The 114931-nt window shown below is 71.5% G+C and carries 113 protein-coding genes (2 of these 113 cut by a window edge); 69 read left to right on the top strand and 44 right to left on the bottom strand.

What is annotated here, in order from left to right:
* The 3 genes in view from CUC05_RS01465 to CUC05_RS01455 are tightly spaced (at most 3 nt apart) and all read right to left on the bottom strand, a layout consistent with a single transcriptional unit that may run on beyond the window.
* A protein-coding gene (locus tag CUC05_RS01465; protein ID WP_108664351.1) for a WS/DGAT/MGAT family O-acyltransferase crosses the window boundary here: on the bottom strand, positions 1–411 show its 5' end (the start). Its footprint begins 978 nt before the window's first position; 411 of the gene's 1389 nt are visible here — the first part of the coding sequence; it begins with the start codon at positions 409–411; its stop codon lies beyond the left edge, outside the window.
* A complete protein-coding gene (locus tag CUC05_RS01460; protein ID WP_108664289.1) occupies positions 411–1463 on the bottom strand; it encodes a M14 family metallopeptidase in 1053 nt (350 codons plus the stop codon). Before CUC05_RS01460 ends, CUC05_RS01465 begins: the two co-directional genes overlap by 1 nt.
* A 3-nt stretch (positions 1464–1466) precedes the next feature.
* Positions 1467–2975, bottom strand: a complete 1509-nt coding sequence (locus CUC05_RS01455; protein WP_108664288.1) for a glutamate-cysteine ligase family protein — start codon at positions 2973–2975, stop codon at positions 1467–1469.
* A gap of 163 nt (positions 2976–3138) precedes the next feature.
* On the opposite strand from CUC05_RS01455, the gene CUC05_RS01450 reads away from it, so the two are divergent.
* Both CUC05_RS01450 and CUC05_RS01445 read left to right on the top strand, forming a co-directional pair.
* Positions 3139–3639 (top strand): SRPBCC family protein, encoded by a 501-nt coding sequence (locus CUC05_RS01450; protein WP_157965083.1) that lies wholly within the window; start codon positions 3139–3141, stop codon positions 3637–3639.
* 31 nt (positions 3640–3670) lie between these two features.
* Positions 3671–5149: a GGDEF domain-containing protein gene (locus tag CUC05_RS01445; RefSeq protein WP_157965082.1), complete on the top strand. Its 1479-nt coding sequence runs from the start codon at positions 3671–3673 to the stop codon at positions 5147–5149.
* Here the strand turns inward: CUC05_RS01445 and CUC05_RS01440 are convergent, their stop codons facing one another.
* Entirely contained in the window at positions 5150–5638 is a 489-nt protein-coding gene (locus CUC05_RS01440; protein WP_157965081.1) for a MarR family winged helix-turn-helix transcriptional regulator, read from the bottom strand.
* 97 nt (positions 5639–5735) lie between these two features.
* Between CUC05_RS01440 and CUC05_RS01435 the strand changes: the two genes are divergently transcribed.
* Together CUC05_RS01435 and CUC05_RS01430 are read left to right on the top strand one after the other, a co-directional pair.
* Positions 5736–6755: an ATP-binding cassette domain-containing protein gene (locus tag CUC05_RS01435; protein WP_108664284.1), complete on the top strand. Its 1020-nt coding sequence runs from the start codon at positions 5736–5738 to the stop codon at positions 6753–6755.
* Positions 6752–7666 carry an ABC transporter permease gene (locus CUC05_RS01430; protein ID WP_108664283.1) on the top strand — a complete coding sequence of 305 codons (915 nt, stop codon included), beginning with the start codon at positions 6752–6754 and terminating at the stop codon, positions 7664–7666. The genes CUC05_RS01435 and CUC05_RS01430 overlap by 4 nt, the downstream gene beginning before the upstream one ends.
* Here the strand turns inward: CUC05_RS01430 and CUC05_RS01425 are convergent.
* Together CUC05_RS01425 and CUC05_RS01420 are read right to left on the bottom strand one after the other, a co-directional pair.
* Positions 7621–10551, bottom strand: a complete 2931-nt coding sequence (locus CUC05_RS01425; RefSeq protein WP_205712075.1) for an AMP-binding protein — start codon at positions 10549–10551, stop codon at positions 7621–7623. The genes CUC05_RS01430 and CUC05_RS01425 overlap by 46 nt on opposite strands.
* A 77-nt stretch (positions 10552–10628) precedes the next feature.
* On the bottom strand, positions 10629–11186 hold the full coding sequence (locus CUC05_RS01420; protein ID WP_108664282.1) for an MBL fold metallo-hydrolase: 558 nt from the start codon (positions 11184–11186) through the stop codon (positions 10629–10631).
* A gap of 96 nt (positions 11187–11282) precedes the next feature.
* Between CUC05_RS01420 and CUC05_RS01415 the strand changes: the two genes are divergently transcribed.
* The 4 genes from CUC05_RS01415 (at position 11283) to CUC05_RS01400 (ending at position 16301) form a co-directional block, all read left to right on the top strand.
* Complete coding sequence (locus CUC05_RS01415) at positions 11283–12422, top strand: DNA cytosine methyltransferase (RefSeq protein ID WP_108664281.1); 1140 nt, start codon at positions 11283–11285, stop codon at positions 12420–12422.
* 64 nt (positions 12423–12486) lie between these two features.
* Positions 12487–13638 carry a DNA cytosine methyltransferase gene (locus CUC05_RS01410; protein ID WP_108664280.1) on the top strand — a complete coding sequence of 384 codons (1152 nt, stop codon included), beginning with the start codon at positions 12487–12489 and terminating at the stop codon, positions 13636–13638.
* Positions 13639–13643: 5 nt separating this feature from the next.
* Positions 13644–14060: a very short patch repair endonuclease gene (locus CUC05_RS01405; protein WP_108664279.1), complete on the top strand. Its 417-nt coding sequence runs from the start codon at positions 13644–13646 to the stop codon at positions 14058–14060.
* A gap of 159 nt (positions 14061–14219) precedes the next feature.
* Positions 14220–16301, top strand: coding sequence for a thioredoxin domain-containing protein (locus CUC05_RS01400; RefSeq protein WP_108664278.1), 2082 nt, complete (start codon positions 14220–14222; stop codon positions 16299–16301).
* 24 nt (positions 16302–16325) lie between these two features.
* Here CUC05_RS01400 and CUC05_RS01395 read toward each other — a convergent pair whose 3' ends face one another.
* A complete protein-coding gene (locus CUC05_RS01395; protein WP_157965080.1) occupies positions 16326–17825 on the bottom strand; it encodes an HD-GYP domain-containing protein in 1500 nt (499 codons plus the stop codon).
* 115 nt (positions 17826–17940) lie between these two features.
* Positions 17941–18387 carry a hypothetical protein gene (locus tag CUC05_RS01390; RefSeq protein WP_108664276.1) on the bottom strand — a complete coding sequence of 149 codons (447 nt, stop codon included), beginning with the start codon at positions 18385–18387 and terminating at the stop codon, positions 17941–17943.
* Positions 18388–18528: 141 nt separating this feature from the next.
* On the opposite strand from CUC05_RS01390, the gene CUC05_RS01385 reads away from it, so the two are divergent.
* Together CUC05_RS01385 and CUC05_RS01380 are read left to right on the top strand one after the other, a co-directional pair.
* Complete coding sequence (locus tag CUC05_RS01385) at positions 18529–20565, top strand: ATP-dependent helicase (RefSeq protein WP_170127888.1); 2037 nt, start codon at positions 18529–18531, stop codon at positions 20563–20565.
* Positions 20566–20578: 13 nt separating this feature from the next.
* Positions 20579–21229: an NUDIX hydrolase gene (locus CUC05_RS01380; protein WP_108664274.1), complete on the top strand. Its 651-nt coding sequence runs from the start codon at positions 20579–20581 to the stop codon at positions 21227–21229.
* A 13-nt stretch (positions 21230–21242) separates the two neighbouring features.
* Here the strand turns inward: CUC05_RS01380 and CUC05_RS01375 are convergent, their stop codons facing one another.
* Positions 21243–22325 (bottom strand): Fic family protein, encoded by a 1083-nt coding sequence (locus CUC05_RS01375; protein ID WP_108664273.1) that lies wholly within the window; start codon positions 22323–22325, stop codon positions 21243–21245.
* 16 nt (positions 22326–22341) lie between these two features.
* Positions 22342–23160, bottom strand: coding sequence for an HAD family hydrolase (locus CUC05_RS01370; protein WP_157965079.1), 819 nt, complete (start codon positions 23158–23160; stop codon positions 22342–22344).
* 82 nt (positions 23161–23242) lie between these two features.
* Between CUC05_RS01370 and CUC05_RS01365 the strand changes: the two genes are divergently transcribed.
* The gene (locus tag CUC05_RS01365) at positions 23243–23848 is read left to right on the top strand and encodes a hypothetical protein (RefSeq protein WP_157965078.1); all 606 of its coding nucleotides are present in this window, start codon (positions 23243–23245) and stop codon (positions 23846–23848) included.
* 4 nt (positions 23849–23852) lie between these two features.
* On the opposite strand, the gene CUC05_RS01360 is transcribed toward CUC05_RS01365, so the two are convergent.
* Genes CUC05_RS01360 through ku form a run of 4 tightly spaced genes read right to left on the bottom strand, consistent with a single transcriptional unit; the run spans position 23853 to position 27387 of the window.
* The gene (locus CUC05_RS01360) at positions 23853–24854 is read right to left on the bottom strand and encodes a PD-(D/E)XK nuclease family protein (RefSeq protein WP_157965077.1); all 1002 of its coding nucleotides are present in this window, start codon (positions 24852–24854) and stop codon (positions 23853–23855) included.
* Positions 24851–25891 (bottom strand): ribosome small subunit-dependent GTPase A, encoded by a 1041-nt coding sequence (gene rsgA, locus CUC05_RS01355; protein ID WP_108664269.1) that lies wholly within the window; start codon positions 25889–25891, stop codon positions 24851–24853. Before rsgA ends, CUC05_RS01360 begins: the two co-directional genes overlap by 4 nt.
* Entirely contained in the window at positions 25888–26493 is a 606-nt protein-coding gene (locus tag CUC05_RS01350; protein WP_108664268.1) for an FxsA family protein, read from the bottom strand. Before CUC05_RS01350 ends, rsgA begins: the two co-directional genes overlap by 4 nt.
* A gap of 3 nt (positions 26494–26496) precedes the next feature.
* Positions 26497–27387, bottom strand: coding sequence for a non-homologous end joining protein Ku (ku, locus tag CUC05_RS01345; protein ID WP_157965076.1), 891 nt, complete (start codon positions 27385–27387; stop codon positions 26497–26499).
* 191 nt (positions 27388–27578) lie between these two features.
* Between ku and CUC05_RS01340 the strand changes: the two genes are divergently transcribed.
* Positions 27579–28124 carry a hypothetical protein gene (locus CUC05_RS01340; protein WP_108664266.1) on the top strand — a complete coding sequence of 182 codons (546 nt, stop codon included), beginning with the start codon at positions 27579–27581 and terminating at the stop codon, positions 28122–28124.
* A gap of 102 nt (positions 28125–28226) precedes the next feature.
* Positions 28227–30842 carry a non-homologous end-joining DNA ligase gene (ligD, locus tag CUC05_RS01335; protein ID WP_108664265.1) on the top strand — a complete coding sequence of 872 codons (2616 nt, stop codon included), beginning with the start codon at positions 28227–28229 and terminating at the stop codon, positions 30840–30842.
* 44 nt (positions 30843–30886) lie between these two features.
* On the opposite strand, the gene CUC05_RS01330 is transcribed toward ligD, so the two are convergent.
* Genes CUC05_RS01330 through CUC05_RS25235 form a run of 3 tightly spaced genes read right to left on the bottom strand, consistent with a single transcriptional unit; the run spans position 30887 to position 33012 of the window.
* Entirely contained in the window at positions 30887–31294 is a 408-nt protein-coding gene (locus CUC05_RS01330; RefSeq protein WP_108664264.1) for a hypothetical protein, read from the bottom strand.
* Positions 31295–31301: 7 nt separating this feature from the next.
* Positions 31302–31997 carry a PIG-L deacetylase family protein gene (locus CUC05_RS01325; RefSeq protein WP_205712074.1) on the bottom strand — a complete coding sequence of 232 codons (696 nt, stop codon included), beginning with the start codon at positions 31995–31997 and terminating at the stop codon, positions 31302–31304.
* Positions 31998–32028: 31 nt separating this feature from the next.
* Positions 32029–33012, bottom strand: coding sequence for a hypothetical protein (locus CUC05_RS25235; RefSeq protein ID WP_205712073.1), 984 nt, complete (start codon positions 33010–33012; stop codon positions 32029–32031).
* A gap of 71 nt (positions 33013–33083) precedes the next feature.
* Here CUC05_RS25235 and clpS point away from each other — a divergent pair, with 71 nt between their 5' ends.
* The 4 genes from clpS (at position 33084) to CUC05_RS01305 (ending at position 36346) form a co-directional block, all read left to right on the top strand.
* A complete protein-coding gene (gene clpS / locus CUC05_RS01320) occupies positions 33084–33380 on the top strand; it encodes an ATP-dependent Clp protease adapter ClpS (protein WP_108664263.1) in 297 nt (98 codons plus the stop codon).
* A gap of 2 nt (positions 33381–33382) precedes the next feature.
* The gene (locus tag CUC05_RS01315) at positions 33383–33898 is read left to right on the top strand and encodes a DUF2017 family protein (protein WP_157965075.1); all 516 of its coding nucleotides are present in this window, start codon (positions 33383–33385) and stop codon (positions 33896–33898) included.
* 117 nt (positions 33899–34015) lie between these two features.
* The gene (locus CUC05_RS01310) at positions 34016–35632 is read left to right on the top strand and encodes a CocE/NonD family hydrolase (RefSeq protein ID WP_157965074.1); all 1617 of its coding nucleotides are present in this window, start codon (positions 34016–34018) and stop codon (positions 35630–35632) included.
* 123 nt (positions 35633–35755) lie between these two features.
* Positions 35756–36346, top strand: coding sequence for a TetR/AcrR family transcriptional regulator (locus CUC05_RS01305; protein ID WP_157965073.1), 591 nt, complete (start codon positions 35756–35758; stop codon positions 36344–36346).
* A gap of 20 nt (positions 36347–36366) precedes the next feature.
* Here the strand turns inward: CUC05_RS01305 and CUC05_RS01300 are convergent, their stop codons facing one another.
* The gene (locus CUC05_RS01300) at positions 36367–37743 is read right to left on the bottom strand and encodes an MFS transporter (protein WP_157965072.1); all 1377 of its coding nucleotides are present in this window, start codon (positions 37741–37743) and stop codon (positions 36367–36369) included.
* 347 nt (positions 37744–38090) lie between these two features.
* Between CUC05_RS01300 and CUC05_RS01295 the strand changes: the two genes are divergently transcribed.
* From CUC05_RS01295 to CUC05_RS01265, 7 genes are all read left to right on the top strand, one after another.
* A complete protein-coding gene (locus CUC05_RS01295; RefSeq protein ID WP_108664258.1) occupies positions 38091–38645 on the top strand; it encodes a MauE/DoxX family redox-associated membrane protein in 555 nt (184 codons plus the stop codon).
* Positions 38642–39406 (top strand): hypothetical protein, encoded by a 765-nt coding sequence (locus CUC05_RS01290; protein ID WP_108664257.1) that lies wholly within the window; start codon positions 38642–38644, stop codon positions 39404–39406. Before CUC05_RS01295 ends, CUC05_RS01290 begins: the two co-directional genes overlap by 4 nt.
* A gap of 45 nt (positions 39407–39451) precedes the next feature.
* Positions 39452–39700 (top strand): DUF7218 family protein, encoded by a 249-nt coding sequence (locus CUC05_RS01285; RefSeq protein WP_108664348.1) that lies wholly within the window; start codon positions 39452–39454, stop codon positions 39698–39700.
* A 110-nt stretch (positions 39701–39810) separates the two neighbouring features.
* Positions 39811–40611 carry an aldo/keto reductase gene (locus tag CUC05_RS01280; protein WP_108664256.1) on the top strand — a complete coding sequence of 267 codons (801 nt, stop codon included), beginning with the start codon at positions 39811–39813 and terminating at the stop codon, positions 40609–40611.
* A gap of 122 nt (positions 40612–40733) precedes the next feature.
* Entirely contained in the window at positions 40734–41330 is a 597-nt protein-coding gene (locus CUC05_RS01275) for a hypothetical protein (RefSeq protein ID WP_108664255.1), read from the top strand.
* A 90-nt stretch (positions 41331–41420) separates the two neighbouring features.
* Entirely contained in the window at positions 41421–41921 is a 501-nt protein-coding gene (locus tag CUC05_RS01270) for a hypothetical protein (RefSeq protein WP_108664254.1), read from the top strand.
* Positions 41918–44110, top strand: a complete 2193-nt coding sequence (locus tag CUC05_RS01265) for a cell wall-binding repeat-containing protein (RefSeq protein WP_108664253.1) — start codon at positions 41918–41920, stop codon at positions 44108–44110. The genes CUC05_RS01270 and CUC05_RS01265 overlap by 4 nt, the downstream gene beginning before the upstream one ends.
* Here CUC05_RS01265 and CUC05_RS01260 read toward each other — a convergent pair.
* Both CUC05_RS01260 and CUC05_RS24215 read right to left on the bottom strand, forming a co-directional pair.
* Positions 44082–44975 carry an alpha/beta hydrolase gene (locus CUC05_RS01260; RefSeq protein ID WP_108664252.1) on the bottom strand — a complete coding sequence of 298 codons (894 nt, stop codon included), beginning with the start codon at positions 44973–44975 and terminating at the stop codon, positions 44082–44084. The genes CUC05_RS01265 and CUC05_RS01260 overlap by 29 nt on opposite strands.
* A complete protein-coding gene (locus tag CUC05_RS24215; protein ID WP_205712071.1) occupies positions 44972–46090 on the bottom strand; it encodes a RuBisCO large subunit C-terminal-like domain-containing protein in 1119 nt (372 codons plus the stop codon). Before CUC05_RS24215 ends, CUC05_RS01260 begins: the two co-directional genes overlap by 4 nt.
* 85 nt (positions 46091–46175) lie before the next feature.
* Here CUC05_RS24215 and CUC05_RS01250 point away from each other — a divergent pair, with 85 nt between their 5' ends.
* The 3 genes from CUC05_RS01250 to CUC05_RS01240 are packed head-to-tail and all read left to right on the top strand — an operon-like array spanning position 46176 to position 49025.
* On the top strand, positions 46176–48371 hold the full coding sequence (locus CUC05_RS01250) for a M14 family zinc carboxypeptidase (protein WP_108664250.1): 2196 nt from the start codon (positions 46176–46178) through the stop codon (positions 48369–48371).
* Between the two features lie 40 nt (positions 48372–48411).
* Positions 48412–48618, top strand: coding sequence for a ribbon-helix-helix domain-containing protein (locus tag CUC05_RS01245; protein ID WP_108664249.1), 207 nt, complete (start codon positions 48412–48414; stop codon positions 48616–48618).
* Between the two features lie 2 nt (positions 48619–48620).
* Positions 48621–49025, top strand: a complete 405-nt coding sequence (locus CUC05_RS01240) for a type II toxin-antitoxin system death-on-curing family toxin (protein ID WP_205712070.1) — start codon at positions 48621–48623, stop codon at positions 49023–49025.
* A 2-nt stretch (positions 49026–49027) separates the two neighbouring features.
* Here CUC05_RS01240 and CUC05_RS01235 read toward each other — a convergent pair whose 3' ends face one another.
* A complete protein-coding gene (locus CUC05_RS01235; protein ID WP_108664248.1) occupies positions 49028–49243 on the bottom strand; it encodes a hypothetical protein in 216 nt (71 codons plus the stop codon).
* A 181-nt stretch (positions 49244–49424) separates the two neighbouring features.
* Here CUC05_RS01235 and CUC05_RS01230 point away from each other — a divergent pair, with 181 nt between their 5' ends.
* On the top strand, positions 49425–51617 hold the full coding sequence (locus CUC05_RS01230) for a DEAD/DEAH box helicase (protein ID WP_205712069.1): 2193 nt from the start codon (positions 49425–49427) through the stop codon (positions 51615–51617).
* A 70-nt stretch (positions 51618–51687) separates the two neighbouring features.
* On the opposite strand, the gene CUC05_RS01225 is transcribed toward CUC05_RS01230, so the two are convergent.
* The 3 genes from CUC05_RS01225 to CUC05_RS01215 are packed head-to-tail and all read right to left on the bottom strand — an operon-like array spanning position 51688 to position 53920.
* Positions 51688–52506, bottom strand: coding sequence for an inositol monophosphatase family protein (locus tag CUC05_RS01225; RefSeq protein ID WP_108664346.1), 819 nt, complete (start codon positions 52504–52506; stop codon positions 51688–51690).
* A complete protein-coding gene (locus tag CUC05_RS01220) occupies positions 52503–53123 on the bottom strand; it encodes a hypothetical protein (RefSeq protein ID WP_108664246.1) in 621 nt (206 codons plus the stop codon). Before CUC05_RS01220 ends, CUC05_RS01225 begins: the two co-directional genes overlap by 4 nt.
* On the bottom strand, positions 53123–53920 hold the full coding sequence (locus CUC05_RS01215) for a ParA family protein (RefSeq protein WP_108664245.1): 798 nt from the start codon (positions 53918–53920) through the stop codon (positions 53123–53125). Before CUC05_RS01215 ends, CUC05_RS01220 begins: the two co-directional genes overlap by 1 nt.
* A 143-nt stretch (positions 53921–54063) precedes the next feature.
* Between CUC05_RS01215 and CUC05_RS01210 the strand changes: the two genes are divergently transcribed.
* On the top strand, positions 54064–55803 hold the full coding sequence (locus CUC05_RS01210) for a tetratricopeptide repeat-containing glycosyltransferase family 2 protein (protein ID WP_108664244.1): 1740 nt from the start codon (positions 54064–54066) through the stop codon (positions 55801–55803).
* 90 nt (positions 55804–55893) lie between these two features.
* Here CUC05_RS01210 and CUC05_RS01205 read toward each other — a convergent pair whose 3' ends face one another.
* The 7 genes from CUC05_RS01205 to CUC05_RS01175 all read right to left on the bottom strand — a co-directional run bounded on the left by CUC05_RS01205 (position 55894) and on the right by CUC05_RS01175 (position 64604).
* Positions 55894–59343, bottom strand: coding sequence for a cell wall-binding repeat-containing protein (locus CUC05_RS01205; RefSeq protein WP_108664243.1), 3450 nt, complete (start codon positions 59341–59343; stop codon positions 55894–55896).
* Positions 59344–59456: 113 nt separating this feature from the next.
* Positions 59457–60437, bottom strand: a complete 981-nt coding sequence (locus CUC05_RS01200; RefSeq protein WP_108664345.1) for an NAD-dependent epimerase/dehydratase family protein — start codon at positions 60435–60437, stop codon at positions 59457–59459.
* A gap of 61 nt (positions 60438–60498) precedes the next feature.
* Positions 60499–60921 carry a flagellar assembly protein FliW gene (gene fliW / locus CUC05_RS01195; protein WP_157965071.1) on the bottom strand — a complete coding sequence of 141 codons (423 nt, stop codon included), beginning with the start codon at positions 60919–60921 and terminating at the stop codon, positions 60499–60501.
* Between the two features lie 36 nt (positions 60922–60957).
* Positions 60958–61839 carry a flagellar hook-associated protein FlgL gene (gene flgL, locus CUC05_RS01190; protein WP_108664241.1) on the bottom strand — a complete coding sequence of 294 codons (882 nt, stop codon included), beginning with the start codon at positions 61837–61839 and terminating at the stop codon, positions 60958–60960.
* A 3-nt stretch (positions 61840–61842) separates the two neighbouring features.
* Positions 61843–63219, bottom strand: coding sequence for a flagellar hook-associated protein FlgK (gene flgK, locus CUC05_RS01185; RefSeq protein ID WP_108664240.1), 1377 nt, complete (start codon positions 63217–63219; stop codon positions 61843–61845).
* The gene (locus CUC05_RS01180; RefSeq protein WP_157965070.1) at positions 63219–63707 is read right to left on the bottom strand and encodes a flagellar protein FlgN; all 489 of its coding nucleotides are present in this window, start codon (positions 63705–63707) and stop codon (positions 63219–63221) included. The genes flgK and CUC05_RS01180 overlap by 1 nt, the downstream gene beginning before the upstream one ends.
* Before the next feature lie 93 nt (positions 63708–63800).
* The gene (locus CUC05_RS01175; protein WP_157965069.1) at positions 63801–64604 is read right to left on the bottom strand and encodes a response regulator transcription factor; all 804 of its coding nucleotides are present in this window, start codon (positions 64602–64604) and stop codon (positions 63801–63803) included.
* A 175-nt stretch (positions 64605–64779) separates the two neighbouring features.
* Between CUC05_RS01175 and CUC05_RS01170 the strand changes: the two genes are divergently transcribed.
* The 12 genes from CUC05_RS01170 to CUC05_RS01115 all read left to right on the top strand — a co-directional run bounded on the left by CUC05_RS01170 (position 64780) and on the right by CUC05_RS01115 (position 75423).
* Entirely contained in the window at positions 64780–65658 is an 879-nt protein-coding gene (locus CUC05_RS01170) for a sigma-70 family RNA polymerase sigma factor (protein ID WP_205712068.1), read from the top strand.
* A 395-nt stretch (positions 65659–66053) separates the two neighbouring features.
* Positions 66054–66908: a flagellin N-terminal helical domain-containing protein gene (locus tag CUC05_RS01165; protein WP_108664236.1), complete on the top strand. Its 855-nt coding sequence runs from the start codon at positions 66054–66056 to the stop codon at positions 66906–66908.
* Between the two features lie 93 nt (positions 66909–67001).
* Positions 67002–67847, top strand: a complete 846-nt coding sequence (locus tag CUC05_RS01160; protein WP_108664235.1) for a flagellin N-terminal helical domain-containing protein — start codon at positions 67002–67004, stop codon at positions 67845–67847.
* A 603-nt stretch (positions 67848–68450) separates the two neighbouring features.
* Positions 68451–69287 carry a flagellin N-terminal helical domain-containing protein gene (locus CUC05_RS01155; protein WP_108664234.1) on the top strand — a complete coding sequence of 279 codons (837 nt, stop codon included), beginning with the start codon at positions 68451–68453 and terminating at the stop codon, positions 69285–69287.
* Positions 69288–69486: 199 nt separating this feature from the next.
* Positions 69487–69711 (top strand): flagellin, encoded by a 225-nt coding sequence (locus tag CUC05_RS01150; RefSeq protein ID WP_108664233.1) that lies wholly within the window; start codon positions 69487–69489, stop codon positions 69709–69711.
* 101 nt (positions 69712–69812) lie between these two features.
* Positions 69813–70634 carry a flagellin N-terminal helical domain-containing protein gene (locus CUC05_RS01145; RefSeq protein WP_108664232.1) on the top strand — a complete coding sequence of 274 codons (822 nt, stop codon included), beginning with the start codon at positions 69813–69815 and terminating at the stop codon, positions 70632–70634.
* A 155-nt stretch (positions 70635–70789) separates the two neighbouring features.
* Positions 70790–71647 carry a flagellin N-terminal helical domain-containing protein gene (locus CUC05_RS01140; RefSeq protein WP_108664231.1) on the top strand — a complete coding sequence of 286 codons (858 nt, stop codon included), beginning with the start codon at positions 70790–70792 and terminating at the stop codon, positions 71645–71647.
* A 188-nt stretch (positions 71648–71835) separates the two neighbouring features.
* Positions 71836–72690: a flagellin N-terminal helical domain-containing protein gene (locus CUC05_RS01135; RefSeq protein ID WP_108664230.1), complete on the top strand. Its 855-nt coding sequence runs from the start codon at positions 71836–71838 to the stop codon at positions 72688–72690.
* A 153-nt stretch (positions 72691–72843) separates the two neighbouring features.
* Positions 72844–73200, top strand: coding sequence for a hypothetical protein (locus tag CUC05_RS01130; RefSeq protein WP_108664229.1), 357 nt, complete (start codon positions 72844–72846; stop codon positions 73198–73200).
* Between the two features lie 3 nt (positions 73201–73203).
* Positions 73204–74580: a flagellar filament capping protein FliD gene (gene fliD / locus CUC05_RS01125; protein ID WP_108664228.1), complete on the top strand. Its 1377-nt coding sequence runs from the start codon at positions 73204–73206 to the stop codon at positions 74578–74580.
* 103 nt (positions 74581–74683) lie between these two features.
* Complete coding sequence (fliS, locus tag CUC05_RS01120) at positions 74684–75133, top strand: flagellar export chaperone FliS (RefSeq protein ID WP_108664227.1); 450 nt, start codon at positions 74684–74686, stop codon at positions 75131–75133.
* Complete coding sequence (locus CUC05_RS01115) at positions 75130–75423, top strand: hypothetical protein (protein WP_108664226.1); 294 nt, start codon at positions 75130–75132, stop codon at positions 75421–75423. Before fliS ends, CUC05_RS01115 begins: the two co-directional genes overlap by 4 nt.
* Positions 75424–75436: 13 nt before the next feature.
* Here the strand turns inward: CUC05_RS01115 and CUC05_RS01110 are convergent, their stop codons facing one another.
* A complete protein-coding gene (locus tag CUC05_RS01110) occupies positions 75437–76810 on the bottom strand; it encodes a GGDEF domain-containing protein (protein ID WP_157965068.1) in 1374 nt (457 codons plus the stop codon).
* A gap of 291 nt (positions 76811–77101) precedes the next feature.
* Between CUC05_RS01110 and flgB the strand changes: the two genes are divergently transcribed.
* The 23 genes from flgB (at position 77102) to CUC05_RS00995 (ending at position 98272) form a co-directional block, all read left to right on the top strand.
* Positions 77102–77473, top strand: coding sequence for a flagellar basal body rod protein FlgB (flgB, locus tag CUC05_RS01105; RefSeq protein WP_205712067.1), 372 nt, complete (start codon positions 77102–77104; stop codon positions 77471–77473).
* A gap of 3 nt (positions 77474–77476) precedes the next feature.
* Positions 77477–77869, top strand: a complete 393-nt coding sequence (locus CUC05_RS01100; RefSeq protein WP_108664224.1) for a flagellar basal body rod protein FlgC — start codon at positions 77477–77479, stop codon at positions 77867–77869.
* A gap of 3 nt (positions 77870–77872) precedes the next feature.
* Complete coding sequence (gene fliE / locus CUC05_RS01095; protein WP_205712066.1) at positions 77873–78208, top strand: flagellar hook-basal body complex protein FliE; 336 nt, start codon at positions 77873–77875, stop codon at positions 78206–78208.
* 18 nt (positions 78209–78226) lie between these two features.
* On the top strand, positions 78227–79825 hold the full coding sequence (gene fliF, locus CUC05_RS01090) for a flagellar basal-body MS-ring/collar protein FliF (protein WP_108664223.1): 1599 nt from the start codon (positions 78227–78229) through the stop codon (positions 79823–79825).
* The gene (fliG, locus tag CUC05_RS01085; protein ID WP_205712065.1) at positions 79822–80841 is read left to right on the top strand and encodes a flagellar motor switch protein FliG; all 1020 of its coding nucleotides are present in this window, start codon (positions 79822–79824) and stop codon (positions 80839–80841) included. The genes fliF and fliG overlap by 4 nt, the downstream gene beginning before the upstream one ends.
* A complete protein-coding gene (locus tag CUC05_RS01080; protein WP_108664222.1) occupies positions 80825–81469 on the top strand; it encodes a FliH/SctL family protein in 645 nt (214 codons plus the stop codon). The genes fliG and CUC05_RS01080 overlap by 17 nt, the downstream gene beginning before the upstream one ends.
* A 163-nt stretch (positions 81470–81632) precedes the next feature.
* Entirely contained in the window at positions 81633–83009 is a 1377-nt protein-coding gene (locus CUC05_RS01075; RefSeq protein ID WP_108664221.1) for a FliI/YscN family ATPase, read from the top strand.
* Positions 83006–83455 (top strand): flagellar FliJ family protein, encoded by a 450-nt coding sequence (locus CUC05_RS01070; RefSeq protein ID WP_108664220.1) that lies wholly within the window; start codon positions 83006–83008, stop codon positions 83453–83455. Before CUC05_RS01075 ends, CUC05_RS01070 begins: the two co-directional genes overlap by 4 nt.
* Positions 83452–84663, top strand: coding sequence for a transglycosylase SLT domain-containing protein (locus CUC05_RS01065; RefSeq protein ID WP_108664219.1), 1212 nt, complete (start codon positions 83452–83454; stop codon positions 84661–84663). Before CUC05_RS01070 ends, CUC05_RS01065 begins: the two co-directional genes overlap by 4 nt.
* Entirely contained in the window at positions 84663–86006 is a 1344-nt protein-coding gene (locus CUC05_RS01060) for a flagellar hook-length control protein FliK (RefSeq protein ID WP_108664218.1), read from the top strand. Before CUC05_RS01065 ends, CUC05_RS01060 begins: the two co-directional genes overlap by 1 nt.
* Before the next feature lie 8 nt (positions 86007–86014).
* Positions 86015–86458 (top strand): flagellar hook assembly protein FlgD, encoded by a 444-nt coding sequence (locus tag CUC05_RS01055; protein WP_108664217.1) that lies wholly within the window; start codon positions 86015–86017, stop codon positions 86456–86458.
* Positions 86459–86506: 48 nt separating this feature from the next.
* Positions 86507–87766: a flagellar hook protein FlgE gene (locus tag CUC05_RS01050; protein ID WP_108664216.1), complete on the top strand. Its 1260-nt coding sequence runs from the start codon at positions 86507–86509 to the stop codon at positions 87764–87766.
* A 208-nt stretch (positions 87767–87974) separates the two neighbouring features.
* Positions 87975–89732: a cell wall-binding repeat-containing protein gene (locus CUC05_RS01045; RefSeq protein WP_108664215.1), complete on the top strand. Its 1758-nt coding sequence runs from the start codon at positions 87975–87977 to the stop codon at positions 89730–89732.
* A gap of 152 nt (positions 89733–89884) precedes the next feature.
* The gene (locus CUC05_RS01040; RefSeq protein ID WP_170127887.1) at positions 89885–91444 is read left to right on the top strand and encodes a cell wall-binding repeat-containing protein; all 1560 of its coding nucleotides are present in this window, start codon (positions 89885–89887) and stop codon (positions 91442–91444) included.
* 179 nt (positions 91445–91623) lie between these two features.
* A complete protein-coding gene (locus CUC05_RS01035) occupies positions 91624–91905 on the top strand; it encodes a flagellar FlbD family protein (protein WP_108664213.1) in 282 nt (93 codons plus the stop codon).
* 2 nt (positions 91906–91907) lie between these two features.
* Positions 91908–92420 (top strand): flagellar basal body-associated FliL family protein, encoded by a 513-nt coding sequence (locus CUC05_RS01030; RefSeq protein ID WP_157965067.1) that lies wholly within the window; start codon positions 91908–91910, stop codon positions 92418–92420.
* A gap of 111 nt (positions 92421–92531) precedes the next feature.
* Entirely contained in the window at positions 92532–93614 is a 1083-nt protein-coding gene (fliM, locus tag CUC05_RS01025; protein WP_108664211.1) for a flagellar motor switch protein FliM, read from the top strand.
* Entirely contained in the window at positions 93607–94677 is a 1071-nt protein-coding gene (gene fliN, locus CUC05_RS25230) for a flagellar motor switch protein FliN (protein WP_205712064.1), read from the top strand. The genes fliM and fliN overlap by 8 nt, the downstream gene beginning before the upstream one ends.
* Before the next feature lie 4 nt (positions 94678–94681).
* Positions 94682–95164, top strand: coding sequence for a FliO/MopB family protein (locus tag CUC05_RS01015; protein WP_108664210.1), 483 nt, complete (start codon positions 94682–94684; stop codon positions 95162–95164).
* Positions 95165–95254: 90 nt separating this feature from the next.
* Positions 95255–96073, top strand: coding sequence for a flagellar type III secretion system pore protein FliP (gene fliP / locus CUC05_RS01010; protein WP_205712063.1), 819 nt, complete (start codon positions 95255–95257; stop codon positions 96071–96073).
* Positions 96070–96339 carry a flagellar biosynthetic protein FliQ gene (locus CUC05_RS01005; RefSeq protein WP_108664208.1) on the top strand — a complete coding sequence of 90 codons (270 nt, stop codon included), beginning with the start codon at positions 96070–96072 and terminating at the stop codon, positions 96337–96339. The genes fliP and CUC05_RS01005 overlap by 4 nt, the downstream gene beginning before the upstream one ends.
* Before the next feature lie 18 nt (positions 96340–96357).
* Positions 96358–97119 carry a flagellar biosynthetic protein FliR gene (locus CUC05_RS01000; RefSeq protein ID WP_108664207.1) on the top strand — a complete coding sequence of 254 codons (762 nt, stop codon included), beginning with the start codon at positions 96358–96360 and terminating at the stop codon, positions 97117–97119.
* Positions 97120–97132: 13 nt separating this feature from the next.
* Positions 97133–98272 (top strand): EscU/YscU/HrcU family type III secretion system export apparatus switch protein, encoded by a 1140-nt coding sequence (locus tag CUC05_RS00995; RefSeq protein WP_108664206.1) that lies wholly within the window; start codon positions 97133–97135, stop codon positions 98270–98272.
* A gap of 142 nt (positions 98273–98414) precedes the next feature.
* Here CUC05_RS00995 and CUC05_RS00990 read toward each other — a convergent pair whose 3' ends face one another.
* Genes CUC05_RS00990 through CUC05_RS00955 form a run of 8 tightly spaced genes read right to left on the bottom strand, consistent with a single transcriptional unit; the run spans position 98415 to position 107216 of the window.
* On the bottom strand, positions 98415–98771 hold the full coding sequence (locus CUC05_RS00990) for a bleomycin resistance protein (protein WP_114476289.1): 357 nt from the start codon (positions 98769–98771) through the stop codon (positions 98415–98417).
* A 26-nt stretch (positions 98772–98797) separates the two neighbouring features.
* Complete coding sequence (locus CUC05_RS00985; RefSeq protein ID WP_157965066.1) at positions 98798–99703, bottom strand: protein phosphatase 2C domain-containing protein; 906 nt, start codon at positions 99701–99703, stop codon at positions 98798–98800.
* The gene (locus CUC05_RS00980) at positions 99700–100710 is read right to left on the bottom strand and encodes a hypothetical protein (protein WP_108664204.1); all 1011 of its coding nucleotides are present in this window, start codon (positions 100708–100710) and stop codon (positions 99700–99702) included. Before CUC05_RS00980 ends, CUC05_RS00985 begins: the two co-directional genes overlap by 4 nt.
* A 13-nt stretch (positions 100711–100723) precedes the next feature.
* Positions 100724–101395, bottom strand: a complete 672-nt coding sequence (locus CUC05_RS00975; protein ID WP_108664203.1) for a vWA domain-containing protein — start codon at positions 101393–101395, stop codon at positions 100724–100726.
* Positions 101396–101399: 4 nt separating this feature from the next.
* Positions 101400–101672, bottom strand: a complete 273-nt coding sequence (locus tag CUC05_RS00970) for a hypothetical protein (protein WP_108664202.1) — start codon at positions 101670–101672, stop codon at positions 101400–101402.
* A 7-nt stretch (positions 101673–101679) separates the two neighbouring features.
* Positions 101680–101961 carry a WXG100 family type VII secretion target gene (locus CUC05_RS00965; protein WP_108664201.1) on the bottom strand — a complete coding sequence of 94 codons (282 nt, stop codon included), beginning with the start codon at positions 101959–101961 and terminating at the stop codon, positions 101680–101682.
* A gap of 54 nt (positions 101962–102015) precedes the next feature.
* Complete coding sequence (locus CUC05_RS00960) at positions 102016–106542, bottom strand: FtsK/SpoIIIE domain-containing protein (RefSeq protein WP_108664200.1); 4527 nt, start codon at positions 106540–106542, stop codon at positions 102016–102018.
* The gene (locus tag CUC05_RS00955) at positions 106539–107216 is read right to left on the bottom strand and encodes an RNA polymerase sigma factor (protein ID WP_157965065.1); all 678 of its coding nucleotides are present in this window, start codon (positions 107214–107216) and stop codon (positions 106539–106541) included. Before CUC05_RS00955 ends, CUC05_RS00960 begins: the two co-directional genes overlap by 4 nt.
* A gap of 204 nt (positions 107217–107420) precedes the next feature.
* Here CUC05_RS00955 and CUC05_RS00950 point away from each other — a divergent pair, with 204 nt between their 5' ends.
* From CUC05_RS00950 to CUC05_RS00935, 4 genes are read left to right on the top strand one after another with little or no spacing between them, the layout of a single operon-like run.
* Positions 107421–107711, top strand: a complete 291-nt coding sequence (locus CUC05_RS00950) for a WXG100 family type VII secretion target (RefSeq protein ID WP_108664198.1) — start codon at positions 107421–107423, stop codon at positions 107709–107711.
* A 57-nt stretch (positions 107712–107768) separates the two neighbouring features.
* Positions 107769–108953 carry a WXG100 family type VII secretion target gene (locus CUC05_RS00945; protein ID WP_108664197.1) on the top strand — a complete coding sequence of 395 codons (1185 nt, stop codon included), beginning with the start codon at positions 107769–107771 and terminating at the stop codon, positions 108951–108953.
* Positions 108950–109555 carry a hypothetical protein gene (locus CUC05_RS00940; RefSeq protein ID WP_108664196.1) on the top strand — a complete coding sequence of 202 codons (606 nt, stop codon included), beginning with the start codon at positions 108950–108952 and terminating at the stop codon, positions 109553–109555. The genes CUC05_RS00945 and CUC05_RS00940 overlap by 4 nt, the downstream gene beginning before the upstream one ends.
* Positions 109552–110058, top strand: a complete 507-nt coding sequence (locus CUC05_RS00935; RefSeq protein WP_157965064.1) for a hypothetical protein — start codon at positions 109552–109554, stop codon at positions 110056–110058. The genes CUC05_RS00940 and CUC05_RS00935 overlap by 4 nt, the downstream gene beginning before the upstream one ends.
* Before the next feature lie 16 nt (positions 110059–110074).
* Here the strand turns inward: CUC05_RS00935 and CUC05_RS00930 are convergent, their stop codons facing one another.
* From CUC05_RS00930 to CUC05_RS00915, 4 genes are all read right to left on the bottom strand, one after another.
* Positions 110075–110872 (bottom strand): SPOR domain-containing protein, encoded by a 798-nt coding sequence (locus CUC05_RS00930; protein WP_157965063.1) that lies wholly within the window; start codon positions 110870–110872, stop codon positions 110075–110077.
* Entirely contained in the window at positions 110872–112302 is a 1431-nt protein-coding gene (locus CUC05_RS00925; RefSeq protein ID WP_157965062.1) for a VldE C-terminal domain-containing protein, read from the bottom strand. Before CUC05_RS00925 ends, CUC05_RS00930 begins: the two co-directional genes overlap by 1 nt.
* 148 nt (positions 112303–112450) lie before the next feature.
* Positions 112451–113536, bottom strand: coding sequence for a LysM peptidoglycan-binding domain-containing protein (locus CUC05_RS24210; protein ID WP_114476288.1), 1086 nt, complete (start codon positions 113534–113536; stop codon positions 112451–112453).
* Positions 113533–114645, bottom strand: coding sequence for a CpaE/TadZ family protein (locus CUC05_RS00915; protein WP_157965061.1), 1113 nt, complete (start codon positions 114643–114645; stop codon positions 113533–113535). The genes CUC05_RS24210 and CUC05_RS00915 overlap by 4 nt, the downstream gene beginning before the upstream one ends.
* A 119-nt stretch (positions 114646–114764) precedes the next feature.
* On the opposite strand from CUC05_RS00915, the gene CUC05_RS00910 reads away from it, so the two are divergent.
* Positions 114765–114931, top strand: the beginning of a protein-coding gene (locus tag CUC05_RS00910; protein ID WP_108664190.1) for a MinD/ParA family ATP-binding protein. It continues 763 nt past the right edge of the window; the window shows 167 of its 930 coding nt (coding positions 1–167); the start codon lies at positions 114765–114767; the stop codon falls past the right edge of the window.

The following is a 114931-nucleotide window of genomic DNA, read 5'->3' as shown; positions in this document are numbered from 1 at the left end:
CAGGGCGTGGTGCATCTTGGTGTACACGGCGAACCGGCCGTCCTCGAGCCCCTCGATGACGTTGGACTCCCACAGCGGCCGGCTCCGGTGCAGCAGGGTGCCGTGCAGGCGGCTGGCCAGCGCCAGCAGCTCACGGACCCGACCCGGGTGCGGCAGGGCGGAGTGCCGGACGTGGTACTCGAGGTCGATGGCATCGTCCTCCTGCCACTCCCAGGGCCCCACACCGCCCTTGCGGACCGGCTTCATCCGCAGGCGGCGCGAGACCTCCTGGGTGGCCATGGCCCGACGGTAGAGGTCGCCGGCGAAGGCTGGTCCGGCGCCCTCGGGCGGGGAGAACAACGCGAGGCTGCCGACGTGCATGGGCCGCTCGCGGCCCTCGACGTCGAGGAACCCCGAGTCGGTGATCGGCATCAGGCCCACGGGTCCCCCTCCTCCGCCCTGCGACGGACGACGTAGAACAGGCAGTCGCGCCTGGTCTGGAGATGGGTCCGGGTCATCATCGCGGGAACCATGTCCTCGGCGGTGACGACCGTGCCGTCGACACGGACGTCGAACAGCCGACCGGTCGCGTCGTTGCCGTCGACGTCGGTGACGACGAGCGGCAGGTCGCTGCCGGGAAGGATCCTCCCGATCGGCACGCCGGCCAGCAGCATCCCGAAGTTGTTGCGGTCCAGGCCCGGCTGGATCGCGAAGTCGAGCTCGTCGGGGTCGAGCTCGTCGACGAAGTCGAAGGCCACCTCCGGACGGACCTCGACGCGGTAGCGCACCTGGAACAGGTGAGGGGGCCTGGGCATGGTCGGATCGATGTGGGGCATCGCGACGAACCGCTCGATCACGCCCCTGGCGAGGTCGGCGTGCTCGGGCACCCCGGCCATGCCGCACTCGACCGCGATGGCCGGGCAGTACGGCTCCAGGGCCTGCATCAACGTGTACTCCTGGGTGCCCCAGAGCAGGCCCACGTCCGCCACGGCACCGGCCAGCGCGTAGGTCTCCTCCAGCGGACGGGGCACGATGGCGTACAGGGGGTTGTCGCCGGTGTTGTTGTGCACGTCGATGGCGGCGTCGAGCGGCTGTGCCGTCACGATCGCCAGGACCTCCGATGCGCAGCGGCGCATCCGGGTCGACACGGGGTGGATGCCCCACACCCGGTTGAAGTCCTCCTGGTCCGGCAGGTACCGGTGGGCGAACCATCCGTCCTGCGTGGCCGCCCGCACGTTGCCGATGAACAGCCACAACGGATGGGTGGGACGCGGCTTGTCGCGCAGCCAGGCCAGCAGGCCGCGCAGGCCGGAGTCCTCGTTGCCGTGCAGCATGACCGAGATCATCCGGTGCGGCCCTGGCAGGGTCCCCTCGAGGTGCATCAACGCGGGCTTGCCGTCGAGCTCGGCCAGCACCTCCTCGTCGGAACGATCCGCGACGAGGTCCCAGATGGCGTCGTCGTCCTCGATGTGGTGGAAGAGCACCCGCTACGACCGATCCTCGAGCGCGTCCCCGGCGGTGACCGGCCACGTGTGGACCGGTTCGCCCTGCTGGTGCAGCTCGGTGTAGCGCGTGGTCACCGCTTCCCGGGCGGCGGCCCGTGACAGCCCGTGGGACTCCAGGGCGTGGTCGAAGGCCTCGATCTGCCAGACGGCACCGTTGCGGCCCGACACCGCGCGCTGCTCGATGATCGACAGGTAGCGGTCGATGTCGGAGGAGTCGATGTCCCACGCCTCCAGGCCACGGCGGGCCAGCGGGATCAGGTGGCGCAGCATCAGCTCCTGGGCACCGACCATGCCGATCCCCGGCCAGTACAGCTCGGCGCCGATGCCGTACCTGGCGGCGGCGAAGAAGTTGTCCTCCGCCGCGGTGAAGCTCATCTCCGGCCACACCGGTGCCTGGGTGTCGGCCAGGCCAGCGAGCAGCCCGTAGTACAGCGCGACGTTGGCAGCGCAGTCGATCACCGTCGGCCCGGCCGGGAGGACCCGGTTCTCGATCCGCAGGTGCGGCCGCCCGCCCGCGATGTCGTAGACCGGTCGGTTCCACCGGTACACCGTGCCGTTGTGCAGCGTCAGCTCCTCCAGCCGGGGGATGTCCCCCGACGCCAGGATCTCGTCGGGGTCGGTGGCCTCGGTGATCGGCAGCAGCGAGGGGAAGTAGCGCACGTTCTCCTCGAACAGCTCCAGCACCCCCTCGGTCAGCCACTTCTCCCCGAACCACACCCTCGGGCGCACACCCTGCTCGGCGAGCTCCTCGGTGCGGGTGTCGGTGGCCTGCTCGAACAGGGCGATCCGTGTCTCGTGGTGCAGCCGCTTGCCCAGGAAGAACGGCGAGTTGGCCGCCATGGCGACCAGCGGACCCGACACGACCTGGGCGGCGTTCCAGTACCGGGCGAAGTCGTCGGGGTCGACCTGGAGGTGCAGCTGCATCGAGGTGCAGGCGGCCTCGAAGAGGATGGAGTTGGTGACCGTCGACAACGTCTCGTCACCCTCGATGTGGATGATCAGGTCCTCACCGCGCGCGTTGAGGATGGCGTCGTTGAGGGCCTTGTACCGCGGGTTGGTCGACAGGTTCTGCTCGGTCACGTCGAAGTCGGTCAGCGTGGGGAGGATCCCGATCATGACGACGTGGGCGTCGAAGTCCGCGGCCTTGGCCGATGCGCGGACGAGGGACTGGCGCAGCTCGTCCTCGACCTGCACGAAGCAGTCGCCCTGGACCGGCCGGGGCGGCGTGGCGAACTCCATGTTGAACTGGGCCAGCTCGGTCTGGAAGTCCGGCGAGGCAAGCGCGGCGAGGACCTCGGCGTTGACGGGAAGGACCTGCGCGCGTTCGTCGGTCAGGTAGACCTCGAGCTCCACCCCAAGCGTGCGACGGCCGGTGGAGAACCGTCCCGAGTCGATCAGTCCCTCCAGCACGCGCAGGCACTTCTTGACCTTCTCGCGGTACCGACGTCGGTCCTCGCGCGTGAACTGGATGGTGTCGATGTCGCGGCCCATGCATCGGCCCCTTGCTGCGGTCGTCGTGTGGCGGCCCGGTCGGCCCCACCGGCAGGGCCCGGAGGGGCCGTGCAGGTCCGAGGAGCCTACTCCAGCGGCCAGCCGGGTCCGACTGCCGCCGACAGCTCGCGGACCCCCTTTCACCGTCGGCTACAGTGCGACCGTGACCACCTCCAGGACGATCGTGCGGACGGGACGCGCCCCTGCCGAGCGGGTCTGGGACCTGCTGGCCCAGCCGTCCTGCTGGCCGGCATGGGCCCCGCACATGTGGCACGTCGAGCGCGCCGACGGGGGCGCGGCCGGCCCCGTCGAGGTCGGGCAGGCCCTGCGGATCGTGTCCCCGGTCCCACGGCTGGGGTTGTCGCTGACCATCACCGCCGTGGAGGACGGTCGGTCGTGGACCATGGAGGCCGAACTGCCGGTGCTGGGCCCGGTGACCTCCCGGCACGACCTGACCGTGGACGGCACGGACACCCGCGTTGCCGTGACCCTCGAGTGGGCCGCCCACCCGGCGCTGGCCGTGCCCGTGCTGAGGGCCTACACCCCCCTCGCGACCCTGTCCCTCGACCGGCTGCTGGGCCTCGCCGCGCGCGAGGCGGACGGGGCGGACATGGCCGACCGTCGTATGTGTCGAGGAACGCACCACGACCACGCGACCCACTAAAGTCGGCCCCGGTCGGGCCGACAATGACGGTGTGAAGCCGAACGACGGGATGGGACGTGACGTGGGGGTGGCGCTTGTCGCCGTCGCCTTCGCGATCCTGCACTCGCTCCAGCGCGATCCCGCCATGTTGTACGGGCTTCGCGCCATCGGCACCGTCGTCCTGCTGGGCATCTTCGTGCATCGGGCGTGGCAGCTTCCCGGTCGCCACATCTGGGTCGGGTTGTTTCTGACGATGGCCACCCTCCCCCTCGGCGACCTGGCCGTCGCCACCACCGGTCGGGCCGACGCCTCGACCCCCTTCTACGTCGTCACCTACACGCTGGGCACCATCACCGGGATACGCCTCCTGCGCATGCGTGCCCGCCACGAGGGCCGCAGCGACAGCCTCGTCGACACGTTGTTCGTCAGCCTCGCCGTCGGTGTGGTCCTGTGGACCGTGATGATCGGCCCCGAGAACGGCGAGGTGGACACCGGGACGGCCACGATCGTGGTCCTGGCCACGCTCATCATGAGCATCATCGTCGGCCTGACCACGAGCCCGGGAAAGAAGCCATGGGCCCTGACCGTGCTGTGCCTCGGCGTGACGCTGGCCCTGGTGGCCGCCATGTTCCGCGGCGACCTCGTCCCGGACGCCTGGATCAGCGTCGTGGCCTTCATGGCCCGTGTGCTCGTGCTGGTCAGCCCGCTGGCCCATGACGCCGCGGACCTGATCCGGCCGAGCACCCCACAGCGAACCCACCGACCCCGCCTGGCGATGATCGGTATCGGCCTCCTGCTGCTGAGCGGCCTCAACAGCGTCCACGGGATCCACCACGGGTGGCTGGCCAACGCCGGCAGCGTCATCGGACTGCCCCTGCTCGCGGTGCTGCTCCTGTGGCGCGTGTCGCAGGTCATCAGGGAGAACGACGAGATCACCATGGCGCTGCACGAGGCCGCGCACACCGACGCCCTGACCCTGCTCGAGAACCGCAGGGCCATCCAGCGCTCGGTCAGTCGAGCCGTGGCCGACGGCCAGCACGTGACGCTGCTCTTCGTCGACCTCAACGGCTTCAAGGCCATCAACGACAAGCACGGCCACGACGTCGGCGACGAGGTCCTGGTGCACGTCAGCGCCCGCCTGCGCACCGCCGTGCGCGCCGACGACATCGTGGGTCGCCTCGGCGGCGACGAGTTCCTTGTCGTGCTGCCGGGCGAGGTGTCGCAGACGACGGTCGCCGAGGTCATCGACCGGATGGAGCATGCCCTGTCCAAGCCCCTCGTCATCGACGGGCAGACGTTGTGGGTCGGCGCCAGCATCGGGTTGGCCAGCCGAACCGACCAGGAGTCCGCCGACGCCCTCCTGGCCCGCGCCGACGCGGCGATGTACAAGGCCAAGCGGTCCGCCCACATCGCCCGCGACCCCGCACGACGCCCACAGCCGGTCTACGTCACGTCGTGGTCGGCGGACATGGGGCTGCGCCAGCGGCAGATCCCGCTGGACGCACACGACCTGACCCCCACCGGGGCGTAGTCAGCCCGCCGTCGGCGGGACGGAGATCGGCGCCGAGTCGCCAGCGCTGGCCGCGAGGACGGTGGCCAGCAGGTCACGCAGGTCGGCCTGCTGGTCGACCGACAGACCGGCGAGGATCGGGTGTCCCGCAACCATGCGTTCGGCCATCTGCTGCCTGACCCGGTCGCCCTCCGCGGTGGTGACCAGCATCCGGCGCCGCCGGTCGGTCGGGTCCTGACGCCGTTCGACCAGGCCCCGTTCCTCCAGCCGGTCCACGATCCCGGTCACGTTGGACCGATCGCACTGCAGCCGGGTCGCCACGTCACCCATCGGGCAGGGTTCGGTGAGGTGGTGCAGCGCCCTGGCCTGCATGGGGGTCAGGTCGACGGCGTCGGCGACCGCGGTCAGGTGCGCCCGCATGCGACCCGTCAGCTCGAAGAGCATCCGCGAGACCTGCTTGCCGAGCGGTTCGTAGGCGGCAGTCGAGCACCTGTCGGCCTGGTCGTCCATCGTGGGAGGGATGATAGTGGCGAACATCAATGGTTGCCAACCTCAAGGATAGTGGCAGCATGGCGCCATTGATCGCCGCCGACAAGGAGCGTCGCCCGTGCCAGAACCCATCATCCGCGTCGAGGGCATCACCAAGTCCTTCGGCGACGTGCACGCCCTCAGGGGCGTCGACCTCGAGGTCGCCGAGGGCACCGTCCTCGGCCTGCTCGGCCCCAACGGCGCCGGCAAGACCACCCTCGTCCGCGTCCTGACGACCCTCCTGCAGCCCACCAGCGGCCGGGCCACGGTCGCTGGCCTGGACGTGGTCACGCAGGCGCAGGCCCTTCGCAGCCAGATCGGTCTGGCCGGCCAGTACGCGGCGGTCGACGGTGACCTGACCGGGCGCGAGAACCTCGTCATGGTCGGTCGGCTCTACCGGCTGGGCAGGGCCGAAGCGGTTCGCCGGGCCGAGGAGGTCCTGGAGCGGATCAGCCTGACCGAGGCGTCCACCCGACCCGTCAAGACCTACTCCGGTGGCATGCGACGGCGCCTGGACCTGGCCGCCAGCCTCGTCGGGCGTCCGCGGGTGTTGTTCCTGGACGAACCGACCACCGGCCTGGACCCACGGTCGCGCATCGAGCTGTGGCAGCTCATCACCGAGCTGGTCAGCGACGGCACGTCCCTGCTGCTGACCACCCAGTACCTGGAGGAGGCCGATCAGCTGGCCGACCGCATCGCCGTGATCGACCACGGCTCGCTGATCGCGGAGGGCACCGCCGACGAGCTGAAGGCCCGCCTCGGTGGGGACGTGATCGAGCTGCGGGTCGCCGACCCGAGCCGGACCACCGACGCCGCCACGGCCCTGGCCCCGATCGCTGCGGAGGCCCCCCGGACCAACGCCGACGCCGGCGAGGTCGTGGTCCCGGTCGCCGACGGTGCCAGCAAGCTCATCGAGGCCGTGCGCGCACTCGACGGCGCGTCGATCGAGCTGCTCGACATCCAGCTGCGCCGGCCGACCCTCGACGAGGTGTTCCTGACCCTCACCGCCGACGCCCCGTCCGACGGCGCGACGGCTGCTGGCAGCCCCGCGACGTCGGCAACCACTCCCGACCGCACCATGCAGGAGGTCCAGAAGTGACCGCGCTCGTCCAGACGCCGACCGCCACAGGCGGCCTCGGCCACACGCTGACCGACATCGGCATCATGACCCAGCGGAACCTGCTGAAGCTGGTCCGCTCCCCGCAGCTGGTCGTGTTCTCCACGATCCAGCCGATCATGTTCGTGCTGCTGTTCAACTTCGTCTTCGGCGGTGCGCTGGAGATCCCCGGCGTCGACAACTACATCAACTTCCTGCTGCCCGGCATCTTCGCCCAGACCGCCCTGTTCGGGTCCACCAACACGGGGATCGTCCTGCACGAGGACCTCAGCCAGGGCATGGTCGACCGGTTCCGTTCCCTGCCGATGGCCCGCTCGGCCGTGCTGGCCGGCCGCACCATCGCCGACTCGACACGCGGCTTGTTCACCGTCACGCTGATGGTGGCCGTCGGCTACGTCATCGGCTTCCGGTTCCAGAACGGCGTGCTCAACGCGCTGCTCGCCATCGCGCTGGTGGTCCTGTTCGGCCACGCGTTCTCGTGGATCAGCGCCAACATCGGCCTTCGTGCGTCCACCGCCGAGACCGCGCAGACCGCCGGGTTCATCTGGGTCTTCCCGCTGGTGTTCGCCTCGAGCGCCTTCGTACCGACCGCGTCCATGCCGGGCTGGCTGCAGGCCTTCGCCAACAACCAGCCGGTCACCATGCTCGTCAACGCCGTCCGCGGGCTGGCGCTGCCCCCATGGACCCGGCGATCGCCGCGCAGATCGGCATCGCCGACACCACCCGTTCGGTCATCGGCTCGCTGCTGTGGATCGGCGCGTTGCTCGCGGTCTTCGTCCCGCTGGCCATCCGCGGGTACCGCCGGGCGTCGGCGTGAGCGGTCACCGCACCCCCGCGTCGTGACGGCTCAGCCGGCGAGGGGGCCGACCGCCGCCGGCGTGGCCTGCACGTAGGTGGCGGTCTCGTCGTCCCAGACCCAGCCCGCCATGTCCGCGGGTAGTCCCTCGGCGCGCAGCGGGGCGGTCTGCACCCGGTAGTGGGCCGAGCGCGGCATGCGGTCCAGCACCCGGATCGCGGTCGGCCACGACGAGCCGTCCACCACGGAGAGCGCACGGCGGATGCTGGCGTCGGTCAGCTCGCGACCGGGCCGCACCGTGACGGCGGCCAAGGTGACGGCGACGTCGCTGCCCTCCGGCCGCACCCCGTACACGGCGCACAGGTCGACGGCGTCGTCGGACTCCAGCGCCGCCTGGACCGGACGGGGGTACACCACGCCGTCGGCCGTCCGGATGAGCGATGCGGCGTTGCCGAGCAACCACAGGTCGCCGTCGGCGTCCTCGGTGAAGACATCTCCCGTCCACAGCCAGGCGTCACCGCGGGCGAACACGCCGCGGAGCAGTCGGCCCCGGACGTCGGTGCGACCGCGACCGACCCGGGCCAGGAGCACCCCGGGGTCGTTCGGTTCCGCTCGGCGGACGAACCCGTCGGGCGACGACTGCAGCTGGCCGGTGTCGGGGTCCCACGCCGCGACCGCCACCTCGGCCGTGCCCGGCAGCCGCCGGCCCATGGCCCCGACCTTGTCTCGGGTCAGGTTGGCCAGGACCGTCTCGCCCTCCGTGTGGGCGTAGAACTCCAGCACCCGTGCTGGGCGGAACCGGTCCAGCACCCGCTCCCACAACCCGCTGGGCATGCCGGACCCGAAGAACAGCCGGATCGGATGGTGTCGTTCGGCCGGGCTCGGGGGCGCCTCGAGCAGGTCCCCGAGCATTGTCCATGTGTAGGAGACCGCGGTGATGCCGTAGCGCCGCACCTCGTCCCAGAACCGGGTCGGGGTGAACTCCGGTGCCACCGCCAGCCGTGCGCCCGACACGACCGCACCGCCGATGGCGGTCAGCAGGGTCGCCGGGTGGTGGAGCGGCGAGACGGCGTAGACGGTGTCGCCGCTGCCGAGCGAGGCCGCGCTGGCGGTGCCGAACGCCGAGAGCGCCCAGCGACCGTTCGTGATGCGGTTGGCGCGGGTCCGCTCGCCGTGTGAGGTGAACAACACCACCGCGAGGTCGCGGGCACGACCCTGGTTGGGGGCGTACCAGCCGGGGAGCGTGACGTCGTCGGGGTCGATCAGCTCCATGTCGACCGCGCCATCGGGCACCGTCCGGTCGCGGTCCCCGCCGGTCCCGAGGACGAGCACCTGTCCCGGCCACACCGCCATGGCGTCGGCGGCGTGGTCGGGGTCGGCGATGACCCGGCTGACCTGGCCCAGGGCGACCTCACGGCCGATGTCCCCGTCGGGGCGCAGCATGACGGCGACGGCACCGACACGGCTGAGGGCGGTGACCAGCGCCACGGCCGTCGGGCGGGTGCCCATGAGCACGCCGACGTGCTCGCCCTGTCGCACGCCCAGGCTCAGCAGCCCGCGCGTGATCGCGTCGACCCGGCGCAGCGCCTCGGCGTAGGAGTACCCACGCCCGTCGAACAGGAAGAAGGTGTCGTCGGGGTGGCGCCGTGCCCGCTCCTCCAGCAGCAGCGCGAACGACACCCGCGTGTCGGCCTGGACCCGATCCAGCCGCGCCAGTCGCGGCAGCTGGTCGATGGCCTCCCCGAACACCCCGCGGAGCGCCCTGGTGGCGCTGATGGCCGACTCGGCAGCGACGTGCGCGGCGCTGACGGCGACGTCGGTGACGACCTCGACGGCCGATGCGGGGCTGTCGTCGTCGTGGTCCTCGGTCAGCTCGGCGATCTGCTCGGGCCGTTCGGCGGTGCCCTCCTGCCAGTGGACCCAGTCGGCCACGACGGGCCAGCTGTGCTGCCGCGCGCCGTTGCCGACGACGAGCCCCATGTGACCGGCGTGCAGCGTCAGCTCCCACACGTCGGCCATGGGTGCGGCCCTGCGGACCGCGCGGACGGCGGGCGCGGCGGCGATCTCGTCGACGCTGCCGACGACGGCCAGCATGGGCACGGCGATGTCGGCCAGGGTGACCATGCGGTCGCCGATCACGAACCCGCCGGAGAGCAGGCGGTTGTGGGCCAGGAACTGGGTGGCGAACTCCGCGACGGCCGGCCCGGGCCAGGCCACCCAGCCGTCCTGCTCGAGGAACCGGCGGCTGCCCTCGCGTTCCAGCAGGGCCTCGCGGTTGTGCAGCTGCTTCAGGAAGTCGACGCGGGCACGGACGGTCTTCAGCGGGTCGAGCATCTGGAACACGCGGCGCGACAACCCAGCGGGGACCGAGGTCCGGGCGAGGACGGTGTTGGCGACCGCCGTGGCGGCTTCGGCCAGCTGGGCCACGGGAAGGCCCGCCGGGGACAGCAGGTGCACGTCGACCGGGGAGCCGAAGGTGATCAGGCTGGCGATGCCCTCGCCCCGCCGGTAGGCGGTCGTCTGGTAGCAGAACATGCCACCCTGGGAGTACCCGCCGAGGTGGATGTCGCGGTCGGTGGCGCGGCGGACGCGGTCGATGGCGTCGGAGACGGCGAGGACGTGGTCGGCGAGGGTGCGCTGGAGACCGCCTTCCTCGTGCTCCGGCGCGCCGAAGTCCACGACCCACGGGTCGACGCCCAGCTCGTGCAACGCCCGTACGCCGGAGACGTGGGGGGCGACGTCGTAGACCTCCGTGGACAGCATGAGCGGCGGCACGAGGAGGAGGGGCGGCCGGCCCTCCCCTCCCGACTCCGGGAAGTAGCGCCGCAGCCGGTAGACAGGGGTCCGTCCCACGACGTCGTAGGGGCTGGAGGCCTCCCCCGTGTCCAGGCCGCCGAAGCGGGCGACCTCGAGCGCGTTCTGGGTCGCCATGCCCAGCCGCAGCGCGGACTTGGCCAGTCGGGTCGGCATCAGGGCAGCCATGGTGGTTGACGGTAGTCGACGTCGTGGGCGACGGGCGAGCCGGACACGGTCGTCCGGACCTGATCGCCGCCGCCAGGTCAACGAGGAGTTTCGTCGCTGACGTCGAAGGCCGGTCCGTGGCCGGGGACGATCCGCACCGCCCGCTCCAGCACGCGCCCGCGGTGGTGGTGGAGGGCGTCCAGGTCGGTGCCCCGGGGGTCGGACTCCGAGGTGGCGGTCCACCACAGGTGGGTCAGGGCCACGGTGCCCGCGTCGGTCTCGACCAGGGTGGTGATGTCCTCGCGGGTGTGGCCGGGTGTCTCCAGCAGGGTGACCGACGGGCTCAGCGCCAGGCCCTCGGCCGGTCGTGAATCCCAGATGTCGCCGTCGTAGGTCGCCCAGTAGTCGTGCAGGACGGCGATCGGGAAGAGCCCCATCCAGCGGGTGTGGTCGGGATGGTGGTGGGAGATCACCAGGTCGGTGACCTCCTCGGGGTGGATGTCGGCCGCCTGCAGCGGGTCCAGGATCGAGGACGGCCCGGGCACCATGCCGGGGTCGTGCACGATCACCCGGTCGCCGTCGCGGATCAGCGACACGGTGCCGGCGACACGCGCGCCCACGTAGCCCTCGAACAGGATGGTCAGCTCAGCGGTCATGGAGGCAGTTGACCGGCTGGCCGTCCGGAGGGCAAGGGGTGATCGGTGTCGGCGCCTCCCCCGGGGCCCGTGGCAGGCGTGTCACAGTTGGCGGCAATGTCCACCGACGTCGCCGCACCTGCCGATGCGGACCAGGCTGCCCTGCGCTCGACCCTGCCGCCGACGCGGCCCAGCGGGGTTCCGCTGCGGGTCGTGGACCTCTTCGCCGGGATCGGTGGCCTGTCGCTCGGCTTGTCGCAGGCGGCCGCGGCCGTCGGTCGTCCCGTGGACGTCGCGCTGGCCGTCGACCGGGACCCGGCGGCGCTCGGGGTGTTCTCCCGCATCTTCCCCTCCGCCGAGGTCACGACCGAGGACGTCACCGCGCTCGTCGACGGGACGCTGGGCGCCGTCGCGACGCCGGCCGAACGTGCGCTGCGCCGCCGGGTCGGCGACGTCGACGTGCTGGTCGGCGGACCGCCGTGCCAGGGCCACTCGGCGCTGAACAACGCCACACGCCATCGCGACGACCGCAACGAGCTGTACCTGCGGATGGCCCGGGCGGCGGAGGTGCTGGCGCCCGACACCATGGTCGTGGAGAACGTGCCGGGCGCCCGCGCGGACCGGTCGGGCGTCGTCGACCGCACCGTGGCGCATCTGCGGGGCCTGGGCTACGGCGTGTCGGTGGAGGTCGTGGACCTGTCGGACCTGGGTGTCGCCCAGCGTCGGCGTCGGCTGGTCCTGCTGGCGACCCGGCGGGTGCCGGTGTCGTTGGTGGACGTGGTCCATCGGCACCAGCGCCCAACCCGCGGAGTGGCCTGGGCGATCGGTGACCTGGCCGACGTGGAGTCCGACCGCCTGGTCGACCAGCGGGCCCGGTCAGCCGCGGCCACGCGCGAACGCATCGCCTACCTGTTCGACCACGACGTGTACGAGCTGCCCAACGAGCTGCGGCCGGCGTGCCACCGGGGCGACCACTCCTACGTGTCGATCTACGGCCGCATGCGGCCCGACCAGCCGGCCCAGACGATCACGCGGGGCTTCTACTCCATGTGCATGGGGCGCTACGTGCATCCCACCAGGCCGCGGACGATCACCGCACACGAAGCCGCCCGGCTGCAGCACTTCCCCGACCACGTCGACTTCTCCTCCATCCGCAAGCGCGGTCAGCTGGCGCTGGCGATCGGCAACGCGGTCCCGCCCCGGCTGACCGAGGCGATCGGCGCCGAGGTGCTGGCATCTCGTCGGGACGCCTCGTGAGGGGCATCGCGTGGGGGCATCGCGTGGGGGCATCGCACGAGGCGCACGGCACGAGGGGCACCGGGTGAGGGTCGCCGGGCTGTTCGCGGGGATCGGCGGGATCGAGCTCGGGCTGGCCGCCGCCGGCCACCGTGCGGTGCTGCTGGCCGAGCTGTTGCCCGAGGCCCGGGCCGTGCTGGGTGCTCGCATGGACGCCGCGGTGGTCCCCGACGTCCGCGAGGTCACCGACCTGCCGGCCGAGGTCGACCTGCTGACGGCCGGGTTCCCCTGTCAGGACCTGAGCTCCGTCGGCCGCAAGGGGGGGATCAGCGGCACCAAGTCCAAGCTGGTCGGTGAGGTGTTCCGGCTGCTCGAGCGCCGCCCCGTCGACTGGGTGGTCATGGAGAACGTCCCGTTCCTGCTGCACCTGGACAAGGGCAAGGCGATGCGGCTGGTCGTCGGGGCGCTGGAGGAGCTCGGCTACGCCTGGGCCTACCGGGTCGTCGACACCCAGGCGTTCGGGCTGCCCCAACGACGTCGACGGGTGGTGGTCGTGGCCAGCCGGGTCGGTGACCCCCGCGGGGTGCTGCTGGCCGACGAGGGCCCGGCGCCGTCGGTCCCGACCGACCGGCCCGCCCACGGGTTCTACTGGACCGAGGGGACGCGGGCGCTCGGCTGGGCGATCGATGCCGTGCCGCCGATCAAGGGGGGGTCGTCGGTCGGCGTGGCCTCTCCCCCGGCGATCCTCGCCCCGGACGGCACCGTGGGAACCCCCGACCTGCGCGACGCCGAGCGGCTGCAGGGCTTCCCGTCGTCGTGGACCGCCCCTGCGGCCGACGTCGTCAAGGACCGGTATCGCTGGCGGCTGGTCGGCAACGCGGTGTCGGTGCCGGTGTCGACGTGGGTGGGCCGGCGGTTGTCCGAGCCGGGCGAGTACCTGTTCGCCGACACCGAGGAGCCGCTCGGCGGGCGGTGGCCGAAGGCGGCCCACGGGGCGCCCGGGCGTCGTGCCGTGGCCGTGCCCGCCGGTCCGTGTCCCGTGGCCGTCGACCGGCCGCCCCTGATGGACTTCCTCGACCATCCGCTGGTGCCGTTGTCCCGGCGCGCCACCGAGGGGTTCCTGCGTCGGTACCGGTCCGGCACGCTGCGCCGCAAGCCCGTGCTGGAGGATGCGCTGGACGCCCACCTGCGTGTCCTGGCCGATTCCGACGCCGACCCCGGCCGGTCCGCGACCTGATCGGCGTGGTCGGTCCGGTCCCGCGTGACGAGGGCACCCGCCGTCGGCTGGCGGCCCAGCGCTCGACCGACACCAAGCCCGAGATGGCCCTGCGGCGGCTGCTGCACGGCCGGGGGATGCGGTACCGGGTGCATCATCCCGTGCCCGGGACCCGGCGGAGGATGGACCTGGCGTTCCTCGGCCCGAAGGTCGCGGTGTTCGTCGACGGCTGCTTCTGGCACGCCTGCCCCGAGCACGGCACCGCCCCGGCCAACAACGCTGGCTGGTGGGCGGACAAGCTGGCCGCCAACGTCGCTCGCGACGCCGACACCGACCGTCGCCTGGCCGAGGCCGGCTGGGCCGTCGTGCGGATCTGGGAGCACGAGGACCCCGTCGAGGCGGCCGACCGCGTCCAGGCCACCGTCCGCGCCCGCACCCCTTGAGGTGTGTCGCCGAACCGGCCACAGGACGGCGCTGGCCGACACACCCCGGGTCGCACGTCCCACCTCCCCTGCCGGTGTGTCGCCGAACCGGCCACAGGACGGCGCTGGCCGACACACGTCGGGTGTGGGGGGTGCGGGGCTGCCGGGTACCGTCGAGACATGGCCAACCGACTCGCCGGGTCCTCCTCCCCGTACCTCCGCCAGCACGCCGACAACCCCGTCGACTGGCACGAATGGGGTGACGAGGCGTTCGAGGAGGCGCGTCGGCGGGACGTGCCGATCTTCCTCTCCGTCGGCTACTCCTCCTGCCACTGGTGCCATGTCATGGCCCACGAGTCCTTCGAGGACGACGCGACCGCCGCCGCGATGAACGCCGACTTCGTCAACATCAAGGTCGACCGCGAGCAGCGGCCCGACGTCGACGCCGTCTACATGTCCGCGGTCCAGGCGATGACCCGCCACGGCGGCTGGCCGATGAGCGTGTTCCTGGCCGCCGACGGCACGCCGTTCTACGGCGGGACCTACTGGCCGGCCGACGCCCGCCCCGGCATGCCGTCGTTCCGCCAGGTCCTGGCCGCCGTGGCCGGCTCGTGGGCCAACGAGCGGGACAAGGTGCTGGAGCAGGGCTCCCTCGTCGTGCAGCACCTGACCCAGCAGCAGGCCCTGCCGGACGGGGGCGAGGTCGACGCGAGCGTCCTCGACACCGCCGCCGAGCGCATCGTGGCCCGCTGGGACCGCACCAACGGCGGGTTCGACACCGCGCCGAAGTTCCCCCAGGCGATGACGGTCGACTTCCTGCTGGCCCATCACGCCCGCACCGGCGACCCCGATTCGCTCTCCGCCGCCGTCCACTCGCTCGAGCGCATGTCCCGTGGGGGCATCCACGACCACGTCGGCGGCGGGTTCGCGCGGTACTCCACCGACGAGATGTGGCTGGTCCCCCACTTCGAGAAGATGCTGTACGACAACGCCCTGCTGCTGCGTGCCTACGTGCACGGATGGCAGGTCACCGGCCAGCCCCGCTTCCGTCGCATGGTGACCGACATCGCCGAGTACCTGCTGGCCGACCTGCAGCAGCCCGAGGGCGGGTTCTCCTCCGCCACCGACGCCGACTCCGAGGGCGTGGAGGGCAAGTACTTCGTGTGGACCGCCGAGGAGTTCGACGAGGCCATCGTCGCCGTCGGCGAGGACGTGGCGAAGTGGCGCGAGCGGTTCGGCGTGGTCGACGAGGGCAACTGGCACGACCCGCACGGGCACGCGCCGCCGCGCGCCAACGTCCTGCACGAGGTCGTGCCGTTTCAGGAGGACGACCCGGGCTTCGCACGTCGCTGGGCCGCCGTCCGCCAGTCCCTCGCCGAGCGCCGGTCCCTCCGCGTGCCGCCGGGCCTGGACGACAAGGTGCTGGTCAGCTGGAACGCCCTGGCCATCGCGGCCCTGGCCGAGGCCGGCGCGGTGATGGAGGAACCCCGCTGGGTGGAGGCGGCCCGCCGTGCCGTCGACTTCGTCGAGCAGTCGATGGTGGTCGACGGGGTGCTGCACCACACGTGGTCCCCGGGCCACGAGGCCAGCGTCCCTGCCCTGCTGGAGGACCTGGCGCTGCTCGCCCGAGCCCTGCTGGTGCTGTACGAGGCCGATCCGGACCCCCACCTGGTCGACTGGGCCCGCCGGCTGGCCGCCACGGTGGAGGAGGACTTCGCCGACGGCGAGGGGGCCTACTACGCCACGGCTGCCACCCCGGCCGCGGATGGCCCCCAGCTGGTCGTCCGTCCCCTCGACCTGTGGGACAACGCGCAGCCCGCCGGCTCCAGCGTGATGGTGGAGGTCAACGCCCGCCTCGCCGCCCTCGACGGCGACCTGGACGCCCGGGACCGGGCCGTGGCCACGGTCTCCCGCTTCGGCGGGCAGCTCCCCCTCGCCCCGCTCGGTTACGGCGAGCTGGCCACGGCGGCCGAACGCCTGCTGTCCGGCCCGCTGGAGGTGGCGATCGTCGGCACGGTCGGTGCCCCGGACACCGAGGCGCTGCTGTCGGTCGTGCGCGACACGTGGCGGCCGGGTGTGGTCGTCGCGGTCGGCACGGGAACCGACGACGGCGGTGTGCCGCTGCTGCGCGACCGCCCCACCGTCGACGGGGCCGCCACCGCCTACGTCTGCCGCGGGTTCGTCTGCGAGCGGCCGACAACCGACCCCGACGAGCTGGCCCGCCAGCTCAGCGCCGCCGTCGCGGCGGGACGCTCCGCCTGACCGAGGTGACCCGACGACGTCGGGTCATCCCGAGCCGCTGGTCGCGCCCACCGCCTGGTCATGGCCGTGGCATCCCTCGATCCGCGCCTCGCCATCATCGGCAGTCCGGCCGGGCCGCAGCCCGTACTCGTCGCCGACGAACGCCACGAACGCATCCACGCAAGCCGGGTCGAACTGGCTCCCGCTGTTGGCGACGATGTAGTCCAGCGCGCGCTGATGGCTCCAGGCCTTGCGGTAGGCGCGGTCGGTGACCAAGGCGTCCCACACGTCGGCCACGGACACGATGCGGGCGATGAGGGCGATGTCGGTGCCTGCGATCCCGTCGGGGTACCCCTCGCCGTCGAAGCGTTCGTGGTGGTGGCGGACGGCCGCGAGGCCGTGGCGCAGGGACTCGATCCGGCCGACGATCTGTGCACCCACGACGGGGTGCTCCTCGATCCATGCGCGTTCGTCGGCGTCGAGGGGGCCCGCCTTGTTGAGGATCGCGTCCGGGATGCCGATCTTGCCCACGTCGTGGAGGTAGGCGCCCTGGGCGAGTGCGCGGAGCCGCCCGGAGGACAGGCGCATCCGCGTCCCGATGCGGACCGCGAGCTCGGCGACGCGGACGGAGTGCCCGTGCGTGTAGCTGTCCCGGGCCTCCACCGCGGCGACAAGGGCCAGCAGCGCCTCCGGGTAGGAGCTGGCCAAGTGCTTCAGCGGATCGACGTCGAACGCGCTTCGCAGCGCATCGTCCACGACGAGGGCACGCCGGGTGTCGATCACGACCGCTGCCGTCGCCGCCCCGAAGCCAGCCAGCAGGTAGGCGTGGTAGTCCCACCAGGAGAGGTGCCACTGCACCCCCAGCTGGTAGCTGACGAGCGCCATCACGGTGACCCAGCAGGCGATCGTGAGCAGCTGCTGGACCGTGTCGGCACCCAACCGGTACCACCACCAGTGCTGGGCACCGACGCCGAGCAGGACCACCCCCGTGAGGACGGCAACGACCTGGAACGTCGCGACCTCGCCCGGTAGCCGGGCGCCCCCGCCCAGGACCGTCTCCTCGACGGTGGTCACGACGACGAGCGCCGCGGTCAGGCCCGATGGTGCGAGCAAGCTGGCAACGGGGTGACGGGCGGCCCACCGAACCGGTCGCCAGTGCGGTCTCGTCGCCAGGAGCTGACCGATCGCGAAGACCGGCAGCGCGAGCATGGGATAGCGCCCGACCCAGACGTTGGGGCCGACGAGTCCCCCGGTCCCCGGCGTTGCCAGGCCGTGGCCCAGCAGGAGCAACGCGACGACGGTGGAGGTACTGGCGAGGACGACGAGGGGACCCTGACGGGTTCGAACGGCCGGGCGTGCCGCGAGGGCGGCCACGACGATCACGCACACCGCCACGATCGACATGACGACCAGGTGGACGTCCGTCGATCGGTATGCGATGTCCAGCGCAGGGAAGCGCCGCAGGAGCGCGAAGATGCCGAGCGGCACCGCCAGCACACCGATCATGGCCACGAGGGGTCCGGTCCTGCGCTCTCGTCGTGTCACGCACGATCGATCGGCCCGGCGAGTTCGGACCTGAGCCGCCTTCCCGAGGCCCCTGCGCGGGCTACCCGCCCTGCACGGGCTACCCGCCCTGCACGGGCTACCCGCCCTGCACGGGCTACCCGCCCTGCACGTACGCCCGGCCGATGACGAAGGCCATGGCGGCGCTGAGGGTTCCCAGGACCGACAGCACGGCGGTGGCGCGGGTCCGGACCGCCGGGTCGCGCCAGGAGACCCAGCCCGCCGCGACGAAGAGGCCCAGCGGGATCAGCCCCCCGACGTAGTGGATGTAGAGCTGCAACACGCCGAGGCCCTGGTCCAGCAGCTTGATCCCGATGAGCGCCTGCACCATCAGCAGGACCTGGGTGAGGATCAGGCTCACCCGCGCGCCGCCCTCGATCGGGCGGTTGGCCAGCGCGAGGCGGCCGACCCATGCGGTCGTCACGAGCATGGCCAGCACGACGAGGCCACCGGTCGCCTCGTGCACACGGGGCGAGACGAAGATGTTGTCGATCACCCCCTCCTGCTCGACGGCGACGGCAAGGACGGCGGCGGGAGTCAACATCCCGGCGGAGTATGACGCAGCCCCCCGTCGCCGGAGCCCGATGTCCCTGTCCGGGTGTCCACAGCGACGCCGGTGCCGGGGCGGAGGCTGTCACGGGGGATGGTTACCCTGCGGGGGAGGATCGTCCGACCTGGAGCACGAGTGCCGAGCCAACCGCCAGTCCCCGAAGACCTGCTTGCCCGCCTGAACCCCGAGCAGGCGCGGGCTGCCGCGGCGGTGACCGGACCGGTGCGGATCCTCGCCGGGGCGGGAACGGGCAAGACGCGCACGATCACCCATCGCATCGCCGCGCAGCTGCTGTCCGGCGCGTTCGTCCCCTCCCAGGTCCTGGCCGTCACGTTCACCGAGCGGGCGGCGGCGGAGATGCGCGACCGCATCGCGACGCTGTGCGGCGAGCTCGGCATGGACGGCGTGTCGGTGCGTGCGGTGACGTTCCATGCGGCGGCCTGGGCGCAGGTCCGCCACTTCTGGCCCCACCTGTCCGACGAACCCCTGCCGGAGGTGCTCGGGTCGAAGATCCCGTTGCTGATCGGCACGGCACGCCGGCTGAACGTGGACGCGGGCGACCTCGCGAGCGAGGTCGAGTGGGCCGCCAACGCCGGCCTGGACGCCGATGCCGTGGCCGCCAGCGGCCGGGACGAGCTGCTCGACGCCACGACCCTCGCCGAGGTCGTGCGCGGCTACCGGGACGAGAAGGCCCGCCGGGGCGCCATCGACTACGAGGACATGCTGCGCCTCTCGCGCGAGCTGATGGACCTCGACGAACCGGCTGCCTCGATACGCGACCGCTACCGCGCCTTCACCGTCGACGAGTTCCAGGACACCAACGCCCTCCAGTGGAACCTCCTCCGCGCATGGGCGGGCGACCGCACCGACGTCTGCGTCGTCGGCGACCCTGCCCAGACGATCTTCTCCTTCACCGGCGCGGACTCGCGGTACCTGCAGGACTTCCCCAAGGCCTATCCGGGCACCATCAGCGTCCAGCTGAACCGGTCCTACCGTTCGACCGCGCAGGTCCTGACGCTGGCCAACCGCGTCCTCGGACGCCGTGCGGCGGATCTGGTCCCCACCATCGACTCCGAGGGCGCACCGGAGGCCCTGCTGCTGGAACGCCCTGACGACGACGCCGAGCAGGCCGTCGTCGTCAAGGCCATCCAGACCCTGCAGAAGGCCGGCGTGCCGCTGTCGGAGATGGCCATCTGCTACCGGATCAACGCGCAGGCTGCCGCCTGGGAGGAGGCGCTGCGCGAGGCGGGCATCCGCGCCTCGGTGCGGGGTGAGGGGTCGTTCTACAGCCGAGCGGAGGTCACCCAGGCCATCGGGGCGCTCGTCCGTGCGGCCACGGCGACGCCGCCGCCGTCGGGGACCGTCGCGCCGCCCGTGGTCGACGCCCCCGTCGCCAACCCCAACGTGGTCGCCGAGGTGGAGGAGGTCCTGCGCGACGCCCTGTCGTGGCGGGCCAACCGTCCCCCGCAGGGTCGCCGGGCTCGCGAGCGCTGGGAGGCCATCGAGGCCATCCGGGACGAGGCCGCCGGCCTGGCCGACGACGGCATGGACCTTCCCGGCATCGCCGAGGAGCTGCAGGCCCGTGCCGCCTCGGGAAGCGACCGCACCGCCGAGGCCGTCACCCTGATGAGCATGCACCGGGCCAAGGGCACGGAGTACGACGCGGTGTTCCTCGTGGGGTTGGAGGAGGGGTTGATGCCGATCAGCCATGCCAGGACCGACGAGGAGGTCGACGAGGAACGACGCCTCCTCTACGTCGGGGTCACCCGGGCCCGGCGATGGTTGTGGCTGACATGGGCCCAGAAGCGGCCGAACCGGAAGGGCAAGCCGGTGTCGCGGCGCCCCAGCCGGTTCCTCTACGGGCTCGGGCCCGGCGCCCCCAAGCCGGGGGCCAGGAAGGCGTCGTCGGGGCCCAAGCAGTCGGCGCTGGCGGAGCTTCCCGGCGACGTCGACGAGGTTCTGGTCGAGCGGCTGCGGGACTGGCGGCGCGAACGGTCACGCGACGACGGCGTGCCGGCGTTCGTGGTCTTCAACGACGCGACGCTGCTGGACCTCGCCCAGCGCCGGCCGAGCAGCCGGACGGCCCTGCTGGGCGTCAAGGGGTTCGGCCCGGCCAAGGCCGACCGGTACGGCAGCGACGTGCTGGCCATGATCGCGGGACGCTCGACGTGATCGGGCCGTGCGGATGACGGTCCGGGTCCACGTCGACGTGGTGGTGCTGAGCCTCTCCCCCGCCAGCGACGAGGGGTCGGGCGACGCGCGCGTCGTGCAGACACTCCTTCGCGACGTCGACCCCCCACGGCTGCCCGGCGACGTGCTCGGCGAGGCCGAGGACCTCGACGAGGCCGCCCGCCGCGTGATGGGCGAGGTCGGGCTGCACGAGCCCCGTCACGTCGAGCAGGTCGCGTCCTTCGGCGCGCCCGACCGCATGCCCGGCCGACGGACGGTCTCCGTCACCCACCTGGCGCTGGTCCCGCGCCCGTTCGTCCCGAGCGACGGATGGTGCTGGCGGCCGGCCACGGACCGGGCGACGCCCCTGGCGTGGGACCACGACCGGATCCTCGACGCGGCGCTCGACCGGGTCCGCAGCAAGCTGTCGTACTCCAACATCGCCTACGGCCTGCTGCCGGAGGAGTTCACCATGTCGGAGCTGCAGGAGGTCTACGAGGCAGTGCTCGGCATGACCCTCGACAAGCGGAACTTCCGCAAGAAGGTTCGTGGCCTCGGGCTGCTGGAGGAGACCGGGGGCATGCGCCGTGGCTCCCACCGCCCTGCGGCCCTGCACCGCTTCGCCTCCCCCGAGCTGGTCCTGCTCGACGAGGGTCCGCTGGTCTGACCGTGAGCGGTGCTCAGCCCCGGTCCGGCGGCTCGGCGGGGCGGGCGAAGCGCAGGCCCCCACCACCGGGCAGGTCGACCAGGTCACCGGCGCGGACGTAGGCGTGCAGGTCGGCCATGGCGGTCCGCAGGTCCACGCCGACGCGGGTCGCGTAGTCGCGGACGGTCAGCTCGCCGCGGGGCGGCAGCTCCTCCACCGTGACCCGGCCGCGTTCCGGCGGGGCCGGACGGGGTTCGGGGTCAACGGCGTCGGCCGCGGTCTCCAGCGCCAGCGCGACCGCGGCGGTGTGGCGTTCCAGCCACCGGGTCAGGTCACCCTGCCGTCGCATCGTGGCCGCGACCTCGGCGTAGTAGGCGCCGGCGTCGTCGGCCAGCGGCTGCTCGAGGATCGCGGCGCCATGCGTGTCGATGCCGCTTGCGACCAGCAGGATCCGCGCGAACGCCCGGGCGACCCGACCGTTGCCGGCCTCGAAGGGCTGCAGCTCCAGCAGGCGTTCGTGCACCACCCCTGCCAGGATCACCGGCGGGACGGTGATCGCCCGGCGGCTGATCCAGGTGCCCAGCTCCTCCATCGCCGCGGGAACCGTGGACGGCGCGGCGGCGCTGTAGATCATCATCCCCTGGGTGCCGTCGTGCACGGCCTGCTCGGTGACCCGGTACCGACCGATGACCTCGGGGAGGACCAGGCCCTGGCTGACGATGCCGTGCAGCCGTCCGAGGGTGTCCAGGGGGTGGGCGAGCGCGGCGGCGGCGAGCTCGTGCTCGACCTGCTCGACCCGACGGAGGTTGGCGTACTCGACCGCCGCGACCTCCTGGGTCTCCATGGCGTCCAGCTGGAGCGCCCGGGCCCAGCCGCCGGTCACCGGCGTGGGCGGCTGCTCCAGCAGCGGGATCCGGCCGGCGTCGACGTCCGCGGCGGTGGACTCCTCCAGCGGGCTGCCGTCGAGCCACACCGACAGGGCAGCCGCACGCGGGCGGGCGACGGCGACACGGGCCGCACGGCGGTCGGGGTCGGCGCCGGCAAGTCGGGCGCTGGCGGCCTGCGCACGGGCGGTCAGGGCCACCAGGTGGTGGGAGTAGGTGATGGGGGAGGTCATGGCGGCGGCGGTGTCGTCAGCTGCGCTTGCCGTCCAGGCCGAGCGTGCGGGACACGGTCCGCTGCACGTTGGCCTCACCGATCCGGATGCCGGCGAAGACGCCAGCCGCGCCGGTGGTGGCCGCCAGCAGGCCGACGGCGGCGGTGCGGGTGACCTGCTTGCGGGTGCGGTTGAACTCCACGACCGGCCAGCCCCGGCGGTGGGCGATCGACATGAGGGACCGGTCGGGGTTGACCGCAACCGGGTGGCCGACGATCTGCATCATCGGCAGGTCCGACGCCGAGTCGGAGTAGGAGTAGCAGCGGCCCAGGTCGTAGCCCTTCTCCGCCGCCAGCCGTCGGATCACGTCGGCCTTGCCCTCGCCGTAGCAGAACGGGGCAGCGAGCTGTCCGGTGTAGACGCCGTCCACGATCTCGCTCTGGGTGCCCAGGCCGCCGGTGATCTCCAGCGCCGACGCGAGCTCGCCGACGATCTCGATGGGGCTGGCGGAGATGATGTAGACGTCACGCCCGGCTTCGCGGTGCATGTCCAGCAGCGCGTCGGCCTCCGGACGGATCTGCGGCAGGAGCTCCTCGATCACCTGGGGCGCCAGCGACGTCAGCTTCTGCGCCTCGACCCCGGCCACGGTCGCGAGGATCCGGTCGCGGATGGCCTCCGACTGCTCGTCGCTCGCGCCGAACAGCTTGAACATCAGCGCCGCAGAGCCGTCGACGAAGAGCCGGCTCATGGGCAGCAGCCCCTCGCGGTACGCCGCCTTGCCGAAGTAGAAGGCGGACGAGCCCGACATGAGGGTGCGGTCGAGGTCGAAGAATGCGGCAGCGGGGGTATCGGACATGACGACGCTGGAGTCTGCCATCCCGGCGCAGCAGGTGCGCATGCACCGTCGGGCCCCACACGATGTGTCATGCTGGCCCGTCATGGCTTCGGGATCGACAGACCGCATGGTGGGCGACGATCGCGCCGGCGTGCCGCTGGAGGTGGTCGACGGGCTGCTGGCGACCATCGCGCAGGTCCTCCACGACCGCCCGGTCCAGCAGCTCGTGGCTGCCCAGCTGCTGCTGGAGTCCTCCGGGGGGACCGGCCCGATGTTCGACAAGGGACTCAACGCGGTCTCGACGGGCGGCCAGCTGTCCCGCGACATCATGTGGGCCGTCACGCGGGTCCCGCTGGAGGCCGATGCGTTCGAGCTGCACCTGCAGGACACCTTCGAGCGTGCGGCCGACGCCGACGATGGGCTCGAGATGACGGCGACGGCACCGACGGAGCTGCCGACCGTCGTGGTGCAGGGACTGGTGCACGCCTGCCACGACGTCGTGGCCGACGCCGTCCTCAGGGGCGGGTCGCTGCGACGCCTGGACGCCGCCGGTGAACCCGGCCGCCTGCGCATGACGGTGGTGACCCGCGGCGGCCGCGAGGACGGCCCCTGGGTCGAGCTGGCCCGCCGACGGGTGCGGCTGGGCGGTGGACGGCTGACCGTCGACCGCGACGGCGAGGACACCGTCACCGTCGTCGAGGCCCCCTGACCGGTCAGAAGGGGAGGGCGTCCGTGGCCGTGTCAGCCCGCTCGTCGTCCCAGCGCTGCCTCTCCGGGCAGGTGGGGGCCAGCCCGCACCAGCGGCAGGCCGGCCCGGCCGACAGGTTGACGGCCTCGGGGCGGTCGGTCAGCCGCAGGGCGGTGTTGAGCCGGTCGGCCAGCCCGCGCGCCGCGGCCTCGAGCACGTCGTCGGTGACGTCCTCGTGCTCGAAGGCCCCTTCGTCGATGTAGATCGTGGCCACCCGGAAGGGCGCCTGCCCGTACTTCAGCGTCGCCAGGAGGGCGTAGATCCGCATGTCGGCGCGGTCCTTCCCCGACCGCGACCCGGTCTTCAGGTCGGCCAGCAACATCCGCCGTTCGTGGGGGTGCGGCCGGCCGAGCACCAGGTCCGGCTTTCCCTTCACCGTGACCGCCCCCGCCCCGAAGCGGGCGGCGATGGTGGGTTCCCAGACCATCGACCACGATCGTGGGAGGGGAGGGAACACGGCGCGGAACTCCTCGACGGCGGTGACCGCGTCGGCCTTCATCCGCTCCGACTCCAGCGCCGTGAGGTCGCTCGTGAACGCCAGCGCCGAGTCCCCGGAGTGGCGGAACTGCTCCCACGAGTCGTCCATCAGGTCGACCACCGTGTGCTGCCGACCGGTCTGGTGGTCCAGCTCGATCGACCCGTGGACCAGCTGGCCACGCACCGTCGCCGCGGACCACTCGAACGGGGTCGCCAGCATGTCCAGGTACCGACCGTCACAGCCCAGCGCGTCCAGCTTGGTCTTGCCGAGCACGATGCGCGGGGCGTCGGCGTCGCGTCCCTCGACCGCGCCGGCGATGCGGCTCTCGACCATGGCCCGGATGCGGCCGGCGCGGTCGGGATCGAACGGCGGTCGAGGCGTTCCGACCGCCATGAGGCCCTCGACCATGCGGCGCTGCGCGGGGGCCAGCTGGTCGAGGTCGAGGCCGCCGACCACCGCTCCCCCTGCAGCCCCTCCCCCGTCGGTCATCGCCAGTCCTTGCGCTCGACCTCGGTCCGGGTCGCCTCGAGCTCGTCGTCGAGGGCCCGCCACGCCTCCAGCCGGTCCGCCCGGACCGTCCCGTCCTCGACCGCACCGGTGACCCCACATCCGGGTTCGCGACGGTGGCTGCAGTCGGAGAACCGGCAGGCCTCCGCCGCCTCGGCGATCTCGGGGAAGACGGCCTCGAGGTCGGCCCATCCCGGCCACAGGCCCACGGCACGCACGCCCGGCGTGTCCAGCAGGGCCCCGCCTGTCGGCAGCGGCAACAACGTTCGGCGGGTCGTGGTGTGGCGTCCCTTGCTGTCGCCCTCCCGCACCATGCCGACGGCGGTGGCCTCGTGGCCGAGGACGGCGTTGACCAGCGAGGACTTGCCGGCCCCTGACTCACCCAGCAGCACCAGGGTGTGCCCACCGTCGGTCATCGCGTCGAGCTCGTCGATGCCGACGCCGTCGTTCGCCCCGGTGACCAGCACCTCCTGCCCGATCGCGACCTCCTTCAGCTGCCGGGCCACGTCGCCGTCGGGGTCCAGGTCGGCCTTGCTGAGGACGACGACCACCCGTGCCTCGCTGCCGTGGGCCACGGCGAGCTGGCGTTCCAGCCGGCGGGGGTTGATGGGCCGGTCGGCGCCCTGCACGACGGCGACGACGTCGGCGTTGGCGGCCAGCACCTGTGGGGCGGCGCGGTCGGCCGGGTCGCGACGGACCACGGCGGAGCGCCGATCGAGCACACAGGTGATGACGGGTTCGTCGATGTCGGCGACGTCGGTGAGGACCACCCAGTCCCCCGTCGCCGGTGCCCGCATCGGGTCCCGCTGCCGGGCCCTGGTGACCGCGAACAGCCGCCCGTCGCTGGTGAAGACGTCGAAGCCGACCCGGTGGGTGCGAGCGATCCGCCCGACCCGCGGGTCGTCGCCCATGCCGACGTCGGCGTCGTCGTGCAGGGCGGCCCAGCGCTGGTCCCAGCCCAGCCCCTCCAACCCCACGTGCTCCTCGCCGGCGGCCTCGGTGGCGCCCCGGTCGCTCATCCGTCCTCGGGGCGTCGCGGGTTGCGCCGGACGTCCAGCACCTCGACGTCGATCACGTCGGGCGGGTCGGCGCCAGCACCCCTGCCGGTCCCCGACGAGCCACGCGGCGGCGGGGTGGACGGCGGCGGCTCGGCGTCGCTGGTCCGTCGGCCACGACGTCCGTTGCGCCGCCGTTCGCCGCGTCCGCCGCTGGCGTCCACCGGACCCCGGTTGCCCAGCAGGAACATCGAACCGAGCGGACCCGAGGCGATCGCGAACCGGGTGACGAGCAGCCGGTTGAGCAACGACCGCGTCGGGCCCAGCACGCAGGCCAGGCCGACGATGTCGGTGACGAATCCCGGGGTCAGCAGCAGCGCCCCGCCGAACAGGATGAGGGCGCCGTCGACGACCTCCGACGCCGGCGCCTTGGCCTCGCGCAGCGCCTCACCGAACCGCCGCCACGCCCGGGTGCCCTCCTGCTTGACCAGCATCGCGCCGAGGATCGAGTCGGCGACGAGGATGACGATGGTGTAGGGCCAGCCGAGCAGCTCCTGGACCTGCCCGATGACCGTCACCTCGACGAGCGGGATGACGACGAAGCAGAGGACGAGGAGGAGCGCCACGGGTCAGGACGCCTGCTGTTCGGCGTCGGCGTCGGCGTCCTCGTCCTTGCCGCTGCCCTTGCCGCTGGACCTGCCGCCCTTGGAGGACTCCACCGACGCCTTGAGGGCGGCCATGAGGTCCAGCACGGAGGCGGGTTCGTCCTCCTCCACGACGGCGATCTCCTCGCCCTCGACCTTGGCCTTGACGGCCTCCATCACGCGGGAGCGGTAGGTGTCGACGTACTCCTCGGGCGAGAAGCTGCCGGAGTAGTTCTCGATCAGCGTCAGCGCCATGTCGACCTCGGCCTGGCGCGGTTCGGGGATCTCGTCGATCCCGACGTCGGACAGCGAGAACTCCCGGATCTCGTCGGGCCAGTGCATGGTGTTGAGCACGAGGACCGGCTCGTCGTCGCCGGCCTCCTCGCCCTCGGTGCCGGTGCCGGGCCGTTCGACCAAGCGCAGCACGGCCATGTGCTCCTTGTCGCGCATCGTGACGCGGCACAGGGCCACCTTCCCCGACTCCTTCATGGCCGAGGACAGCAGGGCGTAGGCCTTCGCGCCGGTCTCCTCGGGGCCGAGGTAGTAGGGCTTGTCGAAGTAGATCGGGTCGATCTCCTCCAGCGGGACGAACGACTCGATGTCGATGACCCGGCTGGACTTGGGGCGGAGCGAGGCGATCTCGTCGGGTTCGAAGACCACGAAGCGGTCCTTCTCGTACTCGAAGCCCTTGACGATGTCGTCGTAGCCGACCTCGGTGTCGTCGGCCTTGGCCACCCGCTTGTAGCCGATCCGCGAGTTGTCACCCCGGCGCAGCTGGTTGAACGACGGGGACTTGTTCTCCGTCGCGGTGTACAGCCCGACCGGGATGGTGACCAGGCCGAAGGACAACGTGCCTTTCCACAGGGTTCTCGGCATGGGTCCACTATCGCGGCTGATCGAGGGCCGCGCCATGCTCTGCCCACAACGGTCTCGGCCGGTTCGCTGAGGCGCCACCGAAGACAATTCGGCCCGCGTGCAGGAGTCGACGGGGTAGGTGTCGAACGGAGGGCCACCCGGGGGATGTGTGCATCTCTCGTCACGACACCTTCTGCAAGGAGCATCACGACATGAAGCGCTTCCCGGCCCTGCTGATGGCCATCCTCGCCATCGGCGCCCTCGCCCTCCCCGCGGGCGCGGCACCCGAACCCGCCCACACCTACGACCTGGACGACGGCGCCAACAACTCGGCCTCCTTCACGAGCGACCCGCAGGTCGGCACCAACGTCGCGTTCTTCCTCGACGGCACCGCCACCGAGTACGCCTGCGAGGGCACCCCCGAGGCCCAGTGCGAGCGGACCTTCCTCGCCATCCGCGGCCTGACCGACGCCGAGATCGCCGCCGACCCGAACGCGAGGGACTCCGTCGGCGTGGGCGTGACGATCGGTGAGTACTCCGTGCCGGTCGCCGACTTCGACCTGATCCTCTACGCCGCCGACGAGAACGGCAACATCCTCTCCGAGCTGGGCCGCTCGGGCAACAACCCCGGTGAGGCCGAGCGCGTCGACAGCAGCGTCACGGCCACCGCCACCAGCCCGGTGAAGTACGTGGTCGCCGAGGTCGTCGTGTTCGCCTCCCCCGGCAGCACCTACGACATGGACATCTACGTCAGCTAGCCAGCGGTAGACAGACAGGAGCAGTCCGGCGACGGCCCGACCACCTCGGTCGGGCCGTCGTCGTGTCCGGACCCAGCGGACCGTTGTTGCGATGATGGCCGGGTGGTCACCACCATCGACTTCCCCCAGCCCCTGCCGGTCACCCAGACCGGGAAGACGTCGTGGCGGCTGGACGTCGACGGCGTCAGCCAGAAGGTCACCAACCTCACCAAGCCGTACTGGGGCCCGGAGGGCTACACCAAGGGCGACCTGCTGGCGTACTACTTCAACGCCGCTCCATGGATCCTGCCGTTCCTCGCCGACCGGGCGCTGACGCTCAAGCGGATGCCAGACGGCGCCGACGGCGACTTCTTCTACGCCAAGAACGCGCCCGACCACGTCCCGGACTGGATGCCGCGGGCACCCGTCGTCAGCGACGGTGACGGGCAGGGCGGCGCCGGCAAGGTCATCGAGTACCTGATGGCCCAGGACACCGTCAGCCTCGTGTACGTCGCCAACCTCGGCTGCATCGAGATGCACCCGTGGCACTCCCGCGTCGACATGCTCGGCTACCCCGACTACGCCTTCTTCGACCTCGATCCGATGGAGGTCGGCTTCGACGTCGTCAAGGAGGTCGCACAGCTGATCCGTGTCGTGCTGGACCAGCTCGGCCTGACCGGCTATCCGCGGACGTCGGGGGCGACCGGCATCCACGTCTACGTCCCGATCGACCGGGTCCACACCTTCGCGGAGGTCCGGGAGCTGATCACCCGCCTGTGCCGGCTGGTCAACCGGGCCGACCCCGATCGGACGACGATGGAGTGGCAGATCAGCGACCGGACGGGGAAGGTCTTCCTCGACGCCGGCATGAACACCGAGGGGCGCAACATCGCCGCGGCCTACTCCGTGCGTCCCCACCGCGGCGCACCGGTGTCCATGCCGCTGCGCTGGGAGGAGCTCGCGACCGACGTCGCCCCGCAGGACTTCACCATGGCCAACGTCTGGCCGCGCCTGCACGAGGTCGGCGACGAGTTCACCGCGGTCCTCGCCGGCGGGCAGACGTTGTGGTCGGCCATGGAGGCCGTCGGCATCGACGTCGACAGGCAGCGCCGCGGTCCCTCCCACTCCATCCGCGCAACCGACCCCGTTGACAACGGCACGATCGGGGCGGAACCCACCCATGGCGGGTCGAGGCCCCGATCGCGCCCGCACCCACCCGGCCCGGTCGACGCCGACCGACCCGCCGTCGAGCCGCCCGCGGCCGATCATCCCGACCCGGGCGAGCTGGCGACGTACACCTCCATGCGCGACTTCGCCGTCACGAACGAACCCGCCGGTGAGGAGCCCCGGCCGGGCGACGACTCGCGGTTCGTCATCCAGCACCACCTGGCCACCCGCCTGCACCACGACCTGCGGCTGGAACGGGGCGGCACGCTGCGCAGCTGGGCGCTGCCGAAGGGCCTGCCGCTGGTCCCCGAGCTCCCCCACCTCGCGATGCAGACCGAGGACCACCCGCTGGAGTACCTGACCTTCCACGGCGACATCCCCGAGGGCGAGTACGGCGGCGGACCGATGCGGATCTGGGACACCGGCACCTACGAGACCGTGGAGTGGGAGGACGGCAAGGTCACGTTCCGGCTGACCGGCCACCGCCACCACGGCGAGTGGCACCTCTTCCGCGTGGGACGGGGCGAGAAGGGCAAGCGGGAGTGGCTGGTCACCCGCGCGAAGTCCGACCTGATCGAGCTGCCCGATCCACCACCCGTCATCGCCCCCTGCCTGGCCACCGGCGGGGGCGCCCCCTTCGACGACGACGACTGGGTGTTCGAGGTCAAGTGGGACGGCGTCCGGGCCATCGCGACCGTGCAGCGGCCCGGGGCCGGTACGAAGGACAGCAACGATGGGGTGACCCGGCTGGTCAGCCGCAACGGCAACGACATCTCCCCCGCCTACCCGGAGCTGGCTGGGTTGTGGGAGCGGGTGCTGGCGTTCAACGCGGTCCTCGACGGCGAGGTCGTGGCCCTCGGGCCGGACGGTCGGCCGTCCTTCGGCCTGCTGCAGCAGCGCATGCACCTGCGCGGCCGGGACCGGGTCGACCGGGCCCGTCGGGCCACGCCGGTGCACTACATGGTGTTCGACCTGCTGGCCCTCGACGGGCAGTCGCTGGTCGCGATGCCGCTGGAGGATCGCCTCGACTTGCTCGACGAGGTCCTGGTCCCCAGCCGGACGATCGTGCGCAGCGACGTGATCCCCGGCCGGGGGACGGCGCTGTACGCCGCCGCTGAGGCCCAGGGGCTGGAGGGGGTCGTCGCCAAGCGGCGGTCGTCGCGCTACCTGCCCGGTCGTCGATCACCGGACTGGCTGAAGGTCAAGGTCCGCCGCACCGCCGAGGTGGTGGTCGTCGGCTGGGTGCCCTCCTCCACCGGTGCCGGCGACCTGGGCAGCCTGGTCGTCGCTGCCCACGACGACGACGGCCTGCGCTACATGGGGCGGGTCGGGACCGGGTTCGACGGGGCCGAACGGGCCCGTCTCGAGGACCTGCTCGACCAGCGGTCACGGGCCGACAGCCCGCTCGTCGACGACGGCGGCGATGCCGAGACCCGCTGGACCGATCCCGTCCACGTGGCGGAGGTCGAGTACGCCGAGGTCACCGGCGAAGGACGCCTGCGCGCACCGTCCTACCGTCGGCTGGTCGACGACGCCGACCCGGCCGCCGTCACCCGGGCCGCCATCCGCTGACCACGACAGCGACGGCATGCCCAGCCAGCGCGCCCGAGTCCCCGTCAGTCCGGGACGTAGGGACTCAGCCGGCGACCGAGGGCGTCCAGCGTCGCCCGGACCGCCGCCACCTGGAGGTCGTGGCGCACGCGGCAGACCCCGAGCAGCTCCTCCGGGCCGTCCGGGCCGGCATCGATCAGCTCGACCCCGACCAGCACGACCTCGGGACCGTCGCCCTGCTCCTGCAGGTGCTGCACGAACGCGATCTCGACGTGGACCGAACCGGGGAGGAACTGCGCGACCGCGACGCAGGTCGCCCGACAGGCCGCGACCAACAAGCCATCGTCGTCGTCGACCTCGGCGACCGCGTCGGCGATCCAGCCGTCGAGGTCGAGGGTCACCTCGATGCTGCGGCCGTCGGGGGCCGGTCGGACGACGCTGATGACGGGACGAAAGACCGGGCCGTTCAGCACGGGGCGCTCACCACCGGAGGATCCTGAAGGTCTCGGCGAGGCCCACGGCCACCTCGGCCCCGGCACGGGCGGCCATGTCGCGCAGCCACGGTTCCGGGTCTCTCTCGCCGACCTGGGACACGTGGCAGCGCAGGGCCGCGATCTTGGTGTCGAACGTCTCGGTCACGTCGACCCGGTCGGGACCGGCGCCGAACCCCATCAGCCACAGCTCGCTGATGTCCCACGGCTCCAGCCCCTCCTCCAGCAGCGTGGGGTCCCACAGCCTGGTGGACGCCGCGGGGTTGATGCAGTGCATGACGAGGTCGCCGACGGCCCGGTGGTCGGGATGGTTGATGCTGCCGCGGGGTGTGATCCGCATCTCGGGGTCGAGCGTCAGCACGATCTGCGGGCGGTGCCGTCGGATGGCCGCCGCCACGATGCGTCGCGCCTCCAGTGAGGGCTCCAGCCACCCGTCCAGGTAGCCGCCCCACTCCAGGTCCGTCACGCCCAGCAGCGTGCAGGCCGCCGTCTGCTCGAGGTGACGGTTGGCGGCCAGCAGCTTGCGGGTCATCTCCGGGTCCTGGGAGCCGCTGGCCCCGTCGGTCATGACGAGGTAGCGCACGTCGACGCCGGCCTCGGTCCAGAGGGCAACGGTCCCGGCCGCCCCGAACTCCGCGTCGTCGGGGTGGGCGATCACGACCAGCGCCCGCTCGACGCCGTCCAATCCCGTCGTGGGGTCCCAGCGGCGCGGGGTGCTACTCCCCACAGCCCTGCCCGGCCAATACGGACTGCACGAGGTCGTCGTCGGCCAGCCCGTCGAGGAATCCGAAGAAGCGGCCGCCGGAGTCCTCCAGGGCGTAGGTGGGACCGAACTCGTCGTCGAAGAACTCCACCTCGCTGCCGAACTGCACCTCGAGGTCGAACACGGTGCTGGACCCGGGGACGATCGGCTGGCCGGGGGCATCCCCGAGCACGGCGTAGGGGGTGATGGTGGAGGGCAGCTCGGCGAAGGCCGTCCAGGCGGCGACGTGGGCGTATCCCGAGGCGTAGGGCGACTCGTCGAGGATGGTCAACGACAGACCGGGGTAGTCCACGATCCGGTAGGCCGTACCCGCAGCGGGGCATCCCGCGTCGATCGGGGTGGGACCGGTGTCGCCGACCGGCGCGCCGATCGCGGCCTCGAGCGCCGGGCCGATCTCCTCGTAGGTCGATCCGAACGCGTAGTAGTCGGACCCGATGACGAAGCCGCTCGACAGCAGCTCGGCGGTGCCGAAGTCGTCATCGACCGGTTCCTCGACGGGTGCCTCGGTGGTCGGCGCGGGAGCGGGTTCGTCGGTCTCGGGGTCGCCGAACTGCGCGGCCCACCCGACCGCCAGCAGGTTGGCCGCGGCCGAGCACGCCTCGTCGTCGCCGAGGCCGCAGAGGTCCTCGATCTCCATGAGCTGGTCGTTGGTCAGCTGGGGGCCCACGAACGCACACCAGTCACGGGCGCCCTGTGCGCAGTACCCCAGCGCCTCGCCGATCTCCTCCGACACCCCGGCGAGGAACGGGTCGACGGGGGCGTCCTGTGCGGGAGGTTCGGGCGCCTCGGGCACGGTCGCCTCGGCTGTGGGGTCGGCTTCCTCGATCGTGGGGACGTCGACCGTGGCCACGTCCGACGGCGTGTCGTCGCCGTCGCTTCCGCATGCCGCCAACAGCACCAGCAGGACGAGGAGGCTGGCGAGGACACGTGTGGGCACTGGGGTTCCGTTCACTACGGTGGGTATTGACGGCCGCGGTGAGCATAGGAGGGTTAGCCTGTCGGCACCGCATGCCTGTACCTCTCGAAGCCCCCGAACGCGAACGCGTCTCCAGCACCGAAACCGTCAACGAACGGGATCGGCTGTGGAACGTCATCGTGTGGAACGACCCCGTGACCCTGATGGACTACGTGGTCTTCGTGCTGCGCAAGCTGTTCGGCTACGACAAGGCCACGGCAACGCGGTTGATGATGCAGGTCCACGAGGAGGGCCGCGCCGTCGTGTCCAGCGGTCCGCGCGAACAGGCCGAGATGGACGTCCACCGACTGCATGCCCACGGCCTGCAGGCCACCCTCTCCCAGGACTGACCGTGCGCTTCCCACGACTGGTTCGCCATGCCGACGGCGGGGTCCGCGTGACCCTGCCGACCGCCGAGCGCGCGCTCCTGGCCGACATGGTGCGGACCATCCGCGAGGTCATCGCCGGGGTCGACGCCGACACGCCGCACGACGAGGTCGTCGGCCGGCTGTTCCCCCGGGCCTACGAGGACCCGCTGGAGCAGATGGAGTACGCCGACACGGCGATCGACCTGCTCGCAGAGGCCAAGCGGACGATGCTGGACACCTTCGAGGAGTCGTTGCGGGCCGGGACGGTGCGCCGTGACGTCTGGCGCATCGACCTCACCGAGGAGCAGACCGCCGCGTGGCTGGCGGTGCTGCAGGACGGCCGGCTGGTCCTGGCGCAGATCGTCGGCATCCGCACCGAGGAGGACTGGGATCGGCTGATCGAGACCGACGACGAGGCGGCGCTGATCCTGGCCTACCTCGGCGAGCTGCTCGGCATGCTGGTCATGCTGCTCGACGGAGCCCTGCCGGACGAGGAATGACGCGTCGGTCCGGGGAGGAACCCGGGCCGTCCGCGTCGAAAGAACAGAACACCATCACTTCCTGTCGGTGGTCGAGCGCCTGCGCCTCCTGCGGGCCCGAGCCGAGGAGCCGATCCCGTGCGTGCTGCATCCCTGTCCCGTTCTGCCCGTCCTGCGGCGGTCGCCATGATCGCCGTCGCGGCGGTGCTGGCGCTGCTCGCGCCGACCCCGTCCGCCGCGGAGCAGCCCTTCGAGGCCGAGAGCTACGCCCATTCGGTGACCTCGCTGGCCGCCGACGGCATCACCATCGACATCCAGGTCTACAAGCCGGCCCTGGCGCAGGGACAGCAGGTCCCGGTGCTGCTGCACTCCCACGGCTGGGGTGGCTCCAAGACCAGCAGCGCCGGCGCCTACGCCGCCGAGCAGGCTGCCGGCTACGGCGTGGTGTCGATCACCCAACGCGGCCACGGTGCCTCGGGCGGCCTGCGCAACGTCGAGGACCCCGAGTTCGAGGGCATGGACATGATCGCGGTCGTGGACTACATCGCGACGCTGGACTGGGTCGCCAAGGAACCGCTGGAGCAGGACTCCCCGTGGGCGGACCGCGGCGGTGACCCGGTGCTGGGTGCCTGGGGCGGGTCCTACGGCGGCGGCTACCAGTACGTGCTGGCCCTCACGGAGATGCAGCAGTTCGGCGCGACCCGCCTGGACGCCATGGCTCCCGACATCACCTGGCACGACCTGAACACGGCGCTGGCCCCCAACGACGTGCCCCGCTCGGCGTGGCTGACCCTGCTGTACTCCACCGGCGCCAGCAAGGTCGAGCGCTACATCAGCGAGGGCTTCGCCTACGGCGTGGCCACCGGCCAGTACGCCGACGGCACCGTGCCCGGCCTGCACGACCTGAAGGCCGAGTTCGCAACCCACGGGCCGGCTGGCTACGTCGACGCGGCGGGCGAGCGGATCCAGCTCGACATCCCGATGCTCATCACCCAGGGCTTCAGCGACAACCTGTTCATCTTCAACGAGGCGTGGGACAACTTCACCCAGACGCTGACCGACGACGCCCGCGAGCGGTCGATGCTGGTCGGCCACAACGGCGGCCACGCCCTGCCCAACGTCTATCCGGTCGGCTACTCCGGCAGCGGCGACAAGTGCGGCGGCCTGTCAACCGACACCCGCATGCAGTTCTTCGGCGCGGCCTTCACGGGCGGCGACACCCGAGTCCTCGGCAACGGTGAGCCGTTCCACTACACCACCGCCTCCAGCGAGTGCCTGCACCTGACCGAGGCCGACATCGACTTCGAGGCCACCTACCAGCCGCAGGAGATCGACCCGACCGGGACCCTGGGCCCGGCGATCGGCAGCCACACCATGGCCGGCGCGCCGATCTCGCTGGCGCTGGCTGAGGGCCCGCTGACCATCGCGGGCGTGCCCGCGCTGTCCGCCGAGCTCTACGGCCTCGGCTACGACCAGCGGCTGTTCTTCACCCTCTCCAAGGGCACCAGCCCCACCAACGCCCAGACGATCCAGAACAACGTCATGCCCTACCGCATGGCCGGCCCGGTGCCCTCGGCGGGTGACGCGATCACCATGCGCCTGCCCGGGATCGCCGAGACCATCGACGAGGGCGAGACGCTGTACCTGACCGTCAGCCCGACGAGCGACATGTTCTTCGGACACGGCTCCCGCACCCCCGGCTTCGTCGGCATGACCGACGTCGCCGTCACCATCCCGACGGTCGTCGCGGACTAGGACCGGCACGATCACACGGCCCCGGACGACCCATCGTCCGGGGCCGTTTCGTTCGACTGCACAACAATTCTTGGTCCCGGCACCCTCACTCGACAGTTACTGACCGGTAACATGGTTGACGTCATGGATCGCCGAGCCCGACTGAGCGCCCCCCAACGCCGCGAGCAGCTGCTGGCGGTGGCCGGGGACAAGTTCGCCACCCACGGATTCCACACCCTGTCGATGGAGTCGATCGCCGAGGCCGCCGGGGTGTCCAAGCCGGTGCTGTACCAGCACTTCCCCTCCAAGCGGGCCCTCTACATCGCGCTCGTCGACGAGGCGACGGAGGAGCTGCAGCGCCGGGTCACCAGCGCGCTGGAGGGCACGACCGACAACCGTGCACGTGTGCGGGGGGCCATCAGCGCTTTCTTCGAGTTCGTGGAGGACCAGCGCTTCCGGCTGCTGTTCCTCACCGCGGACTTCGCCGACGAGGAGATCGCCCAGCGCGTCGACGCGGCGAAGCAGGGGGTGGCCGAGGCGGTCGCCAAGCTCATCGCCGCCGACGCCGGGTTGTCCCAGGGCGGCGCCGAGCTGCTGGCCACGGGCGTCCGCGGCCTCGCGATCGCGGGGGCGACGTGGTGGGTCGACCATCCCGACATCCCCGCCGACGATGCCGTCGACCTGCTGGCCCGCCTGCTGTGGCGCGGCCTCGGCGGGTTCGAGCGCACCGACTGACGCTGGCCGACCCGGCCTGTTCAGCCCGCCGGCTCGGGCTCGGTTGCGTCGGGCTCGCTGGCCTCCGGCTCGGTGGGGTCGACGGTCCCGGGCTCGGTGGTTCCAGCCTGCGGTAGCAGAAGCTCGGGGCTCGGAGACACCGTGGTCGCACGCAGGCGGTCCTGTCGACCTGCCGCGCGCCATGCCATCGGTGCGAGCACGGCCGCCACGAGACCGGCCGCCAGCAGCACCCGCTGGATGCCGAGGGTCGCGGCCAGCACGGGCGCGACGACGATCGGCAGCAGGCTGGCGCCGGACGTCACGGTGCCGATGAGGCCCGTCACCCGACCGACGTGTGTGGGGCCGGCGGCCCGCTGGGCGAGCGTCCGGGTGAGCGGCAACGCGATGCCGAGGGGGATCGACCAGGTGATGGCACCGACGAGCACCACCCGCAGGTCGCCCGTCGCGACGTACAGCACCGATCCCAGGCCCGAGGCCATGACGATCAGGACCCCGTTGCGGAAGGTGGTGAACAGTCCGGCCCGTCGTTCCAGCCACATCGAGCCCGCGAACAGGCCGATCCCGAAGATGGCGTTGACGTAGCCGAGGGTCTCCACCGGGGCGCCGACGACGTCGCGGAAGAAGAGGGGTTCGAGCGCGATGAACATGCCGAACGCCAGGCTCGGCAGGGCGGCGAGGAACAGCACCAGCCGGATGGCAGGGTTGGTGGCCGCCAGGCGCAGGCCGTCCAGCACGTCAGCGAACGGTCCCGGCCGGGCGTCGGCCACCGGGTCGAGGGGACCGCTGGTGGCGAGGGTGCCCTCCGGGGCGTGCGCGGCGCCACGATCGGGCAGCTGGACCCGCAGGACGAGGAGGAGCGCGACGACGCTGGTGACGGCGTCGAAGACGAAGATGCCGGAGAAGCCGACGATGGGGAACATGAGGCCGCCCAGCGCCGGCCCGGCCACGAGCGCCAGCCAGTTGGCCGACTCCAGCCGGGCGTTGGCGGAGTCCAGCCCGGCGTCGTCGACCAGCGCGGGCGGCAGCGAGGTGATCGCGGTCTCCAGCACCGCACCGGTCAGCCACACGACGGTCCCGAGGGCCAGCAGGCGCGGCAGGTCGCTGGCCAGGATCAGGGAGAGGGTGGCCGGCACGAAGACCACCTGGGCACCGATGACCACCCGGCGGGCGTCGAACCGGTCGACCAGCGTTCCGCCCGCGACGGATCCCACCATGGCCGCGATGCCGATGATCGCCGACATGATCGCGAGGTCCGTGGGGGTGCCGTCGAACTCGTAGGCGGCCTTGCCCCACAGGCCGATGAAGAACGCCGCCTCGGCCCCCGTGCTCGACACGAAGCGCGCCAGGACGGTCAGGTGGACCGACCTCGACGACTGACCCCACGGCGACTCCTTCACAGCCGACAGATCCTAGCGGTTCGTCACGTCGGTGGCAGTGTCGCACCGGCTGCCCGCACCACCAACACGAGATCCGTGGCCACATCCGGACGGGGCCTTCGACGACAACACCCGAACGGGGCTTCCCACTACAACTGTGGAAACGGGTGCACGGGTGCTCCCCTCGCCACAATCGTGTCCGGAAGCCAACCCCACGAGGTTGGTCGTGGGCCACGATTGGAGGGACGGGTGCACCGGTGCACCCCCGGCCACGATCGTCGCCGAACGCCAATCGTCGCCGAACGACCGATCCGGGTGAAGGTGCGGTGGACGGCCAGCCCGGACCTGCTGGGTAGGCTCGTCGGGCGATGGACGCCTCTCCGATCGTCACCGCCGTCGTGTTGCTCGGCGCCGCCCTCCTCGTGCTGGCCGGCGCGCTGAAGGTGCCGGTGCCCGACGCCGCGATGGCCACGCTGCACCGCCTGCACCTGCCCTCGGGGCGCGCGGCCGCCCGGGCCCTCGGCCTCGGCGAGATCGCCGTCGGCGTGGGCGTGGTGATCGCCGGCGGTCGGATCGCCCCGGCGGTGCTGGCCGTCGTCTACGCGATCCTGCTCGGTGTCGCGTGGTGGCAGCGGGCCGCCCAGGTCGACTGTGGGTGCTTCGGCACGACCGCGACCGTGGTGACCCGCACCCACATGGCGACCAACGCCGTCCTGGGCATGGCCGCCGCCGCAGGTGCGTTCGTCGGCACCGTCCCCCTGGCCGACCTCGCTGCCGACGCCGGGATCGCGGGCGCCGTCGCCGGGGCCGTGCTGCTGGTCACCGGGGTCGGGCTGCTGCGCGTCCTCCTCGTCCGTGCCGCCGACACGACCGTCGCCGGGGGCGCCTCCCCCGCCGTCCTGCGCCGCGGGAGTCCCGCGTGAGCGTCGTGGTCGCACTGCTGGCCATCGTCGTCGCCCTGCTGGCCGTGCTCGTCGCCGGGTTGCTGCGCACCAACGCCGAGGTCCTGCGTGCCCTCGACCGCCTCGGCGCCGACCTCGAGGACGAGGACTCCGGCACCCGTCGACGCGACCCGCAGCCGGGACCCAGCGCGCGGACGGGCCGGGCGGGTGCCGACCTGTCCGGCGGCACCCTCGACGGGGGCGCCCGGGTCGTGCGAACCGTCGACGTCGAGCACGACACCCTGCTGCTGTTCCTCTCCAGCGGCTGCCTGACCTGCCGCACGTTCTGGGATGCGATGCGCGAGGCCGGCGGACTCGGGTTGCCCAGCCGCATCCGCGTCGTCGCCGTCACCAAGGACCTGGACGAGGAGAGCCCGTCGGCGCTGGCCGAGCTGGTCCCCCGCCACGGCGCGTCGGTCGTGATGTCCTCCGCCGCCTGGGCGGACTACGCCGTCCCCGGCTCGCCCTACGCCGTGCTGGTGGAGGGACGGTCCGGCCGGGTCGTGGGTGAGGGCACGGGCACGACCTGGGACCAGGTCGCCAACCTCATGGCGCAGGCCACCGGCGACCTGGCCTGGGTGGGCGACGACACGCCGCGTACCCGCAAGGCCAGCCGGGACATGGCGGTGGAGCGCGACACCGACGCCGAGCTGCTGCGCGCCGGCATCACCCCCGGCGACCCACGCCTGTACCCAACCGACGCCCACGAGGCCGACGAGCCACACGGCGAGGACCCTGTCTGACCACCCTGTGTTTGGCCACCCCCATCCGCCGGGAACCCCATGGGCATGGCCAAGAACCACGGACCCAGCATCAAGGACGACGAGCAGTACGAGAAGCTGCGCGACCACGGGATGAGCAAGTCCAAGGCCGCAGCGATCGCCAACACCGAGGACGCCTCGAAGAAGGGCGGTTCGTCGCCCTCCTACGAGGAGTGGACCAAGGACGACCTGTACGAGCGCGCCCAGGAGCTCGACATCGACGGGCGGTCCGACATGACCAAGGACGAGCTGATCGAGGCGCTGCGGTCGACCTGACGCACCGGCGTTCGACGCGACCCGTCCGACCCGCCCCGCACGATCCCACCCCGCCCGATCCCGCCCCGTTCGACCCGACACCGTTCGTTCCCCCCATCCAAGGACGCCTGATGAACCCCTCCACCATGCCCCCGCTCGGCCTCGGCACCTGGGAGCTGACCGGCGACACGTGTGTTGATGCGGTCGCCGCCGGCATCGAGATGGGCTACCGCCACATCGACACCGCCCAGATGTACGGCAACGAGTCCGACGTCGGCGACGGCATCGCCCGCGCCGACATCGACCGTGACCAGCTGTGGGTGACCACCAAGCTGGACAACCACAACCACGCCCCCGACAAGGTGATCGCCTCCACGGAGGACTCCCTCCGTCGGCTCGGCCTGGACCGACTCGACCTGCTGCTGATCCACTGGCCGGTCGAGCTCGACGACCTCGAGGAGACCCTCGAGGCCATGCAGGAGCTGGCCGACCGCGACCTCGTCGCCAACCTGGGGGTCAGCAACTTCACCAGCGAACAGCTGCGCCGCGCCGGCGAGGCGGCCCGGGTGGTCGTCGACCAGGTCGAGTACCACGCGCTCCTGGACCAGTCGACGTTGCTGGAGACGACCCGCGACATGGGCATCACCCTGACCGCCTACTCCCCCCTCGCACGCGGCACGCTGTTGACCCACCCGGTCGTCACCAACATCGCCGGTGCCCGCAGCACCGGTCCCGCCCAGATCGCCCTGCGCTGGCTGCTGGACCAGGACGGCGTCGCCGTGATCCCCAAGGCCTCGAGCCCCGAGCACCTCCGAAGCAACCTCGAGGCCCTGGACATGGAGCCGCTGTCGACCAACGACCGTGCGGCCCTCGACGACCTGCCCAAGGACCAGCGGGTGATCGACCCGCCGTTCGCGCCCGACTGGGACTGACGCAGCCCACAGCAACCACGCCGGCGGGGCCTACCCTCGTCGGCGTGGTTGTTCTCGTCCTCGGCACGGTGCTGGCGCTGCTGGCGGCCGTCCGCACCCAGTGGTCCCCCTGAGGGGAGTCCATGCTGTCCAGCATCTCCCCGGTCGGGGAGGCATCCCGCCAGCAGCGATGGTCGGTGACCGTCGCCGCCTACGTCGTCGGGTCCGCGAGCGCGGGCGCGATGACCGGAGCCCTGCTGGGTCTGCTCGGATCCACCGGCTGGACGCTGGCCGGCCGACTTCCCTCCGCCACCGCACAGCTCGTGGGCATCGGATCCCTGGCCACCATCGGCCTGGTCCTGGACGCCACATCCGGCGTTCCGTCGATCCACCGGCAGGTCGACGACCGCTGGCTGACCACCTACCGCGGCTGGGTGTACGGCATCGGGTTCGGCGCCCAGCTCGGCACCGGCGTGGCCACGATCGTGCCGGCCAGCATCGTCTGGGTGACGTGGGCAACGGCCGCGCTGTCGGGCAGCGTCCGGACCGGTGGACTGATCGGCCTCGTGTTCGGGGTCGCCCGGGCCCTGCCGCTGGTCGCCGCCGGGCGGATCCGCACCGTCGCTGCCCTGCGCCGCACCCTCGCTGGGGTTGACGCTGCCCGCGAGAGGGCATCACTCGTGACCCGCCTCGGCCAGATGGGCGTGGCCCTTGCCGCGTTCGTGGTGGTCGTGCGGTGAGACTCCGTCATCCCGCGCGCCGTCCCGTGACGCGCACTCCTCGCCCGCCGCCGCCGGCGAACGCCCACCGAAGGGAGCTGCACCACCGCCATGCACCTTGATGCACACGGCTTCCGAGTCGCGCTGCCGGACAAGTGGGAGGGGGCGGTCCAGCGCGGTCGGATCGACGAGCGCGTGGCGGCTCGCGCCCGAGAGGCCGGACGACCGGTGCACACCCCGCCGGTCCTGCACCTGACCAGCGCGTCGTTGCCGGAGGTGCGCGGCGACTTCGGCAGCGGTGCCGTCGACCTGCTCGGGGACGACGACGTGTTCATCGCCCTCATCGAGTACGGACCGGAGAACCTCGGGACGGCGCTGTTCGACACCGGCCGGATGCCTCGGCGACTGTCGGTCGCCGACTTCGCACCCAACGGGCTGCAGCGCGCCATCGCCGGGCAGTCCGGCACCCAGGTCTTCTGCACCGAAGCCGGGCGGGCGCTGTGCCTGTACGTCGTGCTCGGCGGCCACTGGCAGGCCCGACGCCTGCTGCCCCGCGTCAACGACGCCCTGTCCCGCATCGACGTGGCCCCCGCCGAGGTGACCCCCTCGTGACTCTCCTCCTCCCCACCGACGACTCCGACCGGACCACCCCGCTCAGCCAGCGCCTCGCGACGTCCGCAAGCCGTCTGCTCGACCGCCGTCGTCCGGGCCGGCGGTCGTTCCTGCGGCGCGCGGCCCTGGTCGCGACGGCCCTGACGGTCAACCCGATCGACTTCGTGCTGAAGCCCCAGAGCGCGTGGGCCAGCGTCTGTGGCCCGGCCAACGAGTGCAGCCAGGGCTGGACGGCCATGTGCTGCACCATCAACGCCGGCGCCAACACGTGCCCCGAGGGGTCCTACGCGGCCGGTTGGTGGAAGGTGTCGTCCTCGGCGTTCTGCCGCGGCGAGGACCGCTACGTCGTGGACTGCAACCGGACCCCCGGCGAGACCTGTACCTGCCGCTGCGCGGAGGGCGAGTGCGACCGCCGCCGCGTGTGCTGCAACAACTTTCGCTACGGCCAGTGCAACCAGCAGGTGCCCGGCACCACCGAGGTGGTGTGCCGCATCGTCATCTGCACCCCGCCCTGGGAGTGGGACGAGTCCTGCACCACGACGGTCCGCACCGACGAGCGCACCCGCGAGCACAACGCGACGTGCCTGAACCCGCCCAACCCGACCGAGATCGCCGTCGTGTACCAGGACATCGGCCTGGTCGGATCCGTCGTCGGCGCCCCCGTCGCCGAGGAGGTCGAGGGACCCAGGGGAGGTCGCTGGCGTGCCTACGAGCACGGCGTGATCACCACCGTCGAGGCCTACGGGCTGATCGTCGCCGCGGGGCCGGCCGCCACCGCCTACCGCGACCGCGGCGGACCGGACAGCACGCTCGGCTGGATCGTCGAGGCCCCCGTCGACATCGACGGCGGCCAGCGGATGCGGACCGAGGCCGGGACGCTGTACGCCCCGTCGACCGGCACCGCCCACGTGCTGTCGGGCACCCTCGAGGCGGCCTACCAGCAGCGTGGCGGGCCGGCCGGATGGCTGGGCTTCCCCGCCACCGACGTCGTCGACGCCCCCGGTGGACGCCGACGAGTGTTTTTCGCCGCCGGCTGGTCACTGGCCCACGACCCGTCCACCGACGAGGTGCGGCTGGTGCCCTCCGACGTCGAGCTTCCCGACGCCCCCGATGAGTGGTACACGACCGCAGCCGTCGAGCGGATCGAGGGGCCCGACCGGGTCGCCACCGCCGTCGCGGTGTCGGCAGCCAGCCACCCCGACGGCGCCGACACGGTGGTCCTGGCGACCGCCGGGGCGTTCGCCGACGCGTTGGCGGGTGGCGTGCTTGCCGGCGTGCGTGGGGGCCCGGTGCTGCTCGTGGCGACCGAGGACCTGTCGTCTGCGACCGCTGACGAGCTGGTTCGCCTCGCCCCGTCGACGGTGATCGTGGCCGGTGGCGCCGAGGCCGTGGCCGACGCGGTGCTGGACGCCGTCCGCGACCGCCTGCCCGACGCCGACGTGCGACGCGTCGCCGGGGACGGTCGGTTCGCCACCGCGGTCGCGTTGGCCGAGGAGCAGGTGCGGACCGATGAGGGGGAAGAGGCGTCGGTCGACGTCGTGTACGTCGCGAGCGGCCGGACGTTCCCCGACGCGCTCGCGGTGACCCCCGTCGCCGGCACGGCCGAGGCGCCGCTGCTGTTGACGGAGCCGACCGAGCTGCCCGACGTGACCGGCGACGCCCTGCGCCGATGGATGCCGACCGAGGTCGTCGTCGCCGGCGGCGAGTCGGCCGTGTCCGACGACGTCGTCCGTGCGATCCGCCGTGCGGTGCCGCTGGCGACCGTCCGCCGCATCGCCGGCGACGGCCGCTTCGACACCGCCGTCGAGGCGGCACGCGAGCTGCCTCGGGACCTCGACCGGGCGCTCGTCGCAACCGGTGACCGCTTCGCCGATGCCCTGTCGGCCGGCGCGGCCGCGACCGCGGATCCGTCGTGGCTGCTGCTGACCTCGACCGACGCCCTGCCGACGGCGACCCGCCATGCGATCGCCGAGCTGGGACCTGCCTCGCTGGTCGTGGTGGGCGGCACCGCTGCGGTGTCGGCGCTGGTCGTGGAGCAGCTGGCCGCGTCCCCGAACGAACCCCACGAGGTGCGTGAGGACCCGGCCGCCGCCGACACCGCGGGGTCCCCGTCCGGGGACGAGGCCCCGGAGCCGGCACCACCCCCCACCCTGCCGGGCATCAGCGGGCGGGGAAACGGCCCTCGCTGACGACGCGGCCGACCGCCTCGGCCAGCCGCGCACAGAAGGCTGGGGTCAGGCCGTCCTCGGCGTGCCCGAACCCGACGGGCTCGTGCCAGACGACGACGTGGCCACCAGCCGCCTCGGCCAGCTCGTCGGCGTGTCCCGGCGCGAAGTAGGCGTCGTCCGCGCCGTGCACGATCAACAGCGGCACGTCGGTGTCGGCCACCAGGTCGACCGGGTCGCCGTACGGCGGGATCCGGTCGGGCGGCACCATGCGGAACCCCGCGATCGACTGCCAGACACGACGCTTCAGCGGTGATCGCCACAGGCTGTCGAGGGTGACCATGCCGGGCAGGGAGAGGTCCCAGTGACGGGCGCTGGAGGACACCAGCACCGCGGCGTCGACGTCCAGCCCCTTGGCCAGCGCGTGGGCGGTCGCGGTCCCACCCAGCGACAGGCCGACCACGACGACCCGCTGGTGGCCCCTTCCCTTGAGTGTGTCGACCGCGGCGTGCACGTCGCGCCACTCGTCGGCGCCGAGGGTGGACCGGCCCGACGACCCGCCGTGGCCGCGCAGGTCGATGGCCAGGACGTGGTTGGTGGCGGCCAGGTGGTCGGCGAGGAACGCGTAGGCAGGCTTGCGTCGGTGGGCCGCGAAGCCGTGCACGACCACGATGGCGGTGTCCTCGCGCCGCGGACCGGGCAGCCAGGTGCCGGCCAGGCGGACGCCGTCGTCGGTGGTCAGGGCGACGGTGCGGTGCGGGGCACGGTGCCCGCCGGTCCAGCCACGGACCTCCGCGATGCGGTGCCACGCCCGGCGGTCCTCACGGCGCTTGGCTGCCAGGACGGCCTGACGGTCGACGTCGCGCCGGCGGTCCGGGGGGCTGGTCATCGTTCGGCTGCCTCCCGCAGCAACGCCGCCCGCCGGCGAGGGTCGCCATCACGATGCAGGTCACCACCGATCAGCAGGCACAGGTCGTCGCCGTAGGCCTCGCGCAGCTGCGGCACCCGCTCGACGCTGACCCCGCCACCCGCGGCCGGCAGGATCGGCGGCAGCGCACCGGACGGGCGCAGGCATGCCTCGACCGTCGCCCGCGCGTCGGCCTCGTCGATGGGGAACCGGCCGCCGGGGACGATGAACACCGAGCAGTCGGCACCGGCAAGCCGTGGCAGCAGGCCGTGCACCAGCGCCGGGGCAACGCGATCCGACAGCCCCCCGAACCCGCCGGGATGGGCGATGACGGGCAGGCCAGCGGTGGCGGCGGCCTCGATGGCGGGATACCCGCTGATCCCCGGCTGCACCATGACGGCGCCGGCGCCGGCGTCACGGGCGGCGGCAGCCCGGCGGGGCAGGTCCATCACGGGGCCGTTGAGGCTGGGGGCGTAGACCGCCCGGGTGCCGTGGCGGTCGTTGGCGTCGTGGATCGCCTGCGCGATCGGGCCGATGCGGTCATCGAAGGGCGCCCACGGCTGATCGGCCAGCGACTGGTCCTCCTTCACCACGTCCAGCCCGCCCGCGGCCAGCTCGTGGGCCATCGCGGCCAGCCGGTCGGCAGGCAGGCCGAGCGGCTTGACGGCGCTCATCAGCAGCGGCCGGGTCGGGGCGTCGGCGAGGGCGCGGAACGCCGCCAGCCCCGCAGGCCGGTCGATCGGGACCGGCGGGGGCCATCCGGCCGGGGGGTCCAGCGCCACCAGGTCCACGCCACGACCGAGGGACACGTTGCCCCACACGACGCTCAGCAGCTGGGTCATCGAGCCGGCAACGACCTCGTCGGCGACGGAGACCACGACGCGGTGTCGACCGCCGTCGGGCTCGACGGACTCCACCCGGCCGACGACGTGCGTGCCGATACCGTCGTCGGGGTCGATCAGGTCCAGCGGGAACTCCACCGTCATCTCCCCCGCCATCCAGCGGGCCACGTCGGCGACGTCGCCCAGGGCGGGATCGACGAGGTAGGTGGCGGTGAAGCGGTCGCCCGAGGCGGCGACATCGGTGTGGGCCAGCATCGTCGCCGGAGCGTAGCGGGCAGGAAACCGCCCGACCGGTGTCGAACCCTGCCGGCAGACCCCTCGACCAGAAGGCTCCGCCCGCATGCCCCGCCCCACCCTCCGCTCCGCCCTCGCCGCCCTCACCATGGGTGCCGTCGCCCTCGCCCCCACCGTGGGGCTCGGCGCCGGTCCGTCGATGCCGTCGGCCACCGACGCCCAGATCGAGCGTGCCGCGGCCGCTGGCCTGTCCCTCGACGGCGCCGACCCGACCCGGGTCTTCCCCGACCCCATCATCAACGGTGACTTCCTGCAGTACACCGACGGCACGCTCGGCGGCCTGGCCATGTCGTACCTGACCGGGCTGGACGAGCTGGAGAACCGCTACTCCGTCACCCGTGAGGACGGCGCCGGCGCGTTCGTCCACGCCGACATCTGCACCTACGTGTGCGACCTGCTGGAGGCCGGCGAGATCAGCGTGCTCGACGCCCGCGGCGCGATCGTCGACGACGAGGGGGTACGAAAGATCCTCTCCGCAGGTGGTCGCGAGATGCCGGTCGTGACGGTGACCGCCCCCGACAGCAGCGAGCACCCGGTCGAGGAGCGCCTCGACCTGTACTTCTCCATGTCCATCCACGGCGCCGAGCGTGCGGGTGCCGAGGGGGGCGTGCGCTACATCGAGGACCTGCTGATCGCCTTCGAGGCCGAGCAGCTGGGCACCGAACCGGTCACCGGTCCCAAGGTGCTGACCGCCGGCGACCCGGCCAACCCCGACTACGCCGAGTACAGCGTCACCGAGGTCCTGCAGTCCGCTCGCCTGCACTTCATCGCCCCCAACCCCGACGGGTGGGCCGACGGGGACCGCAACGACGGGCGGGGCCTGTACCACCGCGGCAACGACAACGGCCGCGACCTCAACCGCCAGTTCCCCACACAGGGGTGGCACAACGCCGGCGGGCAGCAGTACAACACCGGCAACGAGAACGAGACCAAGGCGCTGCAGGCCTTCATCGAGGACTACCTGGGTACCCCGCAGGGCGCCGCGGACCTGCACGGCGAGTTCGCCGACAACGTCCTGCTGGCGATCATGTTCCCGGCCGGGCAGTTCGACCCGCTCGCGCTGCAGGGCCAGTACCGCCTGGCCGAGGCCATCAAGTACAACGTCAACACCTCCGTCCACCCCGGCGCTGCGGGCCTGCTCGCGACGATCGGCATGGGCGAGGTGCAGCCCGCGGAGTACCACACCGCCTACGACGCGATCGGGTACGACGACTCCGGCTTCCAGGGCGACTACCTGGTGCAGCAGGGGATCCTGGAGATGGACCACGAGTACATCCTGTCCAACCTCGTGCCGTCCTCGGTCTTCGTCCCCGAGCTCGAACAGGTGCACGTCGACACCACGCGCGCGCTGCTGGACGCCACCATCGCCCTGACCCTCAAGGCCTACGGCGTCGGCGTGGATGTGCCGGCCGAGCGGGCCGACCGTCGCACCCCGGGCCTGGACTACACCGTCGACATGGGCGGGGCCCGCATCGGCTACGTGTACGACGCCGAGACGATCACCGACGAGGACGTGGAGAACGAACCGCCCTTCGGGCTGCCGCAGGCCGACTACGCCTCCACCAACATGACGTACTTCGAGGACGTCCAGACCGTCATGGCCGACGTGACGATGGAGCCCATCGAGGACGTGACCAGCACCGACCTGTCAGCCTTCGACCGGATCGTCGTGGCCGACGACTCGCTGCGGATCGACGACGTCGACGGCTGGGCGGCGCTGGAGGCATGGACCCGTGCGGGCGGCGACCTGGTGCTGACCGACTCGGCGCTGCAGGCGCTGGAGGTCATCGGTGCCGTGCCGGCCGACAGCGTCGAGCGGGTCACCCAGTACGCCGGTGAGATCTCCGAGGTCGACCGCGACCACCCGCTCCTGGACGGCGTCGGCGGCATCATCCGCCAGACCTACTTCGAGGTGCCGCTGGGCTACCGGATGAACACCGCCCCGGCCTGGTACGTCGACGCCGACGCGTGGACCGGTGACGTCGCGGCCACGATCGGCGCGACCACCGCCAGCATGGACCTGCTCGTGACCTCGACCTACGGCAACGCCACCGACGACGTCGTGCTGGCCGGCGGCGAACCCACCCTCGGGTCGATGGCCCTGGACGACGGGCGGGTCACCATCTTCGGCGCGATCCTGCCCGACGCCGGCAACGTGGGCCCGAACACCCACGGCCTGGCCGACTACGCCGTCACCTACGCCGGCAACGGCATCCTGATGAACATCCTCAAGGGGCTGTGAGGCCCTCCCATCGCCGATACCAGACTGGTATCATCTGGGCATGGCCATGACCCTCAGGACCGATGCCGCACTCGAGCACGCCCTGGACGTGCTGGCCGAGACCGAGGGGCTGTCTCGACAGGAGGTCATCCGTCGGGCAGTGCTCGAGCGCTACGAGCGGGCTGGGCATGCGACGGCCGTCGAGGCCAGCGCGGACCGGATGATCGAACGCTGGGGCGACGTGCTCGACCGACTCGGCACTGTCTGAGGGTGGGACAACCAACCGTCCACCTCGACCTCGACGACGTCCTGCACCTGGTCCGCAGGCTCGGCATCGGCCCGGTGCGGGACGTCGGGCTCATCGACGCCGCGACCAGCCGGCCGCGTTCGTCGGCCTTCGGGACCGATGCGTACCCCACGCTCGGGCTGAAGGCCGCAGCACTGCTGGAGTCTCTCGTCGGCAACCACGCACTCGTCGACGGCAACAAGCGGATCGCGTGGCTGGCGACCGTCGTGTTCCTCGACCTCAACGGCATCGAGGTGTCTCTGGAGGACGACGACGCCTTCGAGCTGGTGATGGACGCCGCACAGCGACGGGTGTCGTTGCAGGAGATCGCCGACCGGCTCGTCCCCGCGCAACGCCCGGACAGCCCGCCGTCCCCACGAAGTCCCTGACGTCACCCGGTGGCGATCGTTTCACGCAGGGTCCCGGCCAGGGCAGACATGTCGGCGAACTCCCGACCGGCCGTCTGCCCGTAGGCCATCACTCCGCGGATCAGCAGGCGGGTGACGATCTCCTCGTCGGTCCAGACCTCGCAGCTGCCCTCCACCTGGCTGAACAGCGGGCGCAGCAAGTCGAGGGCCTCGTCGGACACGGTGAGCTGGGCAGGCACGGGAACCCCTTCGTCGCTGGTACAGTTGGACCTCGTTGACCCCCGACGTTACTTCCGTCACCCAAACCCAGGCGTGTGACAAACGGTGCGGTCCGGTCCACGGCGACGTCCGTGGAAGAGTCCATGCGGGGCGACGTCTCGACCTCGCGGCAACCGAGAGTTTCGAGAAACGAGCAAACGCGTGAGCAACGCCACAGAGAAGACCTTCGCCGATTTCGGCGTCGACGCCACCATCTGCGAGAGCCTCGCAGAGGTCGGCATCATCCACCCCTTCCCGATCCAGGAGCTGACGCTCCCCCTCGCCCTCACCGGCGCCGACATCATCGGCCAGGCACGGACGGGAACCGGCAAGACCCTCGGCTTCGGCCTGCCGCTGCTGCAGCGGGTCGACACCGACAAGGGCCTGCAGGCCCTCATCATCGTCCCCACCCGTGAGCTGTGCCTCCAGGTGTCGGAGGACCTCGTCCAGGCCGGCAAGGGCCGCGGCGTCAAGGTTGTCGCCGTCTATGGCGGCAAGGCCATGCAGCCCCAGATCGACGCGATCGAGGGCGGCGCGCACGTCGTCGTCGGAACCCCCGGTCGCCTGCTGGACCTGTCCCGTCGTGGTCACCTCGACCTGTCGTCGTGCCGCGGGCTGGTGCTCGACGAGGCCGACGAGATGCTCGACCTCGGCTTCCTGCCCGACGTCGAGGCCCTGATCGAGCAGTGCGCCGACAAGCGTCAGACCCTGCTGTTCTCCGCCACGATGCCCTCGGCGATCGTCGGGCTGGCCCGCCGGTACATGACCAAGCCGACGTTCATGCGCGCGGAGGTCGAGGAGGTGCACGTCGCCCCCAAGACCAAGCAGTACTTCTTCTCCTGCCACCGCATGGACAAGCCGGCCGTCGTGGCCCGGATCCTGCAGACCCCCGACCGTGGCCTGTGCGTGATCTTCTGCCGCACCAAGCGGATGGCCGACCAGCTGGCCGAGGACCTGCGTGACCGTGACGTGGCCGCCCAGGCGATCCACTCCGACCTGCGCCAGGAGGCCCGCGAGCGGGCGCTGGAGAAGTTCCGCCAGGGCAAGACCACCGTGCTGTGCGCCACCGAGGTGGCCGCACGTGGCCTCGACATCGACGACGTGACCCACGTCATCAACTACGACTGCCCCGACGACGAGAAGATGTACCTGCACCGCATCGGCCGGACCGGCCGCGCGGGCGCCGACGGCGTGGCCATCACCTTCGCCGTCTGGAACGAGCTGCCCCGCCTGGAGATGATCCGCCGGGAGCTCGACATCGAGGACGAGATCCACGAGGTCTTCTCCACCTCGCCGCTGCTGGACGAGCTGTTCGACCTGCCGCCCCGCGAGGAGAAGAAGAAGGTGCCCTCGCCACCCAAGGCACGGACCGGCAAGCAGTCCCGGTCGCGTCGTCGTGGTGAGGAGTCCCGCGACTCGCGCGACGGCGACAGGGCCGAGAAGTCCGGGCGGGCGGAGAAGTCCGGGAAGTCCGACCGGGACCGGGGCGACCGGGCCGAGAAGTCCAGCCGCGGCGCGCGCAGCCGCTCCGACGAGGGCAGCAGCACCAGCACCGACCGCGACCGGTCGAGCAGCAGCCGAACGGACGACAGCAGCGACGGGGAGGCGCAGACCCGCAGCCGGACACGCACCCGCACCCGCCGTCGCGTGACCAGTGACAGCGACGATGCCGGCACGACCCGTTCGTCGGACCGAGCCGCTCGTTCCAGCGACGACGGTGACGAGGACAGCGGCGCGACCCGGACCCGCAGCCGGTCCCGCAGCGGCAGCTCCGACAGCTCCCGCGGCCGCGACGGCAACGGCCGCTCCGGCGACGACCGCTCCGGCGATGACAGGCGCCGCAATCGTCGGGACCGCGACGACGCCGACACGGACCGTTCCACGAAGGGCAGGTCCGACACGGGCACGTCCGAGACGGACACGTCCGACTCGGGTTCCGGCAAGGATCGGTCCGAGAAGGGCCGCTCCGACAACGGCCGGTCCGAGAAGGGCCGGTCCGAGAGGGACCAGTCCGGCCGCGGTCGGTCCGAGAAGTCCCGTTCCGACCGGGACCAGCGCGACCGGGACCGCCGCGATCGCAGCGGCTCGGGGTCGAACCGTGGGGACGGCGGCCGGTCGTCCAGCAGGAAGTCCGGCGGCCGTGGCGGCTCCTCCCGCAGCGGCGGGCGGGACGGCGACAACGACTCCCGCGGTGGCGGCAACCGCAACCGCCGGGGCAAGGGCAACAGCAACCGGACCCGTGAGAACGACGGCTCGCGGGCCCGCAACCGGCGCAGCGACATCGACGCCGACACCGCCCGTGGGGACGGCCAGCCGCGCCTGAAGCGTCGGATGGACGTCGTCCACCTGCCGTAGCGGCAGCCACAGCACCTGACGATCGGGTCGGCCACGGGCCGGCCCGATCCTCGTTTTCCGACCGGTCGGGTCAGCCCGCCGGCAGCGCGGCGGGATCGCCGACGAGCGCCTCGAGCTGCGGGTGCAGCGACGGGCCCGCGGCCACGACGCCGCTGTGCCCGGGCATGGTGGTCAACGACGTGACGATCGCGCCTGCCTCCTGGGCGATCAGCGCACCGGCGGCCCAGTCCCACCGCTGGGTGGAGTCCTCGAAGTAGGCGTCGACCTCCCCGGCCGCCACGCGGCACAGGTCGAGCGCAGCGGATCCGACGCGGCGCACGTCACGCACGTGGCCGAGGACATGGCTGACCAGCGCGGCCTGCCGGCGGCGGTGGTCGCGGTCGTAGGAGAAGCCGGTGGAGACCAACGCCATCGGCAGCTCCACTGGGTCGTTGACGTGCAGCGGCCGTCCGTTGGCCGTGGCCCCTCCCCCGCGGTGGGCCGAGTGCATGATCCCCGTGGTCGGCTCGAAGACGGCGGCGGCGATCCCCGTCCAGGAGCCGTCGGCGGCCTGCTCCTCGACGGCCACGCTGACGCCCCAGCCGATGTGGCCGTAGAGGTAGTTGACGGTGCCGTCGAGCGGATCGACGACCCAGCGGAGGCCCGTGGTCCCGGTCCGGTCCGCCCCCTCCTCCCCGAGGATGCCGTCGTCGGGACGGGCGGCCTCGATGGCGTGGACCAGCGCCTGCTCGCTCTCCTGGTCGGCCATGGAAACGGGGTCGGTCGCGCTGGTCTTGGTGGCCACCGACAGGTCGGCACCCGAGCGAAGGCGTCGCTGGTGGTACAGCAGGACGTCGCCGGCGACATGGGCGACCGAGGCCGCGAGCTCGGCGAGCTGCGCCGGTGTCATCGTGGCAGGCCCACCGAGGGCTTCACCCAGGTGCGGCGTTCGCCGCAGGGACACGTCGCGAACACCGGGTGGGACCTCGTCGGCAGCACGACGGCGAGGGGGAACGCCCGCTTGACGGCGGTGCCCAGCGGCATCGGGCAGGTCACGCCGCAGTGGCTGCACTCGACCTGCAGCAGGCTCTTGCCGGTGGGGACCGACCGGCCCGGCGGCGGGCCCGGCGCGGTCGGATCGTGGGGCGCGCCGGCGTCGTCGGCACGCTGCCCGTCCCCTGCGGGCGGCGCCACGGGAGGCGTCTGCGACACGGGAGGTGTCCCGGGCACGTCCGCGCCCACGTCGGGCCGGCGTCGTCGTACCCCCTCGCCCGCGGTCGGCGAGGTCGGCTGGGGCGGCGTGGTCGGTTCGGTGGACCGGGTCGGCTGCCCATCGGCGCGATCGGGGCCTCCCTCGCCCATGGACGACGCAGGCCCCGATCGTGCCGGTTGTCGCGTGGGCTGGGGCGACGCGCTGAAGAGGGCGGCGCGGCCCTTGACATCGGCGGCGTCGGAGTCGGGCTTGCGCGCCTCGTCGCGGTCCTGCAGGCGCTGCTCCGGCGGTTTGATGCGGTCGAAGCCGGCCATCAGCGATGTCCTTCGGCAGCGGCGAGGTCCTCGGGGTGGACCGTCAGGCCGTGCAGGTCGGCGGCGATCACCCGGTAGGCGGCCGCGCCCGGCACCTTCGGGGCGTGCGACAGGATGGTGCGGCCCATGTTGGGCGCCTCGGCGAAGCGGACGGACTTGCGGACCGGCACGCCGAGCACCTTCAGCCCGTAGCGGCTCTGGACGTCCTCCAGCACCTCGCGGCTGTGGCGGGTCCGGGTGTCGAACATCGTGGCGACCAGCCCGGCCACCTCCAGCTGGGGGTTGGTCAGCTTCTGCACGTCGGCGATCGTCTCCAGCAGCTGCGAGACCCCCCGGTGCGACAGCGTCTCGCACTGCACCGGGATGACCACCTTGTCCGCGGCGGTGAGCCCGTTGAGGGTCAGGACCCCAAGCGACGGCGGACAGTCGAGGAAGATCGCGTCGTAGGACCCACGCAGGTCGATCAGCTCGGCCCGCAGCACGTACTCACGGCCGGTGCGGGACAGCAGGGCGACCTCGGCGCCGGCCAGGTCCAGGTTGGCGGGGGCCAGGTCGCACTCGTCGTGGGTGAGGACCGTCTCGGCCAGCGTGCCCCTCCCGGTGACGACCTCGTGGATCGTCGGGGACAGCTCGTCGGGGTCGAACCCCAGCGAGAAGGTCAAGCAGGCCTGCGGGTCCAGGTCGACGGTCAGGACGTTGAGGCCCCGGGCGGCCAACGCGGCGGCCAACGAGGCGGTGGTCGTGGTCTTCGCCACGCCGCCCTTCTGGTTTGCCACCGCGTACACGACTGCGCTCATCGGCCCGCAGACTACAGCCGCTGGCCGGTCCTCCCCCAGCGCGAGGCCTCAAGCGGGACGGGGACCGGCCGATCTGGAGTGCGCAGGACCTCACCGGCACGGACGCCGCCATTCCTCGTACCCCCTTCGGGAGACCAGTTCCCATGGCCAAGTCGTCACGTCGCCGCGCCCCTCGCACCCCGGGCAGACCGCTGCTGTCCGCCTGCATGATCGTCAAGGACGAGGAGGCCGTCATCGAACGGTGCCTCGCCGCGCTCGAGCCGCTCGTCGACGAGGTCGTCGTGCACGACACCGGCTCGTCGGACCGGACCGTGGAGATCTGCGAGTCCATGGGCGCCCGGGTCATCCGTGGTGAGTGGCGCGACGACTTCGCGTGGGCTCGCAACGTCGCCATCGAGGCGGCGCGCGGTGAGTGGGTCCTGATCGTCGACGCCGACGAGGTGCTGGTCCCGACCAACTTCGCCGGCCTGCGCCGTGTGCTGCGCGAGGGTGACCTCGACGGCTACCGCGCCCAGGTCAACAACGCCCAGGACGTCACCGGCCGCACCTCCGTCGTCCACACCTCCGTCCGCCTGTTCCGCCAGTCGTTGTTCCGCTACTCGGGCCGCATCCACGAGCAGGTCGTCTCCATCGCCCCCCACCAGGTGCGCGTCGACGCCGGCGAGGTGCTCGAGCTCGACCACTGGGGCTACCTCCCCGAGGTCATGGCCGCCAAGGACAAGGCCAACCGCAACATCCACCTGGCCGAGGTGTCCCACCAGGAGGAGGGCACGGAGAAGTCGATCCTGGAGACCGCCCGCGCGCTGAGCCTGGGCAACCAGCACGAGCGCACCCTCGAACGGCTGGTCCTGATCCGCAACGCCGAGGACGAGGGTGTGCGCCACAGCGCCCTGCAGCTGGGCGTGCAGATCCACTCGCGGCTGGGCCACCTCGACGAGGCGCTGGAGTGGCTGGACGACCTGCTGGCCATCGGCCGGCCGAGCGCGCTGACCACCTACCTGCACGGGTACGTGCTGATGATGGACCAGCGGTGGGAGGACGCGATCGCCGTCCTCGACACCGAGCACGACGTTGCCGCGTCCATGGCCCACGGGGTCAGCCACTCCACCGACGGGGCCCGTGCCCTGATCGCCCGGTGCCTCGTGGCGCTGGGTCGGGAGGAGGAGGGGCTGGACGTCTACCTCGACGTCGCCACCGAGGGTCCGCTCGACATGTGGCCCGAGCTGCTGCGGGTGCTGTACCTGCGCGGCGAGATGGACCGTGCCGTCCCGGCGTTCCTGGGCCGTGACATCGAGGCCAGCGGACACCGGCTCCGGGCTGCCCTGGCCATGCTCGTGTCGTGCCCAGTCGAGGTCGGCGATGCGTTCGCCGAGGCCCTGTACGCCGCCAACCCCGGTGATCGCCACGCGCTGGCGTTCATCTCGATGGTCGGCCACCGGCTGCCGCTGGACCGGGCGGTCGTCTGGTCGGCCCGTGCCCGTGAGGTGCAGCTGGACCAGAGCTGCCCGCTGCTGCGCCAGGCCGACGAGCTGACGATCCCCGCCCCGCAACGCGTCGCCGCGTCGGCGGCGGCCATGCAGGCCTTCGGGGATCCCCGTGCGGTCGACACGCTGGGCCGAGCCGCACGTGACCTGGACGACGACGAGGTGCTCGAGGCGCTGTACACCGTCGGCGAGGTCGCGCCGTCGGCCCTGGAGACCTTCGTGTTCGGCGTCGTGACCTCGCAGGCCCGGGCGCTGGTCCTGGCCCGCGCGCTGGCCACGTTGCACGCCGAGGAACAGGCCGCTGCCGTGCTGCGCATGGGCCTGGAGGACCTGGACGCCGACGACGCCACCACCGAGCTGCAGGACATGCTCGGACAGCTGGAGTCCGCCGGCGTCTGACCCACGCGGCGTACACCAACTGCGTCCGCGCACGCGGACCCCGGTCGTCCCGACCGTGGGCCCGCGTGTCCGATCCCGATCAGGCCGGGGTCATCGCGTCGTCCCCGAGGGGTCGAGTCCGAGGTACACGTCACGGACCTGCAACTCCTCGAGCACCGAATCGAACAGGTAGACGTCGTCGATGCCGGTCTGCGGCGAGGCGAACGTCTCCCCGACTCCCCGGGCCGTCCCGTTGTCGCTGTCGCCGAAGCAGTCATCGAAGAAGTTGCCCATGACGAACGCGCACCGGTCACCGGTGTTCTCCAGCGTCGGTGGGGTCGTGGGATCACCGTAGAACTCGCTTGCCACCTCCTCACCGTTGAGGAACAGCGTCAGGCGGACCCCGTCGACACCGCCCTCCGTCACGGGTGCGGCAGTCCCTGCGGCGTGCCGCCAGTCGGAGTCGAACAGGTCCTGGGTGGACTGGTACCGCAGCGGGCCGGGCAGGTTCGCGGGGGTGCTCCCGTCCTGGGGCAACGGGCCGATCACCAGGCTCCCGTTGGTGCCTCCCGACAGCCACAGCCCCATGTACCCGGCCTCGCCGGCCAGGAGTCGGACGCCGTTGGTGTCCGGCCGGGACGAGTCGGCGAACCATGCGGCGATGGTGAAGCCGTCGTCGTACCAGTCGACCGTGTCGTCGGGGTTGGGGTCCTCCGGATAGTTCCCGGCGACCACGACGCCGCGGTTGTTCTCGTCACCGGGCCGTCCGGCCGCCCACGCACGCCCGAGGTTGCCGTCACGGTCGGTGATCGGTCCCGCGCCGTTCGACCCGTCGCCATCGGTGCTCTGCTGCGCCGTCGCGTCGTTGGTCCCCTCTTCGTCGGGGAAGGTGAACTCCAGCGTCTGCAGGTTGTCCGGGGCGACGACGTCGAGGGGCCAGTACCCGAGCGGGAAGGCCGCCTCGGCACCTCGCGATCCGTCCAGCGGGAACCCGTCGAGGTCGTCGATCAGGCGGTCCCCGTCGGTGTCGGCGCGGTTGGGGTCGGTCCCCATGGCCACCTCGGTGATGTCGTCCCACCCGTCGCCGTCGACGTTGCCGCTCGTGGGATCGCTGTACGTCTCGTAGGTCTCCTGATCGGGACGCGGTGCCGGGGCGACCGGATTCAGGACGGTGATGGTCAGCGGGGTGTTCACCTCGTCGGCGTCGCCGATGGTGTCGCCATCGGAATCCGGGTTGTCGTCAGAGGTCCCCAGCTCGCGTTCCTCCCGAGTGCGTGCAAGGCCGTCACCGTCGGAGTCCTGGTAGAAGACGAGCCGGGCGGCGTCGCCGGCACGCAGGTTGACCTGGTCGAGGCCGAACGGCAGCGTGTTGCCGATCGATGGCGAACCCACGTCGGTGATCCAGTACCAGCTGGTCGCCGGGTCCCGCGTGAAGTCGACGTCGGTGTTCCCGATTCGCTGGTCCAGGCTCGTGAGCACCTGAAGAGGATCGGTGTTGCCGTTGATGTTGGTCGGTCGCGCATCGGCCTGGAGGTCACGAGCCAGCACGACCCGGATCGCCTCGCACAGCGGCGTGCCGGCAGGCGTCCCGTCGTCGTTGCGGACGTAGGTCGTGGACACGAAGTGGTCCTCGATCATGCCCTCCGGCCCGGTGTCGATCGTGACCGCCGCGGTGTTCTGGCGAACCCGCTGCTGGTACTGGGAGAAGTCGGCCTCGTCGGTTCGGACATCGCCCTTGCCGATCTCCGACAGCGTGAACGTGCTGACCGCGAACTCGAGGCCGGTCAGGTCACGAGCCAGGTCCAGCGCCCCACGCGCGGAGATGTCCTCCACCGTCAGGATCTGTGGTGTGCCGGGCGCGTCCTCGTTGAGGACCAGCCCCGGTTCGGCCGAGGCGGCTCCGATGATCTGGCGCGTCCCGTCACGTCGGAGCTGCGTCACGTTGATCGTGATGTCGTCCATGCGGAAGTCCACGTGTCCCGCGTTGGCGATCAACACCTCGAACGACAACGACCCGGAGTCGACGTTCTCCGTCGTGGCCGTCGACTGCTCGACGGCTTGGGACTGTGCTTCACGGTACTCGTCGGTCGTGATCGTCCCGGTCGTGTTGGTCGTCGAGTTGGTGTAGCTGTAGCTGGCTCCCACGCTCAGCCCGTCCGAGTCGATGCCTGCCTCCCCGCCGGCGGTGTGGCTCTCGGTCGTCTCCGTCGTGTCGATGTTCTGGGTGGTGTCGGTGCGCTCGGTCGCCTCGACGGTGGTGATGGCCAACGAGTCGGTCTGGGACAGGGAGCCCTGCAGCACGAGCGTGAGGGCACCGTTCAGCTGGATGTCGATCTGCGGGACGTCGGCGATCAGCGGATTGAACCGCGCGGCGTCCTGCACCGGGTCGAAGGCGAACGTGCCGGTCTCCTCCCCTGTGGTGAACCCGTCACCGTCGGGATCCCCATCGGGATCCAGATCGTTGATCACCTCCGATAGGGTCGTCTGCGGTGGGGCCGTGCAGTCGGTCACCGAGCGGGCGTCACCGGTGCAGCTCGAGTCCGTGGGCAGGATCGACTCGAGCTGGGTCACGGCCTGATCGGTGATGGCGCCGGGACCGCCGAGGAGGACCAGCCTGTCGAGGTCGCAGTAGTCGACCGCAAGGCGGTCAGCGATCTCTGGTGCCGCACCGAGGTCGTCGCCGGGGACGAGGAGGAACGACGCCCCTGCGGCCACGACTGCGGGACCTGCGGCGAGGGCATCGGGGAAGTTGACTCCCGTCGCGAGCCACCGGCTCGCGGAGCTCATGCCGGCACCGACCGCCTCGTCGAAGACCTGCGCCGAGGTGTCCCAGCGGCTGACACCGGCGATGCGGCGGATGGAGCCGGCAAGGGCGCCGAGCTCGCCGAACACCGCGTTGTCGACGGCCGCCGTCCCCCCGATCACCACGATCTCGGAGGGGGCGATCGTCGTGAGGAGGTCAGCGGTCTCCTGTGGCAACGACTCGGCGTTGGCGAGGACGATCGGGTTGCCGAGGAACGCCGCGTACGGGGCAACGGAAAGGGCGTCGGGGAAGTTGCCACCGTTGGCGACGAAGACGCGGGAGGTGTCGGAAGCCTCCGTTGCGGCGCGAGCGGCCGTGTCGAAGCGGCTTGTCCCGGCGATGCGACGGACGGTGACGCCCAGATCGCTGATCGCCGTCGCAGCCGCCTCCGACACCGCGCCGGTCCCACCCAGGACGACGGCCTCGGTCGCACCGAGGCGGGTGATCTCGTCAAGCACCTCCGCCGGTGTGGACGTGGAGTCAACCAGCAGGATCGGGGCGTCGTTCTCCGCCGCGACGACCGCTCCGACGAGCGCATCCGCGAACTGGTCTGCCCTGCTGATGACGACGGTGTCGGCCGAGGGGAAGGTTTCGGCCGACACGGCGATCGCGGTCGCGATGCGCGATGCCCCGCTGACGCGCTCGACGGTGACCCTGCCCACCGTCCCCTCCACGACGGCGGCGACTGGGCTGGGCAACAACACCGCCATCAACCCCAGCAGCGCCACGAGGACGAACGGACGGCGGCATACAGACATGGCAAGGCCCTTCCCTCAGACGTGACCCCCGTGCGGCCGAGGGGGTCCAAAGACCCTATAGCAGTGAAATGAGTTCACGTCGGGCGTACCGAAAGAAAGGTCGCTTCCCCGTCTCAGGTCAGGAGCGCGGCTTCCTTGTCGGCCGGGAGGCCGACCGACGGCCTGTCCGACCGCTGGGCCGCTGGGCCGTCAAGGGCGTCCAGCCACGCCCAGGTGTCGGCCACGGTGTCCTCGACCGGTCGGCAGACGAGGCCTGCGTCCAGCGCCTTCGTGACGTCGGAGCGGTGCATGGCGTCGTGGGCCTCGCCGGGCGGCAGCCAGATCGGTAGCTCGGTCCACGGCGCGACGTCAGCCGCCAGCACCACCTCGGGGTCGAGCCAGCGCAGCTCTGCGTCCGATCCGGTCACGGCCACGCAGGCGTTCAGCAGCTGCCCCATCGTGGCGTGGCCGGACGGGCTGACCAGGTCGTGTGGACCGGACAGGCCGCCTGCTGCCGCGTCGAGGGTCCACCGGGCGAGGTCCCGGGCGTCGATCAGCTGCAGCCCCAGGTCCGAGGGTCCCGGCGCAACGACGGGGCCACCTCGGGCGATGCGTTCCAGCCACCAGGGGAGCCGCCCGACGTTCTCCCACGGCCCGAGGATCAACCCGGCCCTGACCAGCAGGGATCGGTCGCCGAAGGCCCCTTCGACGGCGATCTCGGCGGCCCGCTTCGCCCGGGGGTAGGGCGGATCGGCTTCCTCGGCGTCGACGTCGACCAGCGGCGCGGACTCGTCGGCCCCGGCAGGCGGTGCCCATGCGTAGACCGAACGGCTCGAGACGAAGGCGTAGCGCCCTGCCCTGTCCGACAGCGCGGTCGCCGCGCGGCTGACCGCCGACGGGACGGAGGACCACGTGTCGACCACGACGTCCCACTCGTCGTCCCCCAACGACGCGAGCCCCTCGACCTCCAGCCGATCGCCGCGACGAGCGTCCACACCGGGCACGTCATCGGCGCGCCCGCGGTTCAGCGTCGTCACCGACCAGCCGCGCCGGAGCGCATCCTCCACAACTGCACGCCCGACGAAGGACGTCCCACCCAGGACCAGGATCTGCATGCACGCCAGCATGCCGTCGTCGGATGGACGACGGCGAGGAATCACCTCACTGACCGGCGGGTCAGCTGCGGATCAGCGGGGTCTTCGTCGACAGGCCCGGCTGGTGCAGGATCGCCTGGACGGCCCGGTTGTTGCTCGTGTTGATCACGATCGGCCCGAGCAGGTTCGCGGTCGTCTCCTCGATCGACTCGCCGATCGTCAGGACGACCAGCACCATCGCCTCCTCGGGACCGGTCAGCCCGAGGGAACCGGCGGTGGCGTCGTCCAGCTCGGGTTCGTAGTCGGGGAAGAAGACGAACGGCGAGACGACGACGAACTCCAGCCCCTCCATCTCGACGTTGCGCATGACGGAGAAGGGGCTCGACGGGTCGTCACCCCACACCTCCATCCCCCAGGTACGGGCGTCGGGAAATCCGGGCACGGCAGAGACGAACTCGACGAACGCGGTGTCGGTCTCGGGCTCGGTCATCACCGGTGTGGCCATTCCTGTCATCGTGGGTTCTCCGATGTCGGGCAGACGTTAGCGCAGGAAGTCCAGCAGGGAGGGCTGGATGACCCGCGAGGTGGCGTTGAGGGCCGCCTGGTAGGCGACCTCCTGGAGCTGGAGCTCCATGATGGTTTCGGGAAGGTCGACGTCCTCCGCCTCGCTCAGGCGGGTCTTGAGGTTGATCTCGTCGCTGGTCGCTCGTTCACGCATGTTCTCGATCCGGTTCGTGCGGGCACCGATGTCCCCGAGCGCAGTCAGGATCGTGTCGACGCGTGTGTCCAGGTTGTCGAGGTTGTTGGCGACCACGTTCTCGGGGTTGTGCCGCAGGTCATCGGCGATCTGGGTGAGGACGTCGAAGACCGAGCCGGCACCGCTGCCGAACACCTCGACCCCGCTGACGTTCACCGCGATCTGCTGGCCGTCGGCAAGGGTGCGCTGCACCTGTCCGGTGTCGCCCCGGTAGGTCCCGGTCGCGTCGAAGGCCGCCGGCACGTCGGCGTTGCCGGCGAACAGCAACCGTCCGGCGTAGCGGGAGTTGGCGATCTCCGTCAGGCCCGCCCGGATGGCCTCGACCTCCTGCGCCATGTTCTCGCGGGAGACGGGGTCCAGCGTGGAGTTGCCGCCCTGCACGGTCAGGTCGCGAACCCGACGCATCAGGTTGCTGCTGCCCTGCAGCGCCGCGTCGGCGGTGTTCAGCCACCCGACGGCGTTGTCGGCGTTGCGCAGGTGCTGCTCGCGACGGGCCAGCGACGACCGGGTCTGCATGGCCGTGACCAGGCCGGTCGGGGAGTCCGACGGCCGGTTCAGCTGCCGACCGGTGGACAGCTGCTCCTGCAGCCGCTGGGTGCGGCCGAGGCTCTTCTGCAGGTTGGCGAGGGAGGACCTGGCCACCATGCCCTGGGTGATGCGCGTCATGGACTACCTCCCCACCGATCCGGTGCCGTTGATGAGTCGGTCGATCATCTCGTCGATGGCGGTCAGGAACCGTGCCGAGGCGTCATAGGCCTGCTGGAAGGCGACCAGGTTGCTCATCTCCTCGTCGATCGACACGCCGCTGACGGCTTCCCGCTGGGCGTCGAACTGGGTGGTCAGGGACTCCTGGAGGACCAGGCGCTGGTTGGCGGTCTGCGCGGCCACGCCGAGCTCGGCGATCACCGCCCGGTAGGCGTCGTCCGGACCACCACCGAGGCCGGCGAGCTCCGCCATCCGCACGGCGTTGGTGCCGTCGAAGGCCCCCGCACCCGCGGCGGCCAGGCCGATCGCACGGGGTCGGCCGAGCACCGCGGCGTCGAGGGTGAAGTCGCGTGCACCCGTCGCGGCGAAGAAGTTGCCGGCGGCGTTGCCGTCGAGGTCCTGTCCCTGCCGATGCTGGCTGTTGACCACGTCGGCGAGCTGGACGGCGAGGGCGTCGATCCGCGCCTGGTGCTCGGGGATCAGCACGTTTGTGGACTGCAGCAGCCCCTCGATCCGTCCGCCGGTCGGCCGCAGGGGCACCGGGGAGTTGGCGATCCGCAGCACGACCCCACCGGCGTTGGTCGTGTCCAGCGACACCTCGTTGACACGGCCGGCGGCCACGACGGCCGCACCGCCGATCGACACCGAGAGCAAGCCGTTGTTGTCGGTGCGTGCACTCACGCCGACGTGCTCGGAGAGGGTCCGGACCAGCTGGTCGCGCTGGTCGAGCAGGTCGTTCGGCACCGTTCCGGCGTCGGTGGCCGCGCTGATGGCGATGTTGAGGTCCGCGAGCTGGTGGGCGATGCCGTTGATGTCGGTCACGGTGGCCTCGGCGCGCTGGATGACGTCGCCCTGCATCTCGTCGAACTCGTGAGACAGGCTCTGGAAGCGCTCGACCACGGCGGCGCCGCGCTGCAGGAGCGCGGCACGGGCGGCCTCGTCCTCGGGGGTGAGGGCGGCGGTGTCCCATGCGGACCAGAACTGCTGCAGCTCCGAGGACAGTCCGAACTCCCCGGGTTCGGCGAACGCCAGCTCGAGGCGTTCGAGGGTCACCTGCCGTTCGTCGGCCAGGCCGAGCGCGGCCCGTTCGGTGTTGACCCGGTTCACCAGGAACTGGTCGACGATGCGGGTCTGGGCAGCGACGTCAACCCCACCGGCCTGGTAGTGGCTGCCGGCATGGAGGGCGATGGAGCTGCCGTCGATGGCGGCGAGGTCGACACGCTGGCGGGAGTACCCGGGCGTGTTGACGTTGGCGATGTTGTGACCGGTCGCCTCGATCGCACGTCGCTGTGCAGCGAGCGCCGAGGACGCGACCGAAAGACCCGAGAAGGTCGAGGGCATCACATCACCTCGTCGAGCAACCGGGTCAGCTGACCCGATCGCGCAACGCTGAGCCCACCCGGTCCGTAGGTTTCGACTCGCTCAGCACCCAGCACGGCCAGCGCTTCCCTGGCGGCCGTGTACCCGCGAGCCAGCAGCTCACGGTTGGTTTCTGCCAGACCCACGATCTCCTGCGTTGCCTGCAGGAAGGCCTGGCGGTGTTCCTCGAAGATGCCGTCCCACGGGGACGGCAGCACGTCCACGAGGGACTTCAACGTGGGGGTCTCCTCGACACCCATCTCCCGGCACAGCGCCGAGACCTCGAACGCACGTGCCAGCTCGACCTGCTTGACCTCGTCGATCAGCATCTCGATCTCGCGCGTGGCATGGCTCAACCACCGCGTTCGGCCGGTTGCCAGCAGGCTCTGCTCGACCTCGAGCTTGAACTGCAGCAGCTCAAGCAGCTGGCGTTCACGCCACAGGATGTTCGATACATCGCTGTATGCCACGGGGGGGCTCCTCGAAGGTCGGTCAGGGTGTCTCGCCCTCCTGATCGGCTGCCCCGCGACCCACCTGAGCGTTCCGGACCACCTTCGCCGGAGTCAGGTGAGCAGGCCCCGCTCGACGGCCGCAACCACGGCCTCGCGGCGGCTCGTGACCCCGAGCTTGCCGTAGATGTTGGACAGGTGGGTCTTCACCGTGGCGGCCGACACGTGCATCGTCTCGGCGATCTCGCGGTTGGAGAGGTGGCGGCCCAGCTCGGCCAGGACCTCCAGCTCCTTGCGGGTCAGCAGGCCGTTGTCCCGCTCCTCTTCCTCCGGCGCCGGTTCGTGCAGCTCGAGGCCCGCCGAGGCCAGGACCGACAGGGGGCTCCCCGCCAGGACACGCTGGCCGGCGAGCAGCCGTTCGCAGGCCGCCCGCAGGTCGTCGAGGCCGACGGAGCGGTCGATGACGCCCTCCACTCCCATGGCGAGCAGCGTCCGGAGCTGTCCCACGTCGACGCGCTCGAGGAGCACCAGCACGCGCGGCTGGCTGTCCGGCTCGGGGCCGGGAAGGGATCGCAGCCGCGTGACCGCTTCCTCCAGGGGTTCCTTGCTGGCGCCGATGACCGCCAGGTCCAGCCGGTCACCGATGGCCTGGGCAGCGACCTTCGCCGAGGGCGAGTCCGAGGCGACACGCATGGCGGTGTCGCTGAGCAGCTGCCGCACCCCTGCGCGGAGGAGGGGCCACCCGTCCACCACGACGGCCACCCCGGCGAACGGCTTGGTGGGCTCCAGCCGGTTGGCGCGCCGGTCGGTCTGCCGCCGGTCGTTGGGCACAGGAACCTGGCGGCGACGGCGATCCTGCCGGCGCCGCTCGACGGGAAGGTCCTGGAGATCGTCGGGGTCCACCACTGGTTCGCCCAAGTATGCGGCACATCCGTCGACGAGGGGTGGACGCATCACGCGGACTAGTTGCATCGGATGCCATGGGCTGACCCGTTCGTGTCAGTGACGCTACGTATGTGCGCACTCACCCGGTGCAGTACTTCATCCGCGCGGCGGATGGCTCACCCCCCGGATCGGCCACATCGTGATGCCCATGGCCCACCGCACCACCTCCCCCGCCGCAACCACCGAGGACGAGATCGTCCGTGCGCACCTGCCGCTGGTCCACTACGGCGTGGCGGAGCTGGCTGGCCGTATCCCCCGTCACGTGTCCCGCGAGGACCTGGCCTCGGCGGCCATGTTCGGGTTGGCGCAGGCGGCCCGGTCCTACGACGAGTCCAAGGGCATCGCGTTCGACAAGTACGCCATGATCCGGATCCGTGGCGCCCTGCTCGACGAGCTGCGCAGCCGCGACTGGGCCTCGCGTTCGGTCCGCAGCATGGCGCGCAAGATGGAGTCGGCCAAGGAGACGCTGCAGGTCCGCAACGGTCGCACCCCCACGATGGAGGAGACCGCCGAGGAGATGGGTGTCGAGGTGGAGCGCGTCCAGCGCATCGTCGACGACGTCCACCGCGGGACCGTCCTCAACTACGAGGCGCTCCTCACCGAGGGCAGCATCGCCGACGTCCTGCCCGACGATGCGCCCACCCCGGCCGACGAGATCCTCTCTCGCGAGCGTCGTGCCTTCCTCATGGACGCCATCGTCGCCCTGCCCGAGCGGCTGCGGCACGTGGTGGTCGGCTACTTCTTCGAGGAGCGTCCCATGCAGGAGATCGCCGACGAGCTGGGTGTCTCGGAGTCCCGTGTCTCCCAGATGCGCGGTGAGGCGCTCGCCCTGATGGAGAAGGGCATCAACGCCTCGCTGGACCCCGACCTGGTTCCCGCCGAGCCGCGCCCGAACGGTCGCCTGGCCCGCAAGCACGCCGCCTACTACGCCGCCGTCGCGACCGGCTCGACCGCCCGCGCCCGCATCGACGCCGACGCCGCCGACATCAGCGCCCGCCTGCGCCAGCAGTTCGCCGCCAGCGCCTGAGCAGGCCCCGAGCCCGGGACTCCCGAACCCGGCACGATCCACACGCCACGCCCCCACCTCCTCCCTGGGTGGGGGCGTTGTGGTTCTCCCGATCACCCCATCGAGGACCGCGTGCCGCAGAACGGAAAAAGAAATCTGGACGTTCTCCTCAAGCCGGAGGGACGCCGGACGATCGAGGACCTGTCGGCACAACCCGCGGAGAACGGGCGCCGACCGTCGGCGGAGTCCGACGACAACTGCACAGCGCACCACCCCGACGCAACGGGCTGGCGCGCACCACAAGCACCAACGTGCTCAACGGATTGAGCTCGGCTTACCCCATCACCCGCACCAGCAGGTGACCCACCCGCACCCATCGGGTGCACGGATCCACACTCACGGAGGAGAACCGGATCATGCGTATCAACCAGAACATCGCCAGCATGAACGCCAACCGCAACCTGTCGCAGACGAGCAACCGTCTGGGCAAGTCGCTGGAGAAGCTCTCGTCGGGCTTCCGCATCAACCGCGCGGGTGACGACGCCGCCGGCCTCGTCATCAGCGAGAACCTGCGCTCGCAGGTGGGCGGCATGAAGGTCGCCGTCCGCAACGCCCAGGACGGCGTCTCGGTCGTGCAGACCGCAGAAGGCGCCCTCACCGAGGTCCACTCGATGCTGCAGCGCATCCGTGACCTGGCCGTCCAGGCCTCCAACACCGGCGCGAACGGCGGCGAGACCGGCGCATCGGTCGCCGCAGCCCAGGCCGAGGTCAACCAGCTGGTCGCCGCCATCGACCAGGTCGTGGACAACACCGCCTTCAACGGGCAGAACCTGCTGAACGGTGCGTCCACCCTCACCTTCCAGGTCGGCGCCAACGGCAGCGAGACCATCACCGTCGGCCTGTCGGACATGAACGCCGCCGAGCTGGGCGTCACCGCCACCAAGCTGTCGGACCTGTCCGCCGCCGCCTCGTTCTCCTCCAGCGCCACCGCTGCGAGTGACGCGATCGCCGTCGTCGACGCCGCCATCGCCCAGGTGTCGAGCTTCCGCGGGACCCTGGGTGCCACCCAGAACCGCCTCGAGCACACCATCAACAACCTGCAGGTCGCCACCGAGAACCTGTCCGCGTCCGAATCCCGCATCCGCGACGCCGACATGGCGCAGGAGATGACGGAGTTCACCCGCAACCAGATCCTCTCCCAGGCCGGCACGGCCATGCTCAGCCAGGCCAACAGCATCCCCCAGGGTGTCCTGAGCCTGCTGCAGGGCTAGGGGACCGCCGCACAACGCCAATAGCCAGACGGTCGGCGCACGGACGCGCCGGCCCGCACCACGCGCTGCATCCAGCTCAAGGAGGAGTAGGAAATGCGAATCAACCAGAACGTCATGAGCATGAACGCTCATCGCAACCTGTCCAGCACGCAGAACTCGCTGGGCAAGTCCCTCGAGAAGCTCTCGTCGGGCTTCCGCATCAACCGCGCCGGCGACGACGCCGCCGGCCTCGTCATCAGCGAGAACCTGCGCTCGCAGGTCGGCGGCCTCAAGGTCGCCACCCGCAACGCCCAGGACGGCATCAGCGTGATGCAGACCGCGGAAGGGGCCCTCACCGAGGTCCACTCCATGCTGCAGCGCGCTCGCGACCTGGCCGTCCAGGCCTCCAACACCGGCGCCAACGGCGGCCACACCGGATCGTCCGTCGCCGCTGCCCAGGCCGAGCTCGACGAGCTGGTCGGCGCCATCGAGCAGATCGCCGACACCACCAAGTTCAACGGCACCAGCCTGCTGAACAGCACCAACACCCTCACCTTCCAGGTCGGCGCCAACGGCAGCGAAACCGTCGCCGTCACCCTGGCCGACATGCAGACCGCGGCGCTGGGCATCGACACCCTCGTCTCGGGCCAGGCCGGCGACTTCGACTCCAGCGCGGGTGCCGCAAGCGCGGCCATCGCCACCATCGACGCCGCCATCAGCACGGTGTCTGCCTTCCGCGGAACCCTGGGCGCCACCCAGAACCGCCTCGAGCACACCATCAACAACCTCCAGGTCGCCACCGAGAACCTGTCCGCGTCCGAATCCCGCATCCGCGACGCCGACATGGCGCAGGAGATGACCAGCTTCACCCGCAACCAGATCCTGTCCCAGGCAGGAACCGCCATGCTCAGCCAGGCCAACAGCGTCCCCCAGGGCGTCCTCAGCCTGCTGCAGGGCTAGCGGCATCCACCACCACCCAACGTCAGGCGCCGACCACCGCGCCTGACCGCATACACCGACAGTTCTCCCCGCTTGGGCGGGAGGCACGTGCGCAGGTTCTGGGCGCACGGGTCTCCCGCCCTCGTGGATTTTCGGCGTTGTCGCCCCGACCACCGACGGTCAGCTGCCCGGCCCGAAACCGCTCAGGTCCGGCTTCGGCTGGCCGATACCAACGGTGTGACCGACGGACTGGTCACCGGCCGCCGGCCCCAGGGCGCGGCAGCCACGAGATCGCCATCAGCTTCAAGGAGGAAGTCTGGCAACCCCGTCCGGGTACGGACCCGGGCACCCGCGTCGTCGCACGCGTGCCACCAGGGACGGTGGCCGACCGAGGACGTGTCACAGGCCGTGCATCGCCACGACGACCGCGACGCCTCGCGGATCCTCCAGCGACGTGCACCAACACATCTCATGGACGAGCCGGCAAACCCCGGTCGGTCCGCCTGCCCGAAAACCTCGTGCGTTGCCTCAACTGCCTCGACCCCCAGCCGATGAGCACCTGACAGCGGCACGGAAGGACCCGGCCGCTGCTACGTCAACGTCATCGACTGGTGGTCAACCCAAATGGGCCTGAGGATCAATCAGAACATCATGGCGACGAATTCCCACCGGAATCTGTCGCAGACCCAGGGCGCGCTGAGCAAGAGCCTGGAGAAGCTCTCGTCGGGCTTCCGCATCAACCGTGCGGCCGACGACGCCGCCGGCCTGGTCATCTCCGAGAACCTGCGCTCGCAGATCGGTGGCGTCCAGACCGCCGTGCGCAACGCCCAGGACGGCATCTCCGTGGTGCAGACCGCCGAGGGTGCGCTGACGGAGGTCCACGCGATGCTGCAGCGCATCCGTGACCTCGCCGTCCAGGCCTCCAACGAAGGTGCCAACGGCGGCTTCGGTGGCGCGTCCGTGGCTGCCGCCCAGGCCGAGGTCACCCAGCTCGTGGACGCGGTCGACCAGATCGCCCAGAGCACCAAGTTCAACGGCACCTCCCTGCTGAGCGGGTCAGCCACACTGACGTTCCAGGTGGGCGCCAACTCCGGCGAGACCATCGACGTCGCGACCGCCGACATGACCATCACGACCGGCCTCGGCATCAACGGCATCGACTTCACGTCCGGATCCGGTGCTGCCGCCGCCGCGATCTCCACGATCGACGCGGCCATCGGCACGGTGTCGACCTACCGCGGCACGCTCGGGGCCACCCAGAACCGCCTCGAGCACCAGATCAACAACCTCCAGGTCGCCGCGGAGAACCTGTCCGCGTCGGAGTCGCGCATCCGCGATGCCGACATGGCCGCGGAGATGTCGACGTTCACCCGGAACCAGATCCTGTCCCAGGCCGGCACGGCCATGCTCGCCCAGGCCAACCAGGTCCCCCAGGGCGTCCTCAGCCTCCTGCAGCAGTAGCACGATCGCCGTCCGCTCCCCCGCGGCGGCGAACCGATACCCCGTTCGAGCCCGCTCGGACGGGGCGTCGACCGTTTTGCCTCGTGACGTGTTTGCCTCAGGTCGTGGCGGGACGTACCGATGAGTGTGTCGAGCGATCAACGGATTGATCCCCTCGACAGAACGACCTCGCACCCAGTTTCACGGAGGAAACGGGCCCATGCGCACCCATGCGAACGCGATGGCACATCGTGCCCATCGGCATCTCGCCAACCTGCAGGTGGCGTCAGCGAACCTGACGGCCTCGACATCACGCATCAGCGACGTCGACCTGGCCGCGGAGCTGTCCACCGTGTCGCGCACCAAGATCCTGTCCCGAGTCGGCACCGTGGTGCTGTCTCGGGCCAACGCCATGCCGCAACGAGTCCTCTTGTTGCTGGAGTAGGCGTTGAGAAGGGGCGGCGACCAACGGATTGGTCACCGTCACCCACCCCCGACCCGGGTGTGGGACGTCAGTAGACCCACTTCAAGGAGGAAGCAACGGGTATGCGTATCAACCAGAACACGATGGCGATGAACGCCCATCGCAACCTGTCCGGCACACAGAACTCGCTGGGCAAGTCCCTCGAGAAGCTCTCCTCGGGCTTCCGCATCAACCGAGCGGGTGACGACGCCGCCGGCCTCGTCATCTCCGAGACCCTGCGCTCGCAGGTCAGCGGCATCAAGACCGCCGTGCGCAACGCCCAGGACGGCGTCTCCGTCGTCCAGACCGCGGAAGGTGCCCTCACCGAGGTCCACTCGATGCTGCAGCGCATGCGTGACCTGGCCGTCCAGGCGTCCAACACCGGCGCCAACGGTGGCCTCGGCGGCGCGTCCGTCGCCGCTGCCCAGGCCGAGTTCACCGAGCTGCGCGACGCCATCCAGCAGGTCGCATCCACCACCGAGTTCAACGGCACCAGCCTGATGAGCGGCGCGTCGGCGAACCTGACCTTCCAGGTCGGGGCCAACGGCGGCGAGACCCTCACCCTGGCGACCGCTGACATGACCATCACGAGCGGCCTGACCATCCAGGCCCTCGACCTGACCGCCGATGCCTCCGGCGCGATCGCGGGAATCGACTCCGCCATCGCTGAGGTGTCGACCTACCGCGGGACCCTGGGTGCCACCCAGAACCGCCTCGAGCACACCATCAACAACCTGCAGGTCTCGGCGGAGAACCTGTCCGCGTCGGAGTCGCGCATCCGCGACGTCGACATGGCCGCGGAGATGACCAACTTCACCCGCAACCAGATCCTGTCCCAGGCAGGAACCGCCATGCTCAGCCAGGCCAACAGCGTCCCCCAGGGCGTCCTGAGCCTGCTGGGCTGATCACGGCCCGGGTCGTCCGGCCTGACCGGACGGCCCGGGACCCGTCGACGCCGTCGACGACCTCGAGGCCACGGGCCTCGATCCGGTGACCCCCAACGGACAACGGACTGTCCTCGGATCACCACGCATTCACCCCGCTCAAGGAGGAGCACCACATGCGCATCAACCAGAACACGATGGCGATGAACGCCCATCGCAACCTGTCCGGCACGCAGAACTCGCTGGGCAAGTCCCTCGAGAAGCTCTCGTCGGGCTTCCGCATCAACCGCGCCGGCGACGACGCCGCCGGCCTCGTCATCAGCGAGAACCTGCGCTCGCAGGTCGGCGGCCTCAAGGTCGCCACCCGCAACGCCCAGGACGGCATCAGCGTGATGCAGACCGCAGAAGGGGCCCTCACCGAGGTCCACTCCATGCTGCAGCGCGCTCGCGACCTGGCCGTCCAGGCCTCCAACACCGGCGCCAACGGTGGCGAGACGGGCGCGTCCGTGGCCGCTGCCCAGGCCGAGCTCGACGAGCTGATCGGCGCCATCGACGACATCGCCAACGACACCAAGTTCAACGGCACCAACCTGCTGAACGGCACCTCGACGCTCAGCTTCCAGGTCGGCGCCAACGGCGGCGAGACCATCTCGGTGACGCTCTCGGACATGAACGCCGCGGTGCTCGGCACCGGTGCGTCGTTCATCTCCGCGCTGGTCTCGGGCCAGGCCAACGACTTCGACTCCAGCGCTGGTGCCGCCAGCGCCGCGATCGCGGTCATCGACGCCGCCATCAGCCAGGTCTCGAGCTTCCGCGGAACCCTGGGTGCCACCCAGAACCGCCTCGAGCACACCATCAACAACCTGCAGGTCGCCACCGAGAACCTGTCGGCGTCCGAATCCCGCATCCGCGACGTCGACATGGCCGCGGAGATGACCAACTTCACCCGCAACCAGATCCTGTCCCAGGCAGGAACCGCCATGCTCAGCCAGGCCAACAGCGTCCCCCAGGGCGTCCTCAGCCTGCTCGGCTAGGCGTACTCGACGCCTGACCCGTCAGGCGTACCCGACGCCTGATCGCCAGGCGTCACGGACCCCCACGGCGGGCGGCCCGCTCCGGCGCCGCTCGCCGCCCACCCCCGCACATCCAGGCCACCGACCCGAGGGACGGATTCCTCGGTCGGTGACGCACGACGCCATTTCCCGCTCAAGGAGGAGCACACATGCGCATCAACCAGAACACGATGGCGATGAACGCCCATCGCAACCTGTCCGGCACACAGAACTCGCTGGGCAAGTCCCTCGAGAAGCTCTCGTCGGGCTTCCGCATCAACCGCGCCGGCGACGACGCCGCCGGCCTCGTCATCTCCGAGAAGCTGCGCTCGCAGGTCGGCGGCCTCAAGGTCGCCACCCGCAACGCCCAGGACGGCATCAGCGTCGTCCAGACCGCAGAAGGGGCCCTCACCGAGGTCCACTCCATGCTGCAGCGCGCTCGCGACCTGGCCGTCCAGGCCTCCAACACCGGCGCCAACGGCGGCCAGACCGGCGCGTCCGTCGCCGCTGCCCAGGCCGAGCTCGACGAGCTCATCGGCGCCATCGACGACATCGCCAACGACACCAAGTTCAACGGCACCAGCCTGCTGGACGGCACCTCGACGCTCAGCTTCCAGGTCGGCGCCAACGGCGGCGAGACGGTCTCCATCACCCTGTCCGACATGAACGCCGCCGTGCTGGGCATCAGCGGCGGTGACAAGCTGACGGACCTGTCCGCCGCCGCCTCGTTCTCCTCCGGTGCCTCGGCTGCCAGCGACGCGATCGCGGTCATCGACGCCGCCATCAGCCAGGTCTCGAGCTTCCGCGGAACCCTGGGTGCCACCCAGAACCGCCTCGAGCACACCATCAACAACCTCCAGGTCGCCACCGAGAACCTGTCGGCGTCCGAATCCCGCATCCGCGACGTCGACATGGCCGCGGAGATGACCAACTTCACCCGCAACCAGATCCTGTCCCAGGCAGGAACCGCCATGCTCAGCCAGGCCAACAGCGTCCCCCAGGGCGTCCTCAGCCTCCTCGGCTAGCAGCACGGACACACAGTGGACGCGGTCCGACCGCGCGACGCGTCCACGACGGTGATGGGAGGACGACCGCACGGTCGTCCTCCCGCTGCCGTTGCCGGGCCCCGGTGATCCCGGCGCCGACGAACCCCACACCAGCACACGGAGGTGCAGACGATGGATCCGATCCGGACGGCGTCCCCCGCCGTCGCCCCCGACGCACAGCGCACACCGCCGCTGACGTCGGTTCCCAACACCATGTCCCGTCCCCCGGACGGGCAGCCCGACCTGCCCACGGCTGCAGAGGTGATCGAGTCCGCCGACCGGACCCGACAGGACACCGCGCGCCGCGTCGCCCATGCGATCGCCGCCCCCCAACGGCGGCGGGTCGAGGTCGAGTGGCATGCGGCCAGCCTCGGCTACGTGCACCGAATCCTCGATCCGGCCAGCGGACGACAGCTCCAGCAGTTCCCGGCTGCTCAGGTTCTGGACATGGTGGACGATCTGATGAGACAGATACAGGAGGAGCAGTAGCCCGTGGCAACGTTCGGCATCGATGGCCTCGCGTCCGGTCTGGACACGTCAGGCATCATCAACCAGCTGATCCAGCTGGAACGACAGCCCCAGGTCCGCCTCGAACAGCGGATCTCCAACAACGACGCGGCCATCGCGTCGCTGCAGAAGTTCTCCTCGTCCTTCGACAACATCAAGACCCTGTCGAAGGCGCTGGCGGGTTCGGCCAGGACCTTCGTGCCCGTGCAGGCGTCGACGTCCACCGACAGCGTCGTGGCGACCGCGTCGCCCGGCGCCGAGCAGGGCTCCTTCACCTTCACCGTCGACCAGCTCGCCGCCACCCATCGGCTGGTGTCCGGCGGCACGACCGCGGCGTCCACCGACGTCGTCGCCACTCCGAACTCGACGGTTCGCATCACCGTCGACGGCACCGACTACGACGTCGACACCGGTGACGGCACGCTGTCGAGCCTGATCGCCAACATCAACGACCCGGCGCAGCCGTGGTCGGCCCTGCCCGTCACCGCACAGGCGGTCAACACCGGAAGCGGCTTCAAGCTGCAGCTCACGTCGGGGTCCAGCGGCGCGGGCGGCACCTTCACGATCGACACGACGAACCTCGACGCCACGTTCGCCGCCGGCATGCCGGTGCTGACGCAGGGCCGGGACGCCCAGGTCACCATCGGCGACGGGCCTGGCGCCTACGCGGTGACCTCGTCGACCAACACCTTCAACGACGTCATCTCCGGCGTCAGCTTCACCGTCACCGAGGCCAGCGCCTCCCCCATCACCCTGTCCGTCGACGCCGACCCCGACGCCCTCGTCGACCAGGTCAGCGAGCTCGTCGACGCGATCAACTCCTTGATCACCGGCATGGACCAGGCGCTCGACAGCGGCCTCGACGGCAAGAAGGGATCGTTGTCCAACGACCCCACGATGCGGTCGTTGCGAACCCAGCTGCTCAACGCCGTGACCTACAGCGTCGGCAACTCCTACTTCCAGTCCGCAGGGCTGATCGGCATCGAGTCCACCCGCGACGGGAAGCTGGAGTTCGACGAGACGGCCTTCCGCGAAGCCCTCACCGAACGACCCGACGACGTCGTCGCCATGTTCCGCTCCGACGACGCCGGCAACCCGGGACTGGCCCAGCGGCTGGAAACGCTCGCCACCCAGGCGACCACGCTCAACACCGGCGTGTTCGCCACGGCCATCGAGGCACGCGAGTCGACCAACCGAACGATGGAGGACCAGATCGCCGCGATCGACATCCGTGTCGAGCTGCGACGCACCGCCCTCCAGCGTCAGTTCTCCGCCCTGGAGGTCGCACTCTCGGGCATGCAGGCGCAAGGTGACTGGCTGGCCAGCCAGCTGCCCCAGCTGCAGGCCAACTCGCCCAAGTAGATGACGTCGACCCAATCCGGGTCCGGCACTCCGACAGCCCGTCCTCCTGCCGATATGAGGACGTCCATCCCACAACCGACACCCGGAAGGGTCCCGACTCGCCATGACGCTCGCCAGCGCCCGACGCCGGTACGTGACCGACGCCATCCAGACCGTCAGCCCCCAGCAGCTCGTCGTCATGCTCTACGACCGCCTGCTGCTGGACATCACCCGTGCGGGTGAGGCCCTGGAGCGTCGTGACCTCGAGACCGTCAACGCCCAGCTCACCCACGCGCAGGACATCGTCCTGGAGCTGGAGTCCAGCCTGAACCCCGACCTGTGGTCGGGCGGCCCCACGCTCGCGGCGCTGTACCGGTTCCTCCACAACGAGCTGATCACGGCCAACGTCACCAAGGACGCAGCGCGGATCGAGATCTGCCGAGGACTGGTCGACCCCCTCGCAACGGCGTGGCGCCAGGCCGCGTCCGGACTTGCCGAGGGCCTGACCTCTCGGGCGGCAACCGCCCAGCAGCTGCACCAGGACACCCAGTCCATGCAGGCCGTCACGACGTGACCACCCCGCTGGCCTGGGCGGCCGCGCTGGACGCCTACGAAACGCGCCTCAACGCCGTTCGCGATGCACTCGCCAGCGGCGACCTCGCCGGCGTGCCGCCGTTCCTGCCACCCGACGGGCTCGGCACGATGCCGTCGGTCGCCGTCGAACGTGCCGTCGCGCTGCTCGAACGTTCCCGCGAGCTCGAACGGCTCGTGGACCGGGCCCTGTCGGTCGTCGCCGACAAGCTCGAGCAACGTCCGACCCAGCCAGCCCCCCGGCGGGCCAGCCGTCTGGACGTCACCGTCTGACGCAACCTGCCCCTCACGCCGACCGGCCCGATCGGCGTCGCTTCAGGTCGTACATCCGGGCGTCGGCACGCGACAGCACGTCGTCCAGCGTTTCGTCGGGTCGGCGCGTGGCGATCCCCACCGATGCCTCGACGCCGCCGGTGGCCAACGCCTTGTCCACACGACTGATCAGCGTCTCGGGCACCGCGGGCGCGGGCGCCGCGATGATCGCGAACTCGTCGCCGCCGATGCGGAAGGCCATGTCGGAGGCACGGACGATGCTGGACAGCGCTGATCCTGCAGCCCGCAGGTAGCGGTCACCCGCCGCATGGCCCTCGGTGTCGTTGCGGACCTTCAACCCGTCCAGGTCCATGACCAGGATCGAGGCGGAGGAGCCGAAGCGACGGCAGCGTGCCTCCTCCAGCTTCAGCATCAGCTCGAACGCCCGCCGGTTGGGCAGGCCGGTCAGGGCGTCGGTGCGGGAGGCGACCTTGGCCAGGTCCAACCGCCGTTGAAGGCGGTCTCGTTCGAGGTCCAGGGCGAGCGCGGTGGTCAGGAGGTCCGCGATCTGCAGCAGGAACGGCTCGAGGGTGTCCAGGGGCACGGTGGACCGTCCCGGGTCGATGCCGCACAGCGTGCCGAACAACCCCTCGCCCTCGATCGCCAGCGGGAGGCCGACGTAGGTCTCGATGTCGAGCTGGTCGAAGACGGGGGCCTGGCGGTACACGGGCAGGGCCGACGCCTTGGTAGTGATGTTCGGTCCCTCGCCCTCCACCATCCTCGAACAGAAGCTGTCGGACCAGCGAAGCACGCTGTTGGGTGCCACGTCGTACCCCTGGCCGACCGCATCGAGGACGACCCAGTCGTCACCGACGACGCGGGTGACCATCCACGTTCCCATCGGCACGTGGGCCTGCAGGAACTCCAGCGTCCGCCGGGCCGCGTCCTCGAAGTCCGCCGCGACCGGCTGGCCGCCCATGCCGAGGGGGACGGGCTGCAGTGGCGCGGGCCGGTCGCCCAGCACATCCTCCACCGCGTCGCGCAGGGCGTCGGGGCCAGCGTCCTTCGGCACGACCGCGGCTGCCCCGAGCCGCTTGGCCCGCTCCCTCAGCCCGGGTTCGATGCTGCCGCTGTGCACGATGACGGGCACCGCCACGGCCTGCAGGATGGTCTCCAGCGAGTTGATGCCGTCGATGTCGGGCAGGCCGAGGTCGACGACGACGACGTCGAAGGCGCCTCGTTGCAGGGCGAGCATCTCCAGGGCGCCGAACATGGTGTCGACCGGCGCCACGTGCACCCCTGCCGGTTCGAGCTCTGCGGCGACCAGCACCTGGTGGGCCGGATCGTCCTCCACGAGCAGGACCACGGGATCGATCGACCTCGTCGACGGCGGCGGTGCGGGATGCATGGTGGTCCTGACGTTGCTGGGTCCCCCGCACGACGACCGACCATGCGGCGAGGGCCGTCCGTCGCGATCGAAACGATAACCGGCGATCGCGATTCCGCGCACGAACGACACCTCGCAGACAGACACGGCACGACCGTTCACCCCATCCCGCTCCGCGATCTTTTCGTCACGCTCTGCTAAGGGCGCTGGGCTGGTGGCCGATCGGAGGACCTGACGCGAAGGATCGTGTCGTACCCACCGCCATGGATCGGCGGCAACCCCGTTGACCTGACCGATCCTGGAGGCATACCCGTGGTGTACGACGTCACCTCGGCCGCGTTGCACTCGGCCCTCAGCGGCCTGTCGACGAGGCGCCGCGTGATCGCCGACAACATCGCCAACGTCGACACGCCGTACTACCTGGCTGGTCGCGTGTCGTTCGAGGACTCCATCCAGCGCGCCCTCCAGGGCGCCCGCACCGGGCGAGTCGACGCGGCAGCAGTCGGGACCGTGGCCGCCGACCGGACGACGTCGGACGCCGCCACGCGCCTGAACGGCAACAACGTGAACCTCGACGACGAGGTCGTGTCCCAGACCACCAACGAGCTGGCCTACTCCACGGTCCTCGAGGCGATGAACGGCAAGTTCCGCCTGCTCCGCACCGCGATCAGCCAGGGGGCGTAGCGCATGAGCATGTTCGGCGCGATCAGCACCGCCCACTCCGGTCTGCGAGTGCACCGCACGTGGCTCGACGCCACGTCGGACAACATCGCCAACCTCAACACCGTCCGCAGCACCGACGAGCCCGCGTTCCAGGCACGCTACGTGATGGCCCAGGCCGTCGAGGGTGCCGGGGCCCGCGTCGCTGGTGTGGAGTACGGCAGCGCCGAGGGACGTCTGGCCCACCAGCCCGACCATCCCCTGGCCGACGCCGACGGGATGGTGCGCCTGCCCGACATGGACATGGGGTCCCAGATGACCTCGCTCATGCTGGCCCAGCGCGGCTATCAGGCGAACCTCAGCGTCGTCGAGACCGCCCGCGACGCCTACCGCGCGGCCCTGCAGCTGGGGCGGTCCTAGGCCATGGCGATCCCCCCGATCAGCGCACGCCCCATGGGCGGCACCGGACCCATCGCCCGGCCCACCATGGCCCCCACCGGTGGGCAGCCAGCGGCTGGCCAGGCCGGCGCGACCGACGAGGCAGGCTTCGGCAAGGCCATCGCCGACGCCCTCGGGTCGGTCCAGGAGACCCACCAGGTCGCCGACGGACTCGCCCAGCAGGCCGCGACCGGACAGCTGGAGAACGTCCACGACTACATGATCGCCGCCACGCAGGCGCAGCTCGCCACCGAGCTCACCGTCGCCGTGCGCAACAAGGCGCTGGAGTCGTTCAACGAGATCATGAGGATGCAGGTCTGATGAGCGCAGGAACCACCAATGGCTGACACCATCACCCGCGAGCGCTCGCCGCAGCAGCTCGCCGAGCAGGCCCGCGGCAAGGCCAACGACGTCCTGTCGGGGTTCACCACCGGGCAGAAGACGACGACGGCCCTGGCCATCCTCGCCCTGCTGGCCGCCGGCATGTTCTTCATGCGCTGGGTCTCCGAGCCGTCCATGGCTCCGCTGTTCACCAACCTCGAGGCCGAGGACGCCGCCGCGATCACCGACGAGCTGACCGCACGCGGGGTGGACTACGAGCTCAGCGACGGCGGCCGGACCGTCATGGTCCCCCGATCCGACCAGCTGGGCCTGCGCCTGGACATGTCCTCCGCGGGCCTCGTGCCCTCAAACACCGCCGGGTACTCCCTGCTGGACGAGAACGGCATCACCACCTCGGAGTTCCAGATGCGCGTGGACTACCAACGCGCGGTCGAGGGTGAGCTGTCACGCACCATCTCCGCGATGGAGGCCGTCGAGTCGGCCATGGTGCACCTGGTCATCCCCGAGGAGGACCTCTTCGTCCAGGACAACGAGCGCGCAACCGCCTCGGTCCTGCTCAACACCATGGGCGACCTGACCCCGATGCAGGTGCAGGCCATCGTCAACCTCGTCTCCGGCAGCGTCCAGGGACTGACGGCCGACCAGGTCACCGTCACCGACTCGGCCGGCAACCTGCTGCACCAGCCGGGCGAGGACGGCACCAGCGCCGCCGCAGGCGACATGCGCCAGTACCAGACCAGCACCTTCGAGTCCCGCCTCGCCGCTGACGTCACGACCATGCTCCAGCAGGTCGTCGGCCCCAACAACGCCGTGGTCACCGTCACGGCCGACCTGAACTTCGACCGCATCCAGCAGACGACCGAGACCTTCGGCAACGCCGCCGGAGGCGTCAACGGCATCCCTCTGGAGTCCACCACGACCACCGAGAGCTACGAGGGCGTTGGCGCCCCGTCGGTCGGTGTCCTCGGTCCGGACGGCCAGCCGCTCGTGGGTGCCGAGGGCGAGACGACCAACTACACCCTCAGCGACGGCTCGACGCGCTTCGCCGTCGACCGGTCCGTGCAGGACATCCTCAGCGCCCCGGGGTCGGTCGACCGACTCTCCGTGGCCGTCCTCCTGGACGCCAACCGCGAGGGTGCCGACGCCGCCGAGGTCCAGGCGCTGGTCGAGGCCGCGGTCGGCTTCGACGCCGCCCGAGGCGACGTCATCGAGGTCTCCGCCCTGCCCTTCGACGCCACCGCCGCCGAAGAGGCCGCGGCTGCCGCGGAGGCCGCTGCTGCAGCCGCCAGCCAGGAGCGCATGTTCGACCTGATCCGCACGATCGGTTCGGTGCTGATCGTGATGATCGTCCTCTTCCTCGCCTGGCGCTCGGCCCGCAAGTCCCTGCCCCAACGACAGGCCGAGACCATCCCGCTGGACCTGGCCTCCCTCGAGGCCGGCGTGGCCGAGGAGGACACGGCGACCGGCGACCTGCTCAGCGACGAGGAGCTCCACGAGCTCGAAGCCGGTCCGGACCTGACCGAGGAGGTCGCCAGCCTCATCGATGGTCAGGGTGACGAGATGGCCGGCCTGCTGCGCGGCTGGATGGCGTCATGAGCGCGATCGCGGAGATCAGCGAGCTGAACGGCACGCAGAAGGTCGCGATCCTGTTGATGGCCATCGGCAAGGACCGTGCCGGACGCATCCTCAAGACCATGCGCGAGTCGGAGGTGGCCGAGGTGGCTGCCGAGATCGCTCGCCTCCCCACGGTGCCCACGGAAATCGTGGACAGCGTGCTCACGGAGTTCCGTGACATGGCCTCGGCGAAGGTCAACATCGCCACCGGCGGGCTGGAGTTCGCCCGCGCCATGCTCGAGGTGTCCCTGGGGGACGAGAAGGCCTACGAGATCATGGACCTGCTCGCCGCGCAGATCCACGAGGCGCCCTTCGAGTTCCTCCGCAACACCGATCCCCGTCAGGTCCTGTCGTTCATCTCCGAGGAGCACCCGCAGACCATCGCGCTGGTCCTGGCACACATGCTGCCCGACGCCGCCGCCATGGTGCTGGGCAGCCTGCCCGAGGGGCTGCAGCGTGACGTGGCGGTTCGGGTGGCGCTGATGGACCGGACCTCCCCCGAGGTCATCGAACGCGTCGAGCGGACCCTCGAACGCAAGCTGTCCTCGGTGCTCAGCCAGAGCGACTTCTCCGAAGCCGGCGGCGTGGACGCGCTCGTGGAGATCCTCAACCGCGCGGACCGCGGAACCGAACGCCTGATCCTGGAAGGCCTCGAGCTGGCGAACTCCGAGCTCGCCGACGAGGTGCGTCAGCTGATGTTCGTCTTCGAGGACATCACCACCCTCGACGACCGGTCGGTCCAGCTCATCCTGCGCCAGGTCGACAACAAGGACCTGGCTGTCGCCCTCAAGGGCGTGCCCGCGACGGTCAAGGAGAAGATCCAGCGGAACATGTCCGAGCGGGCGGGCGCGGCCCTGATGGAGGAGATCGACCTGATGGGTCCGGTCCGACTCAAGGACGTCGAGACCGCGCAGGGATCCATCGTGCGGGTCATCCGCACCCTGGAGGAAGCCGGCCAGATCGTCCTGAGCAGGAGCGGTGATGAGTTCGTCGAGTGACCGTGCCCCCCGCGTGGGCATCCTCCGCGGGGCGGTCGCCGGCCGTCCTGCCGTGGTACCCGCCATGTCGGATCCCCGCCGTCCGCGGGGTGTGCCTCAGGTCGACGCCGCCGCGCTGGCGGCCCTGCACGAACAGGCCCAGCGGGAGGGATGGCAGGCCGGCTACGAGGCCGGCCTCGCCGCTGGCCAGCAGGACGCCCACGATCGGGCAGCCGAGGCCGAGCAGCGCCACCGCGCCGCCCTCGATGCCCTGCTGGGAGCGGTCGCCGACCTCCGCCATCGCGAGGTCGCGTCCCTCGAGCACGTGGCCGACCAGACCGCCCTGCTGGCCCTGCGCATCGCCGAGATCGTGCTGGAACGGGAGATCACCTCGGCCAGCGACCCCGGCCGCGATGCCATCGCCCGGGCGATCGACCTCGTGCCGGAGGAAGGGGACGTGCGCATCCGCATGAACCCTGCCGACATCCAGGCGATGGGCCAGGTCGAGGACCTGATGCCCGGCCGTGGCGTCGAGCTGATCGCCGACCCGACGGTCACCTCCGGTGGGTGCGTCGTCAACGTGGACGCGACGCGGATCGACGCCCAGATCCCGACCGCGCTCGGTCGGGTCGCCGAGGTCCTGCGCTGACCAGCGTGGGAAAGATTGACGCTCAGCTAATCCCCGGTCACTGCGAGCCGATCTAGAGCCTGACGCGAGGGACCGTGTCACGAGTACATCGCCAGGGATCGGCGATCATCCGCCAGCTCCATGCTGCCCGCAGCCGGAGCCACGATCCCCGAAGGACCCTCGCGTGCCCAGCGACCTCGGAACGCTTGCCTCTCCCCTCGACCGCGTCCTCGCGCGGGCGACGGCGGCGGCCCCTCCCGTCGTCAGCGGCAGGGTCACGCGCGTGGTGGGCCTCAACCTCGAGGTCGACGGCCTGCGCGCAGCGATCGGTGACGAGATGGTCGTCCACACCGGCAACGGGTTGCTGCCCGCCGAGGTCGTGGGGCTCAGCGATCACGGGCTGATCTGCATGGCCTACGGCGACCTCATGGGCGTCGGCATCGGCGACCGGGTCGTCGCCACGGGCAACGCCCAGACCATCCGCGTCGGCGCCGAGCTGCTCGGTCGTGTGGTCGACGGGCTCGGCCAGCCCCTCGACGGTGGCCCGCCGCTGGAGGTCCGCGGCGACGGCCACTGCGTGGAGGTCACCCTCGACGGCACGCCACCGCACCCGCTGCGCCGCCAGCGGGTCGAGGTGCCGCTCGGCGTCGGCGTCAGGGCCATCGACACCCTCATCCCCTGCGGTCGTGGCCAGCGCATGGGCATCTTCGCCGGCTCCGGTGTCGGCAAGTCCTCGCTGCTCAGCATGATCGCCCGCGGCAGCGACGCCGACGTCACGGTGCTCGCCCTGATCGGCGAGCGTGGCCGTGAGGTCCGCGAGTTCATCGAGCACGACCTGGGCCCCGAGGGACTGGCCCGTTCCGTCGTGGTCGTCGCGACATCCGACCAGCCGGCCCTGGTCCGGCTGCGCGCCGCGTTCGTCGCCACCCGGATCGCCGAGCACTTCCGCGATCAGGGCTCCGACGTCCTGCTGATGATGGACTCCCTCACCAGGTTCTCCATGGCGCAGCGCGAGATCGGCCTGGCCGCCGGCGAACCGCCCGCCACCCGCGGCTACCCACCCAGCGTCTTCACGCTGATGCCGAAGCTGCTGGAGCGGGCCGGCTGCGGCGAGACCGGGTCCATCACCGGCCTGTACACCGTGCTGGTCGAGGGCGACGACATGCAGGACCCCGTCGGTGACGCCGCCCGCTCGATCCTCGACGGCCACATCGTCCTGTCCCGCCGGCTGGCCACCGCCGGCCACTTCCCCACGATCGACGTGCTCGAGTCCGCGTCGCGTGTCGCCAACCGCGTCACCAACGCCGACCAGCGCGACGCCGCCACGGAGCTGCGACGGATGATGGCCGCCCTGCGCGACGCCCGCGACCTGGTCGACATCGGTGCCTACGTCCCCGGCTCCAACGCCGACGTCGACCGGGCCCTCGCCCTGGACCCGGCCATCACCCGGTTCCTCCAGCAGCCGATGGACGAGCTGACGCACCCCGAGCTGTCGTGGCGGACCCTGCGCCAGATCCTCGGGCACGGCCGCACGGACGCCGCGAGCGGTGCTGCCCGATGAAGCGCTTCGCCTTCCGGCTGTCCCGTGTCCAGCGCGTGCGCGAGATCGAACGTGACCGTGCCCGCGGCGAATGGGCTCGTGCCCGCGCCCAGCAGACCGCTGCCGAGCAGCAGCTGCAGACGCTCCGGGCGGACGCCGCTGCAGAGGCCAACGGCCTCGGCACCGGCACCGTCATGACCACCGCCGACGTCCGCGCAGCGGCCTTCCGTGCCAGCCTGCGTGCCCGCGCCGCCGAGATGGCCACCATGGAGCTGGCCCGGGCTCGGGAGGCGACCGAGGCGCGTGCCGCCGAGCTCCTGGCCGCCAACACCGCGGTCGACGCCCTCGACAAGCTCGAGCAGCGACACCGGGAGACCTGGGAGGCCGACGCCCGACGCCACGAGGCAGCCGTGCTCGACGACGTCGCCACCACCCGGTCGGCCCGTGTCCCCGAGGGACGACGATGAGCCCGACGCCGAGCCTGTCGGTCGCCAGCCGGATCGCCTCGATCGAGTCGAGGATCGCTGGACTGCGCGGCATCACCTCCAGCGGCTCCGCCGTGCTGGGCTCCGACGAGCTGTTCGCCCAGCAGCTCGCCCGCCAGAACGGCGCGACCGCGAGGACCGTGTCCGCGGCACCATCGGCCCCAGCCCAGGCCACCTCGACGCTGCCCACGACCTCGACGCTGCCGACCACGTCGGTGCTGCCCGCCATGGCGGGAGCCACGGGCGGCAGCAGCCAGGGTGCAGCGGTGTCCGCCACCGCGCTGCCGTACTACGGACGACAGGAGGGCGTGGTCACCGGTGGCCCCATCGGCCGTCTGGGCGACAGCGCAGAGGCCGCCCTGCAGCCGGGTGCGGACTTCGGCGAGGCCGTCGTGGCCCTGGCCCAGCGCGAGCTCGGCACGCCCTACGTCTGGGGTGGCGAGTCCCATGCCGAGGGCGGGTTCGACTGCTCCGGACTGGTCCTGCACGCCTACCGCCAGGCGGGGATCGAGCTGCCCCGCGTCAGCCGTGACCAGGCCCGGGTCGGGGAGGCCGTCCCGTCGCTGGACCAGGCCATCCCCGGCGACCTCGTGGCCTTCGGCTCCCCGGTGGACCACATCGGCATCTACGCCGGCGACGGCATGATGGTCGTCGCGCCGCGCACCGGTGACGTCGTGAAGATGCAGCGGATCACCAGGACACCGACGGCCATCCGTCGGATCGTGCCCGAGGGAACCGTCGTGGCACTGCCAGAGGCGACCTCGACGACCACCACGACCTCGGGCCCCACGGCAGCCAGCGAGGGTCCCCTGGTCGGGGTGCCGTTCGCCGCCGAGCTCAACGCCGCCGCCCAGCGCCACGGCATCGACCCGCGGCTCCTGGCCGCCGTCGCCCGCGCCGAGTCCGGCTACGACCCCACCGCCCAGTCCCCCGCCGGGGCCCAGGGGCTGATGCAGATCATGCCGGCCACGGCTGCCGAGCTCGGGGTCGACCCGTTCGACCCCGCCCAGGCCGCCGACGGCGCCGCCCGCTACCTGTCCCAGCAGCTGTCGGCGTTCGGCACCACCGAGCTGGCGCTGGCCGCCTACAACGCCGGGCCGGGCAACGTCCGCCGGTACGGCGGGATCCCGCCCTTCACCGAGACCCAGACCTACGTGCAGCGGGTCATCGGGTTCATGGGAGCCATCTGATGTACACACCCCCGACCGCCATGCCGATCCAGGCCCCCACCGCGCCTCGGACGATCCCCACGATCGCGGACGGCCGCCGGCCGAGCCAGCCCGACGAGCGGTTCGGCGCGATGCTCAACACCGCGGTCGCCGCACAGGAGGGTCCCGACCGTCCCGACGCCGACATCGGCGCCGCAGGGGATGCCCCTGCCGAGGAGCGCGCCGTCGATGACACCACCGTGGACGACCGGTCCGTGGAGGACGGGACGAACGAGGGCAGCGGCATCGCCGGGGACGACCCCGTGGACGCCGATCAGGAGGTCGAGGCGACCGACGGCGACGCGGGTGGCGAGGTCCCCGTCGGGGACACCGGCCATGCCACCCCCCCGGTCGCCACCGATCCTCCGGCACCGCAGGTCGACCTCCCCACGACGGAACCGGCCGACGACGACGCAGGGGTCACCGACCCGGCAGGCCCGGAGGCCACGCCCGACGCAGCGGTCGACGCGGACCGGGGCCCGACGATCGCCGCCGAGGCCACGATGTCAGCGGGGTTCCGCGCGCGGCTGCAGGCCGCCGGAACGTCCACCACCAGCGAGGGTGCGACCGTGGGCGACGCCGTCGTGTCGGACCCCGTCGTCGCCGCCACCGCCCACCCAGGGACGGAGGGTGCTGCGCCTGTCACCGCCGGCGCCGACGTCGACGCGGACGCCGACATCGCAACCGCCAACGCCCCCTCGCTGGAGGACGGGGACGCCCCGTCCACGGCGGCAGCCGATGGACCCGTCGCCGAGCCACTCGGGACGGCCTCGACGGCCTCGACCACCGGCACCGGCCCGACCACCGGCACCGGCCAGGCCGCCGTGACCACCCCGGCGCCCGTTGCCCCCACGACGGTGACGACCACCGCCGCCCCGACTGCCCCCTCCGCGGGGACGGTGCCACCGCAGGTCCCCGTGGCCGGTCAGCTCGCATCCGCCGTCGCCGCCATGCAGCGTCGTGGGGACGGGGAGTACGTGGCCAGCCTGGACCTGCACCCCGCCGAGCTCGGCCGGGTCCGCGTGGAGATCGAGATCCGCGCCGGCGTCGTCAACGTGCAGGTCGCCGCGGAGCAGGCCGGCACGCGTGGACTGCTGCACGACCAGCTGGCCGACCTGCGCGCAGCGCTGGAGCAGGGCGGCATGGACACCGGACAGCTCGACGTCGCCTCCCACGGGTTCGGCCACGACCGCGACGACGGCGATGGCGGCGCCGATCGGTCCAGCCCCCCCGAGGCGACCAGCATCGCCTCCTCACCGTTGTCCCCCATCCCCTCCCCGACCCTCGTCGACCTGCCCTCGGGCCGGATCGACGTCCGACTCTAGGAGCGCCCGTGCCCGACGCCATCAGCGCCGCGACGACCACCCCCCAGGTGGTCACCAGCGACACGCCGACCCTCGACCCGTCGTTGCTGCAGACCCCCGACAGCTTCGACCAGGAGATGTTCCTGCAGCTGCTCGTCGCCCAGCTGAAGTACCAGAACCCCCTCGACCCCATGGACTCCAGCGAGTTCATGGCCCAGAGCGCCCAGTTCACCACCGTGGAGAAGCTCGAGCAGCTGACCACGAGGATCGGTGAGTCGATCGCCAACGACCGCCTCGGCACCGCCACCGGCCTCATCGGCCGCCAGGTGTCCTACACCCGTGCCGATGGCAGCGCCGCTGCCGGCGACGTGACCTCGGTCCGCTTCGAACCGTTCGGCCCCGTCCTCGTCCTCTCCGACCGCACCGAGATCGGCATGGCCGACATCGCGTCGGTCTCCGCTCGCACCGCCTGACCCTCGCCCCTCCCACTCCCCCCAGACCCCGCAAGGAAGGACCCCGCAATGCTTCGCTCGATGTACTCCGGAATCTCCGGACTCCGCAGCCACCAGATCTACATGGACACCGTCGGCAGCAACATCGCCAACGTCAACACCACCGGCTACAAGTCATCCGGTGTCATCTTCTCCGACATGCTCAGCCAGGTCCTGACCGGCGCCGGCGCGCCGGGCGAGCTGGCCGGTGGCACCAACCCCGCCCAGGTCGGCCTCGGGACCCGCATCGCCGGGATCCAGACCAGCTTCGTGCAGGGAGCCACCCAGCTGACCGGCCGGGCGACCGACATGGCCATCCAGGGCGACGGGTTCTTCGTCGCCCGGGCGGGCAACGAGAACCTCTACACCCGTGCCGGGTCGCTGTCCTTCGACGCCAACGGCGCGCTGGTCACCCCCAGCGGCGGGATCATCCAGGGCTGGACGGCCAACGCCGACGGCGTGGTCGACATCAACTCGCCCGTCCGTGACCTCACGGTGCCGATCGGGCAGATCCTGCAGCCCAGCGAGTCCACGTCGGTCCAGCTCGGCGGCAACCTGCCGGCCGACGCCGCCGTCGGCGAGGCGATCGTCACGACCATCGACATCGTCGATGCCCAGGGCACGGCCCTGCCGCTGACCCTCACGTGGACCAAGACCGGCGACGACGCCTGGGAGGTGTCCGCCACCACACCCGACCCGGCCAACCCGGGTGCCACCCTGGACCTGATCAGCCCGGCAACGCCCGTCACGTTCGACGCCACCACCGGGCTGCCGAGCATCGCGTCGGCCACGATCGCCACCGCCGGGCTGCCCGGTGAGTGGGCCGGGGCGGACATCACCGTTGACTTCGGCGAACCCGGCGACCCCGACGGGCTGGTGCAGTTCTCCGGCGAGCAGACCATGACGGCGCTCGACCAGGACGGATCGGAGATCGGGTTCCTGCGTTCGTTCTCCATCGATCCGTCAGGGCTGATCTCCGGGGTGTTCTCCAACGGCATGCGCCGCGACCTCGGCCAGGTCGCGCTGGCCGCGTTCAACAACCCGACCGGCCTGGAACGCGCAGGCGACACCGCGTTCCGCGCAACCGGGAACTCCGGCGAAGCCACCATGGGCGTCGCGGGGACCGGGCCGTTCGGTGCCATCGCCGGGGGCACCGTGGAGATGTCCAACGTGGACCTCGCCGCGGAGTTCACCAACATGATCTCCGCCCAGCGTGGCTTCCAGGCCAACTCACGGGTCATCACCGCCAGCGACGAGATCCTGCAGGACCTCGTCAACATGAAGCGCTAGTGACGTACCCGGGTCACCGAGGGCACCTCGCTGATCCAGCCGGACCCGGGGTGCCGCCACCGGCCCCCCACGGCGCACGCTGTCGTACCATCCCTGCTCGGTCCCACCGGGCGGGGATGGTCCGTTTCCGGGGGAGGGTCCGCCGGTCCAAGGGGTCAGCCAGATGTTCGTGTGCAGCAGTCGGTCACCGCGTCGTCGTGTCCGGGGGGTGACCGTCGTCGCCGTCGCCCTCGTCGCGGCCGTGCTGACGGCGCTGCCGGCGTCCGCCAGCGAGGAGTGCCTGGCCGACGCCGACGGCGACCTGGTGGACCTCGTCACCGGGAACACGGCCACGAACCCCAACGGCGACCTGCGCGCGATGTGCGTGACCCATTCCCCCGGCACGCTGGTGCTGCATGCCCGGCTCGGCGGGGCCACCGACGTGGCCACCCACCCGGCATGGGAACCGGGACGATCCGCGCTGGTCTTCCAGGTCGACGTGGACCCGCCTGCGCCCGGTGGGGAGGGCACCCACGAGTACGACGTCGTCATCGGACGCGCCGCGGGCGAACCCGCCTGGACCGTGCAGCGCGCCGATGACGGAGAGGTCGTGTGCGGAGACGTGTTCCCGGCCGACGGCCTTCCCACGGACCGGCTGCCCACGTTCGACCTGACCCTCGCCACCGCCGACTGCCTGCCCACCCCCGACGGCGCCGCCCCCTCCGCGGTCCGTGTCGGCACCTTCCTGATCTTCGCCGAGGCAGGCAGCAACTCCACGCTGGACGAGATGCCGTCGGCGACCGAGCTCTACGGGGGCACGGTGGACACCGCACCGCGCCCCGACGAGGTCCCGCACGCCGGGGTGATCCGCGTCGACGGGCGCACACGGATCGAGACGGCCATCGCGGTCAGCCAGCAGGCGTTCCCCGCGGAGGACAGCGCCGGAGCCGTCGTCCTCGCCACCGGCCGTCCGCCCACCGCGGACGGCACCGCCCCCGTGTCCAGCCCCGATGCGCTGGCGGCCGCACCGCTGGCAACCCACGTCGGCGGGCCCGTCCTGCTCGTCGGCAGCCCCGGACCGGGTCAGCTGGCCGGGGACGTCCTGGCCGAGATCGACCGCGTGCTGGCCCCGGGGTCGACGGTGTACCTGGTGGGAGGGGACGCCGTCCTGCACAGCTCCGTGGCCGACGACCTGACCGCCGCCGGCTACACGGCGCGACGCCTGGCCGGCCTGTCCCGCGAGTCGACGTCACTGGCCGTGGCCCTGGAGATCGACCGCGACCCCACGCGCATCGTCCTCGTCGACGGCAGCCGCTTCGAGCACGCGCTGCTCGGCGCCGCCTACGCCGCCCAGGCCAACGCCCTTCCGACCGGCCCCGACGGTGGCCCGGCCGGGCACGCCGTGCTGCTGCTGACGACGCGCGACGAGCAGGGCCAGCCGTCGTTGCACCACACCCATCCGGGGTACGTGCGGACCGACCGCCCGGGCCGACAGATCGTCACCATCGGCCACGCCGCCACGCAGGCCGCACAGGCCGCGGGACTGTCCGTCGCCCCGGAGGACCAGCTCGTCGCGCCGGACGACGACGTGTTCGCCACCTCCCTGCTGGTCGCCGACCGCTACGTGGACGGCAGGCCGACACCCACCCCGGTGGCGACCGCCGAGGGCACCGAGCCGCTGCCCGGTATCGCCGCTCCGGCCGTGCCGACCTCCGTGGTGGTCACCAGCGGCGTTGACTTCCCCGACGCCCTGGGCGGTGCAGCCCTCGCCGGCCGCTACGGGGTGCCCCTGCTGTTCAGCTGGCCCGACTCCCTTCCCGGACCGACCCGGGCATGGCTCCGGGCGCTCCCGAACCGCATCGATCCCGGCTTCGTCATCGGTGGTCCGGCGGCCCTGCGGGACGGCGTGGCGGCCCAGCTGTCGGGCTGCGGGACGGACCCGGTCGACCAGCGGACCGCCGAGTGCCGTCCGGCACGACGCGAGTAGCTAGACCGTTATTTCATCAACGCCGGCGGATCGGTCTAGCATCGGCCGCGATGAACAGGGTCCGGCGAACGTCTGAGGATGGAAGCCGGATCGAAGTGGGTACAACCCGCAGTCCCGGTCCCCGACACGTGCCGTACCAGGAGCCATCCTCCATGCCCTCCCCCTCCATCCGTCTCGCGCCCTCCGCACTGGCGGTCGCACTGCTGCTCGCGCTGGTGGCCACCGTGCTGGTCGCGACGCCCGCTGCCGCCGAGTCCCGCTGCTGGGCCGACGACGCCGGCGACGTCGACGCCAACAACACCGAGGCCGACGAGCGGCTCGACACCGTGCCGGAGATCGACATCCTCGCGGTCTGCGCCGACCTCAACGCCGACCGTCTCCAGATGACCTTCCGCGTGGCCGCCCCCCACGATCCAGCGGGCAACGTTGACTGGGACGACACCGCGACGTCGCTCGGGGTCGAGATCGACGTCATGGGCGAGGACCCGGAGAACACCGACCGGGACTACACCGTCAACATGGCCCGCTTCCAGGACCAGCCCGCCGGGGCCTTCCCCGAGGTTCGCGTCTACAAGGGCAACGACCGGACCGCTTACGATCCCGACGGCGACGGTCCGCAGGCACCCTGCGCCCAGCCAGGGGCGTTCGACGGGCTGCGCTACACGCTGACCCTGCCGGCTCGGTGCATCGACAATGTGTCCAGCATCCAGCTGGCCATGTACGCCTTCCACGACGCCCAGCTCGACGACCCCAGCGCCGGGTTCTACGACGAGGTCCCCGCGTTCCCCGACTACAACGGCCCCGTCACCACCGCCGCTGACGCCGAGACGCCCGTTGACCGCCTGTCCGGTCCGGCTCGCGTCGAGACGGCCATCGTCATCAGCCAGGACGACTTCGAGGAGGGCACCGCCGACGCGGTGGTCCTGGCCCGCGCCGACGCCTCGCCCGATGCCCTCGCCGGTGCGCCGCTGGCCGTGGCCGTCAACGGTCCGCTGCTCCTGACCGCACGCGACTCCCTGCCCACGTCCGTGGAGGCCGAGATCCAGCGGGTCCTGCCCGACGGCGGCCGGGTGCTGCTGTCCGGTGGCACCGCGGCGATCGCCGACACCGTGGCCGACCGGCTGGTCGAGCTGGGCTACGAGGTCACCCGTGCGGCCGGTGACACGCGCTACGCCACGTCCGTCGAGGTCGCGCGCGCGGCCGTCGAGGACCCGTCGGTGATCGTCGTGGCCGACGGCAACGGCTTCGCCGACGCCCTGGTGGGCGGCGCGCTGGCTGCGGAGGAAGACGGCGTCCAGGTGCTGTCCAACGGCACGCAGCTGGACCAGACCGCGACCGACTACCTGGCCGAGCACCCCGACGCCGAGGTCATCGCGGTCGGCCAGAACGCGGTGCAGGCCGTGCCCGACGCCAACGTCCAGCTGTCGGGCTCCAGCTCCTTCGAGACCGCCGTCGCCGTCGCCCGCGAGCGCTACGACAATCCCTCCGGCATCGCCATCGCCAGCGGGACCAACTTCCCCGACGGCCTGGCCGGTGGTGCCCACGCCGGGCGCGCAGGCATCCCCCTGCTGCTCAGCTGGCCCGACGTCCTGCCCGACAGCGCGTCCACGTACCTCAGCGAGGTCACCCCGGTGGACCGCGTCGTGATGTACGGCGGCGTCGCCGCCACGAGCTACACGGTGGAGGCCACCGCGGCATCCGCCCTCGGTTGACCCCACCGCCGCGCAGACGCGCGACATCACCCTCAGTTCGCCCCCTTCGCACAGCGTTGGGGGCGTTCTGCTAAACCGACCCCCCTCGTGACCGATCACTGTATGTACACGGCGCCCACGGATCGGGCTGCCGTGGTCCAGACATCCGTAGACAGCCCAAGGCCACCAGGGACGGTGCCGTGATAACTCTCACCCGACTCAGCGGGCAACGCTTCGCGTTGAACCCCGACCTCATGGAGCGCATCGAAGCGACTCCGGACACGGTCGTGTCACTCGTGGACGGCACCAAGCACGTCGTCATCGAGGACGTGGACCAGGTCGTGGCCCTCGTGCGTCACTTCCGGGCCAGCGTCGTCGCGCTCGCCCAGCAGATGGAGGTCCAGCCGGCTCCTGCCGGTCCGGGACTCGACAGCGCACCCGCCCCCGGCCTGCGGCTCGTCACCCGATCGGGAGGTGAGTGATCGTGGCCCGCAAGAAGAAGAAGGACGACGCCGAGGCGACGGCCGCGGCGACCGCCGACGCACCCGAGGCAGGGGGCGGCAAGAAGAAGGGCGGCATGCTGCCGGCGATCATCGTCGCCGTGGCGGTGCTGGCCGGCGGCGCGATGGCCGGCGGGGTGATCGGGGGCGGCAGCGGTGCCGCAGCGGCTGCGGGCCCCGCACCGGAGCCGACGCCGACGCCGATGGTCCTGGGCACCGTGATCGAGATGGACCCCATCACGCTGAACCTCGTCGGGGAGGGCTCGCACTTCCTGAAGCTCGGGGTTGCCGTCGAGCTCGGCCCCGACACCGTCGAGGAACCCCCGAGCGCCCCGATCTACGACGTCATCATCGACCTGTTCGGCGACTACACCTACGCCGACCTGCTGGGGCCCGACGCCCGGGACGTCACCAAGGAGCAGCTGCTGACCCGCCTGTCGGAGATCTACGGCGAGTCGATCGTCCGGGTCTACTACACCGAGTTCGTGATGCAGTGACGCCCTCCGGCGTCCCACAGGAGTCGGTGACCAGCTGATCACCCTCCGCGATATCGAGTGGCGCGATCCCCTCAGGTGCCAGGGGGTGCTGCCGATCGGGTAGGCGTGAGCATGCCCGGAACCGCAGACGTGTCGACCGTCATCGAGGTCGACCGCACTGGAACGCCGAGGGAGCGCAAGGTCGCCCCCTACGACTTCCGGCGCCCGAACAAGGTCAGCCGCGACCACGTCCGTGCCCTCCAGCTGGTCCACGAGACGTTCGCCCGGCAGTTCTCGACCATCCTGTCGAGCACCCTGCGCACCCTGGCCCCCATCCAGGTCACGTCCATCGAGCAGCGGACCTACGACGAATACATCTCGCCGATGTCCAACCCGACGTTCCTGGCGATCCTCGAGGTCGACCCGCTGCCGGGACAGGGCATCTTCCACCTGCCCCTGGCCGCCGCGATGGAGATCGTCGAGCGCCTGCTCGGCGGCCCCGGCGGCGGTGAGCACCCCCAGCGGCCGCTGTCGGAGATCGAGATCGGCCTGCTCCGCGGCCTGCTCGACCGCATCCTCCGCGAGCTGACCTACGCCTTCGAGTCCTTCATGGACGTCGAGACCCGGATCGCCAGCCAGGAGTCCAACCCGCAGTTCGCCCAGGTGGTCGGCCTGTCCGACATGGTCGTGGTCGCCACCTACGCCGTCGGCATCGGGGACGCCAGCTGGGAGGCGACCCTCTGCTTCCCCTTCCAGATGCTGCAGCCGGCGCTGGAGGCCTTCACGGAGTCCAAGAAGTCGACCGCCAGCGACGTGGCCGAACGCCAGCGCAACCAGTCGCTGCTGCACGACCACCTGCACGATGCACCGGTCGACGTGGCCGTCCACTTCAACACCGTGCGCCTGAGCGGCAGCGAGATCGTCGGCCTGCGCACCGGCGACGTCCTGCCGCTGCGCCACCGCGTGGACGCCCCGCTGACGATCGCCGTCGGTGGCGTCCCGTGCTTCTCGGCCACCCCCGGAAAGCAGGGACGTCGCCTCGCCGCGATGGTCCTGCCACCCACCGAGGAGCTGGTCGCCGAGCAGGCCGCCGCCGGACAGCCGACCGGGATCGAGGCCGCCGTCGGCACCCTGGCACCCGGCCCGGCCGCCCAGAACACCAACCCTCCGGCCCACACCGTCCCGACCCTTCACGAGGACCAGACCCATGAGTGAGACGCTGCTCGAGGCGACCGTCGACGCCGTCGTCCGTCGCATCGGCGGACGCCTGCCCGCTGCCTACACCCTCGACCCGCAGGACCTGCGGATCGGTGGCGAGGACGCCGAGCACACCGTCCCCGACGGTGGGTCGGCCTTCCGCTGGACGCTCGGCACCGACGACGGCCACCTGGTCGTGGCGATCTCCGCTGACGCTGCGGCGATGCTATCGGCGGAGGGCCCGCTCGTCGACGTCATGACGGCCCGCGTCGAAGCGGCCGCCATCGACCTGGCCATGGCCTTCGGTGGCATCCCGCCGATGCTCGGCGAAGGGGTCGAGGTCGACGCGGCCGGCGCGTTCGAGGGCCCGACGGGCGAACCGGTCAGCCTCGTCCTCGATGACGCCGGGGTCCATCGCGCGACCATCGGCCTTCGCCTGGAGCTCACCGACACCCTGATGGGCCCGGTCCCCGAGGACCTGCCGATGGGTGACCTCGCCCCCTACCCCGGCGACGAGGACCCGGTGCTGGACACCGAGGACGACGTCGACGGCGGCTCGCTGCCGACCGACCAGCCCGCACCGATCACCGGTCAGGGCGCCGCGATCCCCCAGCCCGCTGCCGGCCTGCAGTCCGGCCGGATGCCAGCCCCACACCACGACCAGCCGCAGCCCGTTCCCGGAATCGTGACCGCGGCCGCCCGAGGACAGGGCCGCGTGCCCGGACGAGGACCCATGGACGCCCCCACCGGTCAGGCACACCCTGCCGACTTCTCCTCCTTCGACCAGCTCAGCGCCCTCCCCGGGCAGGGCCAGTCGTCGATGTCGCTGCTCGGCGACGTCGAGATGGGCGTGACCGCCGAGCTCGGCCGGACCCAGCTGACCGTGCGCGACGTGCTCAACCTGACGCCCGGATCGATCGTCGAGCTCGACCGCGCCGCCGGCAGCCCCGTCGACGTGGTCGTCAACGGCACCCTGATCGCCCGCGGCGAGGTCGTCGTCATCGACGAGGAGTTCGGCATCCGCATCACCGAGATCCTCGGTGCCGTCGAGCAGGCCTCTCCCTTTCCGATGGCGCAGTGACGCGATGACCGACGTCTCCGTGATCAGCCTGCTGGTGCGACTCGCCGTCTCCATGACGGTCGTGATCGCGCTGATGCTGCTGGCTGCGCGCATCCTCCGCCGGACGGCGGGCGGCATGGGCATCAACGGCCGCGGCAAGGAACGCCGGACCCCCATCGACGTGCAGACCCTCCAGCCGCTGACCAAGACCGCGCACGTCGCGGTCGTCCGCGCAGCCGGCCGTGAGCTCGTGCTGGGCATCACCGACCATCAGGTGACCCTGCTGCACTCCGGCATCGAACCCCGCGACAGCCTGGTCGACCTCGACCTGGACCCCGCCGACACCTCCGAGACCACCACCGACGACGAGCGCATCACCCCGCTCGACGTCACCAGCACCCGCGCACGGATCGCGCCGGTGCCTGCCGAGGACGCCACGGCGTCCTCTGCCCTGACCGCATGGACGGACGCCCTCGAGACGCTTCGGGAGAAGACCGTCAGGCGCTGACCTCTCCCGGCGTCGGCTGGAGCCGCCGCTGTGCACACCCCTGTTCACCCCCGCCAGTTCACACTACGCAACGCAGTTCTGCTGTTGCTCTTGGTCAGCACCCTGCTGGTGCTGTTCGCCCCGTCCGCCACCGCCCAGGGCATCGACCCCGCGCTGGTCCCCGACCGGATCGCCCCGGTCAGCCCCGTGACCGGCCTGGCCGCCAACGTCCCGTCCTCGCCGACCCTCGGCGACGACACGGGTGTGGCGTTCGAGCTCGACCTCGGCGACGCCGTCCAGGAGCCCTCCCAGAGCCTGGTCGTCATCCTCCTGCTGACAGTGATGGCGCTCGCCCCGTCGTTGCTGATCATGCTGACCAGCTTCACGCGGATCGTGATCGTGCTGTCGGTGACGCGCAACGCCATCGGCCTGCCGTCGGTCCCACCCACCCAGGTGGTCGTCGGCCTGGCGTTGTTCCTCTCCATCTTCACAATGACCCCGACGTTCACCGAGATCAACGAGACGGCGCTGCAGCCGCTGCTCAACCAGGAGATGGAGACCACCGAGGCGCTGGAGCTGGCCCAGAAGCCGATCCGCACCTTCATGATGGGTCAGGTCGGCGAGGAGGAGCTGGCGATGTTCGTCGACGCCTCCGGTGACGTGCGGCCCGACACGCCCGAGGACATCCCGATGACGACGCTGATCCCGGCGTTCATCCTCTCCGAGCTCAAGGCCGCCTTCATCATCGCGTTCGTCATCTTCGTCCCGTTCCTCATCGTGGACCTGATCACCGCCAGCACCCTGATGAGCATGGGCATGATGATGCTCCCGCCGGTCCTGGTCTCCCTGCCCTTCAAGCTGCTCCTGTTCGTCCTCGTCGACGGCTGGACGCTGGTCATCCGCTCGCTCCTGGAGTCCTTCGCCACATGAACGACGTCGCCGTACTCGAGATCGGGATCCAGGCCATGTGGGTGGCCACCAAGGTCGCCGCCCCCATCCTGGTCATGGCCCTCGCCATCGGGCTGTTCGTCGGCCTGATGCAGTCGGTCACCCAGATCCAGGAGGTCACGCTGACCTTCGTGCCGAAGTTCGTCGGCATCGCCTTCGTCTTTGCGGTGGGCGGCAACTGGATGCTCAACGAGATCGTGACCTTCACGCGGGTGCTCTTCGAGTCCATCCCGTCGTTGCTGGGCTGACCGGGCCACTTCTCCCCGATGACCCTCTCGATCGCCCCGTACCTGCTGACGGGCTTCCTGCTGGCCTCGATCCGGGCTGCGGCGTTCCTGATGGTCTCGCCGCCGTTCGACTCGCGGCTGATCCCCCAGCGGGTCAAGGCCGGACTGGCCATGTCGCTGGGGCTGGTCGCCGGGCCGCACATGGCCGAGTCCCGGGTGCCGATCGAGGTCGGCCCGCTGATCGCGGCCGGGGCGTTTCAGATCGGCCTCGGCGTGACGCTGGGGTTCCTGGTCAAGCTGCTGTTCGCCGCCGTGCAGTCCGCCGGCGAGATGATCGACGTCTTCGGCGGCATCGCCGTCCAGCCGTCCTTCGACCCGCTCTCGAACTCCCAGGCCAGCGGCTTCGGCCGGATCTACCAGGTGTTCGCCACCACGCTGCTGTTCGCCATCGGCGGGCACGTCCTGCTGGTCCGCGGCTTCCTCGAGTCCTTCGAGGCGGTCGGCGTCGGGGGGATCGAGATGGCGTCGGTGCAGTCGTTGGTCATCGGCAACTTCCTGCACTTCGTCGTCGCCGCCGTCGAGATCGCCGCCCCCCTGCTGGCCGTCACGTTCCTGCTGGAGCTGGGACAGGGGCTGGTGGCCCGTGCGGCCCCGCAGATGAACGTCTTCCTGGCGGTCATGCCGCTGAAGATCCTGATGGCCCTCGTCCTGATCGCCATCGCCCTGCCGTTGCTGCCCGGTGCGGTGTCCTCGCTGGTCGACAACGGCGTCAGCGACATGGTCCGCCTGGCGCGGTCGTAGGAGGAGGTGAGGCATGGCCAACGACTCCAACGGTGAGAAGACCGAGAAGCCGACCCCGAAACGCAAGAAGGAGGCGCGGCGGGAAGGCCAGATCGCCCGCACCAACGACCTGCCGGCATGGTTGTCGATCCTCGCCTTCACCTACCTCGTGCCCCACACGATGCGGGCCGGGATGGAGCAGGGCGAGCGCATGTTCACCGGCATGGGCGACGTCCTGGCCGGCGGCGAGGGGGCGATGCTCGGCTTCCTCGGCGACGCGTTGTTCCGCGGCACGCTGGTCCTGGCCCCCCTGGTGCTGATGGCGATGGTCATCGGCGTCCTCGGGCAGGTCAGCCAGATCGGCTGGGCGCCGAAGAAGATGAAGCCCGACGTGAAGCGCCTCAACCCGCTGAAGGGCTTCAAGAACCTCTTCGGCATGAAGCTGGTCTGGGACTCCGTCAAGAACCTCAGCAAGCTGGCGATCATCGTGATCATGGGCATCGGGCCGATCCGTGACGCCTACACGACCGTCTTCACCCAGGACGCCATGACGGTGGGGGCCATCGGCGGCGTCGTGGCCGACGTCGCGATCTCGTTCCTGCGCAACACCGCCATCGTCGGCCTCGTGATCGCCGCGGCGGACTACTGGCAGTCCAAGAAGCAGGTCGACAAGCAGACCAAGATGAGCAAGCAGGACCTGAAGCAGGAGCACAAGCAGCAGGAGGGCGACCCGCAGGTGAAGGGGCAGATCCGCGCCCGGCAGATGGCGATGAGCCGCAACCGGATGATGGCGGAGGTCCCGAGCGCCGACGTCGTGCTGGTCAACCCCACCCACATCGCCGTGGCGCTGAAGTACGACCCGTCGTCGGGTGCCCCGAAGGTGCTGGCCAAGGGCTCCGGCGCCATCGCCGCCCGCATCCGCGACCTCGCCGGCGAGCACGAGATCCCCGTCGTCCGCGACGTGCCGCTGGCCCGCACGGTCTACCGGGTGGTCGAGGTCGGCGAGCACATCCCCGTCGAGCTGTACGAGGCCGTCGCCCGAGTCCTGGCGTTCGTCTACGCCCTCCGTCGAAAGGGCCGGGCGGCGGGCGTCCACACCTCCCCCTTCGCCAGCGCCCACGAGGGGCTGGTCGACCTCCAGCGTCCCGACCGCCGCCCCGCCCTCACCCCCTGACGGGGCTCCATCGACAGCGCCGCGGGTGTGTCGTCGAAGCGGCCACCCACCGTCGTTCGGCGACACACCCCTTGGGTAGGCCGGCTGGACCACGGCGGGCGTGTCGTCGAAGCGGCCACCCACCGTCGTTCGGCGACACACCTCAGCGGTTGTGGCCGATGCGGAGGGTGTTGCCGGAGGGGTCGGTCAGGGTGAACTCGCGCATGTCCCACGGCTGGTCGACGACGGGCGTCAGGGTCGGCTGATCCGCCCACAGGCGATGCCACCGGTCGGCGTCGCGGACGTGCAGGTAGCCCGTCACCGGGTTGGCGTCCGGGTCGAGATCCGGCACGAGGTCGAGGTGGAGGATCTCCTCGTCCCGATGGCGCACCCAGGCGTAGGTGTCGCTGTCCGCCTCGACCTCGAAGCCGAGTCCGCGGTAGAACGCCGTCGCCTCGGCCATGTCGGCGACGGGCAGGATCATGTGCGGGACGATGCGTCCCAGCGAGCGGCCGATCACGCAGCGACCCTACTCCCCTGCGGGCGTCAGCGGGACGGCGACCCGATGCCCGTGACGGCGACGGCCGTCCGGTCGTCGTCCCAGGACTGGCCGCGGAACGACAGCTGCCGGGCGAACTCCAGCGGGGCAGGCAGCTCGGGATGCCACGCCCGTGCGAGGCAACGGGCCACGTCGCCGTCGAAGGTCGTGCCGAACGGGTCGGTCACACCGTCGCTGGCCAGGACCATCGTCTGCCCGGGGGCGATGTCGCGCTCGACCACGTCGAGGGTGTCGGGCAGCCGGGGCAGCGCTCGGACGGTGCTGCTGGCCAACGGCGCACCGCCGACCTTGGGCGCCAGCAGCGGGGTCCACCCGTCGTCGTCCAGGGTCCAGGCGTTGGAGTCGCCGACCCGGGCCAGCCGCACCCGACGGCCGGTCCCGTCAGCCGGGATGATCGCCACCAGCAGGGTTGTCGCGAACAGTCCCGCGATGTGGTCGGCGGTGCAGTCGAGGCCCTCGGCGTCCAGCAGCGGTTCGGCGCTTCGACGCAGCTGGTAGGCGGCGCTCTGGAAGACCCCGTGCAGGTCGACCTCGCCCATGGCGTACTCGTCGAGCTGCCGCTGTACCTGCTGCACGGCCGTGCGGACCGCCAGCGTGGCCGCGAGGTGGCTGGCCGACGCCGACGTCACCCCGTCGGCAAGGGCCACGACCAACCAGCGCCCGTTCGCCGCCGCACCCATCGTGTAGTCGTCCTCCCGCGGTCCGGACTCGTAGCGGGCGTACGTCCCGCGCACGGAGGCGGCACGGACGACGAGGCTGCCGAAGGCACCGTGGTCGATGATGGTGTCCGCCGCGTGCACCCCGTCACCACGGAGCAGCTGCGCCTCGACGCCGGCGGCCCGCTGGGGCTGCCCGAACGTGGTCGGCTCGCCGGGGCGGTCCACGATCGTCACGACCGCCCCCGACCGGCGCCACCGGCACGACGGCCGAACCGGCGCGGACGCGAGCCCCACCCGGCACGACCCCGGTCCTCGTCCTGTCGTTCGGGGATCGACAGCAGGACCAGCTCACCGGTCGGCGGACGCAGCGCCCAGCGAGGCAGGTCGGCGGCCCGTTCGGCTGGGCCGGGCGCAATCCGGTCCAACGCCTGCTGCAGCTCGATCAGGTCGGGCCGGGCGGCGGGCGAGGGATCCAGCGCCGCCGTCAGCACGTCAGCGATCGCGGCCGGCGTGCCGCCGCCACCAGGCAGCGTCCGGGTTGTCGGGTTGACCGCGAGCACCCGGGCGGCAAGCAGCCCGAGCTTGTGGACGTCGGTGGCGGGCATGGCGACCTCGGGACCGGCCGGGTCGGTCCAGTCGGGGGAATCCACGACGTAGCGCGCCCCCTCCTCCACGATCCCGTCGCAGTCCAGCAGGAACACGCCGATCGGTCCGTCGGTGGCGTACAGGACGTTGCGAGCCGACAGGTCGCCGTAGACCAGGCCGAGGTCGTGCAGCCGACCGACGGCGGCTGCCAGCGCCGCCAGCAGCTCCAACCGCTCGGGCAGCGCGGGGAACGCGATGCCCAGCCGGGCCAGCTTCTCTGCGGGGAACAGCAGGTACTGGACCTCCCGGAGGCGACGTTGCCGGCCGCCCGAGCGCAAGGTGACCTCGACCCAGAACTCGCTGGGTGCCCGGGGCATCAGCACGCCCACGAGCTGGCCGTCGTCCACGACCGTGGCCTCGGGCCAGGCGTAGGGCGCCATGCCGAGCCGCAGCTGGGCCCGGAGCGCGACGAGTGCGTCCAGCTGATCCGCCCGGTCGGGCGGGACGGTCCGCTGGTACCGCTTGAGGACCGCGCCGGCCGGCACCCCACGGGTCGGTACGAGGTCGTGCACGGTGCCCTCTCCACCGTCGCCGATCTCGTCGGCGACGACGAGGTCCCGCAGCAGCAGGCGTCGGGGAGTGGTGGTCGCGGTCACGGCTGGGGCGGTCCTAGATCTGGTCGATGTCGATGACGTCGACCTCACGGAACCCCGGACCGGGCTCGACCGGGACCTGCACCCGACCGTCGGCGGCCTCGCCCGACTTGACGATGCTCTTGGTCAGGGTGCTGGCGAACTCCGTCAGGGCCGCACCGGGATCGTCGATGGCGAGGAACGCCTTGCTGGTGGCGACCTGGCCGAGGATGGTCGTGGAGACGTTGCCGACCCCGAACGCCATGATGTTGGGCCGGTAGGGGAACGTGTCGGAGACCAGGTCCCGGTACGTGTCGACCCAGTCGTCGCTGTTGGGATTTCCGTCGGTGAGGAAGAAGACGGTTGGACGGTAGACGGCCGCCCCGGCCGCCTTCAGCCGTTCGACGTCGGCCGCGATGGTGTTGCGGAGCAACCGGAAGACCTTGTGGTAGTTCGTCAGCCCCGTGGGGACGAGCACCGGCATGGCCTGCACCTCCGACAGGTCGCACAACGGCAGGGCCACCTGGGCCTCGCTGGCGAAGGTGATCAGGCAGAACCGGGTCTTGTCGGCGACGATGAGGTTCGTGGAGATCTCGTCGAGCAGCCCGGGGAGGGCGGTGTTGATCGCCTGCATGCCCTCGCCCACCATCGAGGAGGACACGTCGAGGACGAGGTAGAACGGCAGGAGGTTCTGCCCGCTGGTGGTCATCGGGTCATTCTGACAGCGAGGCGTCCATCTGCTCGGCCGCGTCGGCGAAGGTCCGCAGGAACTCCCCCGCGTCGGTCAGCTCGGCCTCCATCTCGACGGCCCGGGCACGCCATGCCCGGACGAAGGCCCCGACCGCGGCAGCCAGGCCCGGGTCGCCGGCGGCAGCGGGTGGGAGCTCCTCGACCAGCGACCCCAGGCCGCCGACCTCGCTGGACAGGCCCTCGGCTCGACCCGCCAGGGCACGCAGGTGTGCCGGATCGACGACGGTTTCGGACATGGGTCGGTCAGCCGGCTGCGAGCTGGGCGTCGAGCTCCTCGGCGGACGCGGCCTCGCTGTTGAGGAACTCGCCGAGGGATGCCAACGCGGTGGTCAGCGCACGGGCGGAGGTCTGCCACTCCTCCATGTGCCCCTGGAAGGCGGTCGAGGCCAGGCCGGTGAAGTAGGCCTCGATGTCGGCCAGCTCGCTGCGGAGGGAGTCGAAGCCCTGCTGGGTGGACACCGCGTAGGTGTCGAGCTGGCCAGCGTGGCCGCGAAGCTCGTCCGGGGCGACGAAGAACTGCGTCATCGGGATCTCCTGTGTGCGTCGGGGCCGCGGGGTGCGGCTGGCGTGTACCGGCCTCTACCGATCGGCGCCGCCGAGTTCCTCCCCCTCACCCGAACTTTCTCCCGGGGGTCGGGGAACGCGCAGGAGGATGTGGGTGCCACCGAGGTTGGCGACCGCCCGCCCGGGGGTCGGCGGGGCGATCAGGGCCGGGTCGAGGGAGGCGGCGAACATCTCCACGCCGTTGGCCGTCGAGGGCGGGCTGAGGATCATGCCCCGGCGCGGTCGACGGACCGCTGCGGCCAGGCCGGAGAAGCGAGCCTTCATCCAGGCGTTGTCGGCCGTCACCACGACACCGCGGCCGGTCACGGGCGACCCCAGCGACTGCTGCAGGACCCGTGAGTCCTCCAGCAGGTCGAGGTCATCGACCAGCACGAGCAGGCGTCGGCCGGCTCGCGGCACCAGGGTCTCGTGGTCGGCGAGGGAGACGCGTTGCCCGGGGACCGTCGGATCGGTGGTCAGCGGGGAGGTGTCGGGACCGGCAACCGCCACGTCGATGCCCAGATGGTGTGCGGCCACCGCCATGGCGTGCAGCGTCGTCGAGCGGCCGGTCCCGGGCGGGCCGACCACGAAGAGGAGCCCGCCGGAGTCCTCGAGGTCCGCCCACACCGGTTCCCGGGGGTCCTCCCCCATGCCCAGCAGCAGCGGGAACGTCAGCCCGGCGGGTGGACCGGTCGCCGCCATGTCCATGGCGTCGGGCATGGTCGACGGTGGTTCGGTCCCCAGGCCCAGCCGCTGTCCGGTGTCGGCGCCCAGGACGGCCACGACGGCAGCGAGCGCTCGCTGGAACGCCACGGCCTGCCCGACCCGGTCGGGATCGTCGAGCTCGGCGAACTGCAGCAGGCGGGTCGTGCGGATCTCCACCGCGCGACCGGGCGGCTGGTAGCGGGGGAGGTCGCGCGCCATGATGCCCTGCAGCTCGGCGTCGACGCTGCGGTTGAACCGCAGGCTGAAGCGATGGGTCAGGTGGCGGGCGATGGTGGAATGGGTGGTGCCGCGGTCACCGGTCATGACGACCTGGAGGCCCTGCGGGGTGCCGCGCGCCAGCAGCTGTGCGACCCGGGTGTGCAACGACTGGCGCATGCCCTCCTCGGCCAGGTTGTCCCACCCCTCGATCGCCAGGAGCAGCCACGGCAACGGCGTGTCGGACTGCGCTCGCTGCGCCGGCAGGTCGGGCCAGCCGTGCTCGGCGAACAGGTCGCGACGCCGGGCCAGCTCCCGTTCGAGGGACGCCACGATGTCCTCGGCCTCGACGAGGTCCTCCATCGACAAGCCCGTGCAGTGGGGCAGCTGCTGCAGCGGCAGCAGTGCACCCCCGCCGAAGTCCAGCGCGGCGATCCGGAGGTCGTCGGGGCCGAACCGACCCACGACCCCGGCGAGGAAGGTGCGCAGGGCCGTGCTCCGGCCGGTGCGGGCGCTGCCGGCGATGACGACGTGGCCGCCGCCGAGCCGGATGTGCTGCACCTCCTGGCGTTGCGTCGACGGAACGTCGACCAGGCCGACCGGGATGGCGTCGGGCAGGGCGGCGGGGTCATCGGGCAGGCCCGACAGGGGCAGCTGGTCGGGCAGCTCGGCGGGCCACGGGATGGCGCTGTGGGTCCAGCCCTCCGCGGTGGCCGCGGCACGGACCGCCTCGACGACGTCGTGCAGGTCGGTGTCGGCGTCGGGCACCTCGCCGGCCTCCGGACCCTTGGGGAAGGGCCGGCCGAGGCGCTCCCAGTCCAGCTCCACCGCCCGCACTGGAGCTGCCGACACTGCCCCGGGCCTGGCACCGGCGACGCGGGCGGTCTGCACCTCCGTCAACGGCGTGGCGGCGGAGCGGAAGACACAGCGCCCACGGTGCCGCTCGGCGATCCTGCCGGCCAACGGCGAGCCGATGACCTCCTTGCTCTCCTGCTCGTCGGTCACCCGGAAGCACACGCGGAGGCCGACGTTGGCGTCGATCTGGCTGGTCACGACGCCGCCGGGACGCTGTGTGGCCAGCAGCAGGTGCACGCCGACCGACCGACCGGTGCGGGCGACCGACACCAACCGGTCCAGCTGCTGGGGGGCCTTGTCCTTCAGCTCGGCGAACTCGTCGGCCACCACGACGAGGCGCGGCATCGGCGTCGGCGGTCCACCCGGGACGGCCATGTAGCCCTCCATGGAGGTGGTACCGGCAGCCTGGAGGAGCCCGACTCGGCGGCCCATCTCGGCCTCCAGCAACGCCAGCGTCCGGTCGAACGCCGCGGGGTCGTCGAGGTTGGTGGCCAGCGCAACGGCATGCGGCAGCCGGACGAGTGTCCGGTAGTCACCCCCGCCCTTGAAGTCGATGAAGAGGAACGACAGGTGGTCGGGGTGGTTCTCCAGCGCCAACGACGCGACCAGGGTCTTGATGAACTCGCTCTTGCCCGCGCCGGTCGTGCCCGCCACCAGCGCGTGGGGACCGTCGCGGGTCAGGTCGAGCGCGATCGGCCGTTCGGGACCGACGCCGATGACGGCTCGGCTGCTCGGCGACACCGCTCGCCAGCGGGCACGGACGTGGGCGGCGGTGGGTTGCAGTCCGAGGGTGCTCAGCAGCCGGCACGACGTGGGCAGGCCGTCGTCGTCCTCCTCGCCGATGACCCGGACGGGGGCGAGTGCCCGGCTGACCTCCTCGCAGCGGTCGACGTCGAGGGCGTCGGTGATGACCCCCCGCACCGGTGCTCGGCCCTTGCGTTCCACCCGTGCGGCGTCGACGCGTTCGCCCAGTACCACGGAGGCGTCGCAGCCCTCGGGCACCTGCAGGGTGTCCAGGCACAGGGCGTGGATGCCCAGCGGACCGCCGTCACGGACGAGCTCGGCGATGCCTTCGCCCAGCCGCGCGGATGCGTCGTCGCAGACCAGCAGGATGCGTGGGGCGAACACGCTGCGACGGTCCTCCGCGGCTTCGCGCCGCTCGGTCAGGATCCGCCGGAGCTCCTCAACCCGGGCGGCGCGGGAGCTGGCGTCGGTGCCGAGCAGCAGGGACGGTTCGAGCGGTCCCCTGCGGACGTGCGGCAGCCATCGCAGCCAGGTCCAGTCCCCCGACGCGTCGTAGCCACCGAGGAACACGATCCGCAGCTCCGACGGCGCGTGCAGGACCGCGGCCTGCAGGACGAGGGATCGGGCCAGCGCCCGCACCCGTGGGAGGTCGCCCACCAGCGCCAGCCCACCGGACTCCACGAGGGACACGCCGACGGGCAGCCATGGCTGCGGCTCGCTGGCCTCCCGTTCGGGTGCACCCTCGACCTCGATGTCGGAGGGTGCGAAGGCCGACCCGACGCGCACGGTGAGCGCGTCGACGTCGGTGCAGCGGCGGTTCCACAGCTCGGTGGTGGGCCGGGTGGCGGCTTCCACGATGCGAGCCGGGTCGGGCAGGGCGTGCCGACGGTGACGTCGTTCGGCGGCACGCATGGCCTCGAAGTCGGCGGAGAAGCGCGCCACCGCCTCGCGATGGTCGACCTCCGCCTGCAGCACCTTGTCGCGATGGTTGCGCTTGGCGGAGATGTTCCGGCCGATGGCCAGCATCGGCGACATGGCCGCGAAGATCAGCATCTCGGGGCGCCCGAACAGGAACGCCATGGCCGCGATGCCGCCGGCGGGCAGGATCGCCATCAGGAGGTTGAGCGGCTGCGGCTCGCCGGGGTCGCGCTTCTGCGGGTACCTGATCCGGCTGGGCGGGTCGTCGACGCCGGCCCGGAAACGGCGGTGGATGCCGAGGCTGTCGTGCCCGCGCTCGAGCACGACGGTCTCGACATCGCTGCCGTCACCGAGCTCGAGGAGGCTGTCGCCGAGGCGCAGCAGGTCGCCGGGGTGCAGCCGCGACTGCGGCTCGGGCACCCCCTCGACCCGTGTGCCGTTGGCGCTGCCGACGTCGATGACCACGACCCCGTCGCGGTCCCGGTGGATCACGCAGTGACTGCGCGACGCGTTGGGGTCGTCGAGGACGATGCTGTTGCCGGCGGCCCGGCCGATGGTCATCTGCCCGACGCGGATGGGGATGGTGCGACCGGCGTCGGGGCCGCCGACGATCCGCAGCACCGGCCCCTCCAGGGGCGCGCGGTGTTCGTGGGGTGATCGCTGGTCGTCCCGCGCCTGGTCCTCGGTGTCGACGGTGACGACCTGCCCGTCGCGCAGGCCGAGGGACTCGACCATGGTCCCGCTGGGGAGGGCTGCCCCGTCGATCAACGGGGTGCCCGGCGCGATGCGTTCGAGCTCGGCAACCAGCTGATCGGTCGACTGGCCGGAGTCGCCGAGCACCACGACGTGGCGATCGGTTCCACCGGCCCGGACGAGCAGGCGACGAACCATCGGGCCGGTGTCGAGCGGGCCGGCACCGGACGGACCATCCTCGGACGGACCACCCTCGGACGGACCACCCCGGGTCGGCGGCTCGGCGGCGCCAGCCGACGTGGGCGCCTCGACGTCGGCGATTCCAGCGTCCCGGTCCGCAGGGGCTCCGCTGGACGGGGCCTCGGCCAGCGTCCAGCGACCATCGCTGCCGCGGACGAGCTGGTTGACGACCTCGTCGTCCCGAGCGCTCACGGCGACATCACCGCCTCGACGCGGCCGTCGGAGAAGGCCTCGCGCAGCCGTGCCATCCCACGACGCAGTGCGTTGTCCACGGCCTTGGTGTCCAGCTCGAGTCGATCGGCGATCTCGGAGTAGGTCCACCCAGCCAGACGCAGTCGCACCACCTTCGCTTCACGCGGGGAAAGTACCTCCTGCAGCACGGCGGCCACGACACGTTCCTGCTCGTCCAGCAACACCGACTCCAGCCCGTCGCTGCCCGCTCCACCCCGCCCGGGCAGCTCCGAAAGGCGATCCCGCTCGTCCTCCGTCGCGCCGGCGAGCATCGCACCCCAGTTCATCCGCGAGGTCGCCGAGCGGGTGCGTTCGGCCGCGCTGCGCACGGCATGGGAGAGGACCACGGCGGCCCACGGTGCGAAGTCCCGCTCGTCGTCGAAGCGGTCCAGGACCTGCCACAGGCGGGTGATCGCGAGGTTGGTGACCTCCTCCACGTCGAGCTGCGGGTGCCGTCTGGCCGCGCGACGAGCCGACCGGCGGGCGACCGGCTCGTAGCGGGCGTACAGCAGGGCGAACGCGTCCTCGTCGCCGTCCCGGACGGCCCTGACGAGGGCCTGGTCCGACGGCGCGCCGTCGCGAGCCTCGACCGGCGACCCGCCGTCGGCCGCCGAGCCCCGCCGTGCCCCCTGCACCCCACACCCTCTCGTCCGTCCACCCGATGTCGACAGAGCGTAAACGAGCTGCCGGACCGGCGGTACCGGACGGTGTGGACAACCTCCTCCCGCAAAAAAGGTTCACGGCGAGGGAGGAGTCGTGGGCCCGTGATCGGTAGGGACGGACATGCAGTCACCGGCCGATCCCTCGGCCTCGACCCACGACATCGAAGGGGACCACCCATGAGCGTCATCCGCGCGAACCACGAGGAGATCACCCGCATGGCCGGCCGTGTCGGCCAGGCCGCCGTCGTCGCCCAGGAGGAGATCGCGTCCTGCCGGTCGCAGCTGTCGTCGTTGAACGACTCCTTCACCGGCGAGACCGCCGCGGCCTTCCAGACCCGCTACGAGGAGTGGAACAGCGCTGCCGAGGAGTTGACGACCGCCCTGGACACCCTCGGCCGCTGGCTCCAGGAGCGCGGCGACCTGATCGCCGACTGGGATGCCCGCAACGCCGCCAGCGTCCTTTCCTAGCCAACTCCCCCGCTGAATCCGGGCGGCACACCGCCCGTCCCCGGGATCACACCACCCATGCCCCCTCCCCTCCACCGCCCCGGGATCAGCGACGTCGACAGCCGCTGGGACCTGATCGGTGGCTGCCCGACCCCCGGCTCCCCGGAGGCGATCGTCGACGTTGCGTCCGCGATGGGCGTGCGGGCAGACACGGCGGAGGACCTCTACGACCAGCTGCAGCAGCTCGGCCTCGACGTCGGGGACAGCGGATGGGGCGGCCCGACCGCCGCCGCGTTCGCGGAGCGGTTCTCCGCGCTGCCCGCCCGGGTCCTGACCGCACGGATGGCGCTGGACGCGGCGAGCAAGGCGCTCACCAGGTGGGGCGAGTCGCTTCGCGAGCTCAGGAGGGAGGGGCTCCGGACGCTCGTCGACGCCGAGGCGGCCCACGCCGCGTGGGCTGCGGCCAACGAGGCCCGTGCCGAGGCCTACCAGCAGGGCCAGCTCGAGCTGCACCACGACGCCGCAGTCGGTGAGGCGTTGCGCGATCTGAAGGCGGCCCGTGCCCGAGCGGCCGAGCTGCGAACCGAGCACGCCGAGCTGGCCACGTCGGCGACACGCGTCCTCGACGACCGCACACCGCAACAGCCCGGCCCCGGCGATGACCTGCTGACGGCCATGCTGGCCCACCTCGGCGGCCCCGGACTGGTGGCAGCCGTCATGGGGACCGACGCCGACGGCGACGCCGACACGCTCGACCCCGGCACCGAGATCGCGGGGATCGTGGCCGACAGCTGGTCGGATGTGGTGCTCGGCCTGCATGGCGCCCTGGAGGACGTCATGGGCGCTGCGGTCATCGGACCGGCACGGACCGACGCCGCCCTCGACCGTGCCGCAGGGACGACGACCCTCGGCGACGTCCTGCACCTGGTCACCGCCGACGGACCGGCAGCGACTCCGCCTGCAGCCCTGCCCGTGCTGGCGGGGGTGGTCGACCTGATCCCGACCGTGCCAGCGGTGGCGACGGTGCCGGTGGACCTCGTGGCAGGGCTGCAGGTCACGACCGTCGAGATCCCCCGTCCGCTGCGGTACGTCGACTGGTTCGCTGCCGTCGAGGCAGGTCCTGCGGCCCTCGCCCCCGCCTGGCTGGACTTGCTGGACCTGCAGGCGCTGGCCGGCCCAGTCGTCACGCGGGTCGCCACGGCCCTCGAGCTGAGCGGGGGCGTCACGGTGGTCGGGACCTTCGACACGGAGGCACAGCGATGACCGGATCGACCACCGGATCCGTGCGCACGGTGACGGTGGCGCTGCCCGACGGCTGGACGACCGTGGACCCGACCGACCCGATCGCGTGGTCACGGGGCACGGACGCAGTCCGAGCAGTGCTGCGACAGCGTGGGCACGATCGAGCCGTCAGGGCCGGCGTCGTGCTCGCGGCGTCGTGCCGCCAGCAGCTGCCCGACGGAACCACCCTCGTCGTCGACCTGTCCGTGTCCTTGCGTCGGACCGGGGTACAGGCCCCGCGGCCGAGTCCGACGATGCTGCGCGCGGCCATGCTGGACACCGGAGGAGGACACGCCGAGTTCGTGCGTCCCATCGGGTCGCCCTCCGTCGTGGAGCTGCCCGTCGGGACCGGTGTTCGCCAGCGGGGTGTGGCGACGTTCCGGGGTCGGGACGGCCTGGTTGTCCAGCTGCTGGTCGACCGGTTCGTCGTCCCCGTGGACGGGGCGCTGCTGATCGCGGACTTCCGCTCCCCCCACGTCGGCGACCACGAACAGCTCGGCCCGGTGTTCGCCGCGATCGCCGCCACACTGGCGATCGACGGCGTGCCCGACGCGCCGCCGGCCCCCGATCCGGTGTCGTCGTGAGCGGCATGACATCGGCGTCCCGATCCGCGGCCACCGGGTCGGACTGGGTCGTGGAGCTCCCCGATGGATGGCTGCCTGCCCGCGAACCCGACCCGCCAGCATGGACGGACCGCACCCTCCTGCGAGCGACAGCCCCACCCCTCGCCCGGCTGCTCGAGGACGACCGAGCGGCCGGTGCTGCCTCGACGACGTGGTCGCCGGCCCCGCTGGCCGAGCACGGGATCCTCGCCACCCACAGCGTGCTGCTGGCCGACCCCGGCATCCCCGCCGATGCGCACGCGGTCTCACCCGATCAGGACGTCGTGCTCCCGTACTGTCGGGGAACGATGTCGGTGGTCGTGGCCATGCGCGACGGCCATCCGATCCTGGTGGTGACCCATCGCCTCGACCTCTCCATGGGTCACCACCTCGTGCTGGTCGGCCGCACCCCCAACGTGACCCTGGCCGACGAGTTCGTCCGGCTGTTCCACCTGGTGGCGGCCTCGGCGGAGCTCGTCGCCTGAACCGGTGGGCTGCCGGTCAGCCGGCGGTGGTGCGCACGTAGCAGTCGGGTTGTCGACCTGGCGACGGTGCGCCGAACTCGCTGCTGCAGAACGCCTGTGCGTCGGCCTGGCTGTCGAACTGTCCCACGTAGACCACCCAGAAGCCGTCGCGCATCTGGCCGAAGTCGGAGGAGTACAGGTAGCCACCGTCGGGGTAGTCCGCGGCGTACCGTTCCTCGTACAGCCGACGTGCGTCGTCCTCGTTGTCGGGACTCTGCACGATCGCGATCCACGGCGGGTCCAGCGCCCGGCCACCGGACGGGGCCACCGACGGCGCGGGCGACGGTGTCGTCTCCGTGGCCGAGGCGTCACCGGGATCCGGAACGGGCGACTCGACAGCTGCGGTGGTGGTCTCCGGTGGCCCGGCTGCGGCTGCACCGTCCTCGTCGGTCGGAGGGCGAATGGTGTAGTAGATCTCCACGAACCCGCCGGACTCGGCGCGGCTGTTGGCCGGGGGGTCCTGCTCGAACACGGTCCCGTCCACCCCTTCGGAACGGACGACCCCCTCGTGGACGGGGACGAAGCCGGCGTCCTCGAGGATGCTGCGCGCGTCCTGCCAGCCGAAGTCCGTCACCTGCGGCACGAGGACGAGCTCCGCGGGTTCCTCGTCGCCGCCGAACGTCGCCAGGGCGAACGCCACTCCCAGGCCCAGCGCGATGGCCAACGCGCCGATGGCCACCCACTTCCAGCCGCTCCCCCGTTCGATGACGAGCGGCACGATCTCCTCCCGTTCGGGCAGGGGAAGCCCCAGGGGAGGGGTCTGCTCCGTCGTCATCAGGCGGTGACCCCGAAGCACGCACAGGCGTAGGCGTTCTCGTCGCCGTCGAACGAGACGTGGACGTGGTCGAGGTGCATGGCCGTCGGGTCGGTCCGTCCCGCGGGATGGGTGTAGGGGCGCCAGGCCCAGTCCCCCACGGGGCTGCAGATCTGGCCGTTCCAGATGACGTAGGTCACCCCGAGCTCCTCGTGGTGCGCCCGGTAGAAGTCCGCCAGCGCCTGTCCCGTGGCGACGTCGTCGTAGGTCATGAGGTCGATCGCGAGGCCCTTGGAGTGGTCGGTCGGCGTCGGTCGCCACCCCAGCCCACCGATGGTCCCCTCGAACCCGAACGCCCGAGCCAGCGCCGCGCCGCGGGCGGTGACCGCCTGGAGGCCGATGCGTCGGAAGCGCTGGAACTCCTGCAGCGTCGGCGAGAGCATCGCCACGGCGATGGGTGCCCCGGTCGTCCGGACGGCGTCCAGCGCCGAGGCGACGCGAACCATGTCCTCCGCGGCGACGGGCGGCGGTCCGTCACGGCGCGGGTCGGGGTGTGCCGCGGCAGCCGGTTGTGGGGCACCCGGGGGCGAAGGGGACGCAGCCGGTGTGTCGGGGCGATGCGCGGCCGGGGACGCGGCGACGGCGACACCACGAACGGCACCCGTCGCGGGGGCGCGGCCGGGCGGTGCCACGCCTGCCCCACCGTTGCCTGCGGCGGTCCCGAACGCGCCGCCGGTGAACGGCGGCACGGGATCGAGCTCCGCTGCCGTCGCCGTCGCGTCGGTGCGCAACCGCAACGCCAGTCCCGCCGCGTCGGCGCGGGCGCTGTCGAGCCGCGCCCGGGCATCGTCCCGGGCGATGGTCGTGGCGGTGATGTCGGCGTCCAGCACGGCGAGCGCGGCAAGGGCGTCGTTCACGGCGATGGCCAGGCGATCGGCCTCCGCCTGCAACGCGACGGCGGTGGGGGATCCGAGCGCAACCGCGGTGTCGGCCTCCGACTGGACGACCCGCCAGGCCGACCGCCGCGCGTCGTGCTCGCTGGCACGTGCCGTCCGGTCGGCCTGCAGGACCTCGAGGTGCTCCTCTGCAGCGACCCGGTTCGCCTCGGCGGCCGTCGCGGTGGCCAGCAGGTCGAGCGCCGACGCCTGCACCGACTCCAGCACGTTGGCCCAACCCTGCAGGGCACGGCCGGCGGCCTGTCCGGCATCCACGAACAGGGCCACCTCGGGGCCGACCGATGTCACCGCCGTCGCGACGGACGTGGCTGCCGCACCACGCCACGAGCCATCCCGGACGGCGGTGGCCAACATCGCCGTCGACCGTTCCGCGGCAACGGCCTGCAGCGCCGCGTGGAGCAGCCGTTCGGCCGTGGCCCGGACCGCCGCCGGATCACCCGGGGCGGGATCCCCGCCGAGCAGCGTCCAGTCGGCGGCGTCGCTCGTCGTCGTCACCGACCCACCCCACGACGGGACGTACCCGTCGTCCCCGACGACCGTCCGCAGTGCTGCGTTGCGACACAACCGTTCATCCCGTCATCGGAGGATACGCCATCACCGGGGCCCCCTCCGTCGGACCTGTGGACAGCGACGCCGGTCTCCCTCACCCGTCGCTGGCGGCCTCTGTGGTGGGGCCATCGGTGGACGCGTCGTCGCCGTCCGAGCCGGGGTCGCCGGACTCGACCTGCTCGACGATGTCCTCGGGGATCTCCAGCTCGATCCCGATGGCCAGGTGGTCGGGGTCGGGACCGATGCGCTCGCGGTTGACCTCGTAGATGACCTCAACGGCGCGGCCGATGTCGAGCACGGTGATCTCGTCCTCGGCGTCGGCCAGCAGGTCGGTCGCGATCGACCACAGGCTGTCGCCGGCCCGGACGACGTAGGTGGTCACCCCACCGAGCGGGATCGGTGTGGTCGTCACGGTGTCGTCGAGGTCGGAGAAGTCCTCGGTGATGTCGGTCGTCCCGGCGCCCTGGATCGCCGGCGGAGGTGCCGACCCGACGATCACCGGTACAACCGGCGGAGCGGGTCGTCCCGGCACGTCCACGCCGTCGTCCGGATCGGGTTCCGGGTCGGGCAGGGTGGGAGGTGGTGCCGGGAACCGTCCGCCGGCAGGGGTGTCGGGGCGCACCGGCGGCACGACGACGACGGGGGCGTCGGTCTGCCGGGGCGGCGGCTCGGTGTCGCGGCCATCGAGGGGGACGATGACGGGCGGGCGGATCCCCGGCAGCACGTCCTCCACGACCTCCTCGACGACGTCGTCCTCGATCGCGTCCACGACCTGATCGACGACCTCCCCGACCTGATCGGCCACGTCACCAGCCGGGCCGTCACCAACCGTGTCCTCGATGACCTCGCCGACGTCGTCGATCGCCACGACGACCGGCCCCGTCGACGGTGGGACGCCGATCGGCGCGGTCGCGGTGGCCGGTTCGGGGACGAGCGTCGTGGGTGCCGACCCAAGGAGGTCCTGGACCAGCACGTCGGCGACGTCCTGGGCTGGGGCGTCCACCGGCTGGGTGGCGGCGATGGCCGGCACCGCCGGGGCCACGGTCAGCATGCCCGCGGTTGCGGCTGCGGCGGCGCCCCGCGCGGCGGCAGCCCGGACCGGCTCGTCCCCCCGGTTCTGGGCGCGGACCGTCCGTGCGTCGTCGATCACGCGACGAATCGCGTCCTCGTACGCCGTCATGCGCCTGGCCCCTGTCGTCTCGGTGCTGCGAATCCATCCGCCACGGCCGCGGCGAGCTGGGCGATCGCGTGCCGTGTGGAGGCTCGAAGATAACCGAGATCCGTTGTTCCCCCACGCGCGAGGTCGGAATCCCACGGTACGCCGATGACTGCCCGGACGATCGGCTCGAAGTGGGCGACCACCGCATGAACGTCCACACCGGTGTCCTCGCGCAGGCCGTTGACCACGACCACCGCGTCGGCCACGAGGTCGGGATGACCCGCGCCCTCCAGCCAGCGCAGCATGTAGGTGACGGAGTGCACGGAGTCCACGCGCGGTGCGGTCACGACCACGAGCTGGTCGACGGCCTCGACGATGGCGCGGGTGGCGGCCGTCGTGACGCCGGTGCCGCAGTCGGCCAGGAGGAGGGTGTAGTCCAGCGACAGCCGGTCCAGCAGCTCGTGCATGTCGGCGCGCGTGATGCCGCGGGTGTCGCGCGGGTCCTCGGGGGCGGCGATGACCTCCAGCCGGCTGGCTGCCTGCGACGTGAAGTGGCGAAGGTCGTAGTAGTCCCGTACCGACCCCACGAGGTCCAGCAGGTCCACGGCGTTGGCGCCGGACTCGCGCTCGATCCGTCGGGCCAGGGTCCCCGCGTCGGGGTTGGCGTCCAGGGCCACCACCCGGTCGTCGCGCAGGCTGGCCAGGGTGTGGCCGAGCAGGACCGTCACGGTCGTCTTGCCGACGCCACCCTTGGTCGACGCAACCGCCACCCGTCGTGCGCCGTCGAAGGGGCGGACGATCCGTCCGACCAGCGCCCGTGCGTCCTGCTCGGCGGCGGCGAGCAGCGCCTGCTGCCGGCGATGCGACCGACGCCACGGACGGCGGCGGTGTGGTGCTGCCGGTTCGGCACGGACGAGGGCGGTTGCGTCGGCGAGCCGCTTGGCCGCCTCCTCGGAGGGACGTTCGGCACCCAGCAGGCGCGTCAACCGTTCGTCCTCGACCAACGAGAGCGGGCCGTCGACCGCGGCCGTGTCGGCGGGGTCGGGGCGCTCGGGACGTGGCCGGCTGCCCTCCCCGTCGTGCTCCGTCGATGTGACCGAGCCCCGGTACGCCTCGAAGTCCTCTGCCACATCCCACCTCGACTCGGTCGACCCCCGCTCGTGGGGCCGCGCGCCGGTGGACCGTAGCATGCGGTCACCGCACTCGACGGTCGCCGGATCGTCGTCCCGACCCACGTCTGATCACCTCCATGCCACCACCTCCGGACAGCCCATTCGACGCCGACCGCGTCCACGGCCCCCGGCCCGCGACCTCCGCACCACGTCGTCGCTGGTGGCGTCGACGGCACGAGGATCCCGACGCCGCGCTCATCGCCCGGGCCAGGGCCCCCCTGACACGCTCCCGACGGATCGTCGT

Origin of the sequence: Euzebya rosea, assembly GCF_003073135.1 — a bacterium.
In the GTDB taxonomy this organism is placed as follows: Bacteria; Actinomycetota; Nitriliruptoria; order Euzebyales; family Euzebyaceae; genus Euzebya; species Euzebya rosea.
This window is presented reverse-complemented; position numbering and strand designations above follow the sequence as displayed.

Coding starts and splice junctions, on each gene's coding strand:
- CUC05_RS01200 (WP_108664345.1), bottom strand. CDS start 60,437: ATGCAGATCCTGGTCCTGGGTGGGACGTCCTTCGTCGGGCGTGCAGTT.
- CUC05_RS01140 (WP_108664231.1), top strand. CDS start 70,790: ATGCGCATCAACCAGAACACGATGGCGATGAACGCCCATCGCAACCTG.
- fliN (WP_205712064.1), top strand. CDS start 93,607: ATGAGTGAGACGCTGCTCGAGGCGACCGTCGACGCCGTCGTCCGTCGC.
- fliM (WP_108664211.1), top strand. CDS start 92,532: ATGCCCGGAACCGCAGACGTGTCGACCGTCATCGAGGTCGACCGCACT.
- CUC05_RS01060 (WP_108664218.1), top strand. CDS start 84,663: ATGTACACACCCCCGACCGCCATGCCGATCCAGGCCCCCACCGCGCCT.
- CUC05_RS01440 (WP_157965081.1), bottom strand. CDS start 5,638: ATGGACGACCAGGCCGACAGGTGCTCGACTGCCGCCTACGAACCGCTC.
- fliS (WP_108664227.1), top strand. CDS start 74,684: ATGACGCTCGCCAGCGCCCGACGCCGGTACGTGACCGACGCCATCCAG.
- CUC05_RS01340 (WP_108664266.1), top strand. CDS start 27,579: ATGAAGCGCTTCCCGGCCCTGCTGATGGCCATCCTCGCCATCGGCGCC.
- CUC05_RS01070 (WP_108664220.1), top strand. CDS start 83,006: ATGAAGCGCTTCGCCTTCCGGCTGTCCCGTGTCCAGCGCGTGCGCGAG.
- CUC05_RS01225 (WP_108664346.1), bottom strand. CDS start 52,506: ATGACACCGGCGCAGCTCGCCGAGCTCGCGGCCTCGGTCGCCCATGTC.
- CUC05_RS00970 (WP_108664202.1), bottom strand. CDS start 101,672: ATGTCCGAAACCGTCGTCGATCCGGCACACCTGCGTGCCCTGGCGGGT.
- CUC05_RS01380 (WP_108664274.1), top strand. CDS start 20,579: ATGACGGTCCGGGTCCACGTCGACGTGGTGGTGCTGAGCCTCTCCCCC.
- CUC05_RS01220 (WP_108664246.1), bottom strand. CDS start 53,123: ATGGCCGGCTTCGACCGCATCAAACCGCCGGAGCAGCGCCTGCAGGAC.
- CUC05_RS01305 (WP_157965073.1), top strand. CDS start 35,756: ATGGATCGCCGAGCCCGACTGAGCGCCCCCCAACGCCGCGAGCAGCTG.
- CUC05_RS01390 (WP_108664276.1), bottom strand. CDS start 18,387: ATGTTGACTCCCGCCGCCGTCCTTGCCGTCGCCGTCGAGCAGGAGGGG.
- CUC05_RS01040 (WP_170127887.1), top strand. CDS start 89,885: ATGCCCTCCCCCTCCATCCGTCTCGCGCCCTCCGCACTGGCGGTCGCA.
- fliG (WP_205712065.1), top strand. CDS start 79,822: ATGAGCGCGATCGCGGAGATCAGCGAGCTGAACGGCACGCAGAAGGTC.
- CUC05_RS01160 (WP_108664235.1), top strand. CDS start 67,002: ATGCGAATCAACCAGAACGTCATGAGCATGAACGCTCATCGCAACCTG.
- CUC05_RS01155 (WP_108664234.1), top strand. CDS start 68,451: ATGGGCCTGAGGATCAATCAGAACATCATGGCGACGAATTCCCACCGG.
- CUC05_RS00940 (WP_108664196.1), top strand. CDS start 108,950: ATGACCGGATCGACCACCGGATCCGTGCGCACGGTGACGGTGGCGCTG.
- CUC05_RS01205 (WP_108664243.1), bottom strand. CDS start 59,343: ATGTCTGTATGCCGCCGTCCGTTCGTCCTCGTGGCGCTGCTGGGGTTG.
- CUC05_RS01145 (WP_108664232.1), top strand. CDS start 69,813: ATGCGTATCAACCAGAACACGATGGCGATGAACGCCCATCGCAACCTG.
- CUC05_RS01000 (WP_108664207.1), top strand. CDS start 96,358: ATGACCCTCTCGATCGCCCCGTACCTGCTGACGGGCTTCCTGCTGGCC.
- clpS (WP_108664263.1), top strand. CDS start 33,084: ATGCCTGTACCTCTCGAAGCCCCCGAACGCGAACGCGTCTCCAGCACC.
- CUC05_RS01250 (WP_108664250.1), top strand. CDS start 46,176: ATGCCCCGCCCCACCCTCCGCTCCGCCCTCGCCGCCCTCACCATGGGT.
- CUC05_RS01150 (WP_108664233.1), top strand. CDS start 69,487: ATGCGCACCCATGCGAACGCGATGGCACATCGTGCCCATCGGCATCTC.
- CUC05_RS01165 (WP_108664236.1), top strand. CDS start 66,054: ATGCGTATCAACCAGAACATCGCCAGCATGAACGCCAACCGCAACCTG.
- CUC05_RS01275 (WP_108664255.1), top strand. CDS start 40,734: ATGCTGTCCAGCATCTCCCCGGTCGGGGAGGCATCCCGCCAGCAGCGA.
- CUC05_RS00965 (WP_108664201.1), bottom strand. CDS start 101,961: ATGACGCAGTTCTTCGTCGCCCCGGACGAGCTTCGCGGCCACGCTGGC.
- CUC05_RS01260 (WP_108664252.1), bottom strand. CDS start 44,975: ATGACCAGCCCCCCGGACCGCCGGCGCGACGTCGACCGTCAGGCCGTC.
- CUC05_RS01050 (WP_108664216.1), top strand. CDS start 86,507: ATGCTTCGCTCGATGTACTCCGGAATCTCCGGACTCCGCAGCCACCAG.
- CUC05_RS01065 (WP_108664219.1), top strand. CDS start 83,452: ATGAGCCCGACGCCGAGCCTGTCGGTCGCCAGCCGGATCGCCTCGATC.
- CUC05_RS00950 (WP_108664198.1), top strand. CDS start 107,421: ATGAGCGTCATCCGCGCGAACCACGAGGAGATCACCCGCATGGCCGGC.
- CUC05_RS01135 (WP_108664230.1), top strand. CDS start 71,836: ATGCGCATCAACCAGAACACGATGGCGATGAACGCCCATCGCAACCTG.
- CUC05_RS01375 (WP_108664273.1), bottom strand. CDS start 22,325: ATGACCTCCCCCATCACCTACTCCCACCACCTGGTGGCCCTGACCGCC.
- CUC05_RS01455 (WP_108664288.1), bottom strand. CDS start 2,975: ATGGGCCGCGACATCGACACCATCCAGTTCACGCGCGAGGACCGACGT.
- CUC05_RS01100 (WP_108664224.1), top strand. CDS start 77,477: ATGAGCATGTTCGGCGCGATCAGCACCGCCCACTCCGGTCTGCGAGTG.
- fliF (WP_108664223.1), top strand. CDS start 78,227: ATGGCTGACACCATCACCCGCGAGCGCTCGCCGCAGCAGCTCGCCGAG.
- CUC05_RS01270 (WP_108664254.1), top strand. CDS start 41,421: ATGCACCTTGATGCACACGGCTTCCGAGTCGCGCTGCCGGACAAGTGG.
- ku (WP_157965076.1), bottom strand. CDS start 27,387: ATGCCGAGAACCCTGTGGAAAGGCACGTTGTCCTTCGGCCTGGTCACC.
- CUC05_RS00995 (WP_108664206.1), top strand. CDS start 97,133: ATGGCCAACGACTCCAACGGTGAGAAGACCGAGAAGCCGACCCCGAAA.
- CUC05_RS00945 (WP_108664197.1), top strand. CDS start 107,769: ATGCCCCCTCCCCTCCACCGCCCCGGGATCAGCGACGTCGACAGCCGC.
- flgK (WP_108664240.1), bottom strand. CDS start 63,219: ATGCCCTCGACCTTCTCGGGTCTTTCGGTCGCGTCCTCGGCGCTCGCT.
- CUC05_RS01360 (WP_157965077.1), bottom strand. CDS start 24,854: ATGACCGACGGGGGAGGGGCTGCAGGGGGAGCGGTGGTCGGCGGCCTC.
- CUC05_RS01110 (WP_157965068.1), bottom strand. CDS start 76,810: ATGCATCCCGCACCGCCGCCGTCGACGAGGTCGATCGATCCCGTGGTC.
- CUC05_RS01400 (WP_108664278.1), top strand. CDS start 14,220: ATGGCCAACCGACTCGCCGGGTCCTCCTCCCCGTACCTCCGCCAGCAC.
- CUC05_RS01370 (WP_157965079.1), bottom strand. CDS start 23,160: ATGTCCGATACCCCCGCTGCCGCATTCTTCGACCTCGACCGCACCCTC.
- rsgA (WP_108664269.1), bottom strand. CDS start 25,891: ATGAGCGACCGGGGCGCCACCGAGGCCGCCGGCGAGGAGCACGTGGGG.
- CUC05_RS01365 (WP_157965078.1), top strand. CDS start 23,243: ATGGCTTCGGGATCGACAGACCGCATGGTGGGCGACGATCGCGCCGGC.
- CUC05_RS01295 (WP_108664258.1), top strand. CDS start 38,091: ATGGACGCCTCTCCGATCGTCACCGCCGTCGTGTTGCTCGGCGCCGCC.
- CUC05_RS01425 (WP_205712075.1), bottom strand. CDS start 10,551: ATGGCTGCCCTGATGCCGACCCGACTGGCCAAGTCCGCGCTGCGGCTG.
- CUC05_RS01420 (WP_108664282.1), bottom strand. CDS start 11,186: ATGACCGCTGAGCTGACCATCCTGTTCGAGGGCTACGTGGGCGCGCGT.
- CUC05_RS01215 (WP_108664245.1), bottom strand. CDS start 53,920: ATGAGCGCAGTCGTGTACGCGGTGGCAAACCAGAAGGGCGGCGTGGCG.
- CUC05_RS01015 (WP_108664210.1), top strand. CDS start 94,682: ATGACCGACGTCTCCGTGATCAGCCTGCTGGTGCGACTCGCCGTCTCC.
- CUC05_RS01005 (WP_108664208.1), top strand. CDS start 96,070: ATGAACGACGTCGCCGTACTCGAGATCGGGATCCAGGCCATGTGGGTG.
- CUC05_RS01285 (WP_108664348.1), top strand. CDS start 39,452: ATGGCCAAGAACCACGGACCCAGCATCAAGGACGACGAGCAGTACGAG.
- CUC05_RS01210 (WP_108664244.1), top strand. CDS start 54,064: ATGGCCAAGTCGTCACGTCGCCGCGCCCCTCGCACCCCGGGCAGACCG.
- CUC05_RS24215 (WP_205712071.1), bottom strand. CDS start 46,090: ATGCTGGCCCACACCGATGTCGCCGCCTCGGGCGACCGCTTCACCGCC.
- CUC05_RS01280 (WP_108664256.1), top strand. CDS start 39,811: ATGAACCCCTCCACCATGCCCCCGCTCGGCCTCGGCACCTGGGAGCTG.
- CUC05_RS00930 (WP_157965063.1), bottom strand. CDS start 110,872: ATGACGACGGAGCAGACCCCTCCCCTGGGGCTTCCCCTGCCCGAACGG.
- CUC05_RS01080 (WP_108664222.1), top strand. CDS start 80,825: ATGAGTTCGTCGAGTGACCGTGCCCCCCGCGTGGGCATCCTCCGCGGG.
- CUC05_RS01415 (WP_108664281.1), top strand. CDS start 11,283: ATGTCCACCGACGTCGCCGCACCTGCCGATGCGGACCAGGCTGCCCTG.
- flgL (WP_108664241.1), bottom strand. CDS start 61,839: ATGACGCGCATCACCCAGGGCATGGTGGCCAGGTCCTCCCTCGCCAAC.
- fliW (WP_157965071.1), bottom strand. CDS start 60,921: ATGGCCACACCGGTGATGACCGAGCCCGAGACCGACACCGCGTTCGTC.
- CUC05_RS24210 (WP_114476288.1), bottom strand. CDS start 113,536: ATGACGGCGTACGAGGACGCGATTCGTCGCGTGATCGACGACGCACGG.
- CUC05_RS00975 (WP_108664203.1), bottom strand. CDS start 101,395: ATGACCACCAGCGGGCAGAACCTCCTGCCGTTCTACCTCGTCCTCGAC.
- fliE (WP_205712066.1), top strand. CDS start 77,873: ATGGCGATCCCCCCGATCAGCGCACGCCCCATGGGCGGCACCGGACCC.
- CUC05_RS01170 (WP_205712068.1), top strand. CDS start 64,780: ATGGCCCACCGCACCACCTCCCCCGCCGCAACCACCGAGGACGAGATC.
- CUC05_RS01130 (WP_108664229.1), top strand. CDS start 72,844: ATGGATCCGATCCGGACGGCGTCCCCCGCCGTCGCCCCCGACGCACAG.
- CUC05_RS01245 (WP_108664249.1), top strand. CDS start 48,412: ATGGCCATGACCCTCAGGACCGATGCCGCACTCGAGCACGCCCTGGAC.